The following is a 115,343-nucleotide window of genomic DNA, read 5'->3' on the forward strand; positions in this document are numbered from 1 at the left end:
CCCCATGTGAGAGTAGGTCATCGTCAAGATCAAATTCCGAAACCCCTATCTGCATCTGCAGGTAGGGGTTTTGTTTTGTCCGCAGGAAAGTACCGTCGCTGCACGATTCCATCGACCGGCTTCACACGAACCCGTAGGAGCGAGGCTTGCCCGCGAAGAACGATAGTGCGGTGCAACGGACACCAACCCTAACGCACATCCATCGGTCTCGCTCGGCGCCAATGCTTTCTTAATGTGGTGGCTTATCGTTTCCCGGAACATTTCATCGCCCGGCAGTTGACGACGTTCGAGCGCAAGCGCGAAATGATTGTTCACCGATTGCCAGTCAGAGGGTAAAAAAATGGCAAGCATAATGGTCCTGGCGGGGGACTTTCTGCAGGGTGATGGAGAGTACAGAGACGGCGTATTTACGCTCAGGACGTCGATTCACCCGTGGCCCGGCATCACCCTCCCGCTCTCATCGTTCAAGCGCATAGAAGTGGCCAATGAGGATTCGATCAACAACATGAAGGGGGCTATCGGCTTCAGCGTGGCGGGTGCCATGTTGCTGGGACCGATCGGCGCAATTGCCGGTTTCATGTTGGCCGGCAAGGAAACCGAAGTAACCTTTCTGGCTACACTCAAGGATGGCCGAAGGTTTCTGGCGGCTGTAGATAGCGCCACATTTGAAGAGATTTCCCGAAAGATGTCATAAGCCTACGGACTTGCGCCGCACCACCGTCGTGGTGCGGCGCATACCGGTTCAGCTGAAAAACTTCGGATGTTGGCCTTTATGAGCTGCGATTTCTTGCCGCATATCAGCCACCAGCGATGCGATCGCGTGAGGGCTGTCCAATGTCCATACCGGAACATGGGTTGCCACCAGATCCACTTTGCCAGTCATGCAATCGCAAACCCGAATCGTCATGGACTGGTCCGCTTCCAGGCTGCAAGTGCACACGGCGGGCAGAAAACTGTGCTCAATGATGTTTTGAATTTCCAGGGTCGAAAGGAACATCGCTACCTCCCTCACGCCAGATGTGTGGCCGGGCAAATGCTCCGTCATTTACCCTTAGCCCGAAAATTCTAATCCTGAACAGAGGGTGTCTCAAGACCGTAACAGGTTGGTCATCGCCTATCGCGATTTGCGACAAAACCACATCAAGCCCCAGGCACCGGACAACTCATATCGCCTTCCTCACACGTGAGGTAGCGTTTGAAGGTTTCGGCGCGCGCCTTGGTCAGGTTGGCGGTGCACAGGCTATAGATCAGCGGATACACACTGCCACCCGTCACCGTAGAGGTCGAAAACTCACATTCGGCGTCACGAAACGCCACCCAGTTGCGTTGCGCACTGACCAGCAGCTTCTTGGCATCGGGATTGTCTTTCAATCGTTTGGTGATTTGCTGGTAAAGCGTGTTCAGCTCTTTATCAGCCGTTTTGTACTGCTCGGCGGCGCACTGATTCATGGTGCCCTGGTCGTTCGCATTCGCACAGTCCACGGCATGCGCCACGGTGGTGAACAGCAGCGGCGTCAGCGCCAGGAGAAAGCGTGGGTGCATGGGATTCTCGTGGTGACATTGGAAAGTTGAGGTGCAATGTAGCGAAGCGGATGGTTATTCAACGAATCTGCCGCTCGCCACCAAAGCGCTGCAATGTTCAGAATTTATACCTGCCACTCCGGACATTTCTCAATCGATTCATATTCAAGCCAGGGCACGTTATGAGACGTCCAAATATGAACCTGAGGTGTCATTTTCGGGTCATCGTCGAGTGTCGCCACGCGAACGATTACATGGGCTTGGGCCAAGCGTTCTGCCATCAGGTGCGACCCGCAGATCGAACAGACACCACAAGGCCGCTTCCAGTGATGCAACGCAGTAACCGCTACCGCGAATATCGTTTTTGGATTTATCGAGGTAGTCGCCTCGGGCGATGCTCGCAACCTTCGGTTCCACGAACCTCGTCTCTGGCAGGCTCTGCAAATCCTGCTTGGGCGCGCCTTGCAATGCCTTGCGGATCAGCTCGGCAAGCAACTGACAGCATTCAAGCGCCTCTGGTGCCGCGTGGGTAGTGCGCGAGCTGTCTGCGGAAAAGGTTCTGATCCGGTCGGGATCGGGAAAGTAGTACAACACTATTGGCGCTAACCGCATCAGCGAGCCGTTGCCGGCCGTGTAGGGATCGGTGGAACCTGCGAATGGTTGACCGGTTTCCTGATAACGAGCCAGCGCTTCACGTACGGTCATGCCAATGTCGAAGCATACGCCGGTCGAACTCAGGTAACCCCATTGCCACCAGTTGAGATAACGGCGCATTTGGTCGGCGGCATCAAAACCTTTTTTGTTCAGCAGGCTTTCTGCCAGGCAAAGTGCCATGGAAGTGTCATCGGTCCATTGCCCTGGCTTCAGATTGAAAGGGCCGCCCCCAACCATGTCGGTCAGAGGGGTAAACGAGCCGCGCGGCTGAAATTCGGCACGGGTGCCAACGGCATCCCCACAAGCAAGCCCCAGCAGGGTTGCGCGATAACGTTCCGTGAGTGAAGGCTGCATGAATCTTCCTTGTAAGGGGTCACGTCGCTGCAGACGTTAGCAGCTTCAGCCCGCTGACTCCCCCCTTCAAACCAGAACTTATGGCCAAAACTGAGGCCGAATATTTCAGGTACGGGTGATTGCCGCACCCGTTTGATACAACTTTAAGGTTGGTCTTATGGTCTTTACAGGCCTACTGTTCAATACAGGAGGTGACTTATGAACCCAGCATCAGATCGCATCGAAAGGAAGATCCTGCTCAAGGTGCCGCGCTCGCAAGTCTGGCGTGTGCTGGCCAATGCTGAAGCCTTTGGGCAATGGTTCGGCGTGGCACTCGAAGGTAAACGCTTTGTCGCCGGCGAATGGACCCAGGGGCAGATTACTTATCCTGGTTATGAGCACTTGTTGTGGAATGTACTGGTGGAGCGGGTCGAGCCGGAGCGGGTGTTTTCGTTTCGCTGGCACCCGTATGCAGTCGAACCCGATACCGATTACTCCCAGGAGCCCACCACGCTGGTGAAATTCGAACTTCAGGATATGGACGAAGGCACGTTGTTGACGGTCGTCGAGTCGGGCTTTGATCACATCCCTCAGTCGCGCAGGCTCAAGGCATTCCGCATGGACAGCCGGGGTTGGGATGAGCAGATGAGCAATATCGAACAATTTCTGGAAACAAGTACCAAGACCCATGAGCGTCAGGGAGGTTGAAGGCTGCAGGCCACGAAACTCGGGGCCTCAGGGCATGATGGCTGACTCGTCCAAGGGTTTTCGGAAGGGCAGCTATAGCGAATGTCTTACACGCGGTAGTAGCTATGTCGTCTATTGCGGATTGGATCCCAAGCGTAATCTAGTCTCATCAACTGAAGCACAGGAAGTGCTTCAGGGTCATGGATGATCGACCATAGCAAGGATCGCTGCCGACAGGGAGTCGATATGGTCTTGGGAAAAACCCGCTTCGGCGGGTTTTTTTTCGCCTGCAGAAAAATTGAAACCCGATCCCTGTAGCAGCTGCTGCTACAAATGCAGGTTTCAGGCGCTGAATGGTCAATGGCTTACACGTAACCAGTGATATGTCGTCTTTTGATGCTTCACCGATGCGTCTAATCTGGATCCATCAACTGAAGCACAGGACGTGCTCAGGATCATGGATGATCGACCATAGGCCAGGATGGCCGCCGACAGGATGTCGCAATGGTCTTGAAAAACCCGCTTAGGCGGGTTTTTTTTCGTCTTCAGAAAACTGAAACCCGATCCCCTTGTAGCAAGGGCAGGTTTTCAGGCGTTGGGTGGTCATGGCTTACACGCTTCCCCGGCCTGATTCTGTTTGCCTACACAAAACCGCTAGATCGCCTGAGCGCGCAGCCGGGCGATGTCCTTGCTCGGCGAGGCGCCAAACAGACGGCTGTATTCACGGCTGAATTGCGAAGGGCTTTCGTAGCCCATTTTGTAGCCGATTGACGAAACATCGCTGTTCTCCGACAACAGCAGCCGCCTTGCTTCCTGCAAGCGCAATTGCTTCTGGTATTGCAACGGGCTCATGGCTGTCACCGATTTGAAGCGGTGATGCAGCGCCGAGGTACTGAGATTGATCATCTGCGCCAGGTTTTCGATGTTCAGGGGTTCGGCGTAATGGTTGTTCAGCCATTCGATAGCACGGCTGATGCGATGGGTCTGGGTGTCGGGGATGGCGATTTCATGCAAGCGCCGGCCCTGCTCGCCACGCAATAACCGATAGAAGATTTCCTGTTGCGCCAGTGGCGCCAGGGTCGCGATGTCGTCCGGGGTTTCCAGCAAGCTCAGGAGCCGCAACACGGCATCAAGCAAAGGTGCGTCGATCCTGTCCAGAAACAGACCACGTCCACTGTTCATCACCCCAGGCACCCCGATCGGGCTGACAGCGGCGATCAAATGGCAGATCTGCGCCGGGTCGATGTCCAGACGCAAACACAGATAAGGCCGGTCTGGGCTGGCCTCGATCACTTTGCCGGCCAAGGGCAGGGTGACCGGCACCACCAGGTAATTGAGCGGGTCGTAGAAGTAGCTTTCAGTGGCCAGGCGTACTTCCTTGCGGCCTTCGACAATCACACACAGCCCCGGTTTGTGCACTGTGTGCAGGTCTTCTGTGGGATGGTCGCTGCGGATCAGGTGCAAGTCTTTGATCGGCGTGGCATGAACGCCGTATTCCGGGGCGAAGCGCTTCATCAGGCTCACCAGCTCGGCGCGCCGAACGTCGACGCCGTTCTGGGCATTCGCGGAAGTAGAAGTCGTCATGCTGAACAATCTCCCTGGCCGAAGGTTGAATCGGGCTAGTAAAACCGATTGCGCGCGTGTCGACCAGCATCGGTTTCGCTGCTACAGGATCGTGCAAGAATGCAGGAGAAACCGGCTAACGAAACCCGTCGAAGCGTCCCTAATCTGGACCTGTCGCAACGTCCCCTCGGGGATATTCCAGTCTCCAGATAAGGAAAAAGTCATGTCCAACATTCAAGGCAAAGTGGTTGTCATTACCGGCGCCAGCAGCGGAATAGGCGAAGCCACCGCGCGTCTGTTAGCCAGTCAGGGCGTCCATGTGGTGCTCGGTGCCCGGCGTGTCGATCGCCTGGAAACACTGGTCGCAGAACTCAATGAGGCTGGCCAGAGCGCCGCGTTCAGAGCGGTGGACGTCACCCGTCGCGATGACGTGCAGGCCTTCATCGATTTCGCGGTCGAGCGCTTTGGCCGGGTCGATGTGATCGTCAACAACGCCGGGGTCATGCCCCTGTCGAAACTCGAGGCGCTGAAGGTCGAGGAGTGGGACCGGATGATCGACGTCAACATCCGTGGCGTCCTTCACGGCATCGCTGCCGGGTTGCCATTGATGCAGCGTCAGCGCTGCGGCCAGTTCATCAACATTGCCTCCATCGGTGCCTACACCGTCAGCCCGACCGCCGCTGTGTATTGCGCCACCAAATTCGCCGTGCGAGCGATTTCCGAAGGCTTGCGTCAGGAAGTCGGTGGCGATGTGCGAGTCACGGTGATTTCCCCCGGCGTGACCGAATCAGAACTGGCCGAGAGCATTTCCGATGCCAGTGGCCGCGCCGAAATGCGTGAATTCCGCAAGATCGCCATTCCTGCCGAGGCTATCGCCCGGGCCATTGCCTACGCCATCGATCAGCCGGCTGATGTGGATGTCAGCGAATTGATCGTGCGGCCGACGGCCAGTCCGTTTTGAGCTGTCATCTATTTGCACTGAAACTTGAACGAGTGGAAAGCCACATCGCCGGCAACGGATTTTCCGCTTGAATGACTGGCTGCGGGGGGGGGGGGTAGCTCCCGCAGCCATTTCTTTCACTGGCGATCGAGTTTCGCCGCTGCACGTTCGGTGATTTCCGAGCGCAATTTCAACGACGCGGCAGCGCGTTTCCGGGCTTCTTCCAGCACGCTGACCGGCGCTGTCTCGGGACTGCCCGAAGCAAACGGCGGCGCCGGGGCGTATTCCAGCTGCAATTGCACCAGTTGCGCCGTGTCCTTATCGAACAATTCAGCCGCCAGGGTCAGGGCAAAATCGATCCCCGCGGTGATCCCGCCACCGGTCAGCAGATTGCCGTCGCGCACCACCCGATCGCTCACCGGGATCGCTCCCAAAACCCTGAGTAATTGGTGATATGCCCAGTGAGTGGTGGCGCGCTTGCCCTTGAGCAACCCCGCCGCGCCAAGCACCAGCGCACCGGTGCAGACCGAAGTGACATACCGCGCGTTGGCGGCCTGAGTCTTGATGAAGACCAGGGTTTCGTCATCCTCCATCAATGGCCCGACGCCGCTGCCGCCGGGAATGCAGATCACATCCAGTGGCGGGCAATCGTCGAAGGTAATGGTCGGTTTCAACACCAGCCCGGTGCTCGCGGTGATCGGAACCAGGTCCTTCCAGATCAGATGAACTTTCACGTCCGGCAGCGAGGCCAGCACGTCATAAGGGCCGGTCAGGTCCAGTTGTTGAAGTTGTGGAAACAACAGAAAACCGATCTGCAACGTCATGGCGTTTTTTCTCCTGGTTGGGTGGACGGCTTCACTGTAGGCTCGTAGGATCTGGCGCATACGCCAATCACCCCACGAATTACGCCAAACATGCCGAACAACCCGAAAACCATTCATGTGCTGGCCTTTGCCAACGTGCAACTGCTCGACGTCACCGGGCCGTTGCAGGTATTCGCCTCGGCCAACGACATTGCGCGCCAGCAAGGTTTGCCGCCGCCCTATGCGCCGTCGGTGATTGCCTGCGGTGGCGGGGCGGTGATGTCGTCGGCGGGGTTGGCGCTGTTGGCAGAACCATTGCCGGATCAAGATAGCGACACCTTGATCATTGCCGGTGGCTGGGGCGTTTACGCGGCGGCGAAAGACGAGCCGCTGGTGGCCTGGGTACGTGAGCACGCGACGGGGTGTCGGCGGGTGGCGTCGGTGTGTACCGGGGCGTTTTTGCTGGCGGCCAGCGGTTGGCTCGATGGCAGGCGGGTGGTCACGCACTGGACCCGTTGCGAGCAATTGGCGCAGCAGCATCCCAAACTACAGGTCGAACCCAACCCGATCTTCATCAACGACGGTCCGGTCTGGACTTCGGCTGGGGTCACTGCGGGCATCGACCTGGCGCTGGCGATGGTCGAAGAAGATCTCGGACGAACCATGGCTCTGGATGTCGCCCGGCAACTGGTGGTGTTTCTCAAGCGTCCGGGTGGCCAGTCGCAGTTCAGCGTGACCCTGTCCCTGCAAAAGGAAGGCAACCGCTTCGACGAACTTCACGCCTGGATCAGCGAAAATCTCACCAAGGACCTCGGCATCCCAACCTTGGCCTTGCAGGCCGGCATGAGCGAGCGCAGCTTCGTCCGTCACTACCGCGCCGACACCGGCCAAACTCCAGCGCGGGCCATCGAACTGATTCGGGTCGAGACCGCGCGACGGTTGCTCAGCGATACCGGTGTGCCGATCAAGCGGGTCGCGGTGCAATGCGGCTTTGGCAGTGAAGAGACCTTGCGCCGCAGTTTTCTGCGGGCCATGGGCGTGACGCCGCAAGCCTATCGGGAGCGGTTTTCCGTCAGCCCTGTAGCAGATCCAGTAATGCCTTGAGGGTCGCCTCGGGCGCTTCTTCGGGGATGTTATGCCCGACTCCCGCCAATACTCGGCGTTCGTAAGGGCCGGTAAAACGCTCGGCGTCTTCGTCGATTTCAGAGGCGGGGCCGACACCGTCATCGGCGCCGCATAGGGAAATCGTCGGCACGCTGATTACCGGTTGTTGGGTCAGCGCTTCTTCCATCCATTCCAGCGCCGGGTCGCCGGGCGAATACATGAACCGATGCCGATACGAGTGAATCACCACCTCGACGAAATCCGGATTATCGAAGGCTGGCGCGCTCAAGGGATAACGTTCGGCATTGTTGGCCCAGGTCGGCGACCACAACTTCCAGAGCAGTTCGCACAGTGCCCGACGGTTTTGGGTCAGGCCTTCAACACCGCGCGGCGTGTGGAAGTAGTACTGATACCAGAGACGGTGTTCGGTTTCCGGGTCCAGAGGTTGGGTAGCGTTGGGGATGTTCTGAAGATTGTAGCCATCGCCCGTCACCAGACAGCGCACCCGCTCCGGCCACAGCGCCGCAACAATACACGCCGCCCGACCGCCCCAGTCGTAACCACACAGAGCGGCTTGTTGAATGGCAAGAGCGTCCATCAGGTCCAGCAAATCCTGGGCGAGGGCGGCTTGCTGGCCGGAGCGCAGGGTGTCGGAGGAGTTGAAGTGAGTCGGGCCGTAGCCGCGCAGGTACGGGACGATAACGCGGTAGCCCTTTGCGGCGAGGGCTGGGGCGATTTCGTCGTAGGCGCGAGGGGAATAGGGGAAGCCGTGGAGCAGAATGACCGAGGCGCCGTTGGTTGGGCCGTGTGCTTCATAGGCGAGATTGAGGCTGGGTGTCAGTGCATATTGGATCTGCGCGTCATGGTTCATTCGACATTCCAGGGGCTGTTTTGAGAGGGCTGATTCCAATCGACTCGGTGCCTTTTCCTCAGGCTTCCACGTCCGCCACCTGATTGAAATACTTCGACCGATCCGGTGTAAACGTCACCATCATTTTTGTCCTGGAACAGGTCAGCGCCCGTTCTGCGCTCAAATCAATATCCAGATCTTCGCCGCGCAACCCCTGCCATTGGGCGAGGTATTTGAGGGATCCGTATTTTTCGAGTTTCTTCAGACTGCGGCTGACGCCACCTTTCCAGCCTAGCACCGGGAGTTCATCGGTGAGGCATTGTTGTGCGAGGTCGGGGAAGCGGACGGCACGTTGGCGGCCGATTTCCCAGCATTTGATCAGGCCTTTGTCGTGGTCTTCCCACAATTCATCCCGGTTCAGGCCTGATCGGAGTGGGGTGTCGATGCTGCGATGGATACGCTGGGTCATTCTGGTTCCTTGAATTCGGGTTTTGACAGCTCCGCTGTGCCCGTTGACGTGGATGGTAGGGATGGATGTCAGCGCTGGCAACAAGGTATTTCCGGATGTAGGAATGAGTGACTGCGTGTTGATCGGGCTGGATCGTTTAGTAAATGTAGGTGTTTGGCCTACACGATCCTGTGGCGAGGGGGCTGGCCCCCGTTCGGCTGCGCAGCGGCCGTAAACCCAGCAAATGCGGTGTTTCTGGAGGAATGTGGTTGTAGATTTCAGGGCCGCTGCGCACTCCAACGGGAGCAAGCTCCCTCGCCACAGGGATATGTAAAATGTGTTTTTGTTGACTGCCTGTAAGCCTTTCTCCTACAAAAAATGCAGCGAAAGCAGGCATTTCCGACAGGTTTTGACGACAGTAAGCCTTGTGTTGGGCTGAGGGCCCTTTCGCGGGCAAGCCTCGCTCCCACAGATCACGCTAGACCTGTAGGAGCGAGGCTTGCCCGCGAAGAAGGCGACTCGGTCTTCAAGGCTGCCAGAAGTTTTTCTCCCCACTCAACTTCCTGTTCAAAAAACTCGCTGCGCTGATCAGCGCCAGATGCGTCAGCGCTTGCGGTGTATTGCCTAGATGCCGGGCATGGCTGTCGAACTCTTCGGCATACAGCCCCAGCGGGTTGGCATACTTCAGCAATTGTTCGAACTCCAGATGCGCCTTCTCCACTTGGCCGGCCCGGGCCAGGCATTCGACGTACCAGAACGAACACGCGGCGAAGGCGCCTTCGGTACCGGGCAGGCCGTCGATCTGGCTGTCGTCGTTGCGGTAGCGGTAAACCATGCCCGCGCGCACCAGGGTTTTCTCGATGGCTTCGAGGGTCGAGATCCAGCGCGGATCCTTGGCGCTGACGAAGCGCACCAGCGGCATCAGCAGCATCGAGCCGTCGAGGCCGGTGCCGCCGATGTGCTGGACGAAATGCCCGCGTTCTTCGTTCCAGAAATTGCTCCAGATATCGGTGTAGATCGCTTGACGGGTCTGGTCCCAGCGGGCGAACGGGGCGGGCAGCGAGCGTTTGGACGCCAGCCGGATGGCGCGATCCACGGCCACCCAGCACATCAGTCGCGAGTGCAGGAAATGATACTGCTCGCCGCGCATTTCCCAGATGCCGACGTCTTTTTGCTGCCAGGTTTCGCAGACCTGATCGACCACTTCCACGGTGTGTTTCCAGCCTTCATGGGAAATCGCTTCACCGTGCTTGTTGACCAGGTACACCGCATCCAACAGCTCGCCGAAGATGTCGAGTTGGATTTGATCGTAGGCCTGATTACCGATGCGTACCGGTGTCGCGCCGCCATGACCGGCCAAGTGTGGAAGTTCGACTTCCGGCAGTTCCTGACGGCCATCGATGGCGTAGAGGATGTTGAGTTTCATGGTCTTGCCGTGACAGTCCCTGACCCGACCGCGCAACCAGCGCGTGTAGGCGTTGGCTTCCTCGACGAAGCCCAGGCGCATGAAGGCATAGACGGTGAACGAGGCGTCGCGGATCCAGGTGTAGCGGTAGTCCCAGTTGCGTTCGCCGCCGGGCGTTTCCGGCAGGCCGAAGGTGGCGGCGGCGAGGATAGCGCCGTGCTTGCGCGAGGTCAGCAGCTTCAGGGCCAGCGCCGAACGATTGACCATTTCCCGCCAGCGACCGCGATAATTGGACTGGCCGATCCAGTCGCGCCAGAACTTCAAGGTGCGCTCCAGACACAGTGCGGCGGCGCCTTCCTTGAAGCGTGCGTCGTCAACGCCACCGAGCAGGAACTCGGCGCTCTGGTCCTGTTCGAGGATGAATTCGGCGACGGCCGCATGGCCCTCGATGCGCAAGGATTGATCCGAACACAGCTGCATGGCTGGCTGACCGATGGCCTCGAAACACACACTTCGATCACGTGCGCGAGCCTTGGTGGGAGCCCGGGCATAGTCATGACGCACGGCGCAGCGCATGCGGATCGTCGCTTGACCGCTGACCACTCGCACCCGACGCATCAACATCGGCAAATCATCCTCGCTGTCGCCGATGGGCAGCAGGTCAGTGACTTCGACCACTGCGTGATCGCTGAGCCAGCGAGTTTGCAGGACGTTGGTGTCGGGCAGGTAAATCTGCTCGCGACGGGCGTCGGGCAGGTCCGGGGCCAGTTGGAAAATACCAGCTTGGGGGCTGTCCAGCAGCGAGCAGAAGATCGAAGGACTGTCGAATTCCGGCCAGCAGAAAAAGTCCACGCTGCCCTTGTCGTTGACCAGCGCCGCGCTGCGCATGTCGCCAATGATGCCGTGGGCGTCGATGGCGCTTTGTCGTTCGGAATGATCAGCCATTGCCGCAGAGCTCCGGGGACTTAGGGCCTAACTAGCTGACCAACGGGATCAGGCAGGAGTTCACTGGGGTATGAGTTACGTCAAAGGTCTGGAATTTTGCAGTTCATCGGATGCGATCAAATGGGCAGGTTTCAACAACTCCAGCAGTCTTGCTCTGGCTTGCGGATGCTTGCCATACCGGGCAGCCACGTAGGCGTCGAGCAACTGAGTGAAGTCCGTTGCAATGTGGCTGCCCTTGAGCGTCATCACCCGCTCGCCGTCCATGTACACCGGTGCCGAAGGGTGTTCCCCGGCGCCAGGCAGGGAAATGCCGATGTCCGCCAAGCGGCTTTCGCCGGGGCCATTGACGACGCAGCCCATGACCGCGACATGCATTTGTTCGACGCCGGGAAACTGCACTTTCCAGGTCGGCATCCGGGCCTGGAGAAAGCCTTCGATCTGCTGCGCCAGTTCCTGAAAGAAGCTGCTGGTGGTGCGCCCGCAGCCAGGGCAGGCGACCACTGTGGGCGTAAATGCGCGCAAGCCCATGACTTGCAGAATTTGCTGCGCAACCAGCACTTCGCGGGTGCGGTCGCCGTTGGGTTCAGGGGTGAGGGAAATTCGCAGCGTGTCACCGATGCCTTCCTGCAATAGCACCGCCAGTGCGGTGGAGGAGGCGACGATGCCTTTGGAACCCATACCGGCTTCGGTCAACCCCAGGTGCAGTGGAAAATCACAGCGTGCCGCGAGGTTGCGGTACACCGCGATCAAGTCCTGCACATGGCTGACTTTTGCCGACAGCACGATCCGGTCTGCCGGCAAGCCGACGTCGATGGCCCGTTGCGCATTCTCCAGCGCTGACACCACCAGCGCTTCACGCATCACCGCATCGGCTTCCAGCGGCAGGGCCAGCGCCGCGTTGGTGTCCATCATCCGTGCCAACAGGTCTGGGTCCAGGCTGCCCCAGTTAACGCCGATTCTCACCGGTTTGTCGTAGCGGCAGGCGACCTCGATCATGCTGCAGAACTGCTCATCGCGCTTGACGCCTTTGCCGACGTTGCCGGGGTTGATGCGGTACTTGCCCAGCGCCTCGGCGCATTCGGGATACGCCGCCAACAAGCGATGACCATTGAAATGAAAGTCTCCCACCAACGGCACGTTGATATTGCGTCGGTCCAGCAGGTCACGAATGTGTGCCACCTGAGCGGCGGCGTCGTGACTGTTGACCGTGATCCGCACCAGTTCGGCACCTGCCAGGGCCAGGCTTTCGACCTGCAACGCCGTGGCTGTGGCGTCGGCGGTATCGGTGTTGGTCATCGCCTGCACCACAATCGGCACATCGCTGCCCACCGTGACATGGCCGATGGTGACTTGCCGGGTTTTGCGTCGAGCGATTGCGCTGTCCATGGATTCGACTCCAGATAGTCGCGGTTTACTGATGAGCAATCAGCCCCTCAGGAAGACGGAACTGAACATGTTCTTCGCGTCCCGGCAGATTCTCGATCTCGAGCGGGGCGATCCTTTTCAGGGGTGGTGCTTTGGGTGCTGCCGATCACCAACACCACATCGACGCATTGGCTCAATTCACGTACTGCCGTTTGGCGATTCTGCACGGCATAGCAAATGTCACGGGTATCCGGCCCGATGATCCGAGGATAACGCCGCATGAGTGCTTCGACCACTGCGCGGGTGTCGTCGACACTGAGGGTGGTTTGGGTGATATAGGCCAGCGGGGTGTTCTGCGAAAACTCAAGGGCGGCGACGTGCGCTTTGGTTTGCACCACCACCACTGGGGCGGGAATTTGCCCCAAATGACGGCGTTGGCTGGCACTTCATTCAGGTTTTCGACGAACCGCGCTCCCTTGGCGCGTAAGTCATCGACCACGTGCTGGTTATGGACGATTTCGTGTCGTACATAGACGGGGGCCCCGTGGTGTTTCAGGGCCTGTTCGACGGTATCGACAGCACGAACTACACCAGCACAGAAACCTCGGGGTTGGGCGAGGATGACTTTCATGGTGGTCCCTCACAATCGGTCGGTTGCCGCGCCGGGTCGTACTCCCACCACCAGTCGAACCAAGGCAGAGCAAGTACCCTGAAACTCTCCGGTGGCAGGTTGTCGGTCAATTCGTCAGGGATGAGGTGCGGATTTAACCCAAGCCCGTCCGCCGAACCATATCGACAGTTGCTTTGCGTCCAGTGCATTGCACCACAGTAGAGTTCAACCAAATCTTCGATGTACGTACGAACGGCAACCGAGGCATCGACATAAACAGCGCGTCGTAAACGCAGAAACAAGCTGATAACGCGCCAACGTATGTCCAGATAATGCGTGACGGCTTGATCGGTGGAGCAGCCGTATTCACGACAGATCACCGAGATGATGTTGTGTTGTTTTCCGTCGACAGCGCGAGCCTGTTCTTTGTTATAGGAGTAAGGATCGTTGTCCCACATCAGCAGGCAGACCATCATTTCTGTCAACGCCCGAACACGTCTGTCTTCATATTCATCTTGAGTGATCGCGCTCCCCGCACCGATGTGTTGCAACGTCGAAACCGCCCAACCAAACCCGCTAAAGGCTCGCATCAACAGGCAGTCGTTAAGGGAGGGGGCTGGATCGAAGGCCTTCCACACTTCCATCTTCATGCTGATGCGTATGGCTTCTACGAAGCGTCCTAGCTGAGTAGGGGAAGCATGGAGGTCGAGCCGACAGCGAATTTCATGCAGAGCGTCGGCATAACGGTTCTCGGTAATCAGATGTTCGGGGGATTCCAATGTCCGTTGAATCCAGGCGCACATTTTCGTCAGTTCGATCGGTTCCATACTGAGTGGTCCCTCATCACACACCTCATCATCAAAAGCAAATATCCACATGAGGAAGTCGGTTGCAATGTGCAGCATCTCGTCAGAGCAATCTCTATGCAGCTGTGTTGCCAGGCGCCCACAACCAAAGCGGTCTAGTCGCTGACGGTGAGCTTCGTCGAGGAATAATTTGTGACGATCCCTGAAATGCCGCGCCCCGCCTTCGAGCTGATTTTCCTTGGGGTGCTTTTGACTGAGTGGAAAGTGGGGCCCGTTTTTAAAGGGAATTGGGAAGGGCGGTAGTTTCAATCTGTCGCAGTCGGTCATGAGAAAGCTACTCGTGCTTTTTCTGAAGGATAGGACGAGGGAAACAGCGTCCTTGCCTTTGTGGGTTTGAGGTCAATCCGGGTTTTAAGCCTTCGCTACTCATCGTCAGCGCAGAGCGATAGAGAGTTGCAAGTTCATCGCTAAAACAAACTGCGAACCATTCATTGGGATAAGGCAATGCGACTTGTGTTATCCCTGTTGCGCTGCGCTTATTGCCTTTTGTGATGATTTCATGGTGACTCACATTACTGATTGCCCACAGCCAGTCAGTTGTTATATGAACCCATCAGTCAGCGGAGGGCGTCGATACTCAGGTGCAGTACACGCATGTCGTACCTCATTGAAGTTCCTGCCCTTGTTGTTTTTTGTAGGTGTAGGGTTCCTGGCAGGCGTTGAATTCGCGCCCTGCCTTTCTAGCTGCAACAACATGGTCATTCGGGTGAAACCTGTGGACGGATGAAGAGCGAGCAGGGTCATAGTCCCACCACCATTGAATGGAAGGTATTGGAACTGGATCGAAGCTTTGATCATGTGGTTGATCGGTGCTATGACCGCCCTTGTAGCAGGGAGTGGAGTCTCCCGGACTCAGGACGCGGTAGCGCTCATCCCGACGATGCCATTCTAGGACACCTGTTTGATAGTGAATCAGTGCCTGGATGTAACGTTCTACCTCGGGGGAGGCGTTCTGAAGCAGTTGTTCGCGTAAACGTACAAATAAGCCCATGATTCGGTCATGCATCGAATTTAACCACGTCAAAGCATCGTGCGTCGAACAGCCGAAGTGCCGCCGGATTGCGTCAATCATGTTATTACCGCGGGTATCCAGACTATCGCGCATGCTTTCTTTGGCGTAGGAAAAGAACTCGTTTTCCCATAGCACAAACGTCGCCGCCATTTCCGTCATGGCGACTATTCTGCGGTCGATAAAATCGTCTTGATGGATATCAATACCGGCCACTGCATGGGTGAGAGTGGGGAAAAGCATCCCACCCCCACCAGTTAAGCGCAGGAAAGTACATTCGCTTAGCTCAGGGTACATACACCCGGCTTTTACAATCTCGCCCATAAAGTAGCCTTTCTGAGCTTCGACAACGCGATTGACTTGAATCGGCGTGGCATGTTGTTCGAGGCGAATGCGCAATTCTTGCATGGACAAGGAATAACGGTCATTCGGATCAACGGGGTATTCAGGGCATTCCAAGGCGCGGCTCATGCGTGCGGAAGCAATCATTATGGTTTCTGGTTTCTTCGTGACCGGCCCTTCATCGCACCACTCATCATCATAGGCAAAGGCCCACGCCATCCAGTCAGAAGCAATCTGAATCAGCTCGTCAGTGCCTTTGGGGTAGGCGAGTGATGCCAATAATCCCCAGCCTGGCCGAATCATTCTCTGTCTCTGCTTATCATCCCAATAGAGTTCCCAGTGTTGGAGCCAGTCCGCCGTGCTCTGACCGAACTGCTCGGCCTTGGGGTGTTGAATGTGAGTAAAAGGACAATAAATATTGGGTAAGGTAATAATCGACATGGTGTTCTCCAGTAGTACGGATAGATCAAAACCCGGTGTGTGTTTACTGTCCAAATGGCTTCTTCACAATCACGCTATACGTCGAAACCTTGTTTTTAAGCAGCGCCACCGACCAGTTCTCCGCCAGCACCCGCAACTCTTCCAACGCCTTCGTCACTCCATTCGGAAACAATTCCTTGTTTTCAATATTGGTTTTCGAATCCATCAGCCAGCGAGCCACGTCGATGTTGGATGGCAATACGCGCATGTCATGTGTGGTGAAGCCACTCTGTTCCAGCACTTCCCGAAAATATTTGGGTGATTTGCGGTGTTTGCAGGCCAGGCGATCGACTTCGTCCGGAGTATCTGAGGTGTAAGCCTGCGGTTCGGTGTTGTAGAGATTGTCCGAAATAACCACAACGCCCCCTTCACGGACTCGAGGGGCGAGCGCGCGCATGGTGTTTTCATAGAGTTCATTCGGGAAATGTGAGATCACGCCGCGAATGATCACCAGGTCATAGGGTTCATCGGCATCGGGCAGCAACTCGACGTCCTTGGCGTTGCACAGGTACAGATTGATGCGATCGGTCAAACCCTGTTCGGCGTGAAATTTTGCGCAGAACTCCAGTTGGCGTCGGCTGACGTTCACGCCGTCGAGGCGTTGGCATTCCGGGAAGCGTTCGGCCAGGTATTTGAGGATGTATCCCCAGCCGCAGCCAATATCGAGAATGCGTTTGATCGGCGGACGATTCGGTTCTTCCAGGCCGGCAAGTTTCAGCTGACGTTCGAAGTAGCGAATGCCTGACTCGTCGAGGCTGATTGGCGGCGTCGAGCGTGGATCGTCATAGACACCGAACTGGAAGAGGATGTAATTGCCAATCGCCTTGCGCCAGTCCTCGGGACTGTCGCCATAGGTGTACACGACCTTTTCCTGGTAGGTATCGACGCTGGACCCTTGAATGACCTGATAGGACAGATGCGTTTCCTCGGCGATGACAGGCTGTTTCGCTTGCGTGCTCATTAGTCTCTCTCCTTGTGAATATTCACTTCATGCTCGTGCCCGCAACGAGACGTCGGTCGTTGCGCTGTGGTTTTTGGAAAACTCCCTGTCATGCGTGCTCAAAAACGCCTCTATCGAGTGGGTGATTCCGGGCGCATCGAGCCCGCACATACTCAGTAATTTTTCGGGTGCACCATGCTCGATGAAGTGGTCGCTGAACCCTAATTGCAGCACCGACGATGAAAAACCGATGACAGCCAAATGCTCCAGGCACGCCGAGCCAGCACCCCCCATCACGCAACCTTCTTCAATGGTCACCAGCAGGTCATGGTCCCTGGCCAATTGCTCAACGAGGGCCCCATCGAGCGGTTTGATAAAACGCATGTTGGCGACGGTGGCGTCGAACGCTATGGCGGCTTCAAGGGCCGGTATCAGCATCGAACCGAACGCCAGGAGGGCGATGCGATAGCCGGCGGGTTGCGCCGAGGCTCGGCGGATTTCACCTTTGCCAACCGGCAGGGCATGCAACGTCTGCGACACAACGATGCCGTTACCCGATCCGCGTGGGTAACGCACGGCGCTCGGGCTTTTCAGGAGGAGGGCGGTGTGCAGCATCTGCCGGCATTCGTTTTCATCCGCCGGGGTCATGACGGTCAGGTTCGGTATGCAGCGCAGATAGGCAATGTCGAAGGCACCTGTGTGGGTGGCACCGTCGGCACCGACGATACCGGCGCGGTCGATGGCGAATACCACGGGAAGATTCTGGATTGCGATATCGTGAATCAGCTGATCGTAAGCCCGTTGCAGGAAGGTCGAGTAGATCGCCACCACCGGTTTCAAACCATCGGCCGCCAAGCCCGCCGTGAAGGTCAGCGCGTGTTGTTCGGAAATCCCGACATCGAAAAAACGATCGGGGAAGCGTCGTTCGAATTCCACCAGGCCTGAGCCTTCGCGCATTGCCGGGGTGATGGCCACGACCCTTGGGTCAACATCGGCTTCATCGCATAACCAGTCGCCGAATACTTGGGTGTACGTGGGCTTGCCGGCCATCGATGGATCGATTCCGTGTGCCGGGTCGAATTTTCCTGGGCCGTGATACAGCACTGGATTCGCCGCAGCCGGTGTATAGCCGTGACCTTTTTCCGTGACGATGTGCAGCAATTGCGGGCCGCGCAGTTTTTTCAGGGCGTGCAGCGTGGGGAGCAATTCGTCGAGGTTGTGACCGTCGATGGGGCCGGTGTAGTTGAAGCCCAAGGCTTTAAAAAAAGTCGCATCGGTTCCTGACCCTTTTACCTGCTTCAGTTTCCCGAAGTACTCGCGCAAGGCACCGACCGGCGGTGAGATCGACATGTCGTTGTCGTTGAGGATCACCAGAAACGGCAATTCCTTATATAAGCCGGCATTGTTCATCGCCTCGTACGCCATGCCGCCGGTAACCGCGCCGTCGCCGATCACCGCAATGCAATGGCGAGGTTGTGACTGATTGCGAGCGGCCAGCGCCATGCCTAACGCCGCCGAGATGGAGGTGCTGGAGTGCGCCGTGCCAAAAGTGTCGAATTCAGATTCGCCGCGCCGCGGAAATCCGGAGATCCCGCCGAGTTGACGAATGTTCGCCATCGCGTCACGTCGGCCGGTGAGGATTTTGTGGGCGTAGGCTTGATGGCCGACATCCCACACGATTTTGTCGTTGGGCGTATCGAACACGTAATGCAGCGCAATACTCAATTCCACGGTGCCGAGGTTGGCCGACAGGTGCCCTCCGGTTTTCGCGACGCTATGCAAAATGAACGCCCGCAGTTCGTCCGCGAGTGGGCCGAGAGCGGCAACATGCAGTGCTCGCAAATCAACCGGATAGTCTATGGTCTTGAGTAATTCGAACATGCTCGATTCCTTTCCTTGAACGTAGTTCCGGTGCGTGTCTCGTGATCAGGAGAAGGAAACGGCCTGACGGCGGGCTTCTGCGAGTTCTTTCCAGGCGCTGATTCCGGCAGGTCCGGTGGTCTGGAGTATTCGTCGGAACCAGAAGGTGAAGCTCTCGGGGGCAGCGGCAATGCGCTCGCAGATTTGCGAAAGCGTCAGCCACTGCCAGGCGTGGGCTTCCTCGGGATTGGCGACGGGATCGAGATCGCTGATACCGACGAATACGTGGTCGAACTCGTGCTCGATCATCTGGTTTGAAACCTGTTCGCGGTAGAGCAGGGTGGAGACTTTGCGCAGCGGGCAGGTCATGCCCATTTCTTCCTGCAAACGGCGTTTTGCCGCCGCCATTGTCCGCTCGCCCGGCCGAGGGTGGCCGCAACAGGTATTGGTCCACAGGCCTTGAGAATGGTATTTGCCGAAGGCGCGTTGTTGCAGCAAGAGACGGCCGGCATGATCGAAAATGAAGATTGAGAACGCTCGATGCAGGAGGCCTTGTTGATGGGCCTGTAGTTTGGGCGCATAGCCCTTTTTGCGATCGCGCTGGTCGACCAGAATCAGTAACTCTTCCATAGCAAGACTCCACTATTGTGTCTTCGCTACTGGACGTTACTGCAGGCCAGACAATCTAGAGAAATTCAGACGGTGTTAATGTTTGGTTCGAATCTAGTGGGTGGTGTTATGTGTTGCAAGTTTTTGTTTAGAACTTTTTTGTTTGATAAGGTTGTTGTTTTTGATGTGTGCAAGTCTATTGAATTTGTACAAGGTTACGAGAAAACTTATAGTTTTCCCCGCAGTAAAGATTATAGCTAAACGTCATAAGTTCTGGCTTGTAATGCCCTGAGGTCTTGCTATTGTCAGGCAAAACCGCTCTGTAGCCATCTTTTCGTTGCCCGCAGAACGTGTCAGGGTGTCGCGGTAGCGGAGTTTTAAAAAACCTAGCATAAATATCAGGAAGAATAGGAAATGTTACAGCGCCTATGTGTTCTCGGTTCTACCGGGTCTATTGGCGACAGTACTTTAGATGTAGTCGCACGTCATTCGGACGCCTTTGTTGTGTATGCATTAAGTGCACATTGCAATATGAGAAAGTTGTTCCAGCAATGCTTGAAATTTAATCCGGCATTGGCCATTGTCAGTGAGCCCCATCACGCGATTGAACTCCAGGTTCATCTCCAGGCGGCGCAGTTACGCACCGAGGTGTGTTGCGGCGTTGAAGCCTTGTGTGCGGCTGCTCGTTCAGATGATTGCGATACGGTGGTCGCCGCCATTGTCGGTGCGGCGGGCCTTCTGCCCACCTTGAGCGCTGCCCGGGCCGGCAAAAAAATACTGTTGGCCAACAAGGAGGCTCTGGTCATGTCCGGCGCGTTGATCATGCGTACGGCCAGCCAGTCGGGTGCGGTGATTTTGCCGATGGGCAGTGAGCACAATGCGATCTTTCAATGCCTGCAAAGCGGCAATGATCGTACGTCTGTAGCGGTTGACTAAGGTTCGGGCCTTGCTCGGACGATCTGTTGATCCTCGAAAGTTTATGGCACCGTGCACGTCCAAAACGGACGTGAGGATGTCATGGCAAACCCCTACCGCGAGCTGTTCAACGCCCCAGGCACACGAGGTTTTGTGCTGGCCGGCATGATCGCGCGCATGCCGATTTCCATGACAGGCATCGGCCTGATCACCATGCTCTCGCAATTGAAGGGCGGTTACGGATTAGCCGGCTCCATCGCCGCAACCTTTGCCTTGGCCACGGCGTTTTGTGCGCCGCAGGTTTCGCGGTGGGTGGACCGTTTTGGGCAAAGCCGGATCTTGCCGGTGTCGGCACTGGTCGGTGGCGGCGCGCTGTTGATGCTGTTGCTCTGTACCCGGTTGCAGGCGCCGCACTGGACGTTGTTTGTGTTTGCCGCGCTGGCCGGGTGCATGCCGAGCATGTCGGCGATGGTGCGGGCGCGCTGGACCGAGTTGTATCGCGGTCGGCCCGAGTTGCAAACCGCCTATGCGCTGGAGTCGGTGCTGGACGAGGTCTGCTTTATTGTCGGGCCGCCGTTGTCGGTGGGGTTGTGTGTGGTGGCATTCCCGGAGGCAGGGCCGTTGGCGGCGTTGCTGATGCTGGCGATCGGGGTCACGGCATTTGTGTTGCAGCGCGGTACCGAACCGCCGGTGCATCCTTATGAAGAACACCATCAGGGTTCGATCATCCGCTCGAGCGAGATCCAGTTGCTGATACTGTTGATGGTCGCCTTGGGCACCATCGTCGGTGTGGTGGATGTGGTCAGCGTCGCGTTCGCCGAGCAGCAGGGGCAACCAGCGGCGGCGAGTATTGTGCTGTCGGTGTATGCCATCGGCTCATGCCTGGCCGGATTGGCGTTCGGTGCGTTGCGCTCGAAACTGCCGCTGCCTCTGCTGTTCCTCTACGGCGGGGTGGCGACGGCGGTGACCACGTTGCCATTGCTGCTGGCGGCCAATATTTTCGGGCTGTCGCTGGCGGTGTTCGTCGCCGGGCTGTTCTTTGCACCGACGCTGATTGTGGGCATGGCGCTGGTGGAGCGCATCGTGCCACCGGCCAAGCTCACCGAAGGCCTGACCTGGCTGGTCACCGGTTTGAGTATCGGCGTGGCGATCGGCGCGGCCAGTTCGGGCTGGCTGGTGGATGCGTTCGGTGCGCGCAGCGGGTTCTGGGTGTCGATTGCTGCGGGTGGTGTGGTGTTGGGTTCGGCGGTGCAGAGCTATCGCCACCTTAAGTAATGGGGCACACCAGCCAGTTAAGCCGTAATGCCACTTGTAGCAGCTGTCGAGCCTGCGAGGCTGCGTTCGGCCGTAGCAGCTGTCGAGCTCGCGAGGCTGCGTTCGGCTGCGCAGCAGTCGTGAATCCGGCTGACGCGGTATGCCTGATCTACCGCAATCTCTGGTTTTACGACTGCTGCGCAGCCGAACGCAGCCTCGCAGGCTCGACAGCTGCTACGGCCGAACGCAGGCTCGCGAGCTCGACAGCTGCTACGGCCGAACGCAGGCTCGCAGCCTCGACAGCTGCTACATAAAGTGCGTCGCGGCTGACGCTGCTTAACCCCACAGACTAATTCTCACCACACCTCATCCGTTCTCCTAAACATATAACCAATCGAGGTAAGTGCGGTGACAAAGCTGACACTGCTGTGCCTGCCCTATTCGGGCGCCAGCGCCATGGTCTATAGCCGCTGGCGGCGCCAGTTGCCGCCGTGGCTGCACTTGCAGCCGGTGGAATTGCCGGGGCGGGGCGCCCGTTATGACGAACCCTTGCAGACCGACATGCGCGCCCTGGCCCTGCAATTGGCCAGGGAGCACAAGCCGTCCTTGCACGGCCCTTACGCCCTGTTCGGTCACAGTCTGGGGGCGTTGCTGGCCTGCGAGATGGCCCACGCCTTTCGTGCCCTCGGTGCTGCGGAACCGGTGGCGCTGTTCGCTTCAGGCACGGCCGCCCCGACCCTGCGCAGTGACTATGACCGTGGCTTCGCCGAGCCCCAGAGTGACGAACAGTTGATCGAGCAGCTGCGCACCTTCCAGGGCACCAGTGAGGACGTCTTGGCCAATCAGGAGTTGATGAGCCTGACGCTGCCGATCCTGCGCGCCGATTTCATGCTCTGCGGTCGCTTCCGCCCGATGCAGCGCCCGCTGCTCAAGTGCCCCGTGCACGTGCTCGGCGGCAAGGAAGACAAGGCCACCACCGAGCAATTGATCGGCTGGAGCCAGGAAACCCTGGGCAGCTTCTCGGTGGACATGATGACCGGCGGGCATTTCTTCATTCATGAGCATGAAGCCAAGGTGATCCGGATTATCAAGAATCATCTGGAAGTCCATCACCGACGTCATGCGCAGTTTGCCGCGCCGGTTTTTTAGCGCGCGCGGTTCACTTTATCGGTGTTAACAGGAGGCCCGTCATGGGTGTTGCTGTGGGTTTTGCCGTGCGGCCGTTGTTGCCGGCGCGGGGTCGCTTGCCGCTGTTGGTGGAGGCGACCGAGCCGAATACCAGCCTGTTGGCGGTGTTCGATGAATTGAATGAATTGGTGGATGAGCATTTGCTGCGTGACGGCGGCATTCTGTTTCGCGGGTTCCAGCTGGATGGTGCCGAGCAGTTCCGCCAGTTTGCCGCTGGTTTTGGCCATCCGCTGCTCAATTATGAATTCGGCTCGACGCCGCGCACCAACGTCACTCAGGGGGTCTACACCTCCACCGAATACCCGGCGCATCAGAGCATTCCGTTGCACAACGAGCAGGCCTACTCCCGGGATTGGCCGATGAAGATCTGGTTCTACAGCATGATCGCCGCCACCTCGGGCGGTGAAACGCCGATTGCCGACAGTCGGGAAGTCTATCGCCGCATGCCGGTCGCGATCCGCGAGCGCTTCGTCGGCAAGGGCCTGATGTACGTGCGCAATTTCGGCAACGGGCTGGACGTGGCCTGGGAGCAAGTGTTCAACACCGAAGACCGCGAGGTGGCCGAGGCCTACTGCAAGGCCCACGGCATTATTTGCGAGTGGAAGGACGACGGAGAATTGCGCACCCGCCAGACCTGTCAGGCGGTGGCGCGTCATCCGGTGACAGGCGACATGGTCTGGTTCAATCAGGCTCACCTGTTCCACATTTCCAACCTTCAGCCGGAAGTGCGCGAAACCCTGCTGGACATCGTCGACGAGGAAGACCTGCCGCGTAACGTCTACTACGGCGATGGCTCGCCCATCGAGGATGAGGTGCTCAATGAAATTCGCGCCGTGCTCGATGACTGCGCCATCAGCTTTCCCTGGCAGGAGGGCGATGTGCTGATGCTCGACAACATGCTCTCGGCCCACGCCCGCGCGCCCTTTGAAGGCAAGCGCAAGGTGATCGTCGCAATGGCCGAAGGGCATTCCCAGGACGCGCGCTGATCTGATCAGTCCCTGACGCGCCTGTTGCCGAAGCCGGTCTTGCACCGGCTTCGGCGTTTCAAGCGCAATCCATGTGGGAGCGAGCTTGCTCGCGATTGCGGTGGGTCAGGCACCTTAATATTGGTTGGGGTGGCCCCATCGCGAGCAAGCTCGCTCCCACAGGTTATGTACCTTAACTGACTGACATTGGGAGCCGGGTATGTCAGTGCCGCTAAATCATCACGTCAGCCATTCGTTCTTGTTGATACGACCGGGCCTCCTGGTCACGCCGCCGATCAGCAAGGACCCAATGCATGAATGCCGCAGACGCACAGAAACTCGCCCGCCGTTTTATCGAACTGCCGCAGGACAAGCGCCGCTTGTTTCTGGCTGGCATGGCCCGCGAAGGCATCGATTTTGCGCAGCTTCCCATGACCTCCTGTGTCGGGGTCGACGAGCGTGACGGCCTGTCCTATGCCCAGCAGCGGATGTGGTTTCTCTGGCAGCTGGATCCGCAGAGCGCGGCCTACAACCTGCCGATGGCGGTACGCCTGAACGGCGCGCTGCAAACCGAGGCGCTTGAGCGCGCGTTCAGCCTGTTGGTGGCGCGCCATGAGTGCCTGCGCACCACCTTCGGCCAGCAGGGCGAGCGTGCATTTCAGCGGGTGGCCGAACCCCGTGACCTGACACTGGCGATCAACGACCTGAGTGCCTTGCCTGAAGAGCGGCGCTGGCCGCAGGCGCAGCAGCACATGATGGCTGAAGCCACTCAGGCGTTCGATTTGCAGCAAGGGCCGCTGCTGAGCCTTCGCCTGTTGCGCCTGGCCGAACGGGAACACGTGCTGTTGCTGACGCTGCACCACATCATTGCCGATGGCTGGTCGATGAACATTCTGATCGATGAGTTCATGCGCACCTACGACGGGTTGGTGGCGGGGCGGCAACCGACCTTGCCGGAATTGACCGTGCACTACCGCGACTATGCCCTGTGGCAGCGCAGTTGGCTGGAAGCCGGGGAGCGCGAGCGTCAGCTCGATTACTGGCGCACGCAGTTGGGCGAAGAGCACCCGATCCTCGAATTGCCTACCGACCGTGCTTATCCGGCCCAGTCCAGCCACCAGGGCACGCGCCTGGAAAAGGTCATCGACGGGGCCCTGCGCCAAGAGCTGAAAACCCTTGCCCAGCGCCAGGGCGTGACGCTGTTCGTGGTGCTGCTGGCCGCCTTCAAGACTTTGCTGCATCGCTACAGCGGCCAGACCGACATCCGCGTCGGCGGCTTGATCGCCAACCGCACCCGCAGTGAAACCGAAGGCTTGATCGGCTTCTTCGTCAATACCCAGATCCTGCGCAGCGAGGTCACCCCGCAGATCCGTTTCAGCGACCTGCTGCAAAGCCTGCGTCAGGCAGCGCTTGGCGCCCAGGCCCATCAGGAGCTGCCGTTCGATGCGTTGATCGAAGCCCTGCAACCGGCACGCAGCCAAAGCCACAATCCATTGTTTCAGGTGATGTTCAACCACCAGCCACTGGTCACCGATCTGCAGGACGTGCGGCTCGATTGCGGTTTGCAGGTCGGCTATCTGAGTGAGCAGCAACTGGCCGGCAGCGGGCGTCAGCATGCGGCCACCAGCGACCTGATGCTCGACACCCGGGAGGAGGGCGAGCAACTGTTCGCCGCGTTCACCTACGCCACCGACCTGTTCGACCCACAGACCATTGCCGCGTTGGCCGAGCATTGGCACAACGTGCTGGTGTCGGTCTGCCGTGATCCGCAACAACCGCTGGGCGAGGTGGCGATGCTCGGCACGGATGAGCGCGAGCGCTTGATTCAAACCGTCGCCATCCCGGCGCCGCTGCCCGGCATGCCGCAGCTGTTCGAGGCCCAGGCGCAGCGCACTCCCGACATCACCGCCGTGATCCTGGCGGCCGATCAGTCGCCCTCACTTAGCTATGCCGAATTGAATGTTCGCAGCAATCGTCTGGCCCATCAGTTGCGCGCCCAAGGTGTCGGCCCCGATGTGCTGGTCGGTGTGGCATTGGGGCGCTCGCTGGAACTGGCCGTGGCGTTGCTGGCTGTGCTCAAGGCCGGCGGCGCGTATGTGCCGCTGGACCCGCACACCCCGGCCGAACGCTTGCGCCATGTGCTGGATGACAGCGGGCTGAAACTGTTGCTGACCGAGAGCCCGCTGCTGAGCAGCCTGCCGGCGCTCGATGGCATCGATTGCCTGTGCCTGGACCAGCTACCGGACAGCGACGCTACGAGCCAGGACAACCTGCAAGTGACGGTAGATCCGCAAAACCTTGCGTACGTGATTTACACCTCCGGCTCCACCGGCCGGCCGAAGGGCGTGGCCGTCAGCCACGGCGCGTTGAGCGAATTCATCGCGCGGGCGATCGACTACAGCGATTTGCGCGAAGGCGATCGCGTCCTGCAATTCGCCACCAGCAGTTTTGACGGTTTCGTCGAGCAATTCTTCCCGCCGCTGTGCCATGGCGCTGCTGTCGTCCTGCGTGATGCAGGCCTGTGGGACAGTGCGAGCTTGCATCAGGTGATCGTCGAACAGGGCATCACCCTGGCGGATTTGCCGGCCGCTTATTGGTATTCGGTGGTGCAGGATTACGCGGCCAACCCGCCTGCCCACTTCGCTGCGTTGCGTCAGATTCATGTGGGCGGCGAGGCGATGGCGGTGGACGGGCTGCGCCTGTGGCAACGCGCCGGGTTGGGTCATGTGCGTTTGCTCAACACCTACGGCCCGACCGAGGCGACGGTGGTTTCAACCCTCCACGATTGCAGCGCGTTGACCGCCGAGGCGGTGTCGTGGCGCGGCATTCCGATCGGTCACGGCCTGGAGCAGCGCCGGTTGTACGTGCTCGACGACGATTTGAACCTGCTGCCGCAAGGTGCAGTGGGCGAGTTGTACATCGGCGGGCCGGGCCTGGCCCGTGGTTATCACCGGCAACCGATGCTCAGCGCCCAGCGGTTTATCGCCGATCCGTTCGCGGTCGGCGAGCGCCTGTACCGCACCGGCGACCGTGCCCGGCTGCGGGACGACGGCGCGGTGGAGTACATCGGCCGCGTCGATCACCAAGTGAAAATTCGCGGGTTCCGCATTGAGTTGGGGGAAATCGAGTCGCGGTTGCAGCAATGCCCGGGGATTCGTGAGGCAGTGGTGCTGGCCTTGCCCCTGACCGGCGGGCCACAACTGGTGGCGTATCTGGTCGTCGATCCGAGCGTGCTCGGCAGCGCGGCGGAGCAGGCGATTCTGCGCCAGCAAATCCGCGCCTCGCTGCAGAAGAACCTGCCGGACTACATGGTGCCCCGCCATTTGCTGCTGTTGCCGCGCCTGCCCCTGACTCCCAGCGGCAAACTCGACCGCAAGGCCTTGCCGATCCCCGATCCGAGCCAATTACAAAGCACTTATCGCGCCCCGCAAACCGACACCGAACAGGCGCTGGCGCAGATCTGGATCGAGGTGCTGCAGGTGCCACGGGTCAGTATCGATGATCATTTCTTCGAGTTGGGCGGGCACTCGTTGCTGGCCGCGCAAGTGATCGCGCGAATCAAAAGCCAATTGGGCGTGGTGCTGCCGTTGCGCAGTCTGTTCGAGACACCGCGGCTGGGCGATCTGGCGCTGGAACTGGCCGCGCTGGCGGGCGGTGCAAGCGATAACGACTGGTCCGACATGGATCAGTTCATGAGTTCTTTGGAGGGAGTAGAAGTATGAGCGGCACTATGGCGGAGCGTATCGCTAAAAGGTTCGTCGGTTTGCCGCTGGAGCAACGTCGACAGTTTCTCGCCAAACTGCGCGAGGAGGGCAAGGACTTCAGCCTGCTGCCGCTGCCGGTCAGTCGTCACGACTGCGCGGTGATCCCGCTCTCGTTCGCCCAGCAGCGCTTGCTGTTTCTCTGGCAGCTCGACCCGCAGAGCGCCGCGTACAACATGGCCGCCGGCCTGCGTCTGCACGGGCAGTTGAACGAGGCCGCGTTGCTGCGTTCCTTCGATCATCTGGTGGCGCGCCATGAAGTGCTGCGCACGGTGTTCCAGACCGACAATGACCAGCCGAGCCAGATCATCCTCGAGCAGCAGAGCGTGCCACTGCAACGCGTCGATCTGTCGAACGTCGCCGTGCAAGAACGTGAAACCGAGCTGGCGCGGCAGGTTCAGGACGCGGCCGCGCAACCGTTCGATTTGCTCCATGGGCCATTGCTGCGGGCCAGCCTGTTCCGTCTGGCGGACGATGAACATGTGCTGATCGTGAGCATGCACCACATCGTCTCGGATGGCTGGTCGATGGACGTCATGGTCAAGGAATTCGTGCAGTGCTATCAGGCGTTCAGCCTGGAGGGCGAACCGCAATTGCCGGCATTGCCCTTGCAGTACGCCGACTACGCGATCTGGCAGCGCCGTTGGCTGGAGGCCGGCGAGGGCGAGCGGCAACTCGATTACTGGCGTCAGCAGTTGGGTGAAGAGCACCCGCTGTTGGACGTGGCGGCGGATTTCCCCCGGCCGCTGACTCAGAGTTTCGAAGGCCAGACCTTGAGCTTTGATTTCGGTGCGGACCTGTCCCGGCAGTTGAACGGCTTTGCCCGGGCTCAGGGCATCAGTTTGTTCATGCTGGTGCTGGCCGGGTTTTCGCTGTTCCTGTCGCGTCTTGGCGGCCAGCGCGATATTCGCGTCGGCGTGCCCAATGCCAACCGTGGACGCTCCGAGGTCGAAGGGCTGATCGGCTTCTTCGTCAACACTCAGGTGTTGCGTTGCCAAGTGGATGAGCGCGGCAGCTTCGACGATTTGCTGGCCCGGGTTCGGGAAGCATCGTTCGGTGCCCAGGCCCATCAGGAGCTGCCCTTCGAGCAACTGGTGGATGAACTGGTGCCCGAGCGAACCCTGGGCCACAACCCTTTGTTCCAGGCCAAGTTCAATCAGAACGTCGGCATGCAGACCCAGCGTTCGATGAACCTGCCGGGCCTGAGCGTCACCGAGTATCCACTGGACAAAGAAGGCACGCACTTCGATCTGGCGCTGGACATCACCGATGACGGCACGCTGATCCACGGGCAAATGACTTACGCCAGCGACCTGTACCAGCAGTCGACCATCGAGGGGTTTATCCCGACACTGCTCGGCCTGTTCCGCGAATTGCTGAGCGCCCCGCAGGCGCCGCTGCACAGTCTTGCAACCACACCTGTGCAACCGGCGCTGGCGCCACGGCAGCCAGCGGAATCGGTGTTGCAGCAATGGGATCGTCAGGTGGCCGCACAGCCTGAAGCACTGGCCGCACGCTGTCTCGAGCGGACATTGAGTTTCCAGACGCTGGATCAGGACGCCAATCGCCTGGCCCACTACCTGCGAGCGCAAGGCGTGCAAAACGGGCAGCCAGTGGCGGTGCTGATGGAGCGCTCACTGGAATGGCTGACCTGTGTGTTGGGTATTTTCAAGGCCGGGGCGGTTTACATGCCGCTGGATGTCAAGGCGCCCGCCGCGCGATTGCAGCAGATGCTCGAGGGCGCGCAAGCGCAAGTCCTGCTGTGTGCCGCAGGCGATGCGCGGGAAAACACACTGGCGGTCGACGGTTGCCAAGGGCTGGCCTTCGCCCCAGAACGCTGGCAGGACCAGCTGACGACGAAGCCTTCGCTGGCTGTGTCGGCGGATGCAGCGGCCTATGTGATTCATACCTCCGGCTCCACCGGACAACCCAAAGGCGTGCTGGTGAGCCACGGCGCTCTGGCCAGTTACGTGCGCGGTGCGCTGGAGCGTCTGGCGCTGGAGCCGGCGGCGAGCATGGCGCTGGTCTCGACCATTGCAGCGGACCTGGGGTTTACCGTGCTGTTTGGCGCCCTGTGTTCCGGTCGTTTGTTGCATGTATTGCCGGAGGAATTGGGCTTCGACCCGGACCGGTTTGCCGATTACATGGCTGAGCACCAAGTGGGGGTATTGAAGATCGTGCCGGGGCATTTGTCGGCGCTGATGCAAGCGTCCCGGGCAGCCGATGTATTGCCGCAACACGCACTGATCGTGGGTGGCGAGGCCTGCTCGCCGGCATTGTTGGAACAGGTGCGGCGACTCAAGCCGGGCTGTCGGTTCATCAACCACTATGGCCCGAGTGAAACCACGGTCGGCGTGCTGACCCATGAGCTCAAGGATCTCGACTCGGGTGCCCGCAGCGTGCCGGTCGGTCGGCCGTTGTCGGGTGCGCATGTCTACGTGCTGGACGATGTGCTCAACGCGGTCGCCGATCAGGTGGCGGGCGAGCTGTACATCGGCGGCGACAGTGTGGCGCTGGGTTACCTTGGGCAGCCGGGGCTGACCGCCGAACGCTTCCTGCCGGATCCGTTTGGTGCCGTCGGCGCGCGGGTGTACCGCAGCGGCGACCGGCTGCGGCGCAATCGTCAGGGCGCACTGGAGTTCATCGGTCGTGCCGACGATCAGGTCAAGGTGCGCGGCTATCGGGTGGAGCCGGCGGAAGTCGCTCGGGTATTGCTGGGCCTGAGCGGCGTGAGCGAGGCCGCGGTGCTGGCCTTGCCGCTGGACGGTGATGAAGCGCGCCTGCAACTGGTGGCGTACTGCGTGGCCGTGCCTGACCTGCCATTGAATGTCGACGCCCTGCGCCAGCAGTTACAGGCGTGCCTGCCGGAGTACATGGTGCCGGCGCAGATCGTGGTTCTGGAGCGCCTGCCGCTGACCGCCAACGGCAAACTGGACAAGCGTGTCTTGCCGACGCCGGGGCTGGTCACGCAGCAATTTGTTGCCCCGGTGGGCGAGATCGAACAGAAGCTCGCCGCTATCTGGGCCGATGTCCTGAAGCTTGAACAAGTGGGTAGCACCGATAACTTCTTCGAGCTGGGTGGTGATTCGATCCTCAGCCTGCAAATCATCGCCCGGGCCAAACGCCAGGGCATCAAGCTGAGCCCCAAGCAACTGTTCGAGAAGCAAACCATCGGCCAGTTGGCGGCAGTGGCCAAACTGATCGAGAGCAAACCGCCGGCCAGCGTCGCGCAAAAGATCAGCGGCGAGTTGCCGTTGTTGCCGATCCAGGCACGTTTCTTCCAGACCGACATTCCCCAGCGTCAACACTGGAACCAGTCGGTGATGCTGCAGCCGCAATCCCCTCTCGATGCGACCCATCTCAGCAACGCATTGGCCGCCCTGATCGAGCAGCACGATGCGCTGAACCTGAGTTTCCAAGCGTCGGCCGAGACTTGGCAGGCGACATTCCAGACGCAACGCCACACTGACCTGTTGTGGGTGCGGGCACTGGACGACCTTGCCGATTTGCCAGCGCTGGCCACCGAGGCTCAGCGCAGTCTTGATCTGCAACAGGGTCGGCTGGTGCGTGCGGTGCTGGTGAATCTGCCTGACGCTACACAACGGTTGCTGCTGGTGATCCATCACCTGGTGGTGGATGGCGTGTCCTGGCGGGTGCTGCTGGAAGATTTGCAGCAAGCCTATACCGCGTTGGCGGCAGGCAAGGCGATCGTGTTGCCGGGCAAAAGCAGTTCGCTTCAGGCCTGGGCGCAACACCTGCACCGTTACGGGCAGAGCGATATTTTGCAGGCCGAGCGCGACTACTGGCAGCGCACGCTGGAGGGCGGTAACAGTGACTTGCCGAGGGATTTCCCGGAGACAGTCCAGACTCGCCGTCAGGCCGCTCGGGCCACTTCGCGCCTGAACAAAACACTGACCCACGCGCTGCTCAAAGTGGCCCCGGCCGCCTATCGCACCCAGATCAACGACCTGCTGCTGACGGCCCTGGCGCGGGTGCTGTGTGACTGGAGCGAACAGGATTCGGTGGTGATCCAGCTCGAAGGTCACGGTCGCGAAGACCTATTCGACGACCTGGATTTGAGTCGCACCGTGGGTTGGTTCAGCAGCCTGTTTCCGGTGCGATTGACCCCACAGACAGAACCGGGCACGTCACTGTGCGCGATCAAGGAACAACTGCGAGCGGTGCCGGGCAAAGGCATCGGCTACGGCGTGTTGCGCTACCTCGCAGGCTTCGAACCGCTGCGTGAATTGCCGCCGCCGCGCATCACGTTCAACTACCTGGGCCAGTTCGACGGTGCGTTCAGTGCCGCTGATGGCGCGCTGTTCGTGCCGGCCGCCGAAAGCACCGGTGAGCATCAGAATGAAGATGCGCCCTTGGGCAACTGGCTAAGTGTCGATGGCCAAGTCTATGGCGGTGAGCTGGAGTTGAGCTGGACGTTCGGCCAAGGCATGTACCGCCCGCAAACCATTCAGGCGCTGGCCGATGCTTATTGCCTTGAGCTGGAACGACTGATCGAACATTGCACTGCCGGTCAGCATGCCGGGGTCACGCCGTCGGACTTCAATCTGGTGCGCCTGACGCAAGCGCAACTGTCGGCATTGCCGGTACCGGCGCGGGAGATCAGTGATCTCTATCCGTTGTCGCCGATGCAGCAGGGCATCCTGTTCCACAGCCTCAACGAGCCGGACGGCCCGGCGTACACCAATCAGTTGCGGGTCGATGTGCGGCACTTGGATGCCGAGCGTTTCTGTCAGGCTTGGCAGCAGACGCTGGAGGCCCATGAGATTCTGCGCACAGTATTCGTCTGGCCCGAGGACGCCGACGCGGCGGTGCAGATTGTAAGGCAGGCGGTGCAGATGCCCCTGACCGTGCAGGACTGGCGCGGTCGTGATGATCTTCAAGCGGCGCTCGATCAGTTGGCCCGGGAGGATCTAACCGCCGGTTTCAAACTGGACCAGGCCCCGCTGTTGCGCGTGCTGCTGGTGCAAACCGGTGAGGCGCAGCATCACTTGATCTACACCAGTCATCACATCCTGATGGACGGCTGGAGCACCTCGCAGTTGTTCGGCGAGGTGTTGCAACGCTATGCCGGCATGACACCGGCGGCGACCCCGGGGCGCTATCGCGATTACATTGAGTGGCTGAGCCAGCGCGACGTTCAGGCCAGTCGCGAGTTCTGGACGTCGGCATTGGTTGACCTTCAGGAACCGACCCGTCTGGCCAGCGCCATGCCGGTCAGTCAGGCGTTGGCTAGCGGTTATGCCGATTACCAACATGCGTTCAGCGAACAGCAGACCAGTGACCTGAACCGCTTCGCCCGCGAGCAGAAGGTCACCCTCAATACCCTGATGCAAGCCGCGTGGCTGGTGCTGTTGCAGCGCTATACCGGCCAGGACACCGTGGCTTTCGGCGCCACTGTGGCCGGTCGGCCGACGGATTTGCCCGGCGTCGAGCAGCAGATCGGCCTGTTCATCAATACCTTGCCGGTGGTGGCTGCGCCGTCCGCCGAGATCCCGGTCGGGCAGTGGATTCAGCAGGTGCAGAACCTCAATCTGGCCCTGCGCGAACATGAGCACACGCCGCTCTACGATATTCAACGCTGGGCGGGGCAGGGCGCGGGCGCGCTGTTCGACAGTATTCTGGTGTTCGAGAACTACCCGATGGCCGAAGCGCTGGCCCAAGGCTCTGCCACCGGGCTGGAGTTTTCCACCATCCACCGTAAGGAGCAAACCAACTATCCGCTGACATTGGTGGCGGTCACCGGTCGTGAGTTGACCCTGGGTTTGAGCTTCGATCAGGCCTGTTTCGATCACGCCACCATCGCCGATCTGAGCACCCAGCTCGAAGGCCTGATGATGCAATTCATGGCGGATGCTTCGCAGCCTCTGGGCGCGTTGCAATTGCTGGACGGCGCACCGCGTCAAGCGGCGGTCGACTGGAGCAAGGCCGCAGTCACGGCGCTGGATTCGCGCAGTGTGGTCGAGCGGATTGACGCGCAGGTACAACGCCAACCGCAGGCCGCGGCGGTGTTGTTTGTCGAGCAGACCCTTGATTACCGCACCCTCGACGCCCGGGCCAATCGACTGGCGCACAAGCTGCAAGCGCTGGGTGTCGGGCCGGAAGTGCGGGTCGGCGTGTGCATGCGCCGCACACCGGACATGCTGGTCGGGCTGTTGGCGATCCTCAAGGCTGGCGGTGCCTACGTGCCGCTGGATCCGGAGTATCCGCAAGAGCGCTTGCTGCACATGCTCGAGGACAGTTGCGCGGCAGTGCTGCTGACCGAAGCCGCGTTGCAGGCGATGTTGCCCGAGGCGTTGCCGTCTCAAGTGCTGTTGGTCGAGGGCGCCGAATGGCTCGCCGGGTATCCGTCCACGGCGCCTGTCAGCGGCATCGTTGCGCAGAATCTGGCCTACGTCATTTACACCTCCGGCTCCACCGGCAAGCCCAAAGGCGTGGCGATCACCCACGCTAACCTCGCGGCGCTGATCCAGTGGTCGCAGGGTGTTTACCGCGATGAGCAGCTGCGTGGCGTGCTGGCTTCGACCTCGATCTGCTTTGACCTGTCGGTGTGGGAGATTTTCGTCACCCTGGCCAGCGGCGGTTGCATGGTGCTGGCGGACAACGCCCTGGCGCTGTCCGAGTCGCCGGCCCGTGAGCGCGTGACGCTGATCAACACCGTGCCATCGGCGATTGCCGCGCTGCAACGGGCCGGGCAGATTCCGGCGTCGGTCACCACCATCAATCTGGCCGGCGAGCCGCTCAAGCAGACGCTGGTCGATACGCTGTACGCCAGCACCTCGGTCCAGCAGGTCTATGACCTGTACGGGCCGTCGGAAGACACCACCTATTCGACCTTCACCCTGCGCACCGCCAACGGCCGGGCGAACATCGGGCGGCCGCTGGACAACACCGTGGCCTACCTGCTCGACAGCCAGTTGCAGGTGCTACCGGCAGGGCTGACGGCCGAGTTGTACCTGGCTGGCGCCGGTTTGACCCGAGGTTATCTGCTGCGTCCCGGCCTGACCGCCGAACGCTTCGTGCCGGACCCGTTCGCCACTAACGGGGAGCGGCTGTATCGCACCGGCGATCTGGTGCGCCAGGGGCCTGACGACAACATTGAGTACATCGGTCGTGCCGATCATCAGGTGAAGATTCGCGGCTTCCGCATCGAGCTGAGCGAGATCGAAGCCCGATTGCTGGAGCAGCCTGATGTGCGCGAAGCCGTGGTGCTGGCTCAGGAGGGCGCGGCGGGCAAACATCTGCACGCCTATGTGGTGGCGAGCGACCGTCAGTTGTTGGTGGAAAGCCTGCGAGCGACCTTGGCCAGTCGCTTGCCGGCACACATGGTGCCGAGCCATCTGCACGTGATCGACGCGTTGCCGCTGACCCCCAATGGCAAGCTCGACCGCAAGGCCCTGATGGCGCTGGGCGGCAATCCGACGCTGCAGCGTTACGAAGCGCCGCGCACCGATCTGCAATGGGAAGTGGCGACCGTCTGGCAAGAGGTGCTGGAAGTCGAGCGCGTGGGCCTGACGGATAACTTCTTTCAGTTGGGCGGGCATTCGTTGCTGGCGACGCTGGTGGTGACCCGGATCAAGGAACGCCTGGGTGACAAGGTGCCGCTCAAGGAGCTGTTCGAGGCCGACACCCTGCAAGCGTTCTGCAGCCGTATCGAAGCGTTGCGCGTCGATTTATCGCCGGTTCAGGACGAATTGGCTAAATCCCTGGAGGCCCTCAAACGTCTATCCCTCGATGATCTGGAAAAACTGATTTCTTGAGGGGAACAACGCGTGCAAGAGTTAATCGAGTCGGTAGGACAACTTTCGGCTAAGCAAAGAAAGGCTCTGGCGGTTCTGCTCAAGCAGAAAGGCGTCAACCTTTTTGACATTGCCCCGGTTTTCAAGCGCACGGCTGAAGAACCGTTGTTGCTGTCCTACGCTCAACAGCGCCAGTGGTTTCTCTGGCAATGGGCGCCGCACAGCGCGGCCTACAACATTCCGACAGCCCTGCGCTTGCAGGGCCCGCTGGATGTGGCCGCGTTGCAGCGCAGCGTCCAGGCGCTGATTGAACGACACGAAACCTTGCGCACGGTGTTCACTCAAGACGCCGGGCAACCCTTGCAAACGATCTTGCCCGCAGGATCGTTTGCCCTGGATATTCACGAGCTGAGCCCTGAGCTGGCGGCAACCCCGGAGGCGTCGATCCAGGCCTTCGTCCAGACCCAGAGCCAGCAAGCTTTCGATTTGCAGACCGGCCCGCTGTTGCGCGCGGCCCTGCTGCAAGTCACCCCGCATGATCACGTGCTGGTGCTGACCCTGCACCACATCGTGTCGGACGGTTGGTCGTTGCAGGTGATGATCGAGGAATTGGTGCAGTTGTATGCCGGTTTCAACCTCGGGCATGACGCCGGGCTGCCAACCTTGCCGATTCAATACGCCGACTACGCCCTGTGGCAGCGGCAGTGGATGGAGGCCGGCGAACAGGAACGTCAACTGGCCTACTGGCAACAAAAACTCGGCGGCGAGCAACCGGTGCTGGAGCTGCCCACTGACCGCGCGCGTCCGGTGGAACAGAGCTTTGCCGGGGCCAGCCACAACCTGATTCTGGACCCGACGCTGAGCGACAGCCTCAAGGCCTTCGCCCGACGGGAAAACGTCACGCTGTTCGTGCTGTTGCTGGCCTCGTTCCAGGCCTTGTTGCACCGCTACAGCGGCCAGGCCGACATCCGCGTCGGTGTGCCGGTGGCCAACCGTGGGCGCGTGGAGATCGAGCGTCTGATCGGTTTCTTCGTTAACACCCAAGTGCTCAAGGCGGACGTCGACGGGCAAGCCAGCTTCGTCGATCTGCTGCGCCAGGTTCGGCAAACCGCCCAGGAAGCCCAGGCGCACCAGGACCTGCCGTTCGAACAACTGGTGGAAGCCCTGGAGCCGGGACGCAGCCTGAGTCACAGCCCGTTGTTCCAGGTGATGTTCAATCACCAGGCCGAAAGCCGGATCAGTGTCGAGACTCGGTTGAACGGCTTGAGTATCGAGCCGCTTGAATGGCAGAGCGCAACCGCGCAGTTCGATCTGGTGCTGAACACCACCGAGCAGGCCCATGGCATTGAAGCGGTGCTCAAATACGCCACCGATTTGTTCGAGCCTGCGACCATCGAGCGTCTGGCGCAGCATTGGCGCAACCTGCTGCGGGCGATCGTTCAGGACCCGACCCAGCGTATTGCCCAGCTGCCGGTGCTTGATGACGCGCAGCAACAGCAACTGCTCGCGCACTGGAACCCTGGTCCGGTGGTGCACCCGGTCAGCCAGTGCATTCATCAGTTGATCGAGGCGCAGGCCGAGCGTCATCCGCAGGCGCCAGCGGTGGTGTTCGCCGGGCAACGGCTGACGTATGCCGAACTCAATTGCCAGGCCAACCAATGGGCGCATCAGCTGATCGCCCGTGGCGTCGGCCCCGATGTTCGAGTGGGCGTGGCGGTGGAGCGTTCGCTGGACATGATCGTCGCCATTGTCGCTGTGCTGAAGGCCGGTGGCGCTTATGTGCCGCTGGACCCGAGCTATCCCGACGACCGTTTGCGCTACATGATCGAGGACAGCGGGATCGAGCTGTTGCTGACTCAGGGACATTTGCTGGCGCAGTTGCCGATTCCACCGGGGCTGGCGTGTCTGGATCTGAATCAACCGCTACAGGACAGCAGCACGGCCAATCCACCTTGCCGGACCACCGTAGACAACCTCGCGTATGTGATTTACACCTCCGGATCCACCGGCAAGCCCAAAGGCGCGTTGCTGCCCCATGGCAATGTCATTCGCCTGTTCAGCGCCACCGATCACTGGTTCGGTTTCGGCCCTCAGGACAGCTGGACCCTGTTCCATTCGTACGCGTTCGATTTCTCGGTCTGGGAAATTTTCGGCGCGCTACTCCACGGCGGCAAACTGGTGGTGGTGCCCCACGACGTCACCCGTTCGCCGGAAGAGTTCTACAGCTTGCTCTGTGATGAACAAGTCACCGTTCTGAACCAGACGCCGTCGGCGTTCAAACCGCTGATGCAAGTGGCCAGTGCTTCGTCGCGCAATCATGCGCTGCGTTACGTGGTGTTTGGTGGCGAAGCGCTGGAAATGCAGAGCCTGCGTCCCTGGTTCGAACGTTTCGGCGATCGCGCGCCGACCCTGATCAACATGTATGGCATCACCGAAACCACCGTGCATGTGACCTATCGCCCGCTGTCCATGGCGGACTTGCAACAGACCCATAGCAGCCCGATCGGCGAGCCGATTGTCGACCTGTCGTGGTACTTGCTCGACGACGCGCTGAACCTGGTGCCCCAAGGGTGCATCGGCGAGTTGTACATCGCCGGGGCCGGGCTCGCGCGGGGGTATTTGAACCAGCCAGGCATGAGCGCCACCCGGTTCGTTCCGGATCCGTTTAACCCTGTGGCCGGCGAACGCTTGTACCGCACCGGCGACCTGGCGCGGCTGCGCGGCGACGGTGTGATCGAGTACATCGGCCGTATCGACCATCAGGTGAAGATTCGCGGTTTCCGTATCGAGCTGGGGGAAATCGAAACCCAATTGCTCAACCATGACGCGGTGCGTGAAGCCGTGGTGCTGGCGGTCGAAGGGCTCAGTGGGCAGCAACTGGCTACCTGGATCGTGCCGAGCGAACCACTGGACGCGGACGCCCATGCCGGCTTGCGCGATTCGATCAAGGCGCAATTGCGTGAAACCCTGCCGGACTACATGGTGCCGGTCAGCTGGGTATTCCTCGACCGCCTGCCGCTGACGGCCAACGGCAAGCTCGATCGCAAGCAATTGCCCAACCCTGATGTGAGCCTGGTGCAAGAGGCTTATGCGGCACCGCGCAGCGAACTCGAACAGCGTTTGGCCGAGATCTGGCAGGACGTATTGAAAGTCGAGCGGGTCGGGCTCAACGACAATTTCTTCGAACTGGGCGGCGATTCGATCATCTCGATTCAGGTGGTCAGCCGGGCGCGTCAGGCGGGCATCCGCTTCTCGCCCAAAGACATCTTCCAGCACCAGACCGTACAACGCCTGGCCACCGTCGCACAGCAGAGCGATGCGGTGCAGGCGATGCAAGGTGATGTGCTTGGCGCTGCCGTGCTGACCCCGATTCAACAGTACTTTTTCGCCACCGACATTCCCCAGCGTCAGCACTGGAACCAGTCGATCCTGATGACCCCGGCCGAACCTCTGCAAGCGGCTGCGCTGGAGCAGGCCCTGGAACATCTGCAACGGCATCACGATGCCTTGCGTCTGCGCTATCGCCAGACCGCAGATGACTGGGCGCAGGAGCATGCCGCCGTCGATCAGCCGAACGCACTGCTGCGCACCGTGGCGTTGCCAGACAGCGAGGCGTTGCCGGCGCTGTGCCTGGCGTTGCAGCGCAGCTTGAACCTGAGCGATGGCCCGTTGATCCGCGCGGCATTGGTGGATTTGCCCGACGCCAGCCAGCGACTGCTGTTGGTGATCCACCATTTGGTGGTCGATGGTGTGTCGTGGCGGATCCTGCTGGAAGACCTGCAAACCGCTTATCAACAACTGAGCGCCGGGACGCCGTTGCGCCTGCCGGCCAAGACCACGGCGTTCAAGGATTGGGGCGAACGCCTGCAAGGTTATGCGCACAGCGCCGGGCTGGAAACCGAGCTGGATTACTGGCGCGGGCAACTGGCCGAAGCGCCGGCGGACTTGCCGCTGGACAACCCTGATGGACAACTGCAGAACCGTTTCGAGCGCAGCGTCGATACGCGTCTGGATGCCGAGCGCACTCGCCAACTGCTGCAACAGGCGCCGGCGGTGTATCGCACTCAGGTCAATGATTTGCTGTTGACCGCACTGGCCCGGGTTTTGTGTGAGTGGACCGCCTCCGACAGCGCCCTGGTGCAGCTCGAAGGGCATGGCCGCGAAGACCTGTTTGACGATCTTGATCTGAGCCGTACCGTGGGCTGGTTCACCAGCATGTTCCCGGTGCGCCTGACTCCGCAGGCCAGCCTCGAAGCGTCCATCAAGGGCATCAAGGAACAACTGCGCTCGATCCCGAACAAAGGCATCGGCTTTGGCTTGCTGCGGTATCTGGGCAGCGACGCTGCGCAGGCAGCCCTGAGCGGCTTGTCCCAACCCAAGGTGACGTTCAACTACCTGGGGCAGTTCGATAACAACTTCGACGAAGGCGCCCTGTGGGTGCCGGCCACCGAAGACAAGGGCGCCGGGCAGGACGAACAGGCGCCGATGAGCAACTGGCTGACCATCGACGGCCGCGTCTACCAGGGGCAATTGAGCCTGACCTGGACCTACAGCGGTGACGTGTTCGAGGAGGCGACCATCAACGCCCTGGCTCGCGCGTATGAAGTCGCGCTGGGTGAGTTGATCGACCATTGCCTGAACCATCCGAGCGGCGGCCTGACCCCTTCCGATGTGCCATTGGCCGGGTTGTCCCAAACGCATCTGGACAGCCTGCCAATCGCCGCGCAGCGCATCGAGGACATTTACCCGCTGGCGCCGATGCAGCAGGGCATTCTGTTCCACAGCCTGTACGATGCCGATGCCAGCGCTTACGTCTATCAGATGCTGCTGGATATCGACGGTCTGGACGTAGCGCGCTTCCAGCAAGCGTGGCAGCGGGTGGTGGATCGTCATGAAGTGCTGCGCGCCGGTTTCATCTGGGGTGGCGACGGTCTCGATACACCGCTGCAAGTGATCTATCGCCAGCTGACCCTGGAAATGCCGGAAGTGGATGTGCGCGCAGAGCCGGATCTGCAAGCCGCGCTTGAGGCCCGTGCCTTGGCCGATCGCGAACGCGGTTTCGACTTGCAGAATCCGCCGCTGCTGCGCTTGTGCCTGTTGCGCACCGCCGATGACCGTCATCGCCTGATCTTCACCTGCCACCATATTCTCATGGACGGCTGGAGCAACTCGCGGATGTTTGGCGAAGTGCTGCAGGATTACGCCGGGCATCCGGTGTCGAGTGCGCAGGGCCGTTATCGCGACTTCCTGGCCTGGCTGCAACGCCAGGACAAGGACGCGGCGCAAGCCTTCTGGCGCGGGCAGTTGGCCGAACTGGACGAACCGACGCGATTGGCCTCGGCCTGCCACGGGCAAACCGTGCCCGGCCCCGGCAAAGGCGTGCATAAGCTGACCTTTGACGCAGCCTTCACCCAGCGCCTCAACGGTTTCTCGCGCCAACAGCAAGTGACGCTCAACAGTTTGGTGCAAGCCGCGTGGCTGCTGGTGTTGCAGCGCTACACCGGGCAAAGCAGTGTTGCGTTCGGCGCGACGGTGTCCGGTCGCCCGGTGGACCTGCCGGGTATCGAGCAACAGTTGGGCCTGTTCATCAATACCCTGCCGGTGATCGCCAGCCCGCAAGCGACGTGCAATGTCAGAGACTGGGTGCGCAGCGTGCAGGATAAGAACCTGCTGCTGCGCGATTACGAACAGACGCCGTTGCAAGACATTCAACGCCTGGCCGCGCTCAACGGCGAAGCATTGTTCGACACCTTGCTGGTGTTCGAAAACTACCCGGTGTCCGACACCCTGGAGGCCAATCCGGGCGGCTTGCGTTTCAGCGGCCTCGAACACCGTGAGCAAACCAACTATGGCCTGACGCTGATCGCCGGTGCCGGCGAAGTACTGAGCCTGGACTTCAACTACCTCACCGAACACTTCGCCGAGCGCAGCATTGTCGGCCTGGCCGCTCATCTGGAAGAAGTGCTGCGCCAGTTCCTCGACGCACCGCAACGCTTGCTGGGCGAGATCGGTCTGTTGCCGGCGAGCGAGCTGCGCACGCTTGCCGAATGGAATGACCATCACGCCGCGTATCCGACCCAAGCCTTGATCCATCAAGGCTTCGAAGCCCAGGTCGAAGCGCGGCCACAGGCGATTGCCTTGCGCCATGCCGGTGCTGGGTTGACCTATGCCGAACTCAATCGCCGCGCCAATCAACTGGCCCGTCATCTGCAAACCCTGGGTGTCGGCGCGGAAATCCGCGTGGGCGTGGCGATGCCCCGTTCCGCCGAACTGGTGATTGCCCTGATGGCGGTGCTCAAGGCCGGCGGCACCTACGTGCCGCTGGACCCGGACTACCCGGCGGATCGCGTGGCCTACATGCTCGACGACAGTCAGGCGCGGGTGTTGCTGACTCAGCCGCATTTGCTGTCGCAATTGCCCGAGACCCAGGCCCAAGTGGTGTGGGTCGAGGCGGGCGGTCAGGCCTTCGCCGACCTGGCGTCGCACAACCTTGAGGGCGGGATTGATTCGGCCAACCTGGCTTATGTGATTTATACCTCCGGTTCCACCGGTAAACCCAAAGGCGTGGCGATTGCTCATCGCAACGTGCAGGCGCTGATTCACTGGTCGCACGAGGTCTACAGCGAGGAAGAGCTGCAAGGCGTGCTGGCCTCGACTTCGGTGTGCTTCGACCTGTCGGTGTGGGAGATTTTCGTCACCCTGGCCCGCGGCGGTTCGATCATCATGGCGCGCAACGCCCTGGAATTGCCGGACCTGCCGGAACGCGATCAGGTTCGCCTGATCAACACCGTGCCGTCGGCCATTGCAGCCTTGCAGCGCGCCGGGCAGATCCCTTCAGGTGTGCGCATCATCAACCTTGCGGGTGAACCGCTCAAACAAGGCCTGGTGGACACGCTGTACCGCGAGACCTCGGTCGAGCACGTTTACGATTTGTACGGGCCGTCGGAAGACACTACCTATTCGACCTGCACCCGTCGCGAAGCCGGCGGTCAGGCGAACATCGGTCGGCCGCTGGTGAATACCACCGCGCACTTGCTCGACGGCCAGTTGCAGGCCGCGCCGATTGGCGTTGCGGCCGAGTTGTACCTGGCTGGCGACGGCATTACCCGTGGCTATCTGTTCCGTCCGGGCCTGACCGCCGAGCGCTTTGTGCCCAACCCGCTGGCCAGCAATGGCGAACGGATGTACCGCACCGGCGACATGACCCGTTTGCGTGACGACGGCCTGATCGAATACATCGGACGCATCGACCATCAGGTCAAGGTGCGCGGGTTCCGTATCGAACTGGGTGAAATCGAAGCGCGCCTGCTGGCCCACGACAGCGTGCGCGAAGGCGTGGTGCTGGCGGTGGAAGGTCATAGCGGCCAGCAGTTGGTGGCCTATGTGGTGCCGGTGCAGTCCGACCTGAGCCCACAACAGCAGGACGATCTGAGCGAAGCGCTCAAGGCCGGACTCAAGGCACATCTGCCGGATTACATGGTGCCGGCGCAATGGGTGTTCATCGAACAACTGCCGCTGACCCCCAACGGCAAACTCGACCGCAAGGCCTTGCCGACCCCGGACGCCAGCCAGCTGCAACGCGATTACGTGGCACCGCGCACCGCGCTGGAACAGCAGATTGCCGGGATCTGGCAAGACATTCTGAAACTTACGCGGGTCGGTGTGACCGACAACTTCTTCACCCTGGGCGGCGATTCGATCATCTCCATTCAGGTGGTGAGCCGGGCGCGTCAGCAGGGAATCAGCTTCACGCCCAAGGATCTGTTCCAGCAGCAGACCGTCCAGGGACTGGCCACTGTCGCGCAGCTCGGCAAAGCCCTGGCGCCAACCGATCAAGGCCCGGTGACAGGTGAGACACCGTTGCTGCCGATTCAGCAATGGTTTTTCGAACAACCCTTGCCGCAGCGTCATCACTGGAATCAGTCGGTGCTGCTCAAACCGTTGAACCCTCTGGTGTCCGCGCCGCTTGAGCAGGCCTTGCACGCGCTGATCGATCATCACGACGGCCTGCGCCTGGGCTTTACACAAAACCCAGGCAGCTGGTCGGCGAGCTATCGGACCGTAGAACAACAGCGCCTGTCGCCGTTGTGGCAGGAATCGGTCAGTGATGCCGCCCACCTGGAACGCGTCGCCGAACAAGCCCAATGCAGCCTGGATCTGCAACAAGGCCCGTTGTTGCGCGCGGTGTTGTTTGATTTGCCTGAGGGCGAACAGCGCTTGTTGTTGATCGTTCATCACCTGGTGGTCGATGGTGTGTCGTGGCGGATCCTGCTGGAGGATTTGCAGGGCAGCTACCGCCAGTTACTGGCCGGCGAACCGTTGGCATTGGCGGCCAAGACCACGTCCTTCAAGCATTGGGCGGAGCAATTGCAACGTCACGCCCGCAGTGAATCGCTGCTTGAACAATTGCCTTACTGGCAGGCGCAGCGCTCGGACGGCGCGCCGCTGCCGCAAGATAACCCCCAGGGCAGCCTGCAGAGCCGCCATGCCTTGACGCTTTACAGTCGCCTGAACCCGACCTTGACCCGACGACTGCTGCAGCAGACCCCGGCGGCTTACCGCACACAGGTCAACGACCTGTTGCTGACAGCGCTGGCACGGGTGATCGCCCGTTGGAGCGAACAGTCGTCGGTGCTGATTCAGCTCGAAGGCCATGGTCGTGAAGATCTGTTCGACGGCCTCGATCTGACCCGCACAGTAGGCTGGTTCACCAGCCTGTTCCCGGTCAAATTGACCCCGACCCAGGAGCTGGCCGGCTCGATCAAGCAAATCAAAGAGCAACTGCGCGCGATTCCGGATCGTGGCATGGGTTACGGTGTGCTGCGTTATCTGGGTGACGAGGCTTGCCAGGCGTCGCTGCGGACCCTGCCGACACCGCGTATCACCTTCAACTACCTGGGCCAGTTCGATGGCAGCTTCGATAGCCAGAGCGGTGCCTTGTTTGTGCCGGCCGATGAGGTCAAGGGCACAGAGCACAGTAACGATGCGCTGCTGGGTAACTGGCTGACGCTCAATGGCCAGGTGTACGGCGGCGAGTTGAGTGTCGGCTGGTCCTTCAGCACGCACATGTTCAACGCCTCGACCATCGAACGCTTGGCCGAGGAGTACGCCCGGGAACTGGAGTTGCTGATCGAGCATTGCTGCCAGCCGGACAGCCACGGAGTCACGCCGTCGGATTTCCCGTTGGCGCACCTGGATCAGGCCCGACTGGACGCCTTGCCGGTAGCCCCGTCGCGGATCGAAGACATTTATCCGCTGTCGCCGATGCAAGAGGGCATGCTGTTCCACACCTTGTCGGACAATGGTTCGAGCCTGTACGTCAATCAGATCAGTTTGCCGGTGGGCGGTCTGGATGTTGAGCGTTTCCGCAAGGCCTGGGAGGCGGTCATCGAGCGTCAGGCGATCCTGCGCACCAGCTTCCATTGGCACGATGGCTTGGCCAAACCGCTGCAAATTGTCCAGCGTCAGGCAACGCTCGATTTGCAGGTGCTCGACTGGCGCGATCGCGACGCCAGCGAGGCGGACATCGCCGCGCGGGCCGCCGAGGACCGCGCGCGAGGCTTCGAGCTGACCCAGGCGCCACTGCAACGAGTGTTGTTGATTCGCAGCACTGAAGATCAGTATCAAATGGTCTGGACCAGTCACCATATCCTGATGGACGGCTGGAGCAGTTCGCGGCTGTTTGGTGAGGTGATCCAGCACTACGCCAAGGGTGAAATCAGCGCTGAAAACGGCCGCTACCGCGACTTCATCGCCTGGTTGCAAGCCCAGGACCAGGACGCCCGGGAGTTGTTCTGGAAAGCCCGGCTGGCCCCGGTCAACGAGGCGACGGCGCTGAGCCAGGCCATCCATCCACGGCATGTGTCCGATGAACCCGGCCACAACGCCATTTACTCCCACTGGAACGCGCAACAGACCGGTCGCTTGCTGCAGTTCTGCCGCGATCTGCGGATTACGCCGAACACGTTGATCCAGGGCGCATGGTTGCTGCTGTTGCAGCGCTACACCGGGAAAAACACCGTGACCTTTGGTGCCACGGTGTCCGGGCGTCCCGAGAGTTTGCCCAATGTCGGCAACATGCTGGGTCTGTTCATCAACACCTTGCCGATCATTCAGACGCTGGAACCGGATCAACCTCTGGCAGACTGGCTGAACCGGATCCAGGCTTACAACCTGGATATCCGCGACCATTCCCAGGCTCCGTTGGCGGATGTGCAACGCTGGTCCGGCCTGGGCGGGCAGGCGCTGTTCGACAGCATCATCGTGTTCGAGAACTACCCGATCGACGACCGCCTGCAAGAGGACAACGATACCGGCCTGAGCTTCGGCAAATCCATCGGCCATGACGTGACGAACGTGCCGATGGACCTGGCGGTGACGCTCGGCGACGAACTGTCGATTGAATACCTGTACCTGCGCAGCCACTTCAGTGCCGAGGCAGTGGAGGGGATTCGCCTGACGCTGGAAAACACCCTTGAGGCGATGATGCGTGCGCCTCACGAACGTCTGGGCAACCTGAAGCGCCTGTCGCTCGAGCAATGGCAAGCGATGCAGACCTGGAGCGCCGAGCCGTCAGCGGATCATCAGCCACAGCTGTTGCCGGAGCTGATCAGCCGACACGCACTGACTCAGCCCGAGGCCATTGCGGTGCAATGTGCCGGGCTGAGCCTGAGTTACGGCGAACTGGAACGACGGGCCAATCGTCTGGCCCATTGCTTGATCGAGCATGGTGCGGGGCCGGAAGTGGTGATCGGCGTGGCACTGCCGCGTTCGCTGGAAATGGTCGTCAGCTTCCTCGCCGTGCTCAAAAGCGGCGGGGCCTATGTGCCGTTGGACATCGATTATCCGCCGGAGCGTCTGGCGTACATGATCGAAGATTCCGGCATGGCGTTGCTGCTGACCCAGAGCAGCCTGCGGACGACGTTACCGGCGCCCGAGGGGCTGTTGCGCCTTGAGCTGGATCATCTCGACGAGTCCCGTTATGGCGATGAGGCGCCGGTGTGCCGCGTGCTGGAGCAAGGGTTGGCTTATCTGGTTTACACCTCGGGTTCCACCGGACGGCCAAAAGGCGTGGCGGTGACTCAGGGACCCCTGAGCATGCACTGTCAGGCCATCGCCAAACTGTATGAAATGGACACCCGCAGCTGCGAGCTGCACTTCATGTCGTTCGCCTTCGACGGTGCTCATGAGCGCTGGTTGAGTACGCTGTACAGCGGCGGCCGGCTGGTGATGCGCGATGGTTGCCTGTGGACGCCGGAGCAGACTTATCAGGCACTGCACGAGTACGGCGTGACCATCGCCTGCTTCCCGCCGGCCTACCTCAAGCAACTGGCCGAGTACGCTGCGGCCAGCGCAATTGCACCGCCTCCGGTGCGCATCTATTGCTTCGGCGGCGATGCGGTGCCGGACCAGACTTTCGAACAGGTCAAGGCGGCGCTGCGCCCCGAGTACTTCACCAACGGCTACGGCCCGACGGAAACCGTGGTCACGCCGATGCTTTGGAAAGTGCCGGTGAGCCAGCAATGTGAAGCGGCTTATGCGCCGATCGGCCGGGCGGTGGGCGCGCGTTCCCTGTATGTGCTGGATGAAGAGCTGAATCCGCTGCCGCCAGGTTTTGCCGGCGAGTTGTACATCGGTGGCTACGGGGTTGCCCGTGGTTATCACGGTCGGCCAGACCTGACCTGCGAACGCTTCGTGCCCAACCCGTTTGCCAGCGGCGAGCGGTTGTACCGCACCGGCGACCTGGTACGCTTGCGCCAGGACGGCGTGGTCGATTACGTCGGCCGCATCGACCATCAAGTCAAAGTGCGCGGGTTCCGTATCGAGCTGGGGGAAGTCGAGGCCAGCCTGCGGCAACTGGCGCAGGTCAACGATGCCTTGGTGATCGCCCGGGACAGCGCCTCCGGCAAGCAACTGATCGGTTACGTCGTCACTGACGCCGGCCAGCAGCTAGGCGATGAACTCAAGGCCGGTCTGCGCACCACCTTGCCGGAATACATGGTGCCGGCGCAGATCGTTTGCCTCAGTGCCTTTCCGATCACCCCCAACGGCAAGCTCGACCGCAAGGCATTGCCCGAGCCGGAATTCAAAAGCGAGGAATACATTGCCCCGCGCAATCAGCAGGAACAGTTGCTGACGGAGATCTGGTCGCAGGTGTTGCAGGTGGAGCAGGTCGGTATCAGCGACAATTTCTTCGAACTCGGCGGCGATTCGATCCTGAGCCTGCAAGTGATTTCCCGGGTCAGGAACCACCCGACCCTGCAGATGGAACTCAAGCTTCGCGATCTGATGCGCTACCAGACCATCGCCGGCATCGTCGAACAGGACGTGGTCAAGGCGGGCACCGCGCAACCGTCGGTGGACCTCACCCATGTGGCCAGTGAGGGGTTGTTCAATCTGCTGCCGATTCAGGAGTGGTTCTTCGCCGAGGGCATGGCCGAGTCTCATCACTACAACCAGTCGTTTTTGCTGAGTGCGCGTCAGACGCTGGATCTGGATGCTCTGGAACAGGCGCTGGGCTGGATCGAAAACCATCACGACACCTTGCGCCTGCGCTTCTGTCAGGAAGGCGGGCGTTGGTTGCAGCGCTATGCCGCACCGACCGAGCGCCGCGAACCGGCGCTGTGGCGCCGCGAGGTCGAAAGCAGCGAGCAGGTCGAAGCCTTGGCCAACCTGACTCAGCGCAGCCTGAAACTCGACGATGGCCCAGCCTGGCGGGTGGTGCACATCGCCTTGCCGGACGGCCAGGCGCGGCTGTTGATGGTCATCCACCATCTGGTGGTCGACACGGTGTCGTGGCGGATTTTGCTCGATGACTTGAAGGTGGCTTACGAGGCTTGCGTGATGGGCATCGAACCGCAATTGCCGATCCGCACCAGCAGCTATCGCGCATTTGCCGAAGCCCTGCAGGCGCAGGCGCCGGTGATTGTCGAGCAGGAATTGAACTACTGGCTGGAGCAACTGGATCAGCCGGGTATCGACCTGCCGTGCGACAACCGTCGCGGCAAGAATCAGGTGCGTCACCAGGCTCAGGCGCGGCTCAAGTTGTCTCGCGAGCACACCGAGCAGTTGCTCAAGCAGGCGCCAGCGGTCTATCGCACGCAGATCAACGATTTGCTGCTGTCGGCCCTGAGCCGGGCACTGTGTCGCTGGAGCGAACAACCGTCGGCGCTGATTTTGCTGGAAGGGCACGGCCGCGAAGACCTGTTCGAGAGCATCGACCTGAGCCGCAGCCTGGGCTGGTTCACCAGCATGTTCCCGGTCCGGCTCACCCCCGACAGCGCGGACATCGGCGCGTCGATCATCAACGTGCAGGCGCAGTTAGCGGCCATCCCGCAGAAGGGCATCGGCTACGGCGTATTGCGTCATCTGGCCGGCCCGCAACTGGGCCGCCAATTGGCCGACCTGCCGCAGGCTCGGGTGACGTTCAACTATCTGGGGCAGTTCGACCAGAGCTTCGACGAGCAGGCGTTACTGGTGCCGGCGCTGGAAGAGACCGGCGACAACTACAGCCTGCAGGCCAATCTGGGCAACTGGCTGGAGGTTGTCGGCCAGGTGTACGACGGTCAGTTGGCGCTGCGTTGCATCTACAGCACCCAGCGTTATCGGGCCAGCACCATGGAGTCGTTCATGCAGGATTATCAGCGCGAGCTTGAGGCGTTGATCGAGCATTGCATGGCGCGGGTGGGCTGAGTGTCGGGGTTTTAATCATTGCTGGGGGGGCGTTGCCGAGGCGCGCCTCTTTTTACGGACATAAGGATTTTTTCGATGTCGTTACACCCTGATCTGGAAGCCTTCCTCGACCTGGCGCAAGACGGCCAGGACGCAGGCCTGCCGGCGCTGCATCAAATGACTCCGGCCGAGGCCCGGGCGATTTTCGAACAAACCACCGCGCAATTGCGTTGGGATGCTCCTCAGGATATTGATGTGCTGGAGGTCAACACCACGGCCCGGGAGGGTGCGCCGCTGGCATTGCGTTTATATCGCCCGAGCGGGGCGACGGCACCGATGCCGGTGCTGGTGTATTTCCATGGCGGTGGTTTTGTCGTGGGCAGCCTGGATTCCCATGACGGAGTCTGCCGCGAATTCTGCCGACGTACGCCGTGCGCGGTGTTGTCGGTTGGCTATCGGCTGGCGCCTGAGCATCGTTTCCCGACGGCGCTGGAGGACGGTGAAGACGCCTTGTCCTGGCTAGCGGAACAGGCGTTAGCCCTGGGGCTGGATGCCGGTCGCGTCGCGTTCGGCGGTGACAGTGCCGGTGCCACATTGGCGACGGTGCTGGCCTTGCAAGCGGTGGTTCAGCCACACACCGTGGCCATCGTTCCCAAGGTGCAGTTGCTGTGTTATCCGGTCACTGATGCCTCGCGCACCCACGATTCGCGTCTTTTGTTCAGTGAAGGGTATTTGCTGGAGAACGACACGCTGGACTGGTTTTACCAGCACTACGCCCGCCGCCCCGAAGACCTGCTGGACTGGCGCTTCTCACCCTTGCTGGCCGAGGATCTGCGCGGTGTGGCGCCGGCGATTGTGTTGCTGGCGGGGTTCGATCCGTTGCTCGATGAAGGCCAGGCCTACGTCGATAAACTGCGCGCGCAGGGGGTGAGTGTCGAACTCGAACATTGCCCGGGTTTGACTCATGATTTGCTCAGGCTGGCCTCGGTCATGCCGGATGTGCTGAGCGTGCATGAAAGCTTGAGTCGGGCGCTGAGTCGGCATTTGGGTTGAGTGCGATTGATCGTTCCCACGCTCCGCGTGGGAATGCAGTTCGGGACGCTCCGCGTCCCACCCCCTAAAGCCGAACGCGGAGCGTCCGTTGAAGCATTCCCACGCAGAGCGTGGGAACGATCGGTTACAGGTTCTTCGCTAGCCTCGCGGATCGTAGTTATCCAGCACCCGATTCACTGCCAACTCACCAAGCATCACCACCTGCTGAATCCCCAACATCATGTTGCGATGTGGCATGTCCATCAATCCGGCGAACTCACTGAGCATCATGCTCGCTGACGCCAGGGATTCGCAGGCGTTGACCAGTAGGGTTTCGTTATCGACCTCGGCGCCGACATGGTAAATGGTGCTGGGTTTGCGCTTGGTGTCTTTGGGGATGGGCGGCTTGAGGTAGTGATCGAGGGCGCGGTCGGCGGCTTCGTTGAGTTTTTTCGAATCGAGGGATTCGTACGGGGATGTTGGATCGGTTTCAGGCGGGTTGGGTGTGGCTTTGAACATAGTAATGCTCCTTGATTAGTGGAGCCGCCACGGTTCGCTGCGAAACGAAGATAGGTGGCAGCTGTACGCAGGTTCGCAGACCGGGAATCAAGGAACCCGGCAGACCCGAAGATCTCCCGCGCACAGCCGCCATAACGCAATTCAGCGAACGAATAACGTCATCTGAAAAGGAACGGTGGCGCTGTGCGCCTTGATTGACCCGGGCTGCGAAACCCGATCGCTGTTTTTCAGCGACCCGGAAACGATAGAGCCCGGCCTCAAGGCGCACAAGCCGGCGGATTCTGGCGCAGTCGTAGGCAACGGCGCAAGGATGTGTAGCCTGGGTGAGTATCTGGAAGTGTCGTTTTAAACAGTGCCTGTTTAGCGGTCTGACACGAGCCTTGTGGTGGCTGTACCGGCGTCATCGCGGGCAAGCCCGCTCCCACAGGTTTGTTGATCGTTCCCACGCTCCGCGTGGGAATGCAGCCCGGGACGCTCCGCGTCCTTCCAGAGCCGAACGCAGAGCGTCCGTTGAGGCATTCCTTTGCGGCGCGTGGGAACGATCTAACCATTGCCATTTCTCGCCTTGCTCACAAAAAAAACGCCCCGCAATTGCGGGGCGTTTTCATTGAGGCTGCAATCAGAAGTCAGCCTTGACCGACATCACGAAGTTGCGCGGTTCACCGTAGAAGTTACCCCAAGCTTCGGTACCGACCGTGGCGTAGTAGCGCTTGTCGAACAGGTTGTTGCCGTTCAGTGCCACGGACCAGGTGTCGTCGATGCGGTAGCCGATGCGACTGTTCCAGACCGCATAGCCAGACTGGGTGACATTGTTGCCGCTGGTTGGCGAGGTGCGATAGTTGCTGCTTTGGGCATTGACGCCGGCCCCGACGGTAACGCGTTCCAGTGGACCGCTGAGGGCATAGTCGCCCCACACTCGCAGCAAGTGGCGCGGCACATAGGTGTTGTACGACACGCCATCCTGACTGACGTCGGCGTCTTCCAGCACCTTGGTCTGGGTGTAGGTGTAGCCGGCCAGCAATTGCAGGCGGTCAATGACTTCACCGCTGACTTCAGCTTCGAAGCCTTGGGCGCGCACTTTGCCGGAGTTCTGCGAGCAGGTGCTGTCCGGGCAGGCCGGGTCATCCTGGGCTGCGTCTTTCTGGATGGTGCGGAACAGGTTGAAGGAGCTGTTCAGGCGACCGTCAAACCATTCACCCTTGATCCCCAGTTCATAGCTCTGGCCGATCAATGGCTTGAGCGTCGCACCGGTGATGGTCTTGTAGTTGCCTTGCGGGGTGAAGATATCCGCGTAGCTGGCGTAGGCGGTCAGGTTGTCGTTGATGTCGAACAGCAGCGCCGCAAACGGGGTGACTTGCCCGGTTTCCTTGGCCTCGGAACTGATCGGTGTGCCTTCGCCGCGCCAGAACGAGACAGAGTCGGTTTCGGACTTGTACCAGCTGACGCGGCTGCCCAGTACGAAGGTCAGCGGATCGGCCAGTTTCAGGCGTGCCGTGGAGTAGGCGCCGTATTGCTTGATCCGCATGTCTACCGGACCACCCCGGGTAGCGTTGGCCAGGTAGAAACTTTCATCCGGCTGGGGCAGGTGATGGTTGGGGTTCAGCACATTCTGACGATCAGGCAGGAGGGCCACGGCGTAGAAGTCATCTTTGCGGGAGCGGCTGGCGTTGGCGCCGACGATCAGCTCGTGCTCTTGGCCGAATGCGTCGAACTTGCCGTCCACATAAGCGTCGAGGCCGTAGTCGACCTGATCGTAGTCAAAGATGCTGCCGATCATCAGGGTATCGGTGCTGGTGGCGCCAACCGGTACCGTTCCGCTCGGGAAGGCGTATTCCATGTCCTGGGTGTTTTTCGAGTAAACCCCCGCGACCTTCAGCGCCCAGTTGTCGTTGAATTCGTGTTTCAGGTCGCCAAAGTAAGTGGCCCGCTTGCTGCGCTGGTTGTTCCAGGCGGTGTTCAGGCACGTGGAGCGAGAGAGCTTCAGGTCGCTGCCATCGGCGTAGCGCGGCAAGCCGCCCCAGCACGGAGTGGCATCGACGTCTTCATAGGCCATGCCCAAGCCCAGGGTGGTGTAGTCGCTCAGGTCGAAGTCCAGCGCGCCGTAGTAGATCTGGTCCCTGCGTTCGCCCACGTCATAGAAATACTGACGGGTCTGCTGGGTCACCACGGCCCGGCCACGAATGGTGCCGGCGTCGTTCAGCGGGCCGCCGGTGTCAACCTGGCCACGGTAGTTGTCCCAGGTCCCGGCAGACAACGACAGTTGAGTGTGCGGGGTGTCCTGGCCGCGCTTGCGCACGAAGTTCACACCCCCCGCGGTACCGCCAGCGCCCTTCATCATCCCGGCCGCGCCGCGCAACACTTCGACTCGATCATAGATCGCCATGTCGCTGTTGAAGGCATCGGCCTGCACGTAGCTGCTGCCGATGTCCAGCGGCACACCGTCGTACTGATACTGGCCGGTCATGCGGAAACCCCGGGAGTAGAAATACTTGCCGCCCATTGGCGAATCGTAAACGGTGATGCCCGGGGTCTTTTCCATGACCTGTTCGATGGTGTTCAGGTTCTGGTCATCGAGCATCTTGCGCGTGATGACGGTGATCGATTGCGGGGTTTCCTTGAGCGAGTGCTCGCCCTTGCCGATGGTCACCGCCCCGGTGGTGTAGGAGTTGCTGCCTTCGGTGGTCGCACCCAAGCGCTGACCGTTGATACTGGTGGGTGCCAGTTCCATCGCGCTGCCGGTGGCCGGCGCCAGTAGCGTGATCGTGTTGCCGTCGCGCTGATGGCGAATCCCGCTGCCCTTGAGCATCGCGCTGAGCGAATCATCGTCCTGATAGCGGCCGTTGAGGGCACTGGAGCGCAGGTTCTGAATGCTCTCCGGGCTGTAGATGATTTGCAGACTGGTCTGTTGACCGAGGGTCTGCAGCGCCTGAGCCAATGGCTGGGCCGGGATGTTCAGGGTCCATTCCTGAGCCTGGACATAAGGCGTCATGGCCAGGGTCATCGCCAGGCCGAGGCCGGTGGACGTCATGCGCGAGCGGGTCGTGCTGCTCATTAACAGGGCGCGGGTCAGAGGTCGAAGCATGAAACGGGATGCGGACATGAGGTTAAGACCTTGGCAGGTATAGTTGGTAATGGTTCTTATTCATCTCATTAAGACGAGGAGGCCGCGGCAAACCGGAAAATTATTTTTCCGATCGGCCACGGCCTCGTCGATTACGCGGGTTGCAGTTCGCTTTTAACCTTGCCGGCTTCCATGCGCACCAGTTGATCTGCCACGTCGAAGTAGCGGTCATCGTGGGAGATGACGATGATGGTTTTGCCCAGGCGCTTCAGGTCGGGCAGCAGTTCGGTGTAGAAAATGCGGCGGAAGGTCGGGTCCTGATCGGCGGCCCATTCATCGAACACCAGCACCGGCCGTTCTTCGAGCCAGGCATTGACCAATGCCAGGCGTTTGCGCTGGCCGGTGGAAAGATCGGTGGTGCTGAACGCGCCGTCGCGCACGCTGACCTTGTGCGCGATCTCCAGACGTTCGAGGTAGCGCGTGGCATCCTGCGGCACTTGCCGGTCGCCCTGAATCAGGTCATCGAACAGGTAATAGTCGGCAAATATCGTAGTGAAGTTTTGTCGGTAGTCATCGCGGTTGAGCGCGGTGATCGGCTGGTCGTTCACGCGGATCTCGCCTTCGGTGGGCGCATAGAGGCCCAGCAGCAGTTTGATCAGCGTGGTTTTGCCGCAGCCATTTTCACCGACGATGAACACGATGTCGCCTTGCTCGATGCGCAGGTTGACCGGGCCGAGGCGGAAGGGCTCGCTGCCTTCTACCGGCGGGAAAGCGTAACGCACGTTGCTCAATTCCAGGCTGTGGACCGGGCCGGGTTTGTGGCCCTGATCCTCCAGCAGCAGGTGCGGCTCGGGGGAGGAAAACTGTTCGCTGAGCTCGGCGATCCGACGAAACGCAATCTGCGCGCGGCTGATGATTGGCAGCGTGCTAACCAAGTGTTCCAGCGGCCCTTTCATGTACAGCAGCACCAACACAAAACCGCTCATCACGGCTTTGTCGGAACTGGGCCAGAACGATTGCAGGGCCAGCGCCAGGCCGATGACCACGAAGAACAGCATCGAGCCGAACGACTTGGCAATGACGAAGGTATTGATCGAGCGGATCTGGGTGTCACAGATTTTCTCGGCGGTTTTCTGGATGCCGGACACGAACATGCGCTGACGTCGCGGGCGGTGGATGCGCAGTTCCTTGGCCCCTTCGGCGATGGCGTTGTAGTGCTTTTGCAGCTCGTCTTCAGAGTCTCGCGCCGCGTAAAAACCGCGCATGCCCTTGGCCCGGGCGATGGCCTGGATGGTGGTGCCGATGGCGATAGCGACCAGCATCATCAGAAACATCGGCCACGACAGCATGGCCAGATAGCCGAGGCAACCCAGGGTCACGGTCAGGGAAATCGCCAGCGGCGCGAAGGCGAAGGCGAAATCGCTGATGGTGTCCACGTCATGGGTCAGCACCGGGATCAACCGGTGACTGCGGTAGCGCTCGATCTGGTCGATCGGCGCCGACAGCACTTTCTCCCCCAGTTCTTTGCGCAGCCTGGCGATGATGTGCTGACCGACGTAGTTGGTGCCGATGTCAGACAGAATCGAGGTCAGCAGCGCCAGCACGCACAGCCCGGCGAAAATCATCACCACGGTGCGAGTCAGGCCGTCAGCGGAGTGCAGGGCATTGTTGATGGTCGCCAGCAACACGGTGACGCTCAGGCCACCGATCATGCCGAGCACGATGGACACAGAGACGATCAGCCGGAAGGGCTTGAGCAGGGCGAACAATTCGTTGATCGCCCCACGCGTTGGCTTGGTCATGGAGGATTCCTGCTTCGGTGCGGAGTGCGGAGGGAGTGCCGGTACTTAAGGAAAACGAATGGTTGCGGACTTTATTTAAACGGCGGCAAAGGGTAATGCCGGTGTAGCAGCTGGCGCAGCCTGCGTTCGGCTGCGCAGCAGTCGTAAAACCAGAGGTTGCGGTGCGTCAGGCGGACCGTGTCAGCCGGATTTGCGACTGCTGCGCAGCCGAACGCAGGCTGCGCCAGCTGCTACAGGAGTGTGTGAGCTCGAAAGGATTCAGAGCTCACGCACTACGCGAAACCCCAGCCAGTCGCCGCTGCTGGTGGGCAGGCTGCTGTTGCGATTGCCGGAGCGGGAAAACACCGGCGCTTCGCCCCAGTCGTTGCCGCGCATGACATGGCGTTTGCAGTTCTGCTCCAGCCACGGGCTGCCGTCGCTGGGCACGCCGACATAGTCTTCGCGGTAGCAGTCGGCGACCCACTCATAAACGTTGCCGTGCATGTCGAACACACCAAAGGCGTTAGCCGGGAAGGTGCCGACCGGGGAGGTGAAGTTGTAGCCATCGGCGGCACCGTAGGTGTTGGCGTTTTTGGAGATCTGGTAGTCGGCGCCTTCATCGAACGCAAACGGGAAAGATCCGGTGCTGCCGGCGCGGGCGGCGTACTCACGGATCGACTCGCTAGGCATGCGATAGGCATGACCGGTTTTCTTCGACAGCCAGGCGATGTAACCCTCGGCTTCGGCCACGTTCATGCACACGGCCGGGTGACGCGCGGTCTGTTTGAAGCTGGGTTTGCCGGCGGTGCAGCGACGTCCCGGGCGATCATCGAAGTCGGCGGGGGTGTTGCCGGTGGCGCGCACGTACGCATCCCATTCGCCGGCCAGTACCTGGAAGCGGCTGATGGCGAAAGGGCGGGTGAAGGTCACTTCATGCAGCGGACCTTCATCGGGCTGGTGGCCGACTTCATCCTCTGGCGTGCCCATGGTGTAGCTACCGGCGGGCAGCACGACCATTTCCGGACAGTCCTTGCAGTCCTTGAACACTTTGCCTGGGGCAGGCGTGTTCGCGGCCTGGGCGGCGCCGGGCAGCAGGCCGGCGAGCAGTGCGGTCAGTGCCAGGGCCGATAGGGTTCGCAGGGAAAAGGGCATAGGGAGCGTTTTCATAAGTCGTCTCGGTTAAAGGAAAACGGTGCTTCGGAGCGGAGGTTCACGCGGAGCGCTTTTTTCCCAGCACGTCGATAAAACGCTCCACATCGGCTTCGGTATTGAGCAGTCCCGGTGCGGTGCGGATCACCGGGCCGGCGTCGCGGCTGACTGCATCGCTGACAATCCGGTTTTGCATCAGGTGAGCCGCCACGGCATCGCCGTCCTGACCCTTGACCCGGAAGAAGCTGAACCCCGCCGAAAACTTCGGATCGACCGGGGTGACCAGTTCGACGCCCGGTTGCTCCAGCAAGCGCTGTTTCAAGTAGCTGTTGAGCTGATGGATGCGCGCCTGGACGTCGGCCTTGCCCAGTTCCAGGTGCAATTTGAATGCTTCGTCCACGGCCCAGCGATGTTCGAAAGCGTGATAGCCGCCCGGGGACATGGTGGTGGAAAAGGTCGTCGCTTCGGAGAAGGTCGGCACGCTCGGGCTTACATATTTCAGCGCTTCGCTGCGGCTGCAAACGATGCCGGTGCCGCGGGGGCCGAACATCCATTTGTGGGTGCCGGCAATGAAAAAGTCGCAGTTCATCGCCGGGAAACTCAGGTCTTCGACGCCGAAACCGTGCACGCCATCGACCACGTAAACGATCCGGTCCTTGTCGTCGCGCTGGCGATTGTGTTCATCGACGAGACCGGCGATGTCGCTGATCGGCAGCTTCACGCCACTGCCCGAGTGCACCCACGTCATGCCGAGCACGCGGGTCTCGGGGCGGATGTTGCGGTTGATGGTCTCCAGCACCTGGTCGGCCGAGATCGACTGTGGCTGCTCGAACAACTGAATCTTGCGCACCCGGGTGCCATCGCGCTGGTTGCGAAAATGCAGGATGTTGTTCGTGGAGTAATGCTCATGAACGGTGGTGAGGATTTCCTGATCGGGGCGCACCTGCACGCCGCCATAAATCATCGCCAGGCCTTCGGTGGTGCTGCCGGTGAGGGCGATCTGTGTCGGTTTGGCCTGCAAATATCGACCGGCCCAGAGCCGCACGTTTTCTTCGCGCTGATGGGTCACGCCGTGGTCCCAGTCCATCGCGAGCCCGGGATTCAGATCGAGAGCGGCGCGGTGACGGGCGATGGCCTCGCGCACGGGTTTGGGGTGGGAGGTCACCAGGAAGTTGGCGAAGTGGATGTAATTCGGGTCCTGATCAAACAACTGACGCAATTGCGCCCATTTGTCCCGGGGCAGGGTTTGCATCTGCGCGGCGGCGACCGGTGAGCCGAGGCTGGCACCCAACGGCAGGCCAGCGGCGAGGATCCCGGCCTGTTTCAGAAAAGTCCGACGGTCACTCATGGCTTTACCGTTTCCTGGCGAGAAATCAGCGTGGGCTTCGCGGCTTTTTGCACCTGTTCCCAGACCCGCAGGAAGTTACCGCCCCAGAGCTTGGCGATGTCGGCTTCGGAATAACCGCGCTGGATCAGTTCGGCGGTGACGTTGCGGATTTCGCCGACATTTTCCCAGCCCTTGATGCCGCCGCCGTCATTGAAGTCCGAAGCGATGCCGACGTGGTCGATGCCGACCTTGCGCACGGTGTAGTCGATGGCATCGCCGAGGTCCTTGAGCGTGGCCTTGGGTTCTTCCTCAAGAATGGCGTACAGACCGCTGGCGTATTGACCAAGCTTCTGTTCGGACCAGGCGGTGATGATCGGGTCGCCGGGCATCAGCGCCATCGCCAGGTTGGGCAATGGCGGCAGATCGAAACGCGTGCGCAGGGCGTTGAGTTTGTCCTGTGTGCCTTGGGTCAGCGGTTTGAGGTATTGCGAGAAACCGACCACCTGCACCACGCCGCCGCTGTTCTTGATCAGCTGCAACTCTTTGTCGCTGAGGTTGCGCGGGATGTCCACCGAAGCCCGTGGCGCCGAGTGCGAGGCCACCATCGGCGTGCGGCTCAGTTGCGCCACTTGCTCCAGGCCTTTGGTCGACATCTGCGACACATCAATGATCACGCCCAAATCGTTGAGGCGCTGCACCGCTTGTTTGCCGATGTCCGACAGCCCATCGAGGGCATCGGGGGAGTCGTTGAAAAACGGCAGCGGTCGTGACGAGTCGGCCCAGCTGTTGTTGCCGATGTAGCTGAAGCCGAACATGCGCATGCCGCGAGCAGCCCACAGGTCCAGTTTGCTCAGGTCATTGCCCAGCGGGTAGGCGTTGAGCATGCTGATGAAAATCGCAAACTTGCCCTCGCCGTGCAGGCGTCGGAAGTCGTCGGGGGTGTAGGCGATGCCGACCTGATTGGGAAAGTCGCGCACCAGACCGGAGATGATTTTGTAGCGCACTTCCTGCTGGTTGCGCGCTTCTTCGACGAAACCGTCAGTGGGCCTGTGCGGCGCGTTCGGGCCGTTCCACATTTCCGGCCAGCCAAAGACCGTCAGGGCCGCGCCGGACAGTCGGCCACGGTTGGCCTTGATCAAATCGAACTGGCCGGAACCGTCCTTGTCGGCCTCATTGCCGTGGGCGCCGAAACTCAGGGGGACGGTGATGTGGCTGTCGAAGGAAAGGATCCGCCCCTGCAGTTCGGTGGCCTGTTTCATGACCTTGACCGGGTAGCCGGGGTTGTCCTTGAACCAATGATCCCAGACCAGCCAGCCTGCGCCGGCACTGATCGCCAAGGCCAGTGGCAGGCCGAGGTACAGCGCTTTTTTCGAACGTGTTTTTTTCATCGCCATCTCAGTCAGGTTCGCCGCCCCGGTGCAGGCGCAGGGGCCTTTGCTATCTGGGAAGAACGAGTGACCGGCACAGGAATTTAGGTAGCCCCGAAAAGATCGCAGCCTTCGGCAGCTCCTACACGGGACCGCATTTAAATTTGTAGAGGCAACAAACGTTCTAGCTTGGATAAAGCCTGCTTCAGGGCTGACACAGGTAGGGCAATGACGATTTCTCGACGCTGGTTCATGGCGGGCCTGGCGCTCACGAGCGCTGCGGTGCCTGCCGCTTTTTATGCACATCGTGAGCTGACCCGGGAAAAGGAACCGATCACGCCGGGGGAGGCCACGGTCGACCTGGCCAGCACCGCCGGCCAGCAACTGGCCGACAGCTTGCGCGGAATCTGGGACATTCGTTTTGTCGGCAGCGATGCCGGGCTTGATGGTTTGCCGCAGGACGGGCTGGAGCTGTTTCTCGACATCGCCCATCGCGGGCGCGGGTTGCGCGGTTGCCTGGACACCGGCACTCACCTGCGCGGGGAAGGCCAGCCGTGCTATCAGGTCATCGGCGATCTGGCGCCGGCCAAGGGCGCCGAACTGTACTGGCGACTGATGCGCACCGACGCCCCGCTGGTGGCGCCGATGTATGAATTCAAGGCAAAACTCGACGAAGTCTGGGCGGCGTTCGGCAATGCCGGCAGCGGCACGTTCAGCGGCCAGGTGCTGAGCCTGAATCGCCCGTTGGGTTTGCCCGAACTCGACAATCGCTTTATCGCCATCAAGCGCCGGTTTCCCGAAGCGCGGGAGCGAACTGCCCTCAATCCGGCGTTTCTGGCGTGGCTGGTGTCCCCCGAACATCGATTGTTTCATCAGCTCTGGCACGCGTCCCGGGACAAATGGCACAAGCTCTCGGAGAAAAAACGCGAGGCGTTGCGCGGTATCGGCTGGCAACCCGGCCCACGGGACAAGGAGCGTGATGCCCGCGGGCCGCGCAAGGACCGCAACGGTTCGGGCATCGATTTTTTCTTCATGCACCGGCACATGCTCGGCATCGCCCGGTCCATGCAGGATTTGCCTTCATGGCCGGCGTTCCCCTTGCCGCAGCCGGAACTCGAGCGCGATCGCCAGGGCTTCGCGCGCTATTTCGACAATCACGATGGCAATGCCTTGCCGCCGACCTGGTTGACCGAGGGCGACGACGAATACACCAAGTGGGTCAGTGACATCAAAGCCGCAGAGACCTATCACAGCAACTTCCAGGTCTGGGAATCGCAGTACCGGGATCCGCGTTACCTGTCGAAACTGACCCTCGGCCAGTTCGGCTCGGAGGTCGAGCTGGGCTTGCACGATTGGCTGCACATGCGCTGGGCGTCGGTGGCCCGGGATCCGTCCAATGAGATACCGGTGCCGATGGCCCGGGATCAGGCCGACTTTGCGGCGCGCTGGTATGCCCCGGAAAACGACTTTCTCGGCGATCCGTTTTCGTCCCACGTCAACCCGGTGTTCTGGCGTTTCCACGGCTGGATCGACGATCGCATCGAAGACTGGTTCCGCGCCCATGAGCGTTTTCACCCCGGCGAACTGAGCCGCCTGGAAGTCAACGGCGTGCCATGGTTTGCGCCGGGGCGTTGGGTGGAAGTCGGCGATCCGTGGCTCGGCCCGGACACCCACGGTTGCAGCACGACCCCGGGCCTGCAAACGGGGCGCTCGGTGGAAATGGACCCCGAAACCATGAAGCTGGCGTTGCGCATCACCTTTGGCGATGAAGACAACATGAGTGACCTGTTGCGCAAAGTGCCGCGACGGCCGTGGTATGCGCGGCATTTGAAGGTCAAGGGATGGCAGTTGTAAACCCCGAAAGATCGCAGCCTTCGGCAGCTCCTACAGGATCGATGTTCATTCGCAATATTTCGGCGAACATCAATCCCTGTAGGAGCTGCCGAAGGCCGCGATCTTTTGATCTTCAAATAAGCCACCCCCCACCCAACGCCTTGTACAGCGCAATACTGGCCTGCAACCGCGACAATCTCAGCTGCACATTCATATCCTGGGCGGCATACAGCGCGCGCTGGGTTTGCAGCACCGTGAGCAAGTCTTCAGCGCCCGCCTGGTAGCGGCTCTGGGCGATGTCGAAAGCGGTCTGCGCCTGGCTCAGTTCTTCCCCTTGCCACTGACGTTGTTCGTCCAGCCCATGAATACTGTTGAGGGCTTTTTCCACATCGGCGAAGCCATTGATGATTGCCCCGCGATAGGTTTCCAGCAATTCCTGTTGGCGTGCCGTGGCTTTGTCGCGGGTGGCGCTGAGGCGACCATTGTTGAAGACCGGCGCTACCAGCCCCGAGGACAGGTTGTAAAAAGTCGTGCGCAACAGGTCCGAAGCCAGGTCGGCGCCGGTGCCCAGGCTGGCGGTGAGCGTCAGGGTGGGCAACATCGCCGCGCGGGCGACGGTCACATCCGCCTGGGCGGCGGCGAGTTTGGCTTCGGCGCTGGCGATGTCCGGACGACGACTCAACAGTTCACTGGGCACGCCGCTGGCAATCTGCGGCCAGTGCAATTGATCGAACGGTTGCTCCGTCAGCGTCAGTGCCTGCACCGGTTGGCCGAGCAGGGCGGCGAGGGTGATTCGCGCTTCCCGCGCCTGTTGCTGCACCAGCGGCAGTTTGCGTTGCTGTTCGGCCACCAGGCTTTTTTGCTGAGCCAGTTCCAGTGCGGTGGCGCTGCCGGCGTCGTAGCGGGTCTGCACTAATCGCAGCACGCTTTGGGCGTTGGCCAGGTTCAGCTCGGCGATCCGTTGCTGTTCACGCAACGACAAGGCCTGGGTGTAGCTGTTGGCCACGCCGCTTTGCAAGGTCAGCTCCACGGTGGCCCGATCGAACTCGCTGGCCTGCAAGCCGAGCAGGGCGCTGTCCCGGGCCGCCCGTTTGCTGCCCCAGAAATCGATTTCGTAACTGGCGCTCAGTTCCGCGTCGTAATAATTCAGCGAGCGATTATCGGGGCTGACGTCCAGTTGGCTGTAGCCCTTGCCATGCAGCAAGCGTTGGCGATTGGCGTTGAGGCCAGCCTTGAGTTCGGGCAGCAGCGGCGCACCGGCGATGATGGCGCTGGCCTGGGCCTGCTGAACCCGGGCGACAGCGGCGGCCAGGTCGTGACTGCCCACGCTAGCCTGTTCGATCAGGCGATTCAGTTGTGGGCTGCCGAACTGCATCCACCATTGCCGGTTGCTGTGTGCGGCGGCCGCGGTGTTCGGCGATTGCCAGGCGGCGGGTGGTTGCAGGCCGCTGTCGGGGCGCGGCGCAGGGTTGCTGCAGGCGGCCAGCAACAGGCTGGCGGCCAGAAGAGTCAGGGGCACTTTCATAGGTCGATCATTCACTGGTAAGGGCCGTGACCGGATCGAGCCGGGCAGCCTTGCGGGCAGGCATGAAGCCGAAGATGACGCCGGTGACCAGGGCGCAGCCGAAGGCGCCGAGCACGGCGAACAACTGGAACGCGACCGCGACATTGCTCAGCAGCAACACGCCACCGACCAGCAGCGCCAGGCCGATGCCGGCGACACCGCCGACCACCGAGAGCATCACCGCCTCTGTGAGAAACTGGCGCAAGATGTCGCGCTGACGGGCGCCGGTGGCCATGCGAATCCCGATTTCCCGGGTGCGTTCGCGCACCGTCATCAGCATGATGTTCATGACGCCGATGCCGCCGACCAGCAGCGAAATCGCCGCAATCGAACCGAGCATCAATGACAGCGTGCCCTGGGTGCGGGCCTCGGCCTGGATCATGGCGGCGTTGTTGGTCAGCTCGAAATCGCGCTTGCCCTTGTGCTCGCGCAGCATCGTTTGTTCGATCGCTTGCTCGGCTTCCTTGACCTTGCGCGCATCCTTGGCGGCGATCACCACGTACTCGGGGTTACGGCTGCCAAACAGACGCACGCTGGCGGCCGAGTAGGGCACGGCGATGCGGTTATCGCTATCAGAATCGCCGGAACTGGAACCTTTTTCGGCCAGCACGCCGAGCACCTGAAACGGCACGTTTTCGATCAGGATGTACTGGCCGATCGGGTCGGCCAGGTCTTTGAACAGCTTCTCCCGGACCTTGTGGCCGATCACCGCGACGGCGGCGGCACTGTCTTCATCGGCCTGGGTGAAATAGCTGCCCTGAACCACCGGCCAATTGAAGATGCTCGGGAAATTGGTGTCGTTGCCGCCCACATAGGCGGTGTGATCGGCGTTGCCGAAGCGCACGCCGGCAGTCGAGCCGTTGACCGGCATGATCCGCTGCACCTGAGGCAGGTTGGCGAGCGCGGCGACGTCGTCGAGGGTAATGATCCCGGGCGGCGTACGCGGATTGGGCGCGGCGCCGCTGAGGTAAATGATGTTGGAGCCGAAGGCGCCCATCTGCGCCATCACCTGTCGCTTGCTGCCTTCGCCCACCGCCAGCATCACCACCACCGACGCGACGCCAATGACAATCCCCAGTAGCGTCAGGGCGGTGCGGAAGCGATTGATCCACATCACGCGCCACGCCGCCTGAACCGCGTCCAGCAGTTCGCCTTTCCAGGCGCCATTGGGCTCGCTGCCGGCGCTCAAACGCTGGCGCAGGTCGACGGCTTGCAGCGCGCCGGGACGGGCCGTGCGCGGGGCGGCTAAGGGATTGGTGGCGGTGTCGCTGATGATCAGGCCGTCGCGGATTTCGATGACCCGGTTGGCGCGCTTAGCCACTTCGCGGTCGTGGGTGATCAGGATCACCACATGCCCCTGACTGGCCAGTTCATCGAGCAGGCTCATGACTTCGGCGCCGCTGTGGCTGTCGAGAGCGCCGGTGGGTTCGTCGGCGAGGATGATGTGGCCGCCATTCATCAAGGCGCGGGCGATCGATACCCGTTGCTGTTGACCGCCGGAGAGCTGATGTGGACGGTTGGCGGTGCGCGAGCCCAGGCCGAGGCGCTCGAGCAGGGCCGCCGCGCGGGCATGGCGTTCGTCTGCCGGGGTGCCGGCATAAATGGCTGGCATCTCGACGTTTTCCTGGGCCGATCCGGACGGGATCAGGTGGTAACCCTGAAACACGAAGCCGAAGGCCTCGCGCCGTAGCCACGCCAGTTCGTCACTGCCCAGGCCCGCGACGTTTTCTCCGGCGAACAGGTAGTCGCCGCTGGTGGGGCGGTCGAGGCAGCCGAGGATGTTCATCAGGGTCGATTTGCCGGACCCGGAGGCACCGACGATGGCAACAAATTCGCCGGCATGGATCGACAGGTCGATGCCGCGCAGCACTTCCACCACAGGGCTGTCGCCACCGCCGTAGGCTTTGCGGATCTGTCGAAGGTCAATCAGGGGCGTTTGCATTCAGCCTCCGCTGCCGGTGAGCGGAGTGCTCAGCACGTGATCGCCTTCCGCCAACCCGTCGAGAATCTGCGTGCGTAACCGGTCGCTGATCCCGGTGCGAACCTCGCGGCGCTGAACCTCGCCGTTGGCTGCCACCACTTGCGCCACTTGGCGATCCGCGGAGCCGTTTTGCAGGGCCGCGGTGGGCACTGTCAGCACGTTCTGCGCTTGCTGGGCGACGAAAAATACCTGGGCGGTCATGTCGGTCATCAAGGCGTTGTCGGCGTTGTCGACATCCAGCAGCACGGTGTAGAGCACTACTCGCTCGCTGCCGCTGCGACCGCTGGTGGGGCTGCCCTGCATCTGTTCGAGCGGGCGCGGCGGCACTGGCAAAATCTGCCGTACGGTGCTGCTCCAGCGCCGGTTGCCACCGCTGAGCGTGGTGAACCAGGCGGTCATGCCGGGTTTGACCTGGCCGATATCGGCCTCCGAAACTTCGGCCCAAACGGTCATCGGTGACAACCGGGCAATGCGCAATATCAGCGGCGTCTGTTGTTGCGCGTTGAGGGTCTGGCCTTCCCGGGCACCGACGGCGACCACCGTGCCGGACATTGGCGCGTAGATCCGTGTGTAACCCAGCTCCGCTTCGTCGCTGCGCAAACTGGCCTGGGCTTGACGAATCTGCGCCTGGAACATGTCGATGCGCGCCTGGGTCGCCCGCACTTCGGCGCGGGCGGTTTGCACATCTTCTTCGCGAGTGGCGCCGCCGGCCTTGAGGTGCTGCTGGCGCTGATACTTTTGTTGCGCCAAGTCGTGCTGGGCGCGCTGCTCTTGCAACTGGGCCTTGAGGTTGTCGATGGAAAAACGTCCAGCGTCGAGTTTGGCTTTCTGGGTCGAAGGATCGATCTCCACCAGCAATTGGCCTTCCTTGATCTGATCGCCGGCCTCGACATGAATCTTCTGGATCTGCCCGGACGCCTGGGCGCCGACGTCCACGTAGCGTCGCGGTTGCAGGGTGCCGAGGGCGGTCACGCTGTTTTCGATATCGGCGCGGGTCACGGCGGCGGTGGCCAGTTTCTCACGCCCCGGCGGAATCACTTGCCAGGCAGCCAGGGCCACGGCGGGGATCAGGCACAGAGCGACAAACAGGGCGCGTCGGGTGGGGCGGGGACGTTTCATGCGGGGTTCCAGCCGGTGAAAATCGGCCCGTCGCTCGGTAAGCGCGGCAATGATCCGCGCCGCTGAACGCTGTCGGTGGACCGACAGACACGGGAAGCTGTCCTGTAAACGAGAACCCCGAACGGGAATTTAAGTGTTGAGACATGGCGTTGCAGGTCGACAAATGAGGTTATTTCTCAGGTAAATGGATCCAGTGCTTTAAATCTATATGAGAATTACTATAAATTACGCCTCTTGCGCGCTGCCATCATCGTGCCGCCATCTCTTTTATGGCGCAGATCTGTCTCAAGGACTGGGAGTCATGTTGGAAAACTACTATCGCGAGCTGGTGTGTTTCCTGAACGCCAAGCTAGGCAACCGTCAGGTGGCCGAAGATGTGGTGCATGACGCTTATCTGCGGGTACTGGAGCGTTCGAGTGACACGCCGATCGAACAACCCCGGGCGTTTCTTTATCGCACCGCGCTCAACCTGGTGATTGACGATCACCGACGCAATGCCTTGCGGCAGGTCGAATCCCTGGATGTGCTCGACAGCGAAGAGCGCTACTTCACGCCATCCCCCCACAACAGCCTCGATCACGGTCAGCGCCTGGACATGCTCCAGCGCGCACTGGCGGAGTTGCCACGGTTGTGTCGCGAGAGTTTTCTTCTGCGCAAGATCGACGGCTTGTCGCACCCGGAAATCGCCGAGCACCTGGGGATTTCCCGGGCGCTGGTGGAAAAGCACATCGTCAATGCCATGAAGCATTGCCGGGTGCGCATGCGCCAGTGGGACGCTCCCTGATCGACGCCGTTTAATCAGGCCTCGTTAAATTTTTTTTCATTGTCCTCGTTCCTATTCAACAGACGATCTGCTGCCGCCAAAGGCCGGTCAGGTCACCCAGGCTTTATCCCCGCTGCTCCGGGGTTCATCCAGAGGACACTGGAAATGACACAGGCAATTGCATCGCCCATCGTTCACGACCTGATCGGCGTCGGTTTCGGCCCTTCGAACCTGGCTCTGGCCATCGCCCTGCAAGAGCGCGGGCCGAGCCAGGGTGAGCTGGATGTGCTGTTTCTCGACAAGCAAGCGGACTACCGCTGGCACGGCAATACCCTGGTCACCCAGAGCGAACTGCAGATTTCCTTTCTCAAGGACCTGGTGACGCTGCGCAACCCGACCAGCCCGTATTCCTTCGTCAATTACCTCAAGCACCATGGTCGTCTGGTGGACTTCATTAACCTCGGCACCTTCTATCCGTGCCGCATGGAGTACAACGACTACCTGCGCTGGGTCGCCGGGCAATTTACCGCGCAGAGCCGTTACGGCGAGGAAGTGTTGGCCATCGAGCCAGTGCTGCACCACCAGCAGGTCGAAGCGCTGCGGGTGATCTCGCGTGATGCGCAAGGTCAACAGCATGTACGCACCACCCGTTCGGTAGTGGTCAGCGCCGGCGGTACACCGCGCATTCCCGAAGCGTTCAAGGCGCTGAAGGAGGACGGCCGGGTATTCCACCACTCCCAGTACCTGGAGCGCATGGCCAGGCAGCCGTGCGTGAACAACCAACCGATGAGTATCGCGATCATCGGCGGCGGGCAGAGTGCGGCGGAAGCCTTCATCGACCTGAACGACAGCTTCCCATCGGTGCAGGTGGACATGATCTTGCGTGGCTCGGCTCTGAAACCGGCCGATGACAGCCCCTTCGTCAACGAAGTGTTCTCGCCGGAGTTCACCGACCTGGTGTTCCAGCAGGCCAGCAGCGAACGCGAGCGCCTGGTCAACGAGTACCACAACACCAACTATTCAGTGGTGGACATCGACCTGATCGAGCGCATCTACGGCATCTTCTACCGTCAGAAAGTCTCGGGCATTGCGCGCCATGCGTTCCATACCCTGACCACTATTGAAAAAGCCACCGCCACCGAGCGCGGTATCGAGCTGGCGATGCGCAACAACGCCACCGGTGAAGTCACCGTTCGTTGCTATGACGCCGTGGTGCTGGCCACCGGTTACGAACGTCAGATGCACCGCAAACTGCTGGCGCCATTGGAACAGTACCTGGGTGATTTCGAGGTCGACCGCCATTACAAACTGATCACCGACGAGCGCTGCAAGGCCGGCATCTACATGCAGGGCTTCTGCCAGGCCAGCCACGGCTTGAGCGACACCTTGCTGTCGATCCTGCCGATCCGTGCCGATGAAATTGCAGGCTCGCTGTATGAGCATGGCAAGTCGCTCGGGCAGGGCGGGTCGGTGATGGATTTGTTGTTGGCGACTGCCAGCTAAATCTTCTGCGCCTGCCAAGCCGCTATCGCGGGCAAGCCCGCTCCCACAGTTTGATCTTCAGTCACCAAATCTGTGTTCACTGAAGATCCCTGTGGGAGCGGGCTTGCCCGCGATGGGGCCCTCAAAAGCACCACAAATCCAGAATCCTGAACCCGCCTGAAGAATCCCGCGCTGCAACGGCGCAGCGAATCCCGACCCGTTCCCTGAGAGCCCTGTACTGAAGGGATAAGTGACACCATTTTTAGGAAACGTCCTACAGAACGCTTCCTCGGTCTTGCGTAGCCTTGCCGCCTCACTCATCAGTCATTGATTGACCTGGAGGCTCGCGATGATCAACAAAGCCTTACGTATCCTGATCGCCGACGAACAGCATTTCTACCGAATGAAAACCGAGCGGCTGTTCAACCAGCTCGGTTATTACCGGGTGGCGCCGGTACAAAGCCTTGCGGAGATGCTGACCTTGGTCGAATACGGCTGCGAGCCCTTTGATCTGGTCGTCATCAATGCCTCACTGGCGGGTGGGGCATTGGACCTGTCTGCGTTCTTCCTCGATAACCGCCAGGTTCGTCACGCCTTGATCTACGCTGCGGCGCCGCCTGATCTTGCGTCCATTCAACGGCTGATGACACTCATCGATCCGCCGGCGTGTGAAGCTGCACCCTCCTTGAATCAAGAGCGATATCGGCAACGGACCGGTTGATTTTCGGGACTACCGTTCGTCGGTACTATCAATTCTGTCAGGTACATTCTTTCTGCCTTCCATGCAAAAGTCTTAGCGCAGCCGTTGCGTCCGGTTCGTGGTTATCCGGCGTGTATTTGTGCGCAATCGTCAGGTCTTTGCACAGGGAGTTGTCATGAAGTCAGTGCTGATTGTGGACGATCATCCGGTGGTACGCGCCGCAGTCAAAATCGTATTGGAGAAGGAGGGTTTCAAACGGATTTATGAGGCTGCCAGTGTTGGCGAGGCCTTGTCGATACTTCGTGAGCATGCAGTTGATCTGGTAATACTGGATCTGGTCATGCCTGGCGGCGATGGGCTGGATGTGCTGGAACGGATCAAAACCAGTGATTGGTCGTGCCAGGTGCTGGTGTTCTCATCGCTGGATCCGCTGTTTTTTCAAGATCGGTGCATGCGCGCAGGGGCCATGGCGTATGTCGCCAAGACCAACGACCTGATTCAAATGCAAAAAGCCGTGCAAGCGGTCAGGACCGGTTACACCTATTTCGCACGGCTGCCTGCGGGTTCGCAGAACCCCCTGCAACGCAGCGAAAAACAGATGATCGACAAACTCTCCAACCGCGAACTGACCATCCTGCAATACCTGGCCCGGGGCATGACCAACAAGGCGATCGGCGAGCTTATGCACTTGAGCCACAAGACTGTCAGTACCTACAAGACTCGCTTGGTCGAAAAACTCGGAGTGAACGCGGCGGTGCACTTGCGCGACTTTGCCAAGCGCAATCATTTGATCTGAATGACCCCGATCATGCGCCTATTTCTGTCGGCCTTGGCACTGAGCCTTTTAACGCAGTTGCCTGCGGCGATGGCCGACGAGCCGCAGCGATTGCAACTGCTGGGTCGTTCCACGGTGGAGGGCTTTCAGGTCAAACTGGATGAAAAGGACTGGCAATGGCTAAGCGATAAACGGACCTTGCGCCTCGGGGTAACGGGGGCGGATTACCCGCCGTTCGAAGTGACGCGGCATCGCGATGTGCTGGAAGGCATCACGGCCGATTACGCCGGGCTGCTGGGGCAACTGCTGAACGTCAAAATCGACGTGCTGCGCTACACCACTCGTGAAGCCGCCATGGACGCCCTCAAACGCCATGAACTGGATCTGCTCGGAACATCGAACAACTTCGAGGCGGCCGACCCCGCGCTGACCCGGTCCCGAGCCTATGCCGAAGATCAGCCGATGCTGGTCACCCAACTGGACGAGCGAATCCCTGTCGACCTTGCCGGCCAACGCATCGCCATGGTCGATGACTATTTGCCGGCAGAGACCGTTGAAGCGTTTTATCCCGATGCAAGTTTACGGCTTTACCCCTCGGCCCTCGACGCGCTCGGGGCGGTGGCATTCGAGCAGGCCGACGTGTACTTGGGTGACTTCATCAGCGCCAATTACCTGATCAACAATAATTACCTCAACAATGTGCATCTGGCGGGGCCTTCCGGTCTGGATGCCAATCCGTTCGGCTTCGCTTTGGCGAAGGACAATCCGCGTCTCAAAGGCATCATCGACAAGGCTCTGGCGGCGATTCCGATGGACCAGCGCGCGGTCATCGAGGTGCGCTGGAGTGCCGGCAGGGCCAATACGGCAGGTCAACAACAGGTGCGTCTGAGTCCCAGTGAACAACGCTGGCTGGACCGGCATCCGACGGTCACTGTCGGCGCGATCGATAACTTTGCCCCGCTGACGTTTTACGATGCCCAAGGCCGGCTCAGCGGGTTGACGGCGCAGTTGCTGACGCTGATCAGCCAGCGCAGCGGTTTGACCTTTCAGGTGCAACGCGGCCGCTCCCTGGACCGGCAAATCGAGCAACTCCAGAGCGGTGAGATCGACCTGTTGCCTGTGGTCACCCCCAGTACCGAGCGTGAAGACTCATTGCTCTTTACCCGTGCCTACCTGAGCAATCCATTTGTGCTGATCAGTGCAACGACGACGGGCAGCCCCAGGACGCTGGACGATCTGACGGGTAAACGCCTGGCGATTTATCGGGGGCATCCGTTGTTCGGATATATGCAGACCCGGGCGCCGCAGGTCCGCCTGGTCGAGGTGCAAAGCCCGGCCGAGGGCATGGAATGGGTGATCAAGGGGCAGGCTGATGCGACGCTCAGTTCATTGATCGTCGCCCGTTACCTGATCGCTCGGCATTACCGTGATCGTCTGCGCGTCAGCAGCACCGTGGGTGATCAACCTGCCCGCATTGCCTTGGCCACGCATCGCGGCGCGCTGGAATTGCACTCGATTTTGAACAAGGCATTGCTGAGCATTTCGCCTCAGGAGATGGACGATCTGGTGGCGCGCTGGAGTCATGATGTGGTGTTGGATGACAGCTATTGGCTGCGTCACCGTAAGGGTATTTTTCAGGCCTTTGCCGTGGCTGGCGCCTTGCTGTTGCTCGCCTTGGGCTGGATCGCCTGGCAGCGCCGGCAGATCCGCCAACGTCAGCAGTGGTTGCAGCAGTTGCAGGATGCCAAGAACGAAGCGGAGGATGCCAACCGCGCCAAAACCACTTTTCTGGCAACCATGAGCCATGAGATCCGCACACCGATGAACGCCCTGATCGGCATGCTTGAGTTGGCGCTCAAACGTGCCGACGAGGGCGTCACCGATCGCTTTGCCATTGAGGTGGCGTCCGGTGCCGCACAACAATTGCTGGCACTGATCGGTGACATTCTGGACATCGCCCGTATCGAGTCGGGGCATTTATCCCTGACACCTGAGCGCGCCAATCTTCGGCGGCTGGTGGAATCGGTGTGTCGGGTTTTCGAAGGCCTTGCGCGGCAGAAAGAGCTGGCATGGCGAGTCGATCTGGATGAACACAGCGATTGCGACGTGTTGATCGATCCCACCCGATTCAAACAGGTGCTGTCCAATCTGCTGAGCAACGCCATCAAGTTTACCCGGGAGGGCGAGGTGAGCCTGACGCTACGGGTGACGCCCGTGACGCTGGAGCATCTGGCGGTCAGTGTGCGCATTGAAGACACCGGCATTGGCATCAGCGATGTCGACCAGCAACGGTTGTTCAGCCCGTTCGCCCAGGCCAGCAATAACCCGCAGTCAGCTCGCGGCGGTTCCGGGTTGGGCCTGGTGATCAGTCGCACCCTGTGCGAAATGATGGGCGGCCGGTTGCAACTCAACAGCGTCCCTGGACAAGGCACAAAGATTGATATCAACCTTGAACTGATTGCACTGCAACCATTGCCTTCCATTGAGGCAGTGGATAGCGGGTTCCAGGTGCCGACGCGGCCACTGACGATTCTGGTGGTCGACGATCACCCGGCTAATCGACTGTTGCTTTCACGGCAACTGAGCCACTTGGGTCATCGTGTCCAGGAGGCCGAAGAAGGCGAGCAGGGGCTTGAGTTGTGGCGCGAACATGAGTTCGATCTGGTGGTTACCGACTGCAATATGCCCAAGCTCAGTGGTTATGAACTGGCGGGTGCAATCCGCGATGAAGAGCGCGCCCAGGGATTACCGTCGACGCTGATTCTGGGCTTTACCGCCAATGCACAGCCCGAGGAAAAAGTCCGCTGCCTGGAGGCAGGTATGGACGACTGTCTGTTCAAACCCATCTTGCTGGCGGATTTGAGTGCATGGCTGGCCGCAAGGTTTGCAAGCGAAGCGCCAGCGACTATTGAAGAACAATCCTCGCCCGAAATGGACTTGAGTGGTCTGGAGCAATACGTCGGTGCGGACCGCACACTGCTTGATCACCTGGTGCGCGAACTGGCGGTGACTAATCGCAGTGATCGGACCCATCTGCTCCAGGCGCACGCCAGTGGAAATCGCCCAGGTCTGCAAGACCTGGCGCACCGCATCAAGGGCAGTGCGCGCATGGTCCGGGCGGTGCGCTTGATCGAGCGATGCGAACAACTGGAGCGTGTCATCGATGAGGGGAACACGGCGCTGCTCGACGAAGCCGTCGAGCGGTTGCAGCAAGCCATGTCATCGCTGGACAAACACTTGAACCAAGGCTGAAGTTCAATCCCACTGCGGCGCAATGCCTTTGGGGCTGGTCAGCCGCTGACCGCGATCCAGGCCTGCGATCAGCGCCATGTCGGCGTCGCTCAAGGTCAGGGTGCAGGCCAGCAGATTGCTTTGCAGGTTGACGCGTTTGGTGGAGGAAGGAATCACCGCGTACCCCAGCTGCATGGCCCACGCCAGCGTGACCTGGGCCGGTGTCGCCTGAAGGCGATCGGCGATCTGCTGGATGAGCGGATCCTTCAGCACTTCGCCGTAGGCCAGAGTCATGTAAGAGGTGATCTGGATGCCTTGGCTTTGGGCGAATTCGACAACCTTGCGGTTTTGCAGGTACGGGTGCAGCTCGATCTGGTGGGTGGCGATGTTCTCGGCACCGATGGCGGCAATGGCCTGTTGCATCAGGTCGACCGTGAAGTTGGATACGCCGATCTGGCGGGTCAGGCCCAGTTGTTTGGCTTCGAGCAATGCACCCATGAATTCTTCGACCGGCACCTGATCTTCCGGCGATGGCCAGTGGATCAGCGTCAGGTCCAGGTAATTGGTTTGCAGTTTGTTCAGGCTCTCTTTGAGGCTGTCGATCAAGCGGTCTTTGGCAAAGTTGGCGACCCAGATTTTGCTGGTGATGAACAGTTCTTCACGAGCAATGCCGCTGGCAGCGATGGCCTGGCCGACCTCGGCTTCGTTTTCGTAGATTTGCGCGGTATCGATGACCCGGTAGCCCAGCTCAAGACCGGTGCTCACCGAATCGATGACCACCTGGCCTTGCAGGCGAAACGTACCAAGACCGAATGCGGGGATAGACATCAATGACTCCAGGGGTTGCAGTAGGAATGAGCGGGAGTATCCCCGGCTCTACCCTTGAGAAAAACCGCTGGATCGGCAAAGCACTGTTTACCGTAAGTCATGAATGGGAAGTTTCAGTGGCATTGATGGTGTTTGGTCTGACGCCTTCGCGAGCAAGCCCGCTCCCGCATTGAATCGATGGTGTACGCAGCTCTCCAATGTGGGAGCGGGCTTGCTCGCGAAGGGCGCGACGCGGTGTCGGAATCTAACCCCGCCTAAGCAATATCGCTATGACTGAATTCCTCACCCAGAAAGTCGATCAAGGTCCGCACCGACGGCAACAATCCGCGTCGTGACGGGAAGATCGCATGCACGATCCCACACTTGGGCGTCCAGCCCGGCACCAGTTCTACCAGTCGGCCGGCGGAAATCTCATCACGTACCACCACACTCGGCAGGTGGGCAATGCCAATCCCGGCGAGCACCGCGTGACGCAAGGCCAGCAAGTCGTCGGTGACCATCCGCGGGGTATGACGAATCAGCGCGCTGGCACCGTCGGCACCGAACAATTCCCACTGATATTCCCGCTGCGCGCCACCCCAATGCACGCTCGGCAGGCCACTGAGGTCAGCCGGCGTGGCCGGTGACGACAAGCGCTGCGCAAACGCCGGACTCCCCACCAGACACTGGGTGCTGTTGCCCAGCACTTTCATCACCATGTCAGTGTTTTCCAGCGGCGGAAAGCGCACGCGCAGAGCGATATCGAACCCTTCGTGGATCAGATCGACCCGGCGGTTGGTGCTTTCGATAAACAACTCCACCAACGGGTATTTGAGCATGTAGCGGGTCAGCATCGGCCCACCCAGGAATTCAGCAGCGCTGTCGGGCAACTGATGCGCACCAGACCTTGGGGTTCGGAGCGATTGCGTTCGATTAGCTCGGCGGCGCTTTCGGCTTCCACCCGCATGGCCAGGCAACGCTGGTAATACGCCTGGCCGATTTCGGTCAGCGAGCAATGCCGACTGGTGCGGTGCAGCAGGCGCACGCCGAGGCGCTCTTCGAGTTCGGCGATGCGTCGGCTGAGCTTGGACTTGGGCATGTCCAGCGCGCGCCCGGCCGGGGCGAAACCGTGGTGCTCCACCACTTGGGTGAAGTAGTACAGGGTGTTGAGGTCTTCCACCATCGTTCTCCAAATAGAACGCTAAGGCTGATTTTTGCAGTCTAGCGCAGCAAAGGCGTCGGTTTTAAGCTTTGTCCATCGCGTCACACAACAGATTTGGAGGGACAAGATGAAAAACATCATCGGTATCTACACCAGCCCACGATCTCACTGGGTCGGCGACGGTTTTCCGGTTCGCACGCTGTTTTCCTACGACAACCTGGGCAAACACATCAGCCCGTTTCTGCTACTGGATCACGCCGGTCCCGCCGAATTCACCCCGACCACCGAGCGTCGTGGCGTTGGTCAGCATCCGCACCGCGGTTTCGAAACCGTGACTATCGTTTACAAGGGCGAAGTGGAACACCGCGACTCCACCGGCAGCGGCGGCAAGATCGGCCCCGGCGACGTGCAATGGATGACCGCGGCCTCGGGGATTCTTCATGAAGAGTTCCACTCCGAAAGTTTCGCCAAGAGCGGCGGCACCCTGGAAATGGTGCAGCTGTGGGTCAATCTGCCGGCCAGGGACAAGATGGCCGAGCCCGGTTACCAGACGATTCTCGACGGTGACATCCCGAACATCCCGCTCAAGAACAACACTGGCAGCCTGCGCTTGATCGCCGGTGAGTTCGACGGCCACAAAGGCCCGGCGCGGACTTTCACGCCGATCGACGTATGGGACGTTCGTTTGAGCGCCGGCAAATTGCTGACCCTGGATCTGCACGAAGGTCGCAACACGGCACTGGTGGTGCTGCGCGGCACGGTTCAGGTCAACGGTCTGGAATGGGTTCGAGAAGGGCAGTTGGCGCTGTTCGAGCGCGACGGTGATCAGCTCAGTCTGGAAACCAATAACGACGCCGTGGTGCTGCTGCTCAGTGGCGAGCCGATCGACGAGCCCATCGTCGGCCATGGCCCGTTCGTGATGAACAGCGAGCAGGAGATTCACCAGGCCTTTGCCGACTTCCAGTCGGGCCAGTTCGGCCGGATGCCCGGTTAACCCGTACAGATTCAACAACCCGCTCTACACAGGATGCGTAGGCCGGTTCCCGGGCCAGGGATGGCTGCTGCCTGAAAGAAAGAGGAAACGCACATGACTACCATCAACGCGGCCAACTTCAATGGCCTGAAACCGATCATCGACCCCAATGACACTGCGATGCTGTTGATCGACCACCAGAGCGGACTGTTCCAGATCGTCAAAGATATGGACGTGCCACAACTGCGCGCCAACGCCATTGCCCTGGCCAAAGCCGCGACCCTGCTGAAGATGCCGGTGATCACCACCGCCTCCGTACCGCAAGGACCGAACGGGCCGTTGATTCCGGAGATACACCAGGAAGCACCGCACGCCCAATACGTGGCACGCAAAGGTGAAATCAACGCTTGGGACAATCCAGAGTTTCACGCGGCAGTGAAAGCCACCGGCAAGAAAACCCTGGTGATCGCCGGCACCCTGACCAGCGTTTGCCTGGCTTTCCCGTCCATCGCGGCGGTGCATGAAGGCTACAAAGTGTTTGCGGTGGTCGACGCCTCCGGCAACCACTCGAAACTGGCCACTGATCTGACAGTTGCCCGTTTGGCACAAGCCGGGGTGGTGCCGATCGACATCATGGCTACGCTCTCTGAGCTGCAAGGCTCGTGGAACCGTCCGGATGCCGAACAGTGGGCCGCTGTCTACGCCCAGGCCATGCCGCATTATCAATTGCTGATCGAGAGTTACCTCAAGGCTCAGCAAGTGGCGAACGAACACGAAGAGCTGGATTCCCAGCGCTAACCGGGTACCCCACGCCGACCTCCACTCGGCATCGATAACACGCGAGGACTACTGCAATGACTACTTCCTACAAACGTCTCGACAAGGATAACGCCGCCGTTCTGCTGGTGGATCATCAGGCGGGTTTGCTTTCTCTGGTGCGCGACATCGATCCGGACCGTTTCAAGAATAACGTGCTGGCCCTGGCCGACCTGGCCAAGTACTTCAAGCTGCCAACGATTCTGACCACCAGTTTCGAAACCGGCCCCAATGGCCCGCTGGTGCCGGAACTCAAGGCACTGTTCCCGGACGCGCCGTACATTGCTCGCCCTGGCCAGATCAATGCCTGGGACAACGAAGACTTCGTCAAGGCGATCAAGGCCACCGGCAAGAAACAACTGATCATTGCGGGTGTGGTAACCGAAGTCTGCGTGGCATTCCCGGCGCTGTCGGCCCTGGCCGAAGGTTTTGAGGTGTTCGTGGTGACCGATGCTTCCGGCACGTTCAACGAACTGACCCGTCAATCGGCGTGGGATCGCATGTCGTCCTCTGGCGCCCAACTGATGACCTGGTTCGGCCTGGCCTGTGAACTGCATCGCGACTGGCGCAACGACGTGGAAGGTCTGGCGACCTTGTTCTCTAACCATATCCCGGACTACCGCAACCTGATGACTAGCTACAACACACTGACTAACGCCAAGTAATCCCTGACAACACACAACCCTGTGGGAGCGGGCTTGCCCGCGATAGCGATCGATCAGTCAACATCACATTGACTGATCAATTGCCATCGCGGGCAAGCCCGCTCCCACAGTGTTTTGTGTTGTTCTGAACACATCAAATCCTCCTACACTGTGCCCATCCGTACTATTGCTGGAGTCGCTTAATGCTGTCACTGATTACCGATCACCCGTTGCTCAGCGCGTTGATCCTGATCCTGATCGATCTGGTTTTGTGGCGCCTGATCACCGCCAGCGGCAGCAATTGGAAGCTGGCGGTGCGGCTGGTGGTTTTTTCGCTGTTCAGCGTGCTGCTGTTCAATGAAGGCTTGAACCCCATGGCGCCGGCGCCTTGGGTCGACAATGTGCCGTTGCACCTGGCGGCGACCGGTTTGCAGATCAGCTGGTGGCTGTATGCAGCGCGCACCCTGACGGTGTTGATCGGCGCGGTGATGATGCAACGGGTGGGGCATACCGGGCGTTTGCTGCAGGACTTGCTCGGCGCGGTGATTTTCCTGATCGCGGTCATCGCCGCCCTGGCATACGTGCTCGAATTGCCGGTCAAGGGCGTGCTGGCAACGTCCGGTGCGTTGGCGATCATCGTTGGCCTGGCCTTGCAAAGTACCCTCAGCGACGTGTTCTCCGGTATCGTCCTGAACACCACCAAACCCTATCAACTGGATGACTGGATCTCCATCGACGGCACCGAAGGCCGGGTCACCGACATCGACTGGCGCGCCACGCGCCTGCAAACCGCGCAAGGCAGCATGGCGGTGATTCCCAACTCGTTGGCGGCCAAGGCCAAGATCATCAACTTCAGCCGACCCAGTGACATTTTTGGGGTATCGATCAGCTTGCAAGTCAGCCCCCACGCGCGTCCGCAAACGGTGATCGATGCACTGGAGCGGGCCATGCAGGGCTGCCGCTTTCTGTTGAACAAACCGGCGCCGAGTGTGTCGTTGAAAAGCTCCGGCAGCGCTGGCGTGGAGTACGAAATCAGCGGTTTCGTGGTCTCCATGGATCAGAAGCGCATGGTGCGTAATCAGTTGTTCGACCTGGCATTCCGGCATTTGCAGGCATCCGGTGTCAGCCTGTTATCGAGCGTCGAGCCTAACGCGCCTGCTGCGCTGTCACGGCCGCGGGCGCTGTTGGATAGCTCGAGCATCTTCTCGACCCTGCGTCAGGAAGAGAAAGAAACCTTCAGCCAGAACATGAAGCTGCAAACCTTCCGCGCCGGTGAAATGATCCTGCCGGCGGGGGAGGTCAGCGATCACCTGTTCATCATCGAATCCGGCGTGGTGTCAGTCGCTCTGAGCCGTGGTGGCAAAAAGTTCGAGGCCGGGCGCATGGGGCCGGGTGAGGTGATTGGCGAGGCCGGGATTCTGTCCGATGAATCGGCGCTCGCCGACTTTTCGGCCAAGACCTTTTGCACGCTCTACCGCATCGAGAAGGAATACCTCAAACCGTGCCTGGATGCTCGCCATGACATCAGCGAAGCGATGAAGGCCTTGCTGGATTTCCGTGTGCATACGGCTCAAACGCTGATTCAGGAAACACCCAAGGTGGTGGAGAAGAAGGGGTTTTTGCAATGGTTGCGCAGTCGTAGCGGCTGATTTTTTGGTTGCCTGTACCGGCCTCTTCGCGAGCAAGCCCGCTCCCACATTAGATCTTCAGTGAACACAGGTTTTGTGTCTCGCGAAGATCAAATGTGGGAGCGAGCCTGCTCGCGAAAGGGCCGGTACAGTCACTGAAAATCTTCTGATCCATTGGCATCCTCAACTTCCCAATAATTGGCTATTTGTTCAACTCCACGTCGGCATTAACGTAGCGCCAACCCCACCTGTGACTGGAGCCCCACCATGCAACCTCGTATCGATTTCTACACCGCTTCCCCAGACGCCCTCAAAGCCATGATGGCCCTGGAAACTGCCGTCTCGAAGCTGCCGCTGGAAAAGTCGCTGATCGAGCTGGTCAAGCTGCGCGCTTCGCAGATCAATGGCTGTGCGTTTTGCATCGACATGCACACCGCTGATGCCATCAAGGACGGGGAAACTCCACGTCGGCTGTTCGCCGTGACGGCTTGGCGCGAGGCGCCGTTTTTCACCGATCGTGAGCGCGCGGCGCTGGCCTGGACCGAGTCCTTGACCCAACTGAGCCAGACCCACGCGCCGGATGAAGACTACTCACTGCTCAGCGCCGAGTTCAGCCCCAAGGAAATGGTCGACCTGACCGTGGCGATTACCACCATCAATAGCTGGAACCGCCTGGCCGTGGGTTTCCGCAAAATGCCTCAGGCGTAACATCTGGCTCTAATGCCAGTCAGTCAAGACGCAGATCAACCTGTGGGAGCGGGCTTGCTCGCGAAAGCGGCGGAACAGTCAGCATTGATGTTGCCTGACACACCGCTTTCGCGAGCAAGCCCGCACCACCTGGATTGCGCGTTATTGAGTCGCTGTTAATCAGCGAATCATCCTACGGCCATTTCCACCTTTCCCGACTTCTTTCCTGATCGATCCCCCGCAAAGTCCCCGCGCCTAATTTTTCTGCGCGAGGGATTGCTCATGTTCGACTCCTTTTCTCCAGCAACTCCGTACTTCTCGGTACGTTGATGGAGCACGTTACCCGCATCGAGGAGGAACTCGACAGCTTCCCGCACACCCTCTCGCTCTACCGCGAACAGCTCAATCACTGGCTCAACCGAGCCGCCGACCAGGCCAGCCACGTGGCGGATCTGCCGTCGCTGATGGGCATGGAGCGGATCATCACATTCGGAGGCTCCAACACCGTTGTCAGCAGCGGTGACGACGAGTTTATCTCCACCGTCGTCCAGTGCCCGAAAGGCGGAAAGCTCGAAATCGAGAGCAAGTTCGAATCGGTTTATGACATTCCCGTGGGGAATATTCAGGTCGATGTGATCGCGATGGATGGCGGTAAGTCGACGCCGGTCACGCTCGATAAAAACGGCAAGGGAGCATTCCGAGGGGAAGAGGGCAAGTTCTACCGTGTTCACGTTCATAACGAAGTGAAGCCGGAGCAAGTTGAAGATCTTTTCTCTTCCTACGATGGCCTGACGAAGGAGCTCGAAAGCTGGCTGCGTGATGAATGGCAGACATTCAAGCCGAAGTGGTCGCAATCGTCTTCGGTTGCTGTAGGCAATGGAATGCTCGCGGGAGGTTGGGCGGCAGTTGAAGGTGTATGGGACGGCATCAGCCTGCTGTCGGACATCCTCAAGGATCCCGGCCGGTTCGCTAAGCGGTTGGGCAGCGGTGCCGATCAGTTGCGCGAGCTGGCGGAAAAATCACCGCAGGTGATGCAAAAAATCCAGCTGTTGGCCAGTGACGAAGCGGCCCTGTGTTTGCTGCTGCGCACGGCCAGTCTGTGGCTGGAAATGCTGCCGCCCAGCGAGATCGCCGGTAAAACCGCTGAAGCAGTCTCGGCGGGCGTGGTGCAATTGCTGATCGACATTCTGATCGGGATTGTCCTGACGTTTGCCGGGGCGGGTGCCGGGATCGCCTATCTGAGCATGCGCCTGGTCAACTACGGCGCTCGAATCATTAATGCCGTGGTGCGCTTTATCAAAGCGATTTTCACGATCATCGACAGCTTCATGGAATACGTCGACCACTACAAGAAAGTCGCTGCACGCGGTGTGGCAGCGGGCCTGAAAAAAGGTCGGATGCAACTGCGCTGGGATGCCCAACGCAACACCACGCTCAAGCCAAACGAACACCACGACGACGCGTCGAAACAGGCCACCAACCCCAACGGCGACAGCGCCGACTCCGCCGATAAAACCGCCACCAACAAATGCCCGGTGTCGATGGTCACCGGCGAAGAACTGCTGACACTCACCGACGGTGCGCTGGACGGCATTCTACCGTTCGACTTCACCCGGCTCTATCGCACCAGCGCCGTCGAGATCGACTGCGGGCTGGGCTTCGGCTGGAGTCACTCACTCGCCCATCGACTGGAAATCGATGGCGACACCGTCATCTGGATCGACCACGAAAACCGTCGCACCCCGTTTCCATTACCGAACCGCGAACGCGGCGATCCACAACAGCCTCTCTCGCGCCGCGATTTATTTCGGCAATGAGCCCGAGGAACTGATCCTCGCCCAGACCGGCGACGATACGCGTTTTTACCACTTTCATCACGGTCGGCTGACGGCGATCAGCGACGCCTACGACAACCGCCTGCGCATCACCCGCGACCGACAGGATCGCATCCAGCGCCTCGACAACGGTGCTGGCCGCGCCTTGTTGTTGCGCTACGACCGCGCGCATCTGATCGCCGTCGACTACCAGGTGTTTGTCCCGGTGCAGACCCTCGCCGAGGCCTGGCGCACCGAGCAGACGCTGGTCAGTTATCTCTACGACGAACGCGATCAGCTGATCGAAGCGAGCAACGCCGCCGGCGAAAGCGAGCGTTACGACTACGACGACCGGCACGTGATCCTGCAGCGGCAACTGGCCGGTGGCGCGAGTTTCTTCTGGGAGTGGGAACGGTCTGGCAAGGGGGCACGATGCGTGCGGCACTGGGCGTCGTTTGCGCAGATGGATGCGTGCTATGTCTGGGACGACCAGGGCAGCGTCACGGTTCATAACGTCGATGGCAGCCAAGAGGTTTACCTGCATGACGACCGCGCCCGGCTGGTACGCAAGGTCGAGCTGAACGGTGGTGAACAGCTCAAGGCTTACGACGCCAACGGCCGCTTGGTGGCCGAGCAGGATCCGCTCGGCGCCATCACCGAATACCGTTACGACGAAGTCGGGCGGTTGGTGGCGCTGATTCCGCCAGAAGACGAGCCGACGGCCTACGAGTACCGTAACGGTTTCCTGCATGCACGCTATCGCGGCAAAGCGGTGTGGACCTATCGGCGCAATGCGCAGGGGGATGTCACCGAAGCCACCGATCCCGACGGCCAAATCACCCATTACCACTACGACGCTCAGGGGCGTTTGCTGTCGATCCGCTACCCGGACACCAGCCGCCATGTGTTCGTCTGGAATGCCTTGGGGCAGTTGCTTGAGGAAACGCTGCCGGATGGTGGGCAGCGAAAGTTTTCCTACGACGCGCTGGGTCGGCAGATCACCCGTCAGGACGAACACGGTGCGGTCACCCGGTACCAATGGGATGCCATCGGCCGACTGCTCCAGACGACGTTGCCTACCGGCGCCAGCCGCGCCTTCAGCTACAACGCCTACGGCCAGATCACCGCCGAACGAGATGAATTCGGCCGCATCACCCGCTACGAATATTCCGACGATCTGCACCTGGTCAGCCGCCGGATCAATCCTGATGGCACGCAACTGCGTTATCTCTACGACAACGCGCAGCTATTGCTGACGGAAATCGAAAACGAATCCGGCGAACACTATCGGCTGGACTACACGCCCAACGGCCTGATCCGACAGGAAACCGGCTTCGACGGCCGCCGCACCGCCTACGCCTATGACCTCAATGGGCACCTGCTGGAGAAAACCGAGTTTGGTGATGACGGCTCGCAGTTGATCACCGGCTATCAGCGGGACTCGGCCGGACGTCTGTTGGTCAAGACCCTGTCCGATGGCGTCGAGGTCAAGTACTGCTACGACCACCTCGGTCGACTAATCAGTGTCGACGACGGCCACGACCATCCGCTGGAATTCGAATACGACGCCCAGGACAGGCTGATCACCGAACACCAAGGCTGGGGCACATTGCGTTATCGCTACGACGCATGTGGTCGACTCAACCACCTGCGCCTGCCGGACAACAGCAAACTCGATTACCACCACGCCAAGGGCGGCACGCTGACGGCCATTGACCTCAACGGCACACGCCTCACCACTCACCAGTTTGCCTTCGGTCGCGAACAAAACCGCCAACAGGGTCTGCTGCTCAGCGAATACGCCTACGACGATCAGGGCCGTTTGAAGGCCCACGCCGTCAGCCAACAGCAAAAAAGCCTGTACCGCCGCGACTACGCCTACAGCCTCAACGGCAATCTCGACCAGATCGCCGACACCCGCCACGGCCAGCGCAGCTACCAGTATGACTTGCTCGACCGCCTGACCCGCGTCCGGTACACCCGCGACGACCCAGCGGAAAGCTTCGCCCACGACCCAGCCGGCAACCTGCTGATGCAGGACCGCCCCGGCGTTGCGACCGTCAAAGGCAATCGCCTATTGATGCAGGGCGACCGTCACTACGACTACGATGCCTTCGGCAACCTGATCCGCGAACGCCGCGGCACCGCACAGAAACTGGTCACCGAATACCGCTACGACTGCCAGCACCGACTGATCGGCGTCACCACCCCGGACGGTCGTTGTTCCAGTTACCGCTACGACGCCTTCGGCCGCCGCATTGCCAAAATCGTTGACGGTAAAACCACCGAGTTCTTCTGGCAGGGCGACAACCTCGTCGCTGAAAGCAGCAAGGAGCATTACCGCAGCTACGTCTATGAGCCCGGCAGCTTCCGCCCGCTGGCCATGCTCGACGGCAAAGGCCCGCGCAAAGCCTGCCCGTTTTACTACCAACTCGACCACCTCGGCACGCCGCAGGAACTGACCGATTTTGGTGGCGAGATCGTGTGGTCAGCGAAGTACAACGCCTACGGCAAGGTCACGCATTTGGCGTTCGGCGGGGGCGAGCAGCTTGAGCAACCGCTACGTTTTCAAGGGCAGTACTTCGATGCCGAGAGTGGCCTGCATTACAACCGGCATCGGTACTATGATCCGGAGATTGGACGGTACCTGACGCCTGATCCGATCAAGTTGGCCGGCGGGCTGAATCAGTATCAGTACACGCCGAATCCGACGGGATGGGTTGATCCGTTGGGGTTGAGCGGAAATTGTCCACCGCCGAATAAGCCTGGGTGTGCGGCGTCGGATGATACGACTGGCGCTAAGGTTGATGAGGGTGAGCCGCAGCTGCCGAAAATGACGGCTGAGCAGCGGCGGGCGAGGATTGATGAGTTGGCTGAGGCGAATGCCAAGGGTCGGGTCATGGCGATGGAGGATAAATACGACATGCACACTGTTAAAAAGCACAGTTCAGAAATACCTGATGCTGCACTAAAGCAGAGGGCTATAAATGGAGCACACCCTGAAACGGGAAGAGTTCCAGTACCACCAAGAGGAAATTTAAGCTCCCAGTTCGCAAACTGGAGAGTTCATTTTAATGCGTTGAACAAAGCTATGACGAGGGAAAGGCTCGGGCTGGACCCATATACAGGTTGGGATCACAATAATGACCCAGTTGTAAGGATGGAGTTGCCTGGTGCGGGTCGCGGTTATCGACCGAACAAAAAAGACAAACAAAATCCCACGCTGAATGATGATTTAAATTGGTTTGAGGTTAAGTTCGATCAGGATAAGGTAGCTTGGCGTATACAGGTTTTCCCTCGGAGAGAAAGTGATGTTGAAAGATCCCTTTATGAATGAGGATTTTGAACCGAACCTGATGTGGTTTATTGGGGTGTTTAATGTCTATGATCGTGAGGAGACTCGTGGGGAAGAACTCGTAGCCTTTGATCCTGATAATCAGGTTGATAGAGATGTTCTGATCATTAGGTACAGTTTGAAACTTGGATGCTTGTCTTATCGGCATAAGTTTGTGTTGTTTGAGTTTTTGGCCGAAAAGCTAAAAGATCGCAACTATGACTTTCAAGTTTTGTTCAATATAGACGATGTGTATGACTCAAGTTGGCCGCGAACTGAATGGTATGCGCTGAAAGACCCTCGTGGTTTTTTTGAGGATATATATAGATTGGCGAGCGGAGAGTGGAAAGACGATCTTCATAAGGCCAGCCTTGAAGATCAGTCCACATGGTGAAGTCCGTTAATTTCGTGTCTGACGGATTTTATGACCGCTTCGCGCTCAATCGCGGGCAAGCCTCGCTCCAACAGGACGGCGGTGATCCGTAGGAGCGAGGCTTGCCCGCGATGGCGGTCTCATAGGCCGCGAAATTTCTGGACAAGCTCGTCGGAAGTTTCCTTCAACTCGTAGCGGTTTTCATGAACTGGTGTGAAATGTGTTCCAACGATAGCCTCTGGTGGTCACTGAAAATTCAGTGGCAGGGTGTAGGAACCCTTCAAGACTAGAGAGGACGCTTCGGCGTCGACACCTGAATTGCGGCCATCAACGTGTGTCCGTAAGATCAGTTGCGGCGGCTGTGCGCGGGCACGCTTCGGTGTGGTCGAGTTCTCTGGTCTCGATATTCCTACCCCGCGTATAGCTGCCACCCAAGCCTGTAGGAAGGCCGATGGTAGCTCCACTTCTACCAGAGGTTTAAAAATGAAAAGTCTTCATCCCGATCCACCCTACGAAGAACCAATTCCACACCCCAATAACCGCTTCATGGCCCTCACCGGCAACTGCAACGACATGCCCACGCTGTTCGTCGATACTCACGCGCCGCTCGATGTTTTGTATGACGCTGCCAGCTATCGAATTCGCGCCGTCACTCAGGTGCTTGAGAACCTGTCCATGCGCGGCTCAGTCGAGTGCGATTCGATGATTCTCAGCGACTTTGCCTTGCTCTGCGCCATTCCATTGCGGGATGGGTGTGATGTGCTGGATGTGATTGGGCGGCGGTTGAGGGCACGGCCTTCGGGCGATGCCTAGTGACGGATTAGTCCTGGGAATTTGCGGTGCCTGAGCCGGCCTTTTCGCGGGCAAGCCTCGCTCCTACAGGTTTTGTGTCGTGTGTAATTATTGCGAACGACGCAAGACCCTTTAGGAGAACCAGGCTTGCCGCTTCGCGACCCAACAGGGGCAAGCCTCAATGAGCATCAGTACTCGGCGCGGCCGGTGGTTGCACCTTGCGCATCAAGGGCACCATCGCCGTGGCGAGGATGAAGCAGACCATGATCATCAGGAACGCGTCGCCATAGGTTTGCGTCTGCGCTTCGCGGTAGGTCAGTAGCCACAACTGACGCAGGCTGGCGGTGACGCCGATGTCACCGCTCTGGCCGAGGGCGGCAAAATTATTGCCGACCTGGGACAGCCACTGATTCAGCGCTTCGTTGGTGCTATTGAGGTTCTCCGCCAACCGGGTGAAGTGCAGGTTGGTGCGGTCGTTGAGGATGGTCGCGCACGCGGCGATACCCATCGCGCCGCCAAGGTTGCGCATCAGGTTGAACAATCCTGAAGCATGTTTGAGTCGCGCGGGCGCCAGTCCGCCGAGGGTCAGGGTCACCGCGGGCGGTATCGCCAGTTGTTGAGCGATCCCGCGCAAGGCTTGCGGCAACATCAATTCTTTGGCCCCCCAGTCGTGGGTGATCGGGCTGAAATCCCACATCGATAAGGCGAACAGCCCAAGGCCGATCATCATGACCCAGCGCAGGTCGATGCGGTTCGCCGGGTTACCGCGACAACAAGGTCGGGTTCAAGGCTGGGCATACTGGTCATGGTAAGTACCTGTGAGAAATGATGCTTTATACGCAGGTAATATGATGCAGGTAATATGTGTTGCAATGGGTTTTTGCTACCAGTCGTCTGGTGCCCCCCGAACCTTTCGAATCATAAAATCCGTGGCGAGGGGCTTGTCGGAACGCCGCATCGCCCCGTTCGGCTGCGTAGCAATCGTCAATCTGGTGAAGCCACAGAGGAATGATTTGCCGGCCTTAATAGGAAGCATTACTATTCACGCCTCCTCCCCACAGCACACCGCGATGACCCCCAAGCTGCCCCGCAGACACGGCTTTTTCGAGCATTACGAAGAGTTGATCGGCACCTGGACCCGTCGCCTGAGAAATCGTCAGCAGGCCGAGGACCTGGCCCACGACACCTTCGTGCGGGTGCTTGAGTCCGATTCGGCGGCGGTGCAACAACCTCGGGCGTATTTGCACCAGACCGCGCGCAACATTGCGGTGGACGGTTATCGGCGTGAGGATCGGCGCAGTGCCATGGAATCCGAGGCGGTCGATCACAGTGTGTCGTCGTCCGGCGACCCGGAGCATTTCATGCACGCGATCCAGTTGGCGGATTCCATCGAACGGGCGCTCACCGAGTTACCGGTCAACTGTCGCAAGGTGTTCGTCTGGCAGAAGATCGAAGGCCTGACCCAGGCCGAAATCGCTGAGCGCCTGGGGCTGTCCAAGAACATGGTGGAAAAGTATATGATCCGCACCCTGCGACATCTGCGTGATCGCCTGGACGGGTTACAACCATGATTCGCCGCGTCTTTTCATCTGCAGCCAAAAGGGACTTTCCATGATGGACACTGGGGATTGTGCGTGCGGGCAAACAATTGTTCGCGACGACGCGGCGCGGTGGTTTGTGCGTTTGCGGGAACCTGTCGTCAACGCCGAAGACCGGCGAGGCTTCGAGATCTGGCTGGACGAACACCCTCAGCATCGCGACGAATATCAAATGCTCCAGAGCCTGTGGGTGGCGGCCGATCTGCTGCCGGCCAAGCGTTTGCAAGCCATATGTGAAACCCCGACGGCGCGCCGCACACGTCATCCGCTGGTGCGTTATGCAGTGGCCGCCAGTGTGTTGGTGGTGGCGCTCGGCTTGGGGTTGTTCAGTGGCTTGAACCATCCGGCGACCTACACGGCTGAATATTCCACGGCCCTTGGCGAACGTCGTCATGTGGCATTGCCGGACGGTTCGGTGATCGATCTGAACAGCCGCAGCCGGGTGCAGGTGCGCTATGAAAAGAATCGTCGCGGCATCGAGTTGACGCAAGGCGAGGCGATGTTCAGCGTCGAGCACGACAGCAGCCGACCGTTCGTGGTCGAGGCGGGCAGCGGCAAGGTCACGGTTACCGGCACCCGTTTCGACGTGCGTCGCGACAGCACCGAAACCCGCGTCGTAGTCGAGCAGGGCACGGTCAAGGTTCAAGGTAACGGCGCCGATTTCGTCAGCCTTACCGCCGGCCTCGGCACTCGCGTCGATGCTCTGGGGAAGGTGGCCGCCGCTTATGCGGTCAATCCTGCAGAACTGACCGCGTGGCGCAGCGGCAAACTGGTGTTCAACAACGCCAGCCTCAGCGAAGTGGCCGAAGAAGTGTCACGTTATCGGGAAAAGCCGCTGAAGGTCGGCAGTGCCAAAGTGGGCGATCTGCGCCTGACCAGCGTGTTCAAATCCGACAACACCGATGCGCTGCTCAAGGCCCTGCCGGGCATTCTGCCGGTGGCCATCCGCACCCTGGATGACGGCAGTCAGGAAATAATTGCCCGATAGATTCAGGTTTTTTTCGAGTTCTTCGTCTTCTTGTCCAACTGCAACTGGTTTGCATTAACAGCCGCACACTCTTGCGATCCACAGGACAACGTTCGACGTGAAAAAAACCACCGCTAAAAATAACAAATCATCCTGGTTGCCCCTCGCTCTCGCCTTGGCGGTCAGCTCGGCGCTGCCCCAGGCGTTCGCTGCCGATGCCATTCATATTCAGGCGCAACCGCTGGGGCAGGCCTTGAGTCAGTTGGGTCAGCAAACCTCGCTGCAGGTTTTTTTCAGCCCTGAACTGGTGGCCGGCAAACAGGCTCCGGCAGTCGACGGCAATCTTTCACCGGAACAAGCCTTGCGCCAATTGCTGCAAGGCAGCGGTCTGGAATATCAGATCGATGAAGGCTCGGTGACCCTGATGCCAGCCCCGACTTCCGCCGCCAACGGTCCGCTGGAGTTGGGCGTGACCGACATCAAAGTGGTCGGCGATTGGCTCGGTGATGCCAATGCCGCCGTGGTGCAAAACCATCCCGGCGCGCGCACGGTGATTCGTCGTGAAGCCATGGTCGAGCAGGGCGCCATGAACGTCGGGGACGTGTTGAAGCGTGTACCCGGCGTGCAAGTGCAGGACGCCAACGGCACCGGCGGCAGCGATATTTCCCTGAACGTCGGCGTACGTGGCCTGACCTCGCGCCTGTCGCCACGCTCCACCGTGTTGATCGACGGCGTGCCGGCAGCCTTCGCGCCATATGGTCAACCGCAGTTGTCCATGGCACCGATTTCCTCCGGCAACCTCGACAGCATCGACGTGGTGCGTGGCGCCGGTTCCGTGCGTTATGGGCCGCAGAACGTCGGTGGTGTGATCAACTTCGTCACCCGCGCGATCCCGGAGAAAGCCACCGGTGAAATCGGCACCACTCTGGAAACCACCCAGCGCGGTGGCTGGAAACACATCGACACCGCGTTTCTCGGTGGCACCGCCGATAACGGCATGGGCGTGGCGCTGTTGTATTCCGGCGTGAACGGCGATGGTTATCGCAAAAGCAACAACAGCAATGACATCGACGACGTGATCCTCAAGACCCATTGGGCACCGACCGATCAGGATGATTTCAGCCTCAATTTCCATTACTACGACGCCAGCGCCGACATGCCCGGCGGCCTGACGCAGAAGCAGTACGACGCCGACCCGTTCCAGTCCGACCGCGACCATGACAACTTCAGCGGCCGCCGCAAGGACGTGTCTTTCAAGTGGATTCGGCAGATCGACGACCGCACCCAGGCCGAAGTGCTGACCTACTATTCCGACAGCTTCCGTGGCAGCACCATCGCCGCTCGCGACCAGAAAACCCTCAGTTCCTATCCGCGCACTTACTACACCTTTGGCATCGAACCGCGGGTGTCCCATGTCTTCGACCTGGGCCCGACCACTCAGGAAGCCAGCGTCGGTTATCGCTACCTGAAAGAGGGCATGCATGAAGAGGCGAGCCGTCTGGCGCTGGTGAACAATCAGCCGGTAGTCACCAAAACCTCCGATGGTCATGTGTTCCAGGATCGCACCGGCGGCACCGAAGCCCATGCCGTTTACATCGATGACAAGATCGACGTCGGCAACTGGACCGTGACACCCGGCATCCGTTTTGAAAGCATCAGCACCGAATGGCACGACCGACCGGTGCTCGACACCGCCGGCAAACCTGTGCAGGAAAAACGCCGCAGCATCGACAGCAACGAACCGCTGCCGGCGCTGAGCGTGATGTATCACATGTCCGAGGCCTGGAAGCTGTTCGCCAACTACGAAACCTCGTTTGGCAGCCTGCAATATTTCCAGCTCGGTCAGGGTGGTTCGGGTGATAACACCGCCAACGGCCTGAACCCGGAAAAGGCCAAGACCTACGAAATCGGCACGCGCTACAACGATGACGTGTGGGGCGGGGAAGTGACGCTGTTCTACATCGACTTCGATAAAGAACTGCAATACATCAGCAACGATGTGGGCTGGACCAATCTCGGCGCGACCACGCACCAAGGCCTTGAAGCCTCCGTGCACTACGACATGGCGGCGCTGGACCCACGCCTCGACGGCCTGACCGCCAACGCCGGTTTCACCTACACTCGCGCGGTTTATGAAGGCGAGATTCCAGGCTTCAAGGGCCGTGATCTACCGTTCTACTCGCGTCAGGTGGCGACCGCCGGCCTGCGTTACGACATCAACCACTGGACCTACAACCTCGATGCCTTTGCCCAGTCCAAACAGCGCTCGCCGGGCACCGCGGTGAACGCTGATGGCAGTTTCAGCGGCAACTACATCACCGAAGGCAGCGCGGACGGCCAGTACGGCGACATCCCGGGTTACGTCACCTGGAACGTGCGTGGCGGTTATGACTTCGGCTCGCAACTGTCGAACCTGAAAGTCGGCGCGGGGGTGAAGAACATTTTCGACAAGCAATACTTCACCCGCTCCAGCGACAACAACTCGGGGATGTACGTCGGCGCACCGCGTACGTTCTTTGTGCAGGCCAGCGTCGGGTTCTGATAGACCGAGGTGGATTCATTCGCGGGCAAGCCTCGCTCCCACATGATCTTTGGCATACACAAACGCTGTGTTCACTGAAGATCTCTTGTAGGAGCGAGGCTTGCCCGCGAAGACGGACATCCAGCCGATAAAGCCGTCGCCTGACACAACGCTTTCGCGAGCAAGCCCGCTCCCACAGGTTTCGCACCTTAACTGACTGGCATTGGGGCTTGCCCGCGATGCTTTTAAACCTTCAACACTTTCCCACCAATCGCCACGGCCACCAGCAACACCGCCATCAACCCAAAGGCAAAACTCAAGCTGCTGCCATGAGCGATAAAGCCGATCACTGCAGGCCCGGCGAGAATCCCTGCATAACCCAGGGTGGTAATGGCCGGCACGGCAATGCTTTCCGGCATGACGGTCTGTTTGCCCACGGCGGTATAGAGCACCGGCACAATGTTCGAACAGCCAGCCCCCAGCAGCGCATAACCCACCAGTGCCGCTTCCCAGCTCGGTGCGAATGTCGCCAGCGCCAGGCCCGCCGCAGCCGTCGATCCACCCAACACAATCACTCGTGTCGCACCGAGGCGCCGGACAATGGCATCGCCGGTCAAACGCCCGACGGTCATGGTCAGCGCAAACGCTGCATAACCCAGCCCCGCATACGCCGTGTCGATCCCGCGCTCCTGCGCCAGGAATACCGCGCTCCAGTCGAGCGCCGCGCCCTCGGCGAGGAACACGATGAAACACATCCCACCGATAAACAGCACAATGCCATGGGGCACGGCAAACGCCGGGCCGGAACTTTCACTGCCATAAGGCAACAGATGCGGCGCCGCTTTAAGCAACGCCACAATCAACATCACAATCACCACCAACATCGCCCCCAGCGGCGACATCCCCAAGCCGAGCAGGGCGCTGACACCCGCCGCGCCGACGATTCCGCCAAGACTGAACAGCCCATGAAACCCCGACATCATGGTCTTGCCGCTGGCCCGCTCGACGATCACCGCTTGCAGGTTCACCGTCGAATCCACCGTGCCCAGGCCCGCGCCGAACATGAACAATGCGGCGATCAGCGCCGGAATCGAAGACACCGTCGCCAGCAGCGGCAGTGCCGCACAAATCAACAAAGTCCCGCCGCTCAACACCCGACGGCAGCCAAAACGCGTCGCCAGAATCCCGGCCATCGGCATCGCCAGAATCGAACCCACCCCCAGACACAGCAGCAACAGCCCGAGGGTTCCTTCATCCAGCCCGGCCCGCGCCTTGGCGTAAGGCACCAGCGGCGCCCAGGCTGCGATGCCGAACCCGGCGATGAAAAAGGCGATGCGTGTGGACATCTGTTCCAGACGGCCGGGGATGAAGGTGGCTTGGGTATTGAGATTGGTCATATCGATCCTTGGCAAACAACGTCGCGTTCCCAAGGGACAGTGAACAACCGCAAAGGGTTCGCTCATCACGTCCAGTGGAATAGCAGTCAGGCAGGGTGACATCCTTGCACAGCCAGCCACTGTTTCGCGATATCGTCGACGCATCAATTGTTCATAGAGAGAGGGCGCCATGACGCGGATGTACGATGCTCGAGGGAATATCTACGCGGTCGTGGCGCCGGACAACGTGCGCAGTAGCGGTATCGAACTGCCTGCGCTGGCCAGCCATGCCGCGCAAACCCGTGAAGCCTGGGCGTTGTCGGCCATCGAGGCGTTTTGCGCCTGGGCCCCCGGTACACAACCGCCCGGCAGCAAGGCGCATCGCTGCGATGGGCTGCTGGTGGGGCCGTTTCAATCCTCGCCGCCTTTTGATCTGCTGATCGTCAACACCGATGGCACTCTGGCCGAGCGCAGTGGCAATGGGCTGACGATTTTTTCCCAGGCCCTTGGCGAGCAAGGACTAATGCCGACGGAAGAGGCCTGTCTGCTGCGGGTTCATCACGACAAGAACGATGCGGTTTCGCCGGTGGAGACTTCAGTCAAACCCGCTGAAATCGATGGCATGCAAGGGTTCTGGCTGGATTTGGGACAGCCATCGTTCGGGCCTGAAGCGGTGGGGGCTCAAGGCGTTGAACCCGTGACGTTGAAGGAACGCGAAGTCAGTCATGTGCGGCCGTTGTCGGTGCTCGACCCTGCCTGGAACCGCAGCCAGTTCGTGCGTATCGGCAATCCGCATTGCGTGACGTTGGTGACAGACGCCGATGCATTGCCGAGTAACGCGCAGATGCGCGAGTCCGCGATGGCCGAAGGATTGACCCGTATCGCCTATGCCATGCCGATCGGTGCAGGGCAGCCGTGTGTGGCTGGGGTGAACCTGCAATGGGCGACTTTTGAATCCGAGGGCCGAATCGTTGCGCGGGTGTTCGAGCGCGGCGAAGGGCCGACCGCCTCGTCGGGCACCAGCGCCAGTGCGGTGGCGTGTGCGGCGTGGCGAGTGGGTTGGGTGGCGGCGGGTGAGGTGAAGGTGGTCATGCCTGGCGGCACGGCGCCGATTTTGCTGGAAGAATTGGATGGCGAGTTGAGTCGGGTCCGGTTGTTTGGTACGGCGCGGTTGATGGGTTGAATTCAAGGTCGCCATCGCGGGCAAGCCCGCTCCCACAGGTTCTCCATTGTTTGCAAATTTTGCATTCAACACAGATCCCTGTAGGAGCGAGGCTTGCCCGCGAAGAGGCCCGTCTGCTCAGCGACGTTCTAAAGCTGATCCGCCCATTCCACCACCGGCATCTGCCGCTTCATCAACACCTTGCCCCCGCGAACCGAATACAGCGGCAACCCCTGGCTACGAATCACCTCATAATCGCTGTCCGCCGACAGAATCAGCAGGTTCGCCGGCCTCCCCTGTTCCAGACCATAACGATCGCCCAGGTTCATGGCCTTGGCACTGTTGTCGGTCACCAGATCCAGCGCACTTTGCAGATTGCGATAACCGAGCATGTGGCAGATGTGCAACCCAGCCTCGAGTACCCGCAAAATGTTGCCGTTACCCAGCGGATACCACGGATCGACGATCGAATCCTGACCGAAACACACGTTCATCCCCGCTTCGAGCAGCTCATTCACCCGGGTCACGCCACGGCGTTTCGGGAAGTTATCGAAGCGTCCTTGCAGGTGAATGCTTTCGGTAGGGCAGGAGACAAAGCTGATCCCCGAATGCCCGAGCAATCGAAAGAGCTTGGCGCAGTAGGCGTTGTCGTACGAACCCATGGCCGTGGTGTGGCTGGCGGTAACGCGCGAACCCATGTCGCGGCTGCGGGCCTCTTCGGCCAGTACTTCAAGGAAACGTGAGTGCGGGTCGTCGGTTTCGTCGCAATGCACGTCCACCAGACAATCGGTGCGCTCGGCCAGGTCCATGAGGAACTTCACCGAACTGACGCCCTGATCCCGGGTGTACTCGAAATGCGGAATGCCCCCGACCACATCGGCGCCCAGGCGGATCGCTTCTTCCATCAGCTCCCGACCATTACGGTACGACTCGATGCCTTCCTGAGGGAACGCGACGATTTGCAGGTCGATCAGATGACGGCTTTCCTCGCGGACTTCGAGCATCGCCTTGAGCGCCGTTAACTCCGGGTCAGTGACGTCGACATGGGTGCGCACGTGCTGAATGCCGTGGGCGGCGAGGGTCTGGATGGTCTTCTTGGCACGGGTCTTGGTGTCTTCCTGGGTGATGGTCGCCTTGCGCTCGCCCCAGCACTCGATGCCTTCGAACAGCGTGCCGCTCATGTTCCAGCGCGGTTCGCCGGCGGTCAGGGTGGCATCGAGGTGAATGTGCGGCTCGACGAAGGGCGGCACCACCAGATTGCCACCGGCGTCCAGGTCATCCGGCCCCAGGGACGGGGCTTCGGTTTGCCGGGCGATGCTGTGAATCAGGCCGTTTTCCAGGTGCAACTCATGCAGGCCTTCTTGGTTGCGCAGGCGGGCGTTGATGATGTGCATCAGGCGAATCCTTTTAGAGATCTTGTAGTGGTGCGTCGGCGGTACGGGCACCCAGTACCCCGGTCAATAGCACATACGTTAGCGCGGCTACGGCAATTCCTACCAGCGGCGCGACCCACGGCGAGCTGAAGGCGGCGACTGTGCCGAGCGCATAAGCGCTTAGCCCCGGCCAATTGAACGCGGGCAACCGTGTGTCGGCCAGGCGTGGGTAGCGGCCCCGATAGCGAAAGAAAAAGTCCGCCATGATCACCCCGCCAATCGGCGGAATGACCGTGCCCAGCAGAATCAGATAAGGCACCAGCATGTCATACATGCCCAGCAGCGCCAGTAGCGTGCCGATCACCGCGCCGGCCAGGGTCACGGTTCTGCGCCGGCCCGTGCGCAGCAGGTTGCAACCGGCGACAGCGAAGTTGTAGATGGTGTTGTCCTGGGTGCTCCAAATGTTGAGCAGCAACATCGCCATTGCGGCCATGGCGAAGCCTTGCAACAGCAGCACTTCGACCACGTCCGGTTGCTGATAGACGATGGCGCCGTAGGCTCCGATCAACACCATCAGACCGTTGCCGACGAAGAAGCCGATCAGGCTCGCCAGCACCGCCACCCGCGCCGAACGGGAGAAGCGTGTCCAGTTGGTTGCTTGCGTCGCACCGCTGACGAACGTGCCGAACACCAGCGTAATGGCGGTCGACCAATCCAGCGTTCCTGTCGGAACCACCGCGAGCAAGCCCTCGAGCCCGCCGACCTTCACCGTGGCGACCCACATCGACAGCATCAACAGTAACATCATGGCCGGCACCGCGATATACGACAAAATCTCCAACCCGCGATAGCCGATGTATGCCGTCGCGCAAAAGCCTAGGCCGAACAGCACCATCAGCCCCAGAACGGTGCCGTCGCTCAGTTCGAAATATTTACCGAGTACGACGGCGGCGGTCGCGGTGCCCCAGGCGTACCAGCCGATCTGGGTGAAACCGAGGATCAAGTCGCTGAGTTTGCTGCCCACTTCACCGAAGCAGAAACGTCCCATCAGCACGGAGTTGAGGCCGCTCTTGAAGGCGATGTAGCCCAGCCCAGCAGCGTAGATCCCCAGCAGCAGATTACCGACAATGATCACCGCCAGCATCTCGCCGAAACTGAACGCCACACCGAGCTTGCCGCCGGCAAACATGGTCGCGGTGAAGAAGGTAAAACCCAGTAGCACCATGGCGGTGGAGGCGAGTCCCTTGCGGGCATGCATCGGGACTTCGCTGAGGGGGTAATCGTTGCCCGAATCGTTCTGCGTCATGTGGCGTTCCTTGCTGGATGGAGGACGCGGGGGGTATTGCAGTGCTCGTGCCAATGGCGCGAGGGTGTTGTTATTTATAGACGAGCAGGCGGATTTGGTCCGCAGAGAGGCACGAAAGCGGTGCACCTGAAGGAACACAGCACCCATGTGGGAGCGAGCCTGCTCGCGATAGCGGTGGCATATTCACTACTAAGGTGACTGTCAGACCGCTATCGCGAGCAGGCTCGCTCCCACATTTTGATTCGGTGTTTTCAGGGGGATTCGTGTTGCGGCAAAAACCGCAGTATCGCCGCCACGATTGCCTCCGGCGCATCTTCCTGAACCAGATGCCCGGCTTTGGGGATGACGTGAAACTGCGACCCCGCCATCATCTGATGCAGCGCCCGGCCGCGCTCGATGGGAATCCACTGATCGTCCTCCCCCCAGAGAATCTGCACCGGGCAGCGAACCGTCGGGTATAGCCCTTCGACCTCGCGGGTATAACGTTCATCCATCTGCGCGATCTGCCGATAGAGCGCCGCTTGCCCCGGCTCCCCGAGCCACGGCCGCACATAAGGCGCCAGCTCATGATCGGGAATCTCGCGCTTGATCGCGCCACGAATATAGGCCGGCACTATCGCCTGCTGAATGTAATCGGGCAGCCCACTGAATGCGGCTTCATACTGACGCACATGTTGCACGAACGGTGACCCCCAAGGCGATAGCGCCACCGGATCGATCAGCGTCAGGCTCCGGTAATCCTTGCCATTGAGCAGATGCGCGCGCAACGCGGTGGCGCCGCCGAAATCGTGGGCCACCACGTCTGGCCGTTCCAGGCCCCAGTGCTCCAGCAATTGCGCCAACAGTTGGTTTTGTACGCCCAGCGACACATCGCCGTCCGGCTGTGTGGATTGCCCGTAACCCAGCAGATCGAAGTAGTGCACCCGGTGCGTGGTGATGAAGTGCGGCGCGATCCGGTGCCACACATAAGAGGAGAAGGGCGTGCCATGCACGAACACCAGCGGCGGACCGTCGCCACGCACGGCGTAGCGCACGGAGTGCCCGTTGAAGCGATAGGTCTGAGCGAGCGGCCAGTCAGCCATGGATACATCCTCTTGGCGTGTGCGAGCCAAAAAGCATAGGCATAAAAAAACAGCCGTTGAAGGCTGTTTTTATATTCACTGACGAAACGCATTTTTTGTATGGTTGGGCTTGTGTGGGAGTCGGGCTTGCCCGCGATGCAGGCGGCTCGGTTTAACGTCGAACCGGGTTGATGCCATCGCAGGCAAGCCAGCTCCCACAGGGATTTATGTTGTGCTTGGGGTCGGTTTACTCACCGCGATAGATGCAGCCGCTGGTGCAGGTCTCGTGGATACGAATCGCGCTGAGTTCCGGCAGCAGGGGCTTCAATTCATTCCAGATCCACTTGGCCAGCACTTCGCTGGTCGGGTTTTCCAGGCCGGGAATGTCGTTCAGGTAGTTGTGGTCCAGGCGCTCGTAGAGCGGCTTGAAGATCGCCTTGATTTCCGAGAAGTCGCGGATCCACCCGGTGTGCGGATCGAGATCACCGCTCAGGTGAATCGCCACTTTGAACGAGTGACCGTGCAGGCGTCCGCACTTGTGGCCGTCCGGCACGTGGGGCAGGCGGTGGGCGGATTCGAAGGTAAATTCTTTGAAGATTTCCACAGTCATGTTCAGCTCTGTTCAGATGGCGTTCGCCGCAGCGATTCGGGCAGGTGGCGAGTTTACCAGAGCTCTGGGCAAAACACTGACTAAAGGGTCAGCAAGCGCTCGCCGAGGCGACCGTTGGCGGTCAGTTCGAGGAATTCGTCACCCAGCCTGCGGCTTTCATCCATCGTCGCGCGCCAGTATTTCTGCCGGCTCGGGGCGTCGCCCATGAAGCGCTTGAAATCGTTACGGTCTGGCAATTTGCCGTAGGGCAGGCGCGACAGGTATTCCTTCGATGGCGCCAGCAACAGAACATCCTGCAATCGCGCCGGGCAGGCACGGCGCCACGGCAGCGTCTTGTCGAACCAGCCGGGGATCACTCGATCAGTGAAGTGCGGATACAGCACGATGTCGTTGCCGCTGTAGGGCAGGTCGAGGTGATAGTCCAGCAGACCGCCATCGCGAAACGTCCCGATGCCGGCACCCGGCAGATCGCGCACACCTTGCATCACCATCGGGATCGAACCCGAGGCGAGCAGGGCCTGGCGCAGGTTGCCGGCATCCAGCGCAACGAAGCGCGACGGAAAGTCATTCAGCGTGTTGACCGGTGGCGCCAAACGCGGGTCGTGGATGATCAGCCGCTCGAAATGCCGCGACAGCCGCGCGCGCCCGCGCAGGTTGTCGGCGATCACCGACGACAGGCCCAGCCCCAGCCGACCGCGATGATCGTCCGCCAGCAGGCCGTGGCTTTTGACCACCATGACGTTCAGTCGATAGTGGGCGTTGTCCAGAATCGACGCATCACGGCCGTCGAGCAAATCATCGAGCATGCGCCGGGAGCTCTGGCTGATCTGCGCCATGGTCACGCCTTTGGCGAAATTCTGCTCTGTGTACAAGTGACCGAGGCGGCGGAGCCCTTCAACAGCATCCGGCAAACAGGCGCTGGCGAACCGCCAGGAACCCACCGAGGCGCCAATCAGCGAACGCTCCCGGGGCGCCGCCGGCAGCCATTCGCCGAACAGCGCCAGATCCAGCCCTTGAATTCCCAACGCTTTCGGGCCACCGGCGGCGCCCGGCAGTGTGCCCACGTCAGCGGCGCTCAAGCCATTTGCACGGATGCGCGCCAAGGCACGCGGGCCGGCCTTGAGGGTCAGGGAAGGGAACTTGATGTGGATCGCGGTCATAACCGGTCTCGATGTTTGGCAGACGGGGGGATTATAAGCGCGTGTCAGACAGCGCAACGCACAATCTGTAGGAGCCAGCGGTGCGGCGATCCGACTTGCCGGCGAAGGCGTCCTCGAAATCGCCTTCGCCGGCAAGCCTCAATGCCTGTCAGTTAAGCGAAATTTCTGTAGGAGCGAGGCTTGCCCGCGAAGAATGCACCACGGTTTTTCAGGTATTACGCGTCATCGTTCTTCGCGGGCAAGCCTCGCTCCTACAGAGGTTTATATGGGTCAGTAATATCGCATTGCAATCATTGATGATGGCAATTCAGTTTCAGTTAAGTTCGAATCGCTAAGGTTGCTCTCATAGCAACACATAAAAAAACGGAGACACCCATGAAAATACTGACTGCCCTGTTCACCGCCTCCATCATCGCCATGACCGCCAGCATCGCCCACGCTTGCGACCTGGGCCCCGACGAAGCCCTGAGACTGCGCGACGCTGGTACCATTGTGTCCTTCGAGAAGCTCAACGCCACGGCATTGGCCAAACACCCCGGCGCCAAAATCAGCGGAACCGAGCTCAAAGAAGAGTACGGCAAGTACATCTACCAATTGGAACTGCGCGACCCGCAGGGCCTTGAGTGGGACCTGGAACTGGATGCTGTCAGCGGGCAGGTTCTCAAGGATCATCAGGATACGTAATGAAGGTGTTTTGTTTAAATCGACGCACCAGCAGTCGAATGGCGCTGGCGCTCCTGGCTTTTTGCTCGGTGGTCATGGCCCGCGACCTCGATCAGGACGAGGCTCTGCGCCTGCGCCAACAGGGCGTGATCCTGCCGCTGGAGCAGCTTTTGCAGCAAGCGCTGGACCTCTATCCCGGGGCCAAATTGCTGGAAGCCGAGCTCGAAGAAAAACACGATGTCTACGTTTATGAAGTCGAGCTGCTGACCACTGAGGGCGTGGTGCGCGAGTTGGATCTCGACGCCACCACCGGCCAATTACTGAAAGACAAGGAAGATTGACCGATGCGTTTGCTCCTGGTGGAAGACCACGTACCGCTGGCTGATGAATTGATGGCCGGCCTCAACCGGCAGGGTTACGCCGTGGACTGGCTGGCCGACGGCCGCGATGCGGTGTACCAAGGCAGCAGCGAGCCTTATGACCTGATCATTCTCGACCTCGGTCTGCCGGGTTTGCCGGGGCTCGACGTGCTGGCGCAATGGCGGGCCGGCGGCTTGGCCACGCCGGTGCTGATCCTCACCGCGCGCGGTTCCTGGGCCGAGCGGATCGAAGGCCTCAAGGCCGGCGCCGACGATTACCTGACCAAACCCTTCCACCCGGAAGAACTGCACCTGCGGGTCCAGGCACTGTTGCGCCGCTCCCACGGCCAAGCCAATCAGCCGACGCTCAAGGCCGCAGGTTTGCATCTGGATGAAGGTCGCCAGTGCGTGACCCGCGATGGCGCCGACATCCAGCTCACCGCCGCCGAGTTTCGCCTGCTGCGCTATTTCATGCTGCACCCCGAACAGATCCTTTCCAAAAGCCACCTCGCCGAACACCTCTACGACGGTGAAACGGAACGCGATTCCAACGTGCTGGAAGTCCACGTCAATCACCTGCGACGCAAACTCGGCCGCAGCGTGATCGAAACCCGTCGCGGTCAGGGTTACTTGTTCGGCGGGCAAGCCCAGTGAGATCGATCCAGCGCCGCTTGAGCCTGGGCCTGATCAGCGTGATGGTGATCTTTGGCCTGGTGCTGGCGCAAACCAGTTTATGGCTGTTCGAAATGGGCTTGCAGCGCTACCTGGAAGCGGGGTTGCGCGACGACAGCGAAAACCTGCTGGTGGCGCTGGTGCGTGGGCCGCAGGGGTTGCAACTGGATGAGCGGCACTTGTCGCCGGCCTATCAGCGACCGTTTTCCGGACATTACTTCCGTATCGACTTTGCCGACAGGCATTGGCGTTCCCGCTCGTTATGGGATCAGGATCTACCGCAGCTCGACCATGTCGGCCTGCACAGCAACCTGCAACTGGGGCCGGAAGGGCAGCAGCTGCTGGTGTTGCGTTCGGACTATCGCCGGTTGGGCCAGGCGATTTCCATTAGCGTGGCACAGGATTACACCCCCATACGTGAGAGTTTCTGCCGCATGCAACAGGTCGGTCTGGGGCTGGGGCTGGCGGGGTTGTTGTTGATTTTACTGTTGCAACGAATCACCGTGCGCCGCGCCTTGCGCCCGCTGGAAAATGCCCGCGAGCAAATCGCGCAGTTGCAGCAGGGCCAGCGCTCGCAACTCGACGAAGAAGTGCCGCTGGAACTGGAACCGCTGGTGGCGCAGATCAACCATTTGCTGGCCCACACCGAAGACAGCCTCAAGCGTTCGCGCAATGCGCTGGGCAATCTTGGCCATGCCTTGAAAACGCCACTGGCGGTGTTGTTGAGTCTGGCTTCCAGCGAAAAACTCGATGCTCAGCCGCAGCTGCGCAAAGTCATGCTGGCGCAATTGGAGCAGGTTCAGCAACGGCTCAATCGCGAACTCAACCGCGCCCGGTTGTCCGGCGATGCACTGCCAGGGGCGTTGTTCGATTGCGATGCCGAACTGCCGGGATTGCTGGCCACGTTGAACATGATTCACGGCGAACACCTGGACCTGAGCTACCAGTCACCGGCCGGTTTGCAACTGCCATGGGATCGCGAAGATCTGCTGGAATTGCTTGGCAACCTGCTGGACAACGCCTGCAAATGGGCGGATGCCGAGGTGCGGTTAAGCGTGGTCGAAACGGCAGAAAGGTTTGAGTTGAGCGTGGAAGACGATGGCCCGGGGATTCCCGAAGACCAGCGCGCTCAGGTGTTCAGCCGCGGTACCCGGCTTGATGAACAGACGGATGGGCATGGGCTGGGGTTGGGTATCGTGCGCGACATCGTCGACACGTGGGGCGGGGTGTTGAAGTTGCAGGAAAGCGAGTGGGGCGGGTTGAAGGTCACGATCGAATTGCCCAAACGCTGACCCCCATCCGAAGGACGCCGCCTTAACCTGTCAGTTAAGCGCAATCCATGTGGGAGCGGGCTTGCTCGCGAAGACGGCAGCACAGTAAACATTGATGTTGCCTGACCCACCGCTTTCGCGAGCAAGCCCGCTCCCACATTGGATCTGTGTTGCCTGCAAATTTTGTGGACAACCACTAACCCTGTAGCAGCTGCCGAAGGCTGCGTTCGGCCGCGAAGCGGTCGTAAATCCTGTGCACGCGTTCTTTCTGAAACACTGCATTGTCTGAATTCACGACTGCTACGCAGCCGAACGCAGGCTTCGCCAGCTGCTACAACGGGAGGTGTTCGCTTTGACAAGGGAACCCCGCTGCGGCACAGTGCGCGCCCTCTAATAAAACCCTTTTCTCCATCCGCTGGCGGCGCTCCTACAGACTGCCGGCCGGACTCATTCCGTTTGGCGGTGATTGCCTCACCGCGCTGCTTTTGAGGTAACAACAATGAATGCAGTAATTGCCGCGGTCGGCATCATGCTGATACTCAGCCTGTCCCGCGTGCATGTGGTGATCGCGCTGATTGTGGGCGCACTGGTCGGTGGTTTGACCGGTGGCCTGGGCATCGACGCGACCCTGAAAGCTTTCAACAGCGGCCTCGGAGGCGGCGCGACGGTTGCGTTGTCCTACGCCTTGCTCGGTGCATTCGCGGTGGCCATCGCCAAGTCTGGCCTGGCCCATGCGCTGGCCGATAAAGCCCTGGCCATGGTCGATCGCCAGCACGCCAACGGTGGCACCAATGTCAAATGGCTGTTGATCGGCCTGCTGTGGCTGGTGGCCATCGCCTCGCAGAACATTTTGCCGATTCATATCGCCTTTATCCCGTTGCTGGTGCCGCCACTGTTATATGTGCTGACCAAACTGCAACTGGACCGTCGATTGATCGCCTGCGTCATTACGTTCGGTCTGATTACGCCGTACATGTTCCTGCCCGTGGGTTTCGGCAACATCTTCCTCAATGAAATTCTGCTGGCCAACGTTGCCCGTAGTGGCGTGGACATCAGCGGCATCAATGTCACTCATGCCATGGGCATTCCGGCGCTGGGCATGGTGTTTGGTCTTGCGGCAGCGTTTATCAGCTACCGCAAGAAGCGCGTTTACGACCTCGAGAAAATCGAGAAAGTCGAACAGGTCGCGGTGCAGTACAACCCGATGAGCCTGCTGATCGCCGGTCTGGCCATTGCTGCCGCGTTCATTGTTCAGTTGTTGTTGGACTCGATGATTATCGGGGCGCTGGCAGGCTTCCTGATCTTTTCGGTGTCGGGCATCGTCAAATGGCGCGACACCGATGACCTGTTCACCGAAGGCATGAAGATGATGGCAATGATCGGCTTCATCATGATCGCCGCGTCCGGGTTTGGCGAAGTGATCAAAGCCACCGGGCAAGTGCAGACGCTGGTCGAAACCTCCGCTTCGTGGATCGGCCACAGCAAAGCCATCGGCGCGCTGCTGATGTTGCTGGTGGGCCTGTTGGTGACTATGGGCATCGGCTCGTCGTTTTCCACCGTGCCGATTCTGGCGGTGATTTTCGTACCGTTGTGCGTGCAACTGGGCTTCAGCCCGATCGCCATCGTGTGCATCGTCGGCACCGCCGGTGCGTTGGGCGATGCCGGGTCACCCGCGTCGGATTCGACCCTGGGCCCGACCTCCGGTCTGAACATCGATGGCCAGCATCACCATATCTGGGACACCGTGGTCCCGACCTTCCTGCACTACAACCTGCCGCTGCTGGCGTTTGGCTGGGTGGCGGCGATGGTTCTGTAAATACATTTACCTTGTGGGAGCGTGGCTTGCCCGCGATGAACGATTACGCGGTGTGCCTGAAAAACCGAGGCGCCTGAATCGCGGGCAAGCCACGCTCCCACAATGATCGCGTTCAACTTTTGATCCGGCGTGCCGTTAAAGCCTTTAACCACGCCAACAAAATCAAAAGAGTGAACGCCATGCGCATGAGCCTGAAGGCTAAAGTCCTATCCCTTGCCGTCCTCCCGGTGCTGCTCTTTGCGCTGGTCATCAGCCTGACCACGCTGTTCATTCTGCAGGAGCAGGCTCGCAAGGAAGTCGAGGAAACCCGTCAGCGCCTGCTCAGCGATGCCAAGGCGACTCTGCAAAGTTACGTCGCCGTGGCCATGACCACGATCAAACCGCTCTACGATGCAGCCGCCCCCGGCGATGATGCGGCGCGGGCGCAGGTGATCAAGTTGCTGTCGAGCATCACCTACGGCAAGGACGGCTACTTCTTCGGCTACGACTCCAACACCGTACGCCTGTTCAAGGCTAACAGCCCCGAAGGCGTGGGCCAGAGCTTCAAGGACAACCGTGATCCGAACGGCGTCTACGTCAACCGTGACCTGGTGAAAGTCGCCAAGGACGGTACTCATTACCTGCAATACAGCTCGACGCTGCCCGGCAACACCCAAGTGCTGGTGCCCAAACTCGGCTACACCGAATACCTGCCGAAGTGGGACATGGCGTTCGGTACGGCGGTCAACCTCGACGGCATCGAGGCTCAGGTCGCGTTGGTTGAAGCCAAGGTCCAGGAGCGCATGCAAGGCGTGGTGCTGAGCATTGTCGGGATTGCCGTGGTGGTGTTGTTGATGATTGCCGCTGCCGGGATGCTGCTGGCCAACACCATTCTGCGTCCGCTGAACCTGATGAAAGCCAACCTCGACGACATCGCGGCGGGCGAGGGCGACCTGACCCGGCGGCTGACCATCACCAGTCAGGATGAACTCGGCGAACTGGCTGGCTCGTTCAACCGTTTTGTCGACAAGATCCATGGTTTGGTGCGGCAGATCACTGAAATGACCTCGCAACTGACCGGGCTGGTGAATCAGGTGTCCGATCAGGCCCAGCGCTCGGATCAGGCCATGGAGCGTCAACGTCACGAGACCGATCAGGTGGCCACCGCGATCAACGAAATGTCGGCGGCGGCCCAGGAAGTGGCCAAAAGTGCACAAAACGCAGCGGTCGCTGCCCAGCAGACCGACGAAGAAGGCCAGGCCGCCAAGCGCGTGGTGGCTGGCAGCATCGTGAAGATTCATGCGTTGGTGAACGACATTCGCAGCAGCGGCGTGTCTCTCGACAGCCTGCAGAAAGACGTGTCGTCGATTGTCAGCGTGCTCGGGGTGATCCGTTCGATTGCCGAACAGACCAACCTTCTGGCGCTCAACGCCGCCATTGAAGCAGCCCGCGCCGGTGAGGCCGGGCGTGGTTTTGCGGTGGTCGCCGACGAAGTGCGTGCATTGGCCAGTCGCACGCAAATCAGCACCCAGGAAATCCAGAGCATGATCGACCGCTTGCAGGCCGGCACCCAATCGGCAGTCGAAGCCATGCGCCGCTCCAGCGAGGCTGGCGACGGCACGTCAGCCCAGGCCAATGAAGCGGGGGCCTCTCTGGACGCCATGGCCCAGTTGATCGGCACCATCAACTCGATGAACGCCCAGATCGCCAGCGCCGCCGAACAGCAGACCGCCGTGGCCGAAGAAATCAACCGCAGCGTGCATCAAATTGCCGTGGCCGTAGACAGCGTCGCCGACGAAACCCAGCTCGGCGCCCAGACCTCACGCAGCCTGGCCGACCTCGGTCAACGCCTGGGGAAACTGGTCGGGCAATTTCGTATCTGATCGATAGTGCTTTGTGGCGAGAGATTTGCCCCCTAATGCCTGTAAATCAGGACGCAGAACCCGTAGGAGCGAGGCTTGCCCGCGAAGAATGCACCGCGGTTTTTCATGTATTACGCGTCATCGTTCTTCGCGGGCAAGCCTCGCTCCTACAGGTCCCCTTAGCCACAGGGCAGTGTTCGTCCATGGGTAGCCGCATCGCGACTACCCTCATTAGTAAGCAAACACCGTCCAAGCGTTTGTTAGAACCCGTTTGGGGAACGGCGGTCATTTGCTTCAGGTGTCGCGCACCCGCGGTACCTTGACGACCACAACAATGGAGTCAGACTCATGATCGACAGTGAAAGTATCTGCGACTGCCCCAAATGTTCCTGCAAACTGGGCCAACATCCGATCGCGCGTCACGGCAAGCACTATTGCTGTGAAGCCTGCGCCAAGCACCACGAACACGGCGAACCCTGCGTCACCAAAGGCTGCAAGTGTGCTCAACACTGACCGTTCAGCCAAAAAAGTGGAGCCGTCCAGGCTCCACTTCGGTTTGAATCCTTCCCCTCCTTTTTGACGCTCAACTGGCCGGTCGCCAGGTCACATTCTCGATGCCGAATTTTTCCGCCAGCGGTTTGCTGGTCTTTTGCACCCGTTCACGGCCAAAGCGCGGGATCCGGCCGACGCCGGCGTCGCAACTTGCCCAGTGCCAAGCCTCTGCATTATCCATTTTGTCCAGGCGGATAATGAAAGACTTGGGCTGGCCGTGAAGGGTGTATTCAATAACGAAAAGTTTTGCATTGTTCATAAAGCCTGTATTCCTCCCTGTAGTTATAGAGGGATCGCGAGGCGCGGGGAAAATTCAGTCGGATTGTCGGACGGTGACAGTGACTGGCGACAGCCGGACGCCTCGTTATCATGGAGCCTTCCTGACTCCCGATGATCCTAGCCTATGGCCCCGGGTGTGCCGGCGGAACGGTCACAATCGGCATTGATGTTGACTGTTCCGGCCCTATCGCGAGCAGGCTCGCTCCCACAATTGATCTGCGCCGCTCACATGATTTGTGACCACCCCAAACCTCTGGTAGGAGCGAGGCTTGCCCGCGAAGGCGTCCTCAAGCCGACCTCAGACCTCAGACCTCAGGCACACCTTTCTCCCAAACCGACCAATTCTGCAAAATCTCCTGCACCAACGGGTTCCCGGTGCGGTACAGGTTTTCCAGCGCCGGCACAAACCCACCCTGATCGGCGTATTTGAGCAGGTTATCCACCTCGCTCTGGCCCGGTGCCGGCCGGTCGAAGTCGGAGCCGGCGCGCACCACCGCCAGACGCCGGACGTCCACCAGACCCTCGCGGCTGGCGCGCAGCAGCGCTTCGTAGGTGGAGTTGTCTTCCTGCTGAGTCGTGCAATAGACCCCTTCGTTATTAGTCAGCAACCTGGTCCAGACTTCAGCCCGCTCACTCAACCGCGTCCCGGAAAACCAGGTATTGCCCGCCAGCGTGTCGCACTGGGTTACCACTGGCGGCTGATTGGCTGGCGCAGACGGATACTTCAAGCGCCATGCCGCCGATTCCTTGCTCTCGCTCAGCTGGACCTTGTGGCTCAGGGCGAACGCCTTGGCCTGCAACTTCGGATTGAGTTCGAACACTTCAGTCTTGTAGTCCAGCGGCGGCTTTTCGTTCGGGCCTTTGGTGTTGATGCCCAGGTAACCGGTCGGCCAGTCTTTCGGCGCGTCCCGGGAGTCCAGCTCCCACTGGGTGCCGAACTCCACCAGATAGTGTGCCCACGCGGTGGTGCCGATGGTGCCGTGGTGCGGGCTGATGCCGGCAATCCCGGCGATCAGGAAATAACTTTTACGCAGGTCGAATTTTGGCGACAGCGCCAGAGCCAGCGTCGAGGCCGCCGCATTGGTCTGGCCCATGCCGGTGACCATCAGGCACACCTGTTGGCTGTTGCAGCGAATATTCGGGTACTCGGCGGACAGGCCCGGTACGCGCACTTCTTGCTTGAGCTCCAGGCGATCGATCCAGTTCTGCGCCTCGGGGGCGAACATGGTGATGAGCATCACTTTCGGCTGGATCGGCGTGTCATCGGCCCAGGCAGCAGAAGAGAGCAGAGTGCCGCAGGCCAGGGGCAGGGTTACGGACAGGGAAAACGAAAGACGCGTCATTGCATTCATAAAACCTCCTGATTCAAATGAGCCTTAAAACTGATAACCGACACCGGCGTAGTAGCCCCAGCCGTTGGAACGGGCGCGGAAGTCACCGTCGCCGAAATTCAACTCACTGCCGTCGTCCCAGTTGCCGCCGTTGTGGAAATAACGGCCGACCAGGGTGAAACGCAAGTGGGTGAAGGCGTAGAGCAACACGTTGGTGGCCACGGTGGCATTGGCGGTACGGGCCGGGTTGTCCTTGTGCAGGTCGGAGCCGAAGTCGAAGTTGGTGAAACCGATGTAGGTCAACGAAGCGCCGTTGCTGAAACTGCTGATGGGCACGATGTACTTGAGCTGGGCGCGGTAGCCGTCCCACGAATATTCATTACTGGCGCCGTAGTTTTCCCACTGGTAGCGGCCGTAGAAGTTGGCCGACAGATTGACCCGCGAATGGGTGTCGATGTCGGTGCCCAAACCGCTGTACAGCGTGTTGGCACGGTTGGCGCTGTTGCTGCCATGGTCGTAGATCCAGTCGAACGCGACGTACCATTCCTTGAACGGTCCGACGGCCAGGCTACGGCCGGCCAGGTAGTCGATGGAAATCCGCGGTTCGTGCTCCATGAACACCGGCGAGCCGTGGTCCCATACGCCTTTGTCATGGCTGTTGCCGATGTCGAAGATCTTCGGAATGTCGATGTAGCCGTACAACTCGAACGGCCCCTTGCGGCCGAAGTACTCATATTCCAGGTAGATGTCGTCGGCTGGTTGCGGGCCAAAGCTGATGTCTTTGCTGCCGATGACGGTCAGGTCCTGGTTGAACCAGTCCGACAGGTAGGCGCCTTTTTTCGGCGGGCTGGCTTCAGGGCTGAGGCCTTCGCCCTGGGCGGACTCTTCGGCGGTGGCCGGTTGGGCCAAAACATGGCTGCTGAGTAGTCCTGTAACGCTGGCCAGCAGCAAGGAAACAGCAAAGGTGCGCGAGCAAGTCACGCGGCTGGAGGTGCAATGCATTAAAAATCCCTTTTAGTGCGGATCGAAAGCCCGATGGTGCGGGTTTGCGCGGTTGGGTGGCGAACAGGCCGGTATCGGCGACTCGCAAACGTTTGCACAAGGTGTACCAGTTTTGTTCAAGGCGCGGAAAAATCTAAGGAATTGCCGGTTTAACTGTCCTTTCGGTCAAGGATTCGACGTGAGGGAGAAAGGAGTGGAGATCGGGGCGAAGGGATCTGGAGTGAGATATGCACCAAAGTGGTGTCGACTGTTTCCTGTAAGAGCTGCCGCAGGCTGCGATCTTTTGACTTTGGGCGATTTCAACTCTGCCGAAGCTCAAGATCAAAAGATCGCAGCCTTCGGCAGCTCCTACAAAATGGGCTTGCTGTAGAATCCTCGGCATTGACTTCACAAGGTGCAAATCCCCGATGAGCGAGCCGATTCGTCTGACTCAATACAGCCATGGCGCAGGTTGTGGCTGCAAGATCTCGCCCCAGGTGCTGGAGGTGATTCTGGCCGGCAGCGGCGCGCAAAACCTGGACCCGAAACTCTGGGTCGGCAACGCCTCGCGCGATGACGCGGCGGTGTATGCCATCGACGAAGAACGCGGCGTGGTCTCGACCACCGACTTTTTCATGCCGATCGTCGATGATCCGTTCGACTTCGGCCGCATCGCCGCCACCAACGCCATCAGCGATATCTACGCCATGGGCGGCGATCCGTTGATGGCGATTGCGATCCTCGGCTGGCCGGTCAATGTGCTGGCGCCGGAGATTGCCCGGGAAGTGATTCGCGGCGGGCGTTCGGTCTGCGATGAAGCGGGGATTCCTCTGGCCGGTGGCCACTCCATCGACGCGCCAGAGCCGATCTTCGGCCTGGCCGTGACCGGGCTGGTGGAAAAGCGCCACATGAAGCGCAACGACACCGCCACCGCCGGTTGCTTGCTGTACCTCACCAAACCCTTGGGCATCGGCATCCTCACCACGGCCGAAAAGAAGGGCAAGTTGCGCAATGCCGACATCGGCCTGGCCCGTGACTGGATGTGCACCCTGAACAAACCCGGCAGCCGTTTCGGCAAACTCGACGGCGTGACCGCGATGACCGACGTCACCGGTTTTGGCCTGCTCGGGCACTTGGTGGAAATGGCCGACGGCAGCAACGTGACCGCCCGCATCGAATATGACCGGGTACCGCTCCTGCCGGGTGTCGAGTATTACCTCGATCAGGGCTGTGTGCCGGGCGGCACGCTGCGCAATTTCGACAGCTACGCCAGCAAACTGGGGCGGCTTCAGGAAATGCACAAACGCGTGCTCTGCGACCCGCAGACCAGCGGCGGCCTGCTGATTGCGGTCACGCCTGAGGGCAATGAACAGTTTTTGGGGGTGGCAGCCGAACTCGGCCTGACCCTTGAGCCGATCGGCGAACTGGTTGAGCGACAGACCAACGCGGTAGAGGTGTTTTGATGTCTAGCGACTTCACCGATTACCGCGACATTTTCCTCAACGACCGGCCGATGATGGATACCCGCGCGCCGGTCGAATTCCTCAAGGGCTCATTCCCCGGTGTGGTCAACCTGCCGCTGATGAATGACCTCGAGCGGCAACGGATCGGCACTTGCTACAAGCAGCAAGGTCAGCAAGCGGCCATCACGCTGGGACATCAATTGGTGTCTGGCGAGATCAAGGCCGAGCGCATCCAGGCCTGGGCCGATTTTGCCCGAGCTCATCCGGATGGGTATTTGTATTGTTTTCGTGGCGGGCTGCGTTCGCAGATCGTTCAGCAATGGCTCAAGGACGAGGCCGGTATCGACTATCCGCGAGTCGGCGGCGGCTACAAGGCCATGCGCACCTTTTTGCTCGATACGCTCGACCAGGCCATTACCCAGTGCGATTTCGTTCTGCTGGGCGGCATGACCGGCACTGGCAAGACCGAGGTGCTCACGCAACTGAACAACGGGCTGGACCTTGAAGGCCACGCTCATCATCGCGGCTCCAGTTTTGGCAAGCGCGCCACCGGTCAACCCTCCAATATCGACTTTGAGAACCGCTTGGCGGTGGACGTACTGAAGAAGCGCGCCCGTGGCATCGAACAGTTCGTGCTGGAAGACGAGAGTCGCGCGATCGGCAGTTGCGCCTTGCCGCTGCCGCTGTATCAGGGCATGCAGCAATTTCCGATGGTCTGGCTGGAAGACAGCCTGGAAGGACGAGTCGAACGAATCCTGCGCGATTACGTGGTGGACTTGTGCGCCGAGTTCATCGAAGTGCATGGCGATGAAGGCTTTGCACTGTTTTCCGAGCGTTTGCTGGCGAGCCTGAACAATGTCCAGAAACGGTTGGGCGGCGAACGTCATCAGCGGATGCTGACCTTGATGGAAGACGCGCTGGCAGAACAGGCGAACAGCGGTGCGGTGGATTTGCACCGGGGCTGGATCGAAGGGTTGCTGCGCGAGTATTACGACCCGATGTATGCGTTTCAGCGGGAGAAGAAGGGTACGAGGATCGAGTTTGTCGGGGAGCGGGGGGCGGTGCTTGAATATCTGCGAGCGCGAGGTCATCAGCGGGGGTAGGTGGCGAGTTTGCTGGCCTCTTCGCGGGCAAGCCTCGCTCCTACACTGGATATTCGTTGTACACAAATGCTGTGTTCACTGAGATCCCCTGTAGGAGCGAGGCTTGCCCGCGATGAGGCCCTGACAGGCGCCCGACCGCTTACGTCGGACAGGTCTCCTGACCGTTATCCAGCCCTTGCTTGTAGCTGTGGCTCTTCAGGCTGGCCTTGCCGTTGTGCCAGGTCAGCGTGAGCACGTACAGCGAGTCGTAGTCGCTGGATTCCCAGTCATCGGTGATATTCTGTTTTTTGCCGACGGCTTCCCCGGCGACCTTGTTGATCAGCTCGGGCAGGTAGCCGTGGGACCAGGCCGTATAAATGACCGAGTTGTGATACTTGTCGTGCAGCAGTTCATCCGCCAGGTCGCTGGTATCGTTGGCCGAGAAGTTGATGTTCACCGGCAAGCCGAGCTTGATCGCGCTGGGGCTGATGGTCATCAGGGGGCGGATGTAACTGTAGGAATTATCCAGTTCGCCTTCCTCGACATTGCGTGTCGGGTTGGCGGCAAACACGTAGTTGGCCTTGCCGAACTTTTCCGGCAACAAGGTGGCCAGGTCGATGGCGCGATTCAATCCCTGACAATTGAGCTGACCCAGTCCGCCGGCGGGTTTTTCGGCGTGGCGCAAGAAGACCAGCGTCTGGATGCCGTCCGCCGGTTGGGCGCGGCTTTCACTGGATTCAAGCGACAAGAACAACGCGCTGACCGCCAGCAGGGAGGGCAGGAAGATATAGGCGCGATGCTTGAAGCGTTTGGCGAATTTCAATGGGTTCATCATCGAATAGGTCATCTTCAGCGTATTCGGTTAAGGCTGACAAACCTTGACACCGCGAGCTCCCAGCATCGGGTGTATTCCATGTCGTTGACCCGGTCCGTTTCCTACAGGGCAATGCTCAGAGTCCTCTGAAGCCCTTTGGTTCGATCCGAGCGAGGTGCCTGGCACTTTAACGGCAACCTTGAACGGATTGGGGAAAAGGTTATCGACGGGATGTTGCGGATTTATGGACACGGCACCTACCTTATTCCTCTGTAGATTATGATCCTCACTCTGATTTTTACGTGGATGCCCCTTATGACCGATTTGTCTGCATTCCCCATCACGCAAAAATGGCCGGCCCAGTACCCGGAGTGGATCCAGCTCTATTCCTTGCCAACGCCCAATGGCGTCAAGGTTTCGATCATGCTCGAAGAGATCGGGCTGCCCTACGAGCCGCATCGTGTGGGCTTCGACACCAATGATCAGTTGTCCCCCGAATTTCTGTCACTGAACCCCAACAACAAGATCCCGGCGATCCTCGACCCCCACGGTCCGGGGGATCAACCGTTGGCGTTGTTCGAGTCCGGGGCGATTCTGATTTACCTCGCCGACAAGAGCGGGCAACTGCTGGCGCAGGAATCGGCGGCGCGTTACGAGACCATTCAGTGGCTGATGTTTCAGATGGGCGGTATCGGGCCGATGTTCGGCCAACTCGGTTTTTTCAACAAATTCGCCGGCAAAGACTACGAAGACAAGCGTCCCCGTGATCGCTATGTCGACGAAAGCAAACGCTTGCTTCAGGTCCTTGATGGTCGTCTGCAAGGGCGCGACTGGATCATGGGCGAGCGCTACACCATCGCCGACATCGCGACCTTTCCGTGGGTACGCAATCTGATCGGCTTCTACGAGGCCGGCGATCTGGTCGGTATCCAGAACTTTCCCAATGTCACCCGCGTGCTGGAACGTTTCCTGGCCAGGCCGGCGGTGATTCGCGGGCTGGAAATCCCGAAGCAACCCCTTTGAATCTCTCATCACCAAGGCAGGCAATGAGCTCATTCGATTTCAAGCAAGTAGATGTCTTCAGCCACGTCGCGCTCAAGGGCAACCCGTTGGCGGTGGTATTCGGTGCCGATAAGCTCAGCGATGAGCGCATGGCGGCGTTCGCGTCCTGGACCAACCTCAGCGAAACCACTTTCGTGCTCCAACCCCAAGACCCTCGAGCCGACTATCGGGTACGCATCTTCACCACGCTTCGGGAGTTGCCGTTCGCCGGTCACCCGACGCTCGGTACCTGTCATGCCTGGCTCGAGGCCGGTGGGGTGCCCAAGGGCGAGGAGATCATTCAGGAATGCGGCGTCGGCCTGGTGCGGGTGCGGCGACAGGGCGCTGAGCTGGCGTTTCTCGCGCCACCGCTGCTCAGGTCCGGCCCGGTGGAGGCCGAACTGGTCGAACGGGTACGACGCGGCCTGGGATTGGCGCCGGGTGCGATTGTGCGGACGCAATGGGTCGACAACGGTGCCGGTTGGCTGGCGGTGATGGTCGAGGATCGTCAGCAGGTACTGGATTTGCAGCCGGATCATTCGCAGATGTTGGGCCTCGCCGTCGGTGTCATCGCGCCGTGGTGCGTCGAACGCGATGGCGCCGAGGCGCAGTTCGAAGTGCGTGCGTTCATTTCCGGCGACGGCATGCCAGAAGACCCGGCCACCGGCAGCCTGAATGCCGGGATTGCCCAATGGTTGCTCAGCGAAGGGCTGGCCCCGACGTCTTATGTCGTCAGCCAGGGCCTGACCATGGGCCGCGGCGGGCGGATTCAGGTCGAGCAGGTGGGGGATGAGATCTGGATTGGTGGCGCGGTGGTGACCTGCATCAGCGGTACGATGACGTTATAACCTGTGGGAGCGGGCTTGCCCGCGATGGCGGTGATAACTTCAACGTCAATATCACTGACATACCGCTATCGCGGGCAAGCCCGCTCCCACAGGGTTCTGTGCTGAATGCGGGGGATTGTTGCCGAACCGGTAATGCTTTGTTCCGCGTCTGAGGTTTGTGCCCCGCGCCTTGCAGCGCATAAGCTTCGCCCCTACGACTTTTGTCTTATCCGCCGTTTTTCAGGAAAGCCCATGCCCAGTCAGTTCCCCGAAGCACGTCCACGCCGTCTGCGCCGCAATGCGAGCCTGCGCAGCCTGTTCCAGGAAACCGAGTTCAGCTTGAATGATCTGGTGTTGCCGATTTTCGTCGAGGAAGAGATCGACGATTTCGTGCCGATCAAGAGCATGCCCGGGGTGATGCGCATTCCCGAGTCGAAGCTGGCCGGTGAGATCGAGCGTTACGCCCGCGCCGGGATCAAGTCGGTGATGACGTTTGGCGTGTCCCATCATCTGGACAGCAACGGCAGCGACACCTGGAGCGACAACGGCCTGGTGTCGCGCATGTCGCGCATCGCCAAGGACGCCGTTCCGGAAATGATCGTGATGTCCGACACCTGTTTCTGCGAGTACACCGATCACGGCCACTGCGGCGTGCTGCACCATCACGAAGTCGACAACGACCAGACCCTGATCAACCTCGGCAAACAAGCCGTGGCCGCCGCCCGCGCTGGCGCCGATGTGATCGCACCGTCGGCGGCCATGGACGGGCAGGTCCGGGCCATTCGCCGGGCGCTCGATGAAGCGGGTTTCAGCCAGACCGCGATCATGGCCTATTCGACCAAATTCGCTTCGGCGCTTTATGGCCCGTTCCGCGAGGCCGGCGGCAGTGCGCTGAAGGGCGACCGCAAAAGCTATCAGATGAACCCGATGAACCGCCGCGAAGCCGTGCGTGAATCGCTGATGGACGAGCAGGAAGGCGCCGACGCGCTGATGGTCAAACCGGCCGGCGCGTACCTGGACATCATCCGCGACATTCGCGAAGCCTCGCGTTTGCCGCTGTCGGCGTATCAGGTGAGCGGCGAGTACGCGATGATCAAGTTCGCCGCCCAGGCCGGGGCCATCGATGAAGACCGGGTGGTGCGTGAGAGCCTGGGGGCGATCAAACGGGCCGGGGCAGATTTGATCTTCACCTACTTCGCGATGGACCTCGCTCTGGCCGGGATCTAAAAAATCAAAAGATCGCAGCCTGCGGCAGCTCCTACAGGTGTACTCAATTTCATGTAGGAGCTGCCGAAGGCTGCGATCTTTTGATCTTCAGCCGAAGAACGACCGAATATCATGGTCCCGGAAATACCGCTCGATCACCTTCGGATCGGCGCTGTAGTCGGCAATCGCCACATACGTATCCGGCCGCAGCAGGTAAAACCCGTTGCGCGCCAGCCCCGCCGTTTCAAACGCCGGCCGCCAGTCGAATACCTGCAACGGCAGGTGATGCTCGGCGCACCAGGCGATCATCTCGTCACTGGTGTCGCCATACACATGCACTTGCCACGTCGGGTCCTTTAGCGATTCGAAATTGTCCCCTTCACCGTCGTGGGCCCAGGGCAGGCGATCACCGCCGTGAACATGGCCAGCAACTCCTTCGCTCAACGGCATGC

General features: G+C 60.2%; 77 protein-coding genes and 6 pseudogenes (1 of these 83 running past the window's edge). 43 read left to right on the forward strand and 40 right to left on the reverse strand.

Features of this window, described 5'->3' with window-relative positions:
• Positions 1-340: 340 nt before the first annotated feature.
• Positions 341-694 (forward strand): hypothetical protein, encoded by a 354-nt coding sequence (locus NHU87_RS00005; protein WP_253544695.1) that lies wholly within the window; start codon positions 341-343, stop codon positions 692-694.
• Between the two features lie 48 nt (positions 695-742).
• Here NHU87_RS00005 and NHU87_RS00010 read toward each other — a convergent pair whose 3' ends face one another.
• From NHU87_RS00010 to NHU87_RS00025, 4 genes and pseudogenes are all read right to left on the reverse strand, one after another.
• A complete protein-coding gene (locus NHU87_RS00010; protein WP_253544696.1) occupies positions 743-997 on the reverse strand; it encodes a DUF1652 domain-containing protein in 255 nt (84 codons plus the stop codon).
• A gap of 143 nt (positions 998-1,140) precedes the next feature.
• Positions 1,141-1,542 (reverse strand): lysozyme inhibitor LprI family protein, encoded by a 402-nt coding sequence (locus NHU87_RS00015; RefSeq protein ID WP_253544697.1) that lies wholly within the window; start codon positions 1,540-1,542, stop codon positions 1,141-1,143.
• A gap of 104 nt (positions 1,543-1,646) precedes the next feature.
• The gene (locus NHU87_RS00020; RefSeq protein WP_253544698.1) at positions 1,647-1,925 is read right to left on the reverse strand and encodes a GFA family protein; all 279 of its coding nucleotides are present in this window, start codon (positions 1,923-1,925) and stop codon (positions 1,647-1,649) included.
• Positions 1,828-2,529: pseudogene (locus tag NHU87_RS00025) on the reverse strand (ADP-ribosylglycohydrolase family protein); the annotation flags it as partial. The gene NHU87_RS00020 and the pseudogene NHU87_RS00025, both read right to left, overlap by 98 nt.
• A gap of 198 nt (positions 2,530-2,727) precedes the next feature.
• On the opposite strand from NHU87_RS00025, the gene NHU87_RS00030 reads away from it, so the two are divergent.
• The gene (locus tag NHU87_RS00030; protein ID WP_253544699.1) at positions 2,728-3,216 is read left to right on the forward strand and encodes an SRPBCC family protein; all 489 of its coding nucleotides are present in this window, start codon (positions 2,728-2,730) and stop codon (positions 3,214-3,216) included.
• A 633-nt stretch (positions 3,217-3,849) separates the two neighbouring features.
• Here the strand turns inward: NHU87_RS00030 and NHU87_RS00035 are convergent.
• Positions 3,850-4,779 carry an AraC family transcriptional regulator gene (locus NHU87_RS00035; RefSeq protein ID WP_253544700.1) on the reverse strand — a complete coding sequence of 310 codons (930 nt, stop codon included), beginning with the start codon at positions 4,777-4,779 and terminating at the stop codon, positions 3,850-3,852.
• Positions 4,780-4,981: 202 nt separating this feature from the next.
• Here NHU87_RS00035 and NHU87_RS00040 point away from each other — a divergent pair, with 202 nt between their 5' ends.
• Complete coding sequence (locus tag NHU87_RS00040) at positions 4,982-5,719, forward strand: SDR family oxidoreductase (protein ID WP_253544701.1); 738 nt, start codon at positions 4,982-4,984, stop codon at positions 5,717-5,719.
• A 116-nt stretch (positions 5,720-5,835) separates the two neighbouring features.
• Here the strand turns inward: NHU87_RS00040 and inhA are convergent, their stop codons facing one another.
• Entirely contained in the window at positions 5,836-6,522 is a 687-nt protein-coding gene (gene inhA / locus NHU87_RS00045; RefSeq protein WP_253544702.1) for an isonitrile hydratase, read from the reverse strand.
• 90 nt (positions 6,523-6,612) lie between these two features.
• Here inhA and NHU87_RS00050 point away from each other — a divergent pair, with 90 nt between their 5' ends.
• Entirely contained in the window at positions 6,613-7,605 is a 993-nt protein-coding gene (locus NHU87_RS00050; RefSeq protein ID WP_253544703.1) for a GlxA family transcriptional regulator, read from the forward strand.
• Here NHU87_RS00050 and NHU87_RS00055 read toward each other — a convergent pair.
• From NHU87_RS00055 to idi, 11 genes and pseudogenes are all read right to left on the reverse strand, one after another.
• Complete coding sequence (locus NHU87_RS00055) at positions 7,574-8,476, reverse strand: alpha/beta fold hydrolase (RefSeq protein WP_253544704.1); 903 nt, start codon at positions 8,474-8,476, stop codon at positions 7,574-7,576. The two genes, NHU87_RS00050 and NHU87_RS00055, sit on opposite strands and share 32 nt — an antisense overlap.
• A gap of 58 nt (positions 8,477-8,534) precedes the next feature.
• Positions 8,535-8,924 (reverse strand): hypothetical protein, encoded by a 390-nt coding sequence (locus NHU87_RS00060; protein ID WP_253544705.1) that lies wholly within the window; start codon positions 8,922-8,924, stop codon positions 8,535-8,537.
• A 505-nt stretch (positions 8,925-9,429) separates the two neighbouring features.
• Complete coding sequence (locus NHU87_RS00065; protein WP_253544706.1) at positions 9,430-11,253, reverse strand: glycoside hydrolase family 15 protein; 1,824 nt, start codon at positions 11,251-11,253, stop codon at positions 9,430-9,432.
• Positions 11,254-11,328: 75 nt separating this feature from the next.
• Complete coding sequence (gene ispG / locus NHU87_RS00070) at positions 11,329-12,639, reverse strand: flavodoxin-dependent (E)-4-hydroxy-3-methylbut-2-enyl-diphosphate synthase (protein ID WP_253544707.1); 1,311 nt, start codon at positions 12,637-12,639, stop codon at positions 11,329-11,331.
• A gap of 47 nt (positions 12,640-12,686) precedes the next feature.
• Positions 12,687-13,013, reverse strand: a complete 327-nt coding sequence (locus NHU87_RS00075; protein ID WP_253544708.1) for a hypothetical protein — start codon at positions 13,011-13,013, stop codon at positions 12,687-12,689.
• A 107-nt stretch (positions 13,014-13,120) separates the two neighbouring features.
• A pseudogene (locus NHU87_RS00080) lies at positions 13,121-13,249 on the reverse strand (4-hydroxy-3-methylbut-2-enyl diphosphate reductase); the annotation flags it as partial.
• Complete coding sequence (locus tag NHU87_RS00085; RefSeq protein WP_253544709.1) at positions 13,246-14,361, reverse strand: terpene synthase family protein; 1,116 nt, start codon at positions 14,359-14,361, stop codon at positions 13,246-13,248. The gene NHU87_RS00085 and the pseudogene NHU87_RS00080, both read right to left, overlap by 4 nt.
• A gap of 337 nt (positions 14,362-14,698) precedes the next feature.
• The gene (locus NHU87_RS00090) at positions 14,699-15,886 is read right to left on the reverse strand and encodes a terpene synthase family protein (protein ID WP_253544710.1); all 1,188 of its coding nucleotides are present in this window, start codon (positions 15,884-15,886) and stop codon (positions 14,699-14,701) included.
• A gap of 43 nt (positions 15,887-15,929) precedes the next feature.
• Positions 15,930-16,886: an SAM-dependent methyltransferase gene (locus NHU87_RS00095; RefSeq protein ID WP_253544711.1), complete on the reverse strand. Its 957-nt coding sequence runs from the start codon at positions 16,884-16,886 to the stop codon at positions 15,930-15,932.
• Between the two features lie 27 nt (positions 16,887-16,913).
• Positions 16,914-18,746: a 1-deoxy-D-xylulose-5-phosphate synthase gene (gene dxs, locus NHU87_RS00100; protein WP_253544712.1), complete on the reverse strand. Its 1,833-nt coding sequence runs from the start codon at positions 18,744-18,746 to the stop codon at positions 16,914-16,916.
• A gap of 45 nt (positions 18,747-18,791) precedes the next feature.
• Positions 18,792-19,355, reverse strand: coding sequence for an isopentenyl-diphosphate Delta-isomerase (gene idi / locus NHU87_RS00105; RefSeq protein ID WP_253544713.1), 564 nt, complete (start codon positions 19,353-19,355; stop codon positions 18,792-18,794).
• A gap of 393 nt (positions 19,356-19,748) precedes the next feature.
• Between idi and NHU87_RS00110 the strand changes: the two genes are divergently transcribed.
• The 8 genes from NHU87_RS00110 (at position 19,749) to NHU87_RS00145 (ending at position 49,898) form a co-directional block, all read left to right on the forward strand.
• Complete coding sequence (locus NHU87_RS00110) at positions 19,749-20,270, forward strand: hypothetical protein (RefSeq protein WP_253544714.1); 522 nt, start codon at positions 19,749-19,751, stop codon at positions 20,268-20,270.
• Positions 20,271-20,351: 81 nt separating this feature from the next.
• A complete protein-coding gene (locus tag NHU87_RS00115) occupies positions 20,352-21,524 on the forward strand; it encodes an MFS transporter (protein WP_253544715.1) in 1,173 nt (390 codons plus the stop codon).
• A 387-nt stretch (positions 21,525-21,911) separates the two neighbouring features.
• Entirely contained in the window at positions 21,912-22,652 is a 741-nt protein-coding gene (locus tag NHU87_RS00120; protein ID WP_253544716.1) for a thioesterase II family protein, read from the forward strand.
• 41 nt (positions 22,653-22,693) lie between these two features.
• A complete protein-coding gene (locus tag NHU87_RS00125) occupies positions 22,694-23,677 on the forward strand; it encodes a TauD/TfdA family dioxygenase (protein ID WP_253544717.1) in 984 nt (327 codons plus the stop codon).
• Between the two features lie 293 nt (positions 23,678-23,970).
• Positions 23,971-27,378 carry an amino acid adenylation domain-containing protein gene (locus tag NHU87_RS00130; RefSeq protein WP_253544718.1) on the forward strand — a complete coding sequence of 1,136 codons (3,408 nt, stop codon included), beginning with the start codon at positions 23,971-23,973 and terminating at the stop codon, positions 27,376-27,378.
• Positions 27,375-35,195 (forward strand): non-ribosomal peptide synthetase, encoded by a 7,821-nt coding sequence (locus NHU87_RS00135; protein WP_253544719.1) that lies wholly within the window; start codon positions 27,375-27,377, stop codon positions 35,193-35,195. The genes NHU87_RS00130 and NHU87_RS00135 overlap by 4 nt, the downstream gene beginning before the upstream one ends.
• A gap of 12 nt (positions 35,196-35,207) precedes the next feature.
• Positions 35,208-48,866: a non-ribosomal peptide synthase/polyketide synthase gene (locus NHU87_RS00140; RefSeq protein WP_253544720.1), complete on the forward strand. Its 13,659-nt coding sequence runs from the start codon at positions 35,208-35,210 to the stop codon at positions 48,864-48,866.
• A gap of 75 nt (positions 48,867-48,941) precedes the next feature.
• A complete protein-coding gene (locus tag NHU87_RS00145) occupies positions 48,942-49,898 on the forward strand; it encodes an alpha/beta hydrolase (protein ID WP_253544721.1) in 957 nt (318 codons plus the stop codon).
• A 138-nt stretch (positions 49,899-50,036) separates the two neighbouring features.
• On the opposite strand, the gene NHU87_RS00150 is transcribed toward NHU87_RS00145, so the two are convergent.
• From NHU87_RS00150 to pvdM, 6 genes are all read right to left on the reverse strand, one after another.
• On the reverse strand, positions 50,037-50,396 hold the full coding sequence (locus tag NHU87_RS00150; RefSeq protein ID WP_253544722.1) for a DUF6124 family protein: 360 nt from the start codon (positions 50,394-50,396) through the stop codon (positions 50,037-50,039).
• Between the two features lie 619 nt (positions 50,397-51,015).
• On the reverse strand, positions 51,016-53,496 hold the full coding sequence (locus tag NHU87_RS00155) for a TonB-dependent siderophore receptor (protein ID WP_253544723.1): 2,481 nt from the start codon (positions 53,494-53,496) through the stop codon (positions 51,016-51,018).
• Positions 53,497-53,609: 113 nt separating this feature from the next.
• A complete protein-coding gene (locus NHU87_RS00160) occupies positions 53,610-55,259 on the reverse strand; it encodes a cyclic peptide export ABC transporter (RefSeq protein ID WP_038982323.1) in 1,650 nt (549 codons plus the stop codon).
• Positions 55,260-55,517: 258 nt separating this feature from the next.
• The gene (pvdO, locus tag NHU87_RS00165; protein ID WP_253544724.1) at positions 55,518-56,405 is read right to left on the reverse strand and encodes a dihydropyoverdine dehydrogenase; all 888 of its coding nucleotides are present in this window, start codon (positions 56,403-56,405) and stop codon (positions 55,518-55,520) included.
• A 43-nt stretch (positions 56,406-56,448) separates the two neighbouring features.
• Entirely contained in the window at positions 56,449-57,735 is a 1,287-nt protein-coding gene (gene pvdN / locus NHU87_RS00170; RefSeq protein ID WP_253544725.1) for a pyoverdine-tailoring periplasmic protein PvdN, read from the reverse strand.
• A complete protein-coding gene (gene pvdM / locus NHU87_RS00175) occupies positions 57,732-59,102 on the reverse strand; it encodes a pyoverdine-tailoring dipeptidase-like protein PvdM (protein ID WP_253544726.1) in 1,371 nt (456 codons plus the stop codon). Before pvdM ends, pvdN begins: the two co-directional genes overlap by 4 nt.
• 207 nt (positions 59,103-59,309) lie before the next feature.
• On the opposite strand from pvdM, the gene pvdP reads away from it, so the two are divergent.
• A complete protein-coding gene (gene pvdP, locus NHU87_RS00180) occupies positions 59,310-60,935 on the forward strand; it encodes a pyoverdine maturation tyrosinase PvdP (protein WP_253544727.1) in 1,626 nt (541 codons plus the stop codon).
• A 112-nt stretch (positions 60,936-61,047) separates the two neighbouring features.
• Here the strand turns inward: pvdP and NHU87_RS00185 are convergent, their stop codons facing one another.
• From NHU87_RS00185 to NHU87_RS00195, 3 genes are read right to left on the reverse strand one after another with little or no spacing between them, the layout of a single operon-like run.
• On the reverse strand, positions 61,048-62,439 hold the full coding sequence (locus tag NHU87_RS00185) for an efflux transporter outer membrane subunit (protein WP_253544728.1): 1,392 nt from the start codon (positions 62,437-62,439) through the stop codon (positions 61,048-61,050).
• A gap of 7 nt (positions 62,440-62,446) precedes the next feature.
• Positions 62,447-64,420: a MacB family efflux pump subunit gene (locus NHU87_RS00190; protein WP_253544729.1), complete on the reverse strand. Its 1,974-nt coding sequence runs from the start codon at positions 64,418-64,420 to the stop codon at positions 62,447-62,449.
• Positions 64,421-65,578 (reverse strand): efflux RND transporter periplasmic adaptor subunit, encoded by a 1,158-nt coding sequence (locus NHU87_RS00195; RefSeq protein ID WP_253544730.1) that lies wholly within the window; start codon positions 65,576-65,578, stop codon positions 64,421-64,423.
• Positions 65,579-65,879: 301 nt separating this feature from the next.
• Between NHU87_RS00195 and NHU87_RS00200 the strand changes: the two genes are divergently transcribed.
• From NHU87_RS00200 to NHU87_RS00220, 5 genes are all read left to right on the forward strand, one after another.
• Positions 65,880-66,362: a sigma-70 family RNA polymerase sigma factor gene (locus NHU87_RS00200; RefSeq protein ID WP_301271308.1), complete on the forward strand. Its 483-nt coding sequence runs from the start codon at positions 65,880-65,882 to the stop codon at positions 66,360-66,362.
• Between the two features lie 144 nt (positions 66,363-66,506).
• Positions 66,507-67,844, forward strand: coding sequence for a lysine N(6)-hydroxylase/L-ornithine N(5)-oxygenase family protein (locus NHU87_RS00205; protein WP_253544731.1), 1,338 nt, complete (start codon positions 66,507-66,509; stop codon positions 67,842-67,844).
• 328 nt (positions 67,845-68,172) lie between these two features.
• Positions 68,173-68,544 (forward strand): response regulator, encoded by a 372-nt coding sequence (locus NHU87_RS00210; RefSeq protein WP_253544732.1) that lies wholly within the window; start codon positions 68,173-68,175, stop codon positions 68,542-68,544.
• A 154-nt stretch (positions 68,545-68,698) separates the two neighbouring features.
• Positions 68,699-69,319, forward strand: coding sequence for a response regulator transcription factor (locus NHU87_RS00215; RefSeq protein WP_253544733.1), 621 nt, complete (start codon positions 68,699-68,701; stop codon positions 69,317-69,319).
• A gap of 12 nt (positions 69,320-69,331) precedes the next feature.
• Positions 69,332-72,550, forward strand: a complete 3,219-nt coding sequence (locus NHU87_RS00220) for a transporter substrate-binding domain-containing protein (protein ID WP_253544734.1) — start codon at positions 69,332-69,334, stop codon at positions 72,548-72,550.
• A gap of 3 nt (positions 72,551-72,553) precedes the next feature.
• Here NHU87_RS00220 and dkgB read toward each other — a convergent pair whose 3' ends face one another.
• The gene (gene dkgB / locus NHU87_RS00225; RefSeq protein ID WP_253544735.1) at positions 72,554-73,357 is read right to left on the reverse strand and encodes a 2,5-didehydrogluconate reductase DkgB; all 804 of its coding nucleotides are present in this window, start codon (positions 73,355-73,357) and stop codon (positions 72,554-72,556) included.
• A gap of 254 nt (positions 73,358-73,611) precedes the next feature.
• Positions 73,612-74,519 (reverse strand): annotated as a pseudogene (locus NHU87_RS00230) (LysR substrate-binding domain-containing protein).
• Positions 74,520-74,625: 106 nt separating this feature from the next.
• Here NHU87_RS00230 and NHU87_RS00235 point away from each other — a divergent pair.
• From NHU87_RS00235 to NHU87_RS00270, 8 genes and pseudogenes are all read left to right on the forward strand, one after another.
• Positions 74,626-75,492, forward strand: a complete 867-nt coding sequence (locus NHU87_RS00235; protein ID WP_253544736.1) for a pirin family protein — start codon at positions 74,626-74,628, stop codon at positions 75,490-75,492.
• Between the two features lie 93 nt (positions 75,493-75,585).
• Positions 75,586-76,269: an isochorismatase family protein gene (locus NHU87_RS00240; RefSeq protein ID WP_253544737.1), complete on the forward strand. Its 684-nt coding sequence runs from the start codon at positions 75,586-75,588 to the stop codon at positions 76,267-76,269.
• Positions 76,270-76,325: 56 nt separating this feature from the next.
• Complete coding sequence (gene ycaC / locus NHU87_RS00245; RefSeq protein WP_052963111.1) at positions 76,326-76,952, forward strand: isochorismate family cysteine hydrolase YcaC; 627 nt, start codon at positions 76,326-76,328, stop codon at positions 76,950-76,952.
• A gap of 182 nt (positions 76,953-77,134) precedes the next feature.
• The gene (locus NHU87_RS00250) at positions 77,135-78,580 is read left to right on the forward strand and encodes a mechanosensitive ion channel family protein (RefSeq protein WP_253544738.1); all 1,446 of its coding nucleotides are present in this window, start codon (positions 77,135-77,137) and stop codon (positions 78,578-78,580) included.
• Positions 78,581-78,826: 246 nt separating this feature from the next.
• Positions 78,827-79,267, forward strand: a complete 441-nt coding sequence (locus NHU87_RS00255) for a carboxymuconolactone decarboxylase family protein (RefSeq protein ID WP_253544739.1) — start codon at positions 78,827-78,829, stop codon at positions 79,265-79,267.
• 308 nt (positions 79,268-79,575) lie between these two features.
• Positions 79,576-84,397, forward strand: a pseudogene (locus NHU87_RS00260) (RHS repeat-associated core domain-containing protein).
• On the forward strand, positions 84,372-84,788 hold the full coding sequence (locus tag NHU87_RS00265; protein WP_253544740.1) for a hypothetical protein: 417 nt from the start codon (positions 84,372-84,374) through the stop codon (positions 84,786-84,788). The pseudogene NHU87_RS00260 and the gene NHU87_RS00265 overlap by 26 nt, the downstream one beginning before the upstream one ends.
• A gap of 462 nt (positions 84,789-85,250) precedes the next feature.
• The gene (locus tag NHU87_RS00270) at positions 85,251-85,580 is read left to right on the forward strand and encodes a hypothetical protein (RefSeq protein ID WP_253544741.1); all 330 of its coding nucleotides are present in this window, start codon (positions 85,251-85,253) and stop codon (positions 85,578-85,580) included.
• A 157-nt stretch (positions 85,581-85,737) separates the two neighbouring features.
• On the opposite strand, the pseudogene NHU87_RS00275 reads toward NHU87_RS00270, so the two are convergent.
• Positions 85,738-86,316 (reverse strand): annotated as a pseudogene (locus tag NHU87_RS00275) (DHA2 family efflux MFS transporter permease subunit); the annotation flags it as partial.
• A gap of 313 nt (positions 86,317-86,629) precedes the next feature.
• Between NHU87_RS00275 and NHU87_RS00280 the strand changes: the two are divergent.
• From NHU87_RS00280 to NHU87_RS00290, 3 genes are all read left to right on the forward strand, one after another.
• Positions 86,630-87,130, forward strand: a complete 501-nt coding sequence (locus NHU87_RS00280; protein WP_253544742.1) for a sigma-70 family RNA polymerase sigma factor — start codon at positions 86,630-86,632, stop codon at positions 87,128-87,130.
• 40 nt (positions 87,131-87,170) lie between these two features.
• A complete protein-coding gene (locus NHU87_RS00285) occupies positions 87,171-88,145 on the forward strand; it encodes a FecR family protein (protein WP_253544743.1) in 975 nt (324 codons plus the stop codon).
• Positions 88,146-88,242: 97 nt separating this feature from the next.
• The gene (locus NHU87_RS00290; RefSeq protein ID WP_253544744.1) at positions 88,243-90,666 is read left to right on the forward strand and encodes a TonB-dependent siderophore receptor; all 2,424 of its coding nucleotides are present in this window, start codon (positions 88,243-88,245) and stop codon (positions 90,664-90,666) included.
• A gap of 224 nt (positions 90,667-90,890) precedes the next feature.
• Here the strand turns inward: NHU87_RS00290 and NHU87_RS00295 are convergent, their stop codons facing one another.
• Entirely contained in the window at positions 90,891-92,042 is a 1,152-nt protein-coding gene (locus NHU87_RS00295) for an MFS transporter (RefSeq protein WP_253544745.1), read from the reverse strand.
• A 169-nt stretch (positions 92,043-92,211) separates the two neighbouring features.
• Here NHU87_RS00295 and NHU87_RS00300 point away from each other — a divergent pair, with 169 nt between their 5' ends.
• The gene (locus NHU87_RS00300; protein WP_253544746.1) at positions 92,212-93,204 is read left to right on the forward strand and encodes a diaminopimelate epimerase; all 993 of its coding nucleotides are present in this window, start codon (positions 92,212-92,214) and stop codon (positions 93,202-93,204) included.
• A gap of 128 nt (positions 93,205-93,332) precedes the next feature.
• Here NHU87_RS00300 and codA read toward each other — a convergent pair whose 3' ends face one another.
• The 5 genes from codA to NHU87_RS00325 all read right to left on the reverse strand — a co-directional run bounded on the left by codA (position 93,333) and on the right by NHU87_RS00325 (position 98,693).
• The gene (gene codA, locus NHU87_RS00305) at positions 93,333-94,577 is read right to left on the reverse strand and encodes a cytosine deaminase (protein WP_253544747.1); all 1,245 of its coding nucleotides are present in this window, start codon (positions 94,575-94,577) and stop codon (positions 93,333-93,335) included.
• Between the two features lie 13 nt (positions 94,578-94,590).
• Complete coding sequence (gene codB, locus NHU87_RS00310) at positions 94,591-95,862, reverse strand: cytosine permease (protein ID WP_253544748.1); 1,272 nt, start codon at positions 95,860-95,862, stop codon at positions 94,591-94,593.
• 251 nt (positions 95,863-96,113) lie between these two features.
• Entirely contained in the window at positions 96,114-96,944 is an 831-nt protein-coding gene (locus NHU87_RS00315) for an alpha/beta fold hydrolase (protein ID WP_253544749.1), read from the reverse strand.
• A 226-nt stretch (positions 96,945-97,170) separates the two neighbouring features.
• A complete protein-coding gene (queD, locus tag NHU87_RS00320) occupies positions 97,171-97,527 on the reverse strand; it encodes a 6-carboxytetrahydropterin synthase QueD (RefSeq protein WP_003173033.1) in 357 nt (118 codons plus the stop codon).
• Positions 97,528-97,613: 86 nt separating this feature from the next.
• The gene (locus NHU87_RS00325; RefSeq protein ID WP_253544750.1) at positions 97,614-98,693 is read right to left on the reverse strand and encodes a patatin-like phospholipase family protein; all 1,080 of its coding nucleotides are present in this window, start codon (positions 98,691-98,693) and stop codon (positions 97,614-97,616) included.
• A gap of 375 nt (positions 98,694-99,068) precedes the next feature.
• On the opposite strand from NHU87_RS00325, the gene NHU87_RS00330 reads away from it, so the two are divergent.
• The 8 genes and pseudogenes from NHU87_RS00330 to NHU87_RS00360 all read left to right on the forward strand — a co-directional run bounded on the left by NHU87_RS00330 (position 99,069) and on the right by NHU87_RS00360 (position 105,828).
• Complete coding sequence (locus NHU87_RS00330) at positions 99,069-99,377, forward strand: PepSY domain-containing protein (RefSeq protein WP_253544751.1); 309 nt, start codon at positions 99,069-99,071, stop codon at positions 99,375-99,377.
• Positions 99,377-99,697, forward strand: coding sequence for a PepSY domain-containing protein (locus NHU87_RS00335; RefSeq protein WP_253544752.1), 321 nt, complete (start codon positions 99,377-99,379; stop codon positions 99,695-99,697). Before NHU87_RS00330 ends, NHU87_RS00335 begins: the two co-directional genes overlap by 1 nt.
• 3 nt (positions 99,698-99,700) lie before the next feature.
• On the forward strand, positions 99,701-100,369 hold the full coding sequence (locus NHU87_RS00340) for a response regulator transcription factor (protein WP_253544753.1): 669 nt from the start codon (positions 99,701-99,703) through the stop codon (positions 100,367-100,369).
• On the forward strand, positions 100,366-101,679 hold the full coding sequence (locus NHU87_RS00345) for a sensor histidine kinase (RefSeq protein ID WP_253544754.1): 1,314 nt from the start codon (positions 100,366-100,368) through the stop codon (positions 101,677-101,679). The genes NHU87_RS00340 and NHU87_RS00345 overlap by 4 nt, the downstream gene beginning before the upstream one ends.
• Before the next feature lie 478 nt (positions 101,680-102,157).
• A complete protein-coding gene (locus NHU87_RS00350; protein WP_253544755.1) occupies positions 102,158-103,474 on the forward strand; it encodes a Na+/H+ antiporter family protein in 1,317 nt (438 codons plus the stop codon).
• Between the two features lie 185 nt (positions 103,475-103,659).
• Positions 103,660-104,478 (forward strand): annotated as a pseudogene (locus NHU87_RS28535) (cache domain-containing protein); the annotation flags it as partial.
• A gap of 102 nt (positions 104,479-104,580) precedes the next feature.
• The gene (locus NHU87_RS28540; protein WP_437180812.1) at positions 104,581-105,336 is read left to right on the forward strand and encodes a methyl-accepting chemotaxis protein; all 756 of its coding nucleotides are present in this window, start codon (positions 104,581-104,583) and stop codon (positions 105,334-105,336) included.
• Positions 105,337-105,663: 327 nt separating this feature from the next.
• Entirely contained in the window at positions 105,664-105,828 is a 165-nt protein-coding gene (locus NHU87_RS00360) for a metallothionein (protein WP_253544757.1), read from the forward strand.
• A 70-nt stretch (positions 105,829-105,898) separates the two neighbouring features.
• Here NHU87_RS00360 and NHU87_RS00365 read toward each other — a convergent pair whose 3' ends face one another.
• From NHU87_RS00365 to NHU87_RS00375, 3 genes are all read right to left on the reverse strand, one after another.
• The gene (locus NHU87_RS00365; RefSeq protein WP_008071169.1) at positions 105,899-106,126 is read right to left on the reverse strand and encodes a DUF6555 family protein; all 228 of its coding nucleotides are present in this window, start codon (positions 106,124-106,126) and stop codon (positions 105,899-105,901) included.
• A gap of 325 nt (positions 106,127-106,451) precedes the next feature.
• Positions 106,452-107,498: a purine-nucleoside phosphorylase gene (locus NHU87_RS00370; RefSeq protein ID WP_253544758.1), complete on the reverse strand. Its 1,047-nt coding sequence runs from the start codon at positions 107,496-107,498 to the stop codon at positions 106,452-106,454.
• A gap of 24 nt (positions 107,499-107,522) precedes the next feature.
• On the reverse strand, positions 107,523-108,479 hold the full coding sequence (locus tag NHU87_RS00375; RefSeq protein WP_253544759.1) for a nucleoside-specific channel-forming protein Tsx: 957 nt from the start codon (positions 108,477-108,479) through the stop codon (positions 107,523-107,525).
• Between the two features lie 407 nt (positions 108,480-108,886).
• Between NHU87_RS00375 and selD the strand changes: the two genes are divergently transcribed.
• Both selD and mnmH read left to right on the forward strand, forming a co-directional pair.
• Positions 108,887-109,921: a selenide, water dikinase SelD gene (gene selD, locus NHU87_RS00380; protein ID WP_253544760.1), complete on the forward strand. Its 1,035-nt coding sequence runs from the start codon at positions 108,887-108,889 to the stop codon at positions 109,919-109,921.
• On the forward strand, positions 109,921-111,024 hold the full coding sequence (gene mnmH, locus NHU87_RS00385; RefSeq protein WP_253544761.1) for a tRNA 2-selenouridine(34) synthase MnmH: 1,104 nt from the start codon (positions 109,921-109,923) through the stop codon (positions 111,022-111,024). Before selD ends, mnmH begins: the two co-directional genes overlap by 1 nt.
• Positions 111,025-111,163: 139 nt before the next feature.
• Here the strand turns inward: mnmH and NHU87_RS00390 are convergent, their stop codons facing one another.
• On the reverse strand, positions 111,164-111,835 hold the full coding sequence (locus NHU87_RS00390) for a histidine phosphatase family protein (RefSeq protein WP_437180813.1): 672 nt from the start codon (positions 111,833-111,835) through the stop codon (positions 111,164-111,166).
• A 297-nt stretch (positions 111,836-112,132) separates the two neighbouring features.
• Here NHU87_RS00390 and NHU87_RS00395 point away from each other — a divergent pair, with 297 nt between their 5' ends.
• The 3 genes from NHU87_RS00395 (at position 112,133) to hemB (ending at position 114,912) form a co-directional block, all read left to right on the forward strand.
• Positions 112,133-112,840 carry a glutathione binding-like protein gene (locus NHU87_RS00395; protein ID WP_253544763.1) on the forward strand — a complete coding sequence of 236 codons (708 nt, stop codon included), beginning with the start codon at positions 112,133-112,135 and terminating at the stop codon, positions 112,838-112,840.
• A 23-nt stretch (positions 112,841-112,863) separates the two neighbouring features.
• Positions 112,864-113,706: a PhzF family phenazine biosynthesis protein gene (locus NHU87_RS00400; RefSeq protein ID WP_253544764.1), complete on the forward strand. Its 843-nt coding sequence runs from the start codon at positions 112,864-112,866 to the stop codon at positions 113,704-113,706.
• A gap of 231 nt (positions 113,707-113,937) precedes the next feature.
• A complete protein-coding gene (gene hemB, locus NHU87_RS00405) occupies positions 113,938-114,912 on the forward strand; it encodes a porphobilinogen synthase (RefSeq protein WP_253544765.1) in 975 nt (324 codons plus the stop codon).
• Between the two features lie 87 nt (positions 114,913-114,999).
• Here hemB and NHU87_RS00410 read toward each other — a convergent pair whose 3' ends face one another.
• Positions 115,000-115,343: the 3' end of an FAD-dependent oxidoreductase gene (locus NHU87_RS00410; RefSeq protein WP_253544766.1), read on the reverse strand. It continues 1,186 nt past the right edge of the window; 344 of the gene's 1,530 nt are visible here — the last part of the coding sequence; its start codon lies beyond the right edge, outside the window; it ends in the stop codon at positions 115,000-115,002.

It is taken from the genome of Pseudomonas mandelii (assembly GCF_024138395.1).
In the GTDB taxonomy this organism is placed as follows: domain Bacteria; phylum Pseudomonadota; class Gammaproteobacteria; order Pseudomonadales; family Pseudomonadaceae; genus Aquipseudomonas; species Aquipseudomonas mandelii_E.

Coding starts and splice junctions, on each gene's coding strand:
- NHU87_RS00005 (WP_253544695.1), top strand. CDS start 341: ATGGCAAGCATAATGGTCCTGGCGGGGGACTTTCTGCAGGGTGATGGA.
- NHU87_RS00010 (WP_253544696.1), bottom strand. CDS start 997: ATGTTCCTTTCGACCCTGGAAATTCAAAACATCATTGAGCACAGTTTT.
- NHU87_RS00015 (WP_253544697.1), bottom strand. CDS start 1,542: ATGCACCCACGCTTTCTCCTGGCGCTGACGCCGCTGCTGTTCACCACC.
- NHU87_RS00030 (WP_253544699.1), top strand. CDS start 2,728: ATGAACCCAGCATCAGATCGCATCGAAAGGAAGATCCTGCTCAAGGTG.
- NHU87_RS00035 (WP_253544700.1), bottom strand. CDS start 4,779: ATGACGACTTCTACTTCCGCGAATGCCCAGAACGGCGTCGACGTTCGG.
- NHU87_RS00040 (WP_253544701.1), top strand. CDS start 4,982: ATGTCCAACATTCAAGGCAAAGTGGTTGTCATTACCGGCGCCAGCAGC.
- inhA (WP_253544702.1), bottom strand. CDS start 6,522: ATGACGTTGCAGATCGGTTTTCTGTTGTTTCCACAACTTCAACAACTG.
- NHU87_RS00050 (WP_253544703.1), top strand. CDS start 6,613: ATGCCGAACAACCCGAAAACCATTCATGTGCTGGCCTTTGCCAACGTG.
- NHU87_RS00055 (WP_253544704.1), bottom strand. CDS start 8,476: ATGAACCATGACGCGCAGATCCAATATGCACTGACACCCAGCCTCAAT.
- NHU87_RS00060 (WP_253544705.1), bottom strand. CDS start 8,924: ATGACCCAGCGTATCCATCGCAGCATCGACACCCCACTCCGATCAGGC.
- NHU87_RS00065 (WP_253544706.1), bottom strand. CDS start 11,253: ATGGCTGATCATTCCGAACGACAAAGCGCCATCGACGCCCACGGCATC.
- ispG (WP_253544707.1), bottom strand. CDS start 12,639: ATGGACAGCGCAATCGCTCGACGCAAAACCCGGCAAGTCACCATCGGC.
- NHU87_RS00085 (WP_253544709.1), bottom strand. CDS start 14,361: ATGACCGACTGCGACAGATTGAAACTACCGCCCTTCCCAATTCCCTTT.
- NHU87_RS00090 (WP_253544710.1), bottom strand. CDS start 15,886: ATGTCGATTATTACCTTACCCAATATTTATTGTCCTTTTACTCACATT.
- NHU87_RS00095 (WP_253544711.1), bottom strand. CDS start 16,886: ATGAGCACGCAAGCGAAACAGCCTGTCATCGCCGAGGAAACGCATCTG.
- dxs (WP_253544712.1), bottom strand. CDS start 18,746: ATGTTCGAATTACTCAAGACCATAGACTATCCGGTTGATTTGCGAGCA.
- idi (WP_253544713.1), bottom strand. CDS start 19,355: ATGGAAGAGTTACTGATTCTGGTCGACCAGCGCGATCGCAAAAAGGGC.
- NHU87_RS00110 (WP_253544714.1), top strand. CDS start 19,749: ATGTTACAGCGCCTATGTGTTCTCGGTTCTACCGGGTCTATTGGCGAC.
- NHU87_RS00115 (WP_253544715.1), top strand. CDS start 20,352: ATGGCAAACCCCTACCGCGAGCTGTTCAACGCCCCAGGCACACGAGGT.
- NHU87_RS00125 (WP_253544717.1), top strand. CDS start 22,694: ATGGGTGTTGCTGTGGGTTTTGCCGTGCGGCCGTTGTTGCCGGCGCGG.
- NHU87_RS00130 (WP_253544718.1), top strand. CDS start 23,971: ATGAATGCCGCAGACGCACAGAAACTCGCCCGCCGTTTTATCGAACTG.
- NHU87_RS00135 (WP_253544719.1), top strand. CDS start 27,375: ATGAGCGGCACTATGGCGGAGCGTATCGCTAAAAGGTTCGTCGGTTTG.
- NHU87_RS00145 (WP_253544721.1), top strand. CDS start 48,942: ATGTCGTTACACCCTGATCTGGAAGCCTTCCTCGACCTGGCGCAAGAC.
- NHU87_RS00150 (WP_253544722.1), bottom strand. CDS start 50,396: ATGTTCAAAGCCACACCCAACCCGCCTGAAACCGATCCAACATCCCCG.
- NHU87_RS00155 (WP_253544723.1), bottom strand. CDS start 53,496: ATGTCCGCATCCCGTTTCATGCTTCGACCTCTGACCCGCGCCCTGTTA.
- NHU87_RS00160 (WP_038982323.1), bottom strand. CDS start 55,259: ATGACCAAGCCAACGCGTGGGGCGATCAACGAATTGTTCGCCCTGCTC.
- pvdO (WP_253544724.1), bottom strand. CDS start 56,405: ATGAAAACGCTCCCTATGCCCTTTTCCCTGCGAACCCTATCGGCCCTG.
- pvdN (WP_253544725.1), bottom strand. CDS start 57,735: ATGAGTGACCGTCGGACTTTTCTGAAACAGGCCGGGATCCTCGCCGCT.
- pvdM (WP_253544726.1), bottom strand. CDS start 59,102: ATGAAAAAAACACGTTCGAAAAAAGCGCTGTACCTCGGCCTGCCACTG.
- pvdP (WP_253544727.1), top strand. CDS start 59,310: ATGACGATTTCTCGACGCTGGTTCATGGCGGGCCTGGCGCTCACGAGC.
- NHU87_RS00185 (WP_253544728.1), bottom strand. CDS start 62,439: ATGAAAGTGCCCCTGACTCTTCTGGCCGCCAGCCTGTTGCTGGCCGCC.
- NHU87_RS00190 (WP_253544729.1), bottom strand. CDS start 64,420: ATGCAAACGCCCCTGATTGACCTTCGACAGATCCGCAAAGCCTACGGC.
- NHU87_RS00195 (WP_253544730.1), bottom strand. CDS start 65,578: ATGAAACGTCCCCGCCCCACCCGACGCGCCCTGTTTGTCGCTCTGTGC.
- NHU87_RS00200 (WP_301271308.1), top strand. CDS start 65,880: ATGTTGGAAAACTACTATCGCGAGCTGGTGTGTTTCCTGAACGCCAAG.
- NHU87_RS00205 (WP_253544731.1), top strand. CDS start 66,507: ATGACACAGGCAATTGCATCGCCCATCGTTCACGACCTGATCGGCGTC.
- NHU87_RS00210 (WP_253544732.1), top strand. CDS start 68,173: ATGATCAACAAAGCCTTACGTATCCTGATCGCCGACGAACAGCATTTC.
- NHU87_RS00215 (WP_253544733.1), top strand. CDS start 68,699: ATGAAGTCAGTGCTGATTGTGGACGATCATCCGGTGGTACGCGCCGCA.
- NHU87_RS00220 (WP_253544734.1), top strand. CDS start 69,332: ATGCGCCTATTTCTGTCGGCCTTGGCACTGAGCCTTTTAACGCAGTTG.
- dkgB (WP_253544735.1), bottom strand. CDS start 73,357: ATGTCTATCCCCGCATTCGGTCTTGGTACGTTTCGCCTGCAAGGCCAG.
- NHU87_RS00235 (WP_253544736.1), top strand. CDS start 74,626: ATGAAAAACATCATCGGTATCTACACCAGCCCACGATCTCACTGGGTC.
- NHU87_RS00240 (WP_253544737.1), top strand. CDS start 75,586: ATGACTACCATCAACGCGGCCAACTTCAATGGCCTGAAACCGATCATC.
- ycaC (WP_052963111.1), top strand. CDS start 76,326: ATGACTACTTCCTACAAACGTCTCGACAAGGATAACGCCGCCGTTCTG.
- NHU87_RS00250 (WP_253544738.1), top strand. CDS start 77,135: ATGCTGTCACTGATTACCGATCACCCGTTGCTCAGCGCGTTGATCCTG.
- NHU87_RS00255 (WP_253544739.1), top strand. CDS start 78,827: ATGCAACCTCGTATCGATTTCTACACCGCTTCCCCAGACGCCCTCAAA.
- NHU87_RS00265 (WP_253544740.1), top strand. CDS start 84,372: ATGTTGAAAGATCCCTTTATGAATGAGGATTTTGAACCGAACCTGATG.
- NHU87_RS00270 (WP_253544741.1), top strand. CDS start 85,251: ATGAAAAGTCTTCATCCCGATCCACCCTACGAAGAACCAATTCCACAC.
- NHU87_RS00280 (WP_253544742.1), top strand. CDS start 86,630: ATGACCCCCAAGCTGCCCCGCAGACACGGCTTTTTCGAGCATTACGAA.
- NHU87_RS00285 (WP_253544743.1), top strand. CDS start 87,171: ATGATGGACACTGGGGATTGTGCGTGCGGGCAAACAATTGTTCGCGAC.
- NHU87_RS00295 (WP_253544745.1), bottom strand. CDS start 92,042: ATGACCAATCTCAATACCCAAGCCACCTTCATCCCCGGCCGTCTGGAA.
- NHU87_RS00300 (WP_253544746.1), top strand. CDS start 92,212: ATGACGCGGATGTACGATGCTCGAGGGAATATCTACGCGGTCGTGGCG.
- codA (WP_253544747.1), bottom strand. CDS start 94,577: ATGCACATCATCAACGCCCGCCTGCGCAACCAAGAAGGCCTGCATGAG.
- codB (WP_253544748.1), bottom strand. CDS start 95,862: ATGACGCAGAACGATTCGGGCAACGATTACCCCCTCAGCGAAGTCCCG.
- NHU87_RS00315 (WP_253544749.1), bottom strand. CDS start 96,944: ATGGCTGACTGGCCGCTCGCTCAGACCTATCGCTTCAACGGGCACTCC.
- NHU87_RS00325 (WP_253544750.1), bottom strand. CDS start 98,693: ATGACCGCGATCCACATCAAGTTCCCTTCCCTGACCCTCAAGGCCGGC.
- NHU87_RS00330 (WP_253544751.1), top strand. CDS start 99,069: ATGAAAATACTGACTGCCCTGTTCACCGCCTCCATCATCGCCATGACC.
- NHU87_RS00335 (WP_253544752.1), top strand. CDS start 99,377: ATGAAGGTGTTTTGTTTAAATCGACGCACCAGCAGTCGAATGGCGCTG.
- NHU87_RS00340 (WP_253544753.1), top strand. CDS start 99,701: ATGCGTTTGCTCCTGGTGGAAGACCACGTACCGCTGGCTGATGAATTG.
- NHU87_RS00350 (WP_253544755.1), top strand. CDS start 102,158: ATGAATGCAGTAATTGCCGCGGTCGGCATCATGCTGATACTCAGCCTG.
- NHU87_RS28540 (WP_437180812.1), top strand. CDS start 104,581: ATGGAGCGTCAACGTCACGAGACCGATCAGGTGGCCACCGCGATCAAC.
- NHU87_RS00360 (WP_253544757.1), top strand. CDS start 105,664: ATGATCGACAGTGAAAGTATCTGCGACTGCCCCAAATGTTCCTGCAAA.
- NHU87_RS00365 (WP_008071169.1), bottom strand. CDS start 106,126: ATGAACAATGCAAAACTTTTCGTTATTGAATACACCCTTCACGGCCAG.
- NHU87_RS00370 (WP_253544758.1), bottom strand. CDS start 107,498: ATGAATGCAATGACGCGTCTTTCGTTTTCCCTGTCCGTAACCCTGCCC.
- NHU87_RS00375 (WP_253544759.1), bottom strand. CDS start 108,479: ATGCATTGCACCTCCAGCCGCGTGACTTGCTCGCGCACCTTTGCTGTT.
- selD (WP_253544760.1), top strand. CDS start 108,887: ATGAGCGAGCCGATTCGTCTGACTCAATACAGCCATGGCGCAGGTTGT.
- mnmH (WP_253544761.1), top strand. CDS start 109,921: ATGTCTAGCGACTTCACCGATTACCGCGACATTTTCCTCAACGACCGG.
- NHU87_RS00390 (WP_437180813.1), bottom strand. CDS start 111,835: ATGAACCCATTGAAATTCGCCAAACGCTTCAAGCATCGCGCCTATATC.
- NHU87_RS00395 (WP_253544763.1), top strand. CDS start 112,133: ATGACCGATTTGTCTGCATTCCCCATCACGCAAAAATGGCCGGCCCAG.
- NHU87_RS00400 (WP_253544764.1), top strand. CDS start 112,864: ATGAGCTCATTCGATTTCAAGCAAGTAGATGTCTTCAGCCACGTCGCG.
- hemB (WP_253544765.1), top strand. CDS start 113,938: ATGCCCAGTCAGTTCCCCGAAGCACGTCCACGCCGTCTGCGCCGCAAT.